The organism is Rhodococcus quanlei (assembly GCF_055231015.1).
The window spans coordinates 1-105,173 of the sequence record NZ_JBUYWD010000007.1 but is presented as its reverse complement, the minus strand read 5'-3'; the positions used below and the strand labels follow the sequence as shown (position 1 = coordinate 105,173).

Annotated in this window: 83 protein-coding genes and 7 pseudogenes; 36 read left to right on the top strand and 54 right to left on the bottom strand. The window is 64.7% G+C overall.

The features are described 5' to 3' along the window. Window positions 1-118 precede the first annotated feature (118 nt). Both ACZI8Q_RS05865 and ACZI8Q_RS05860 read left to right on the top strand, forming a co-directional pair. Entirely contained in the window at window positions 119-493 is a 375-nt protein-coding gene (locus ACZI8Q_RS05865) for a hypothetical protein (protein ID WP_463372562.1), read from the top strand. Between the two features lie 196 nt (window positions 494-689). Next, the gene (locus ACZI8Q_RS05860) at window positions 690-1,184 is read left to right on the top strand and encodes a nuclear transport factor 2 family protein (protein WP_463372561.1); all 495 of its coding nucleotides are present in this window, start codon (window positions 690-692) and stop codon (window positions 1,182-1,184) included. A gap of 21 nt (window positions 1,185-1,205) precedes the next feature. Here ACZI8Q_RS05860 and ACZI8Q_RS05855 read toward each other — a convergent pair whose 3' ends face one another. The 4 genes and pseudogenes from ACZI8Q_RS05855 to ACZI8Q_RS05840 form a co-directional block, all read right to left on the bottom strand. Continuing rightward, window positions 1,206-1,934, bottom strand: a complete 729-nt coding sequence (locus ACZI8Q_RS05855; RefSeq protein ID WP_463372560.1) for a DUF1906 domain-containing protein — start codon at window positions 1,932-1,934, stop codon at window positions 1,206-1,208. 143 nt (window positions 1,935-2,077) lie between these two features. Beyond that, window positions 2,078-3,283, bottom strand: coding sequence for a serine hydrolase domain-containing protein (locus tag ACZI8Q_RS05850; protein ID WP_463372559.1), 1,206 nt, complete (start codon window positions 3,281-3,283; stop codon window positions 2,078-2,080). 113 nt (window positions 3,284-3,396) lie between these two features. Next, a complete protein-coding gene (locus ACZI8Q_RS05845) occupies window positions 3,397-4,296 on the bottom strand; it encodes a restriction endonuclease (RefSeq protein ID WP_463372558.1) in 900 nt (299 codons plus the stop codon). A gap of 316 nt (window positions 4,297-4,612) precedes the next feature. Beyond that, a pseudogene (locus tag ACZI8Q_RS05840) lies at window positions 4,613-5,962 on the bottom strand (chloride channel protein); the annotation flags it as partial. A 105-nt stretch (window positions 5,963-6,067) separates the two neighbouring features. Between ACZI8Q_RS05840 and ACZI8Q_RS05835 the strand changes: the two are divergent. After that, window positions 6,068-7,219 carry an NADH:flavin oxidoreductase gene (locus tag ACZI8Q_RS05835; protein WP_463372557.1) on the top strand — a complete coding sequence of 384 codons (1,152 nt, stop codon included), beginning with the start codon at window positions 6,068-6,070 and terminating at the stop codon, window positions 7,217-7,219. A 25-nt stretch (window positions 7,220-7,244) separates the two neighbouring features. Here the strand turns inward: ACZI8Q_RS05835 and ACZI8Q_RS05830 are convergent, their stop codons facing one another. Further along, entirely contained in the window at window positions 7,245-8,240 is a 996-nt protein-coding gene (locus ACZI8Q_RS05830; RefSeq protein WP_463372556.1) for an SDR family NAD(P)-dependent oxidoreductase, read from the bottom strand. Window positions 8,241-8,315: 75 nt separating this feature from the next. Further along, complete coding sequence (locus ACZI8Q_RS05825) at window positions 8,316-9,071, bottom strand: lysostaphin resistance A-like protein (RefSeq protein WP_463372555.1); 756 nt, start codon at window positions 9,069-9,071, stop codon at window positions 8,316-8,318. 145 nt (window positions 9,072-9,216) lie between these two features. Here ACZI8Q_RS05825 and ACZI8Q_RS05820 point away from each other — a divergent pair, with 145 nt between their 5' ends. Next, window positions 9,217-10,920, top strand: a complete 1,704-nt coding sequence (locus ACZI8Q_RS05820) for a fumarate hydratase (protein ID WP_463372554.1) — start codon at window positions 9,217-9,219, stop codon at window positions 10,918-10,920. Between the two features lie 55 nt (window positions 10,921-10,975). On the opposite strand, the gene ACZI8Q_RS05815 is transcribed toward ACZI8Q_RS05820, so the two are convergent. The 4 genes from ACZI8Q_RS05815 to ACZI8Q_RS05800 form a co-directional block, all read right to left on the bottom strand. Beyond that, entirely contained in the window at window positions 10,976-12,286 is a 1,311-nt protein-coding gene (locus ACZI8Q_RS05815; RefSeq protein WP_463372553.1) for a WS/DGAT domain-containing protein, read from the bottom strand. 81 nt (window positions 12,287-12,367) lie between these two features. Beyond that, a complete protein-coding gene (locus ACZI8Q_RS05810; RefSeq protein ID WP_463372552.1) occupies window positions 12,368-12,625 on the bottom strand; it encodes a VOC family protein in 258 nt (85 codons plus the stop codon). A 189-nt stretch (window positions 12,626-12,814) separates the two neighbouring features. Next, a complete protein-coding gene (locus ACZI8Q_RS05805; protein ID WP_463372551.1) occupies window positions 12,815-13,255 on the bottom strand; it encodes a nitroreductase family deazaflavin-dependent oxidoreductase in 441 nt (146 codons plus the stop codon). Window positions 13,256-13,283: 28 nt separating this feature from the next. Continuing rightward, on the bottom strand, window positions 13,284-14,141 hold the full coding sequence (locus ACZI8Q_RS05800; RefSeq protein WP_463372550.1) for an NmrA/HSCARG family protein: 858 nt from the start codon (window positions 14,139-14,141) through the stop codon (window positions 13,284-13,286). A gap of 129 nt (window positions 14,142-14,270) precedes the next feature. Here ACZI8Q_RS05800 and ACZI8Q_RS05795 point away from each other — a divergent pair, with 129 nt between their 5' ends. After that, on the top strand, window positions 14,271-14,873 hold the full coding sequence (locus tag ACZI8Q_RS05795) for a TetR/AcrR family transcriptional regulator (protein WP_463372549.1): 603 nt from the start codon (window positions 14,271-14,273) through the stop codon (window positions 14,871-14,873). Between the two features lie 65 nt (window positions 14,874-14,938). On the opposite strand, the pseudogene ACZI8Q_RS05790 reads toward ACZI8Q_RS05795, so the two are convergent. From ACZI8Q_RS05790 to htpG, 4 genes and pseudogenes are all read right to left on the bottom strand, one after another. Further along, a pseudogene (locus ACZI8Q_RS05790) lies at window positions 14,939-15,345 on the bottom strand (transposase); the annotation flags it as partial. Then, window positions 15,327-15,572, bottom strand: a pseudogene (locus tag ACZI8Q_RS05785) (VOC family protein); the annotation flags it as partial. The pseudogenes ACZI8Q_RS05785 and ACZI8Q_RS05790, both read right to left, overlap by 19 nt. A gap of 67 nt (window positions 15,573-15,639) precedes the next feature. Then, complete coding sequence (locus ACZI8Q_RS05780; RefSeq protein ID WP_463372548.1) at window positions 15,640-16,233, bottom strand: mismatch-specific DNA-glycosylase; 594 nt, start codon at window positions 16,231-16,233, stop codon at window positions 15,640-15,642. Between the two features lie 20 nt (window positions 16,234-16,253). Continuing rightward, the gene (gene htpG / locus ACZI8Q_RS05775; protein WP_463372547.1) at window positions 16,254-18,206 is read right to left on the bottom strand and encodes a molecular chaperone HtpG; all 1,953 of its coding nucleotides are present in this window, start codon (window positions 18,204-18,206) and stop codon (window positions 16,254-16,256) included. Window positions 18,207-18,305: 99 nt separating this feature from the next. Here htpG and ACZI8Q_RS05770 point away from each other — a divergent pair, with 99 nt between their 5' ends. Both ACZI8Q_RS05770 and ACZI8Q_RS05765 read left to right on the top strand, forming a co-directional pair. After that, window positions 18,306-19,190: a PE-PPE domain-containing protein gene (locus ACZI8Q_RS05770; protein WP_463372546.1), complete on the top strand. Its 885-nt coding sequence runs from the start codon at window positions 18,306-18,308 to the stop codon at window positions 19,188-19,190. A gap of 65 nt (window positions 19,191-19,255) precedes the next feature. Next, window positions 19,256-19,843: a histone deacetylase gene (locus ACZI8Q_RS05765; protein WP_463372545.1), complete on the top strand. Its 588-nt coding sequence runs from the start codon at window positions 19,256-19,258 to the stop codon at window positions 19,841-19,843. A 14-nt stretch (window positions 19,844-19,857) separates the two neighbouring features. Here the strand turns inward: ACZI8Q_RS05765 and ACZI8Q_RS05760 are convergent, their stop codons facing one another. Beyond that, window positions 19,858-20,814 (bottom strand): alpha/beta hydrolase, encoded by a 957-nt coding sequence (locus ACZI8Q_RS05760; protein ID WP_463372566.1) that lies wholly within the window; start codon window positions 20,812-20,814, stop codon window positions 19,858-19,860. 247 nt (window positions 20,815-21,061) lie between these two features. Here ACZI8Q_RS05760 and ACZI8Q_RS05755 point away from each other — a divergent pair, with 247 nt between their 5' ends. Continuing rightward, window positions 21,062-22,555 carry an MDR family MFS transporter gene (locus ACZI8Q_RS05755; RefSeq protein WP_463372544.1) on the top strand — a complete coding sequence of 498 codons (1,494 nt, stop codon included), beginning with the start codon at window positions 21,062-21,064 and terminating at the stop codon, window positions 22,553-22,555. Here the strand turns inward: ACZI8Q_RS05755 and ACZI8Q_RS05750 are convergent. Further along, on the bottom strand, window positions 22,549-23,004 hold the full coding sequence (locus tag ACZI8Q_RS05750) for a hypothetical protein (RefSeq protein WP_463372543.1): 456 nt from the start codon (window positions 23,002-23,004) through the stop codon (window positions 22,549-22,551). The two genes, ACZI8Q_RS05755 and ACZI8Q_RS05750, sit on opposite strands and share 7 nt — an antisense overlap. Before the next feature lie 95 nt (window positions 23,005-23,099). Between ACZI8Q_RS05750 and ACZI8Q_RS05745 the strand changes: the two genes are divergently transcribed. The 5 genes from ACZI8Q_RS05745 to ACZI8Q_RS05725 all read left to right on the top strand — a co-directional run bounded on the left by ACZI8Q_RS05745 (window position 23,100) and on the right by ACZI8Q_RS05725 (window position 27,933). Further along, complete coding sequence (locus ACZI8Q_RS05745; RefSeq protein ID WP_463372542.1) at window positions 23,100-23,570, top strand: heme-binding beta-barrel domain-containing protein; 471 nt, start codon at window positions 23,100-23,102, stop codon at window positions 23,568-23,570. Between the two features lie 1,028 nt (window positions 23,571-24,598). Continuing rightward, entirely contained in the window at window positions 24,599-24,916 is a 318-nt protein-coding gene (locus ACZI8Q_RS05740; protein WP_463372541.1) for a hypothetical protein, read from the top strand. A 614-nt stretch (window positions 24,917-25,530) separates the two neighbouring features. Next, window positions 25,531-25,725 (top strand): hypothetical protein, encoded by a 195-nt coding sequence (locus tag ACZI8Q_RS05735; RefSeq protein WP_463372540.1) that lies wholly within the window; start codon window positions 25,531-25,533, stop codon window positions 25,723-25,725. Window positions 25,726-26,084: 359 nt separating this feature from the next. Then, window positions 26,085-26,876 (top strand): phosphatidylethanolamine N-methyltransferase family domain-containing protein, encoded by a 792-nt coding sequence (locus tag ACZI8Q_RS05730; RefSeq protein ID WP_463372539.1) that lies wholly within the window; start codon window positions 26,085-26,087, stop codon window positions 26,874-26,876. Window positions 26,877-27,021: 145 nt separating this feature from the next. Next, window positions 27,022-27,933, top strand: coding sequence for an arginase family protein (locus ACZI8Q_RS05725; RefSeq protein ID WP_463372538.1), 912 nt, complete (start codon window positions 27,022-27,024; stop codon window positions 27,931-27,933). 33 nt (window positions 27,934-27,966) lie between these two features. On the opposite strand, the gene ACZI8Q_RS05720 is transcribed toward ACZI8Q_RS05725, so the two are convergent. From ACZI8Q_RS05720 to vapB, 3 genes are read right to left on the bottom strand one after another with little or no spacing between them, the layout of a single operon-like run. Then, window positions 27,967-28,122 carry a hypothetical protein gene (locus ACZI8Q_RS05720; protein ID WP_463372537.1) on the bottom strand — a complete coding sequence of 52 codons (156 nt, stop codon included), beginning with the start codon at window positions 28,120-28,122 and terminating at the stop codon, window positions 27,967-27,969. Beyond that, on the bottom strand, window positions 28,119-28,538 hold the full coding sequence (locus tag ACZI8Q_RS05715; protein WP_463372536.1) for a PIN domain-containing protein: 420 nt from the start codon (window positions 28,536-28,538) through the stop codon (window positions 28,119-28,121). Before ACZI8Q_RS05715 ends, ACZI8Q_RS05720 begins: the two co-directional genes overlap by 4 nt. Next, on the bottom strand, window positions 28,529-28,753 hold the full coding sequence (gene vapB, locus ACZI8Q_RS05710; RefSeq protein WP_463372535.1) for a type II toxin-antitoxin system VapB family antitoxin: 225 nt from the start codon (window positions 28,751-28,753) through the stop codon (window positions 28,529-28,531). The genes ACZI8Q_RS05715 and vapB overlap by 10 nt, the downstream gene beginning before the upstream one ends. A 203-nt stretch (window positions 28,754-28,956) precedes the next feature. On the opposite strand from vapB, the gene ACZI8Q_RS05705 reads away from it, so the two are divergent. After that, window positions 28,957-29,094, top strand: coding sequence for a hypothetical protein (locus ACZI8Q_RS05705; RefSeq protein WP_463372567.1), 138 nt, complete (start codon window positions 28,957-28,959; stop codon window positions 29,092-29,094). On the opposite strand, the pseudogene ACZI8Q_RS05700 reads toward ACZI8Q_RS05705, so the two are convergent. Together ACZI8Q_RS05700 and ACZI8Q_RS05695 are read right to left on the bottom strand one after the other, a co-directional pair. Then, window positions 29,052-29,192 (bottom strand): annotated as a pseudogene (locus ACZI8Q_RS05700) (AMP-binding protein); the annotation flags it as partial. The gene ACZI8Q_RS05705 and the pseudogene ACZI8Q_RS05700 overlap by 43 nt on opposite strands. A 79-nt stretch (window positions 29,193-29,271) precedes the next feature. Continuing rightward, window positions 29,272-29,796 (bottom strand): winged helix-turn-helix transcriptional regulator, encoded by a 525-nt coding sequence (locus tag ACZI8Q_RS05695; protein ID WP_463372534.1) that lies wholly within the window; start codon window positions 29,794-29,796, stop codon window positions 29,272-29,274. A 118-nt stretch (window positions 29,797-29,914) separates the two neighbouring features. On the opposite strand from ACZI8Q_RS05695, the gene ACZI8Q_RS05690 reads away from it, so the two are divergent. Beyond that, window positions 29,915-30,484 (top strand): dihydrofolate reductase family protein, encoded by a 570-nt coding sequence (locus ACZI8Q_RS05690; protein WP_463372533.1) that lies wholly within the window; start codon window positions 29,915-29,917, stop codon window positions 30,482-30,484. A 147-nt stretch (window positions 30,485-30,631) separates the two neighbouring features. Here ACZI8Q_RS05690 and ACZI8Q_RS05685 read toward each other — a convergent pair whose 3' ends face one another. From ACZI8Q_RS05685 to ACZI8Q_RS05660, 6 genes are all read right to left on the bottom strand, one after another. Further along, window positions 30,632-31,201, bottom strand: coding sequence for a GNAT family N-acetyltransferase (locus ACZI8Q_RS05685; RefSeq protein WP_463372532.1), 570 nt, complete (start codon window positions 31,199-31,201; stop codon window positions 30,632-30,634). Then, window positions 31,183-31,608, bottom strand: coding sequence for a PIN domain-containing protein (locus ACZI8Q_RS05680; protein ID WP_463372531.1), 426 nt, complete (start codon window positions 31,606-31,608; stop codon window positions 31,183-31,185). The genes ACZI8Q_RS05685 and ACZI8Q_RS05680 overlap by 19 nt, the downstream gene beginning before the upstream one ends. Further along, on the bottom strand, window positions 31,605-31,838 hold the full coding sequence (locus ACZI8Q_RS05675) for a FitA-like ribbon-helix-helix domain-containing protein (RefSeq protein WP_463372530.1): 234 nt from the start codon (window positions 31,836-31,838) through the stop codon (window positions 31,605-31,607). The genes ACZI8Q_RS05680 and ACZI8Q_RS05675 overlap by 4 nt, the downstream gene beginning before the upstream one ends. Window positions 31,839-32,082: 244 nt before the next feature. Beyond that, window positions 32,083-32,865: an aminoglycoside adenylyltransferase domain-containing protein gene (locus tag ACZI8Q_RS05670; protein ID WP_463372529.1), complete on the bottom strand. Its 783-nt coding sequence runs from the start codon at window positions 32,863-32,865 to the stop codon at window positions 32,083-32,085. A 134-nt stretch (window positions 32,866-32,999) separates the two neighbouring features. After that, a complete protein-coding gene (gene ychF, locus ACZI8Q_RS05665) occupies window positions 33,000-34,079 on the bottom strand; it encodes a redox-regulated ATPase YchF (RefSeq protein ID WP_463372528.1) in 1,080 nt (359 codons plus the stop codon). A 44-nt stretch (window positions 34,080-34,123) separates the two neighbouring features. Then, window positions 34,124-34,495: a hypothetical protein gene (locus tag ACZI8Q_RS05660; protein ID WP_463372527.1), complete on the bottom strand. Its 372-nt coding sequence runs from the start codon at window positions 34,493-34,495 to the stop codon at window positions 34,124-34,126. 150 nt (window positions 34,496-34,645) lie between these two features. Here ACZI8Q_RS05660 and ACZI8Q_RS05655 point away from each other — a divergent pair, with 150 nt between their 5' ends. After that, on the top strand, window positions 34,646-35,863 hold the full coding sequence (locus ACZI8Q_RS05655; protein ID WP_463372526.1) for an AI-2E family transporter: 1,218 nt from the start codon (window positions 34,646-34,648) through the stop codon (window positions 35,861-35,863). Here the strand turns inward: ACZI8Q_RS05655 and ACZI8Q_RS05650 are convergent. Together ACZI8Q_RS05650 and ACZI8Q_RS05645 are read right to left on the bottom strand one after the other, a co-directional pair. After that, on the bottom strand, window positions 35,810-38,791 hold the full coding sequence (locus ACZI8Q_RS05650) for an AAA family ATPase (protein WP_463372525.1): 2,982 nt from the start codon (window positions 38,789-38,791) through the stop codon (window positions 35,810-35,812). The genes ACZI8Q_RS05655 and ACZI8Q_RS05650 overlap by 54 nt on opposite strands. Then, on the bottom strand, window positions 38,788-39,993 hold the full coding sequence (locus ACZI8Q_RS05645; protein WP_463372524.1) for a metallophosphoesterase family protein: 1,206 nt from the start codon (window positions 39,991-39,993) through the stop codon (window positions 38,788-38,790). Before ACZI8Q_RS05645 ends, ACZI8Q_RS05650 begins: the two co-directional genes overlap by 4 nt. A 100-nt stretch (window positions 39,994-40,093) precedes the next feature. Here ACZI8Q_RS05645 and ACZI8Q_RS05640 point away from each other — a divergent pair, with 100 nt between their 5' ends. Continuing rightward, window positions 40,094-41,257, top strand: a complete 1,164-nt coding sequence (locus ACZI8Q_RS05640; RefSeq protein WP_463372522.1) for a DNA recombination protein RmuC — start codon at window positions 40,094-40,096, stop codon at window positions 41,255-41,257. A gap of 23 nt (window positions 41,258-41,280) precedes the next feature. Further along, the gene (locus ACZI8Q_RS05635) at window positions 41,281-42,183 is read left to right on the top strand and encodes a DUF6542 domain-containing protein (protein ID WP_463372521.1); all 903 of its coding nucleotides are present in this window, start codon (window positions 41,281-41,283) and stop codon (window positions 42,181-42,183) included. A gap of 21 nt (window positions 42,184-42,204) precedes the next feature. On the opposite strand, the gene ACZI8Q_RS05630 is transcribed toward ACZI8Q_RS05635, so the two are convergent. Continuing rightward, window positions 42,205-43,218, bottom strand: coding sequence for a 4-hydroxy-3-methylbut-2-enyl diphosphate reductase (locus ACZI8Q_RS05630; RefSeq protein WP_463372520.1), 1,014 nt, complete (start codon window positions 43,216-43,218; stop codon window positions 42,205-42,207). 131 nt (window positions 43,219-43,349) lie between these two features. Between ACZI8Q_RS05630 and ACZI8Q_RS05625 the strand changes: the two genes are divergently transcribed. From ACZI8Q_RS05625 to ACZI8Q_RS05615, 3 genes are read left to right on the top strand one after another with little or no spacing between them, the layout of a single operon-like run. After that, on the top strand, window positions 43,350-44,015 hold the full coding sequence (locus ACZI8Q_RS05625) for a lipid droplet-associated protein (protein WP_463372519.1): 666 nt from the start codon (window positions 43,350-43,352) through the stop codon (window positions 44,013-44,015). Continuing rightward, on the top strand, window positions 44,012-45,268 hold the full coding sequence (gene xseA, locus ACZI8Q_RS05620; RefSeq protein ID WP_463372518.1) for an exodeoxyribonuclease VII large subunit: 1,257 nt from the start codon (window positions 44,012-44,014) through the stop codon (window positions 45,266-45,268). Before ACZI8Q_RS05625 ends, xseA begins: the two co-directional genes overlap by 4 nt. Before the next feature lie 4 nt (window positions 45,269-45,272). Then, window positions 45,273-45,506, top strand: coding sequence for an exodeoxyribonuclease VII small subunit (locus ACZI8Q_RS05615; protein ID WP_463372517.1), 234 nt, complete (start codon window positions 45,273-45,275; stop codon window positions 45,504-45,506). Window positions 45,507-45,592: 86 nt separating this feature from the next. Here the strand turns inward: ACZI8Q_RS05615 and ACZI8Q_RS05610 are convergent, their stop codons facing one another. Beyond that, window positions 45,593-46,159: a DUF4245 domain-containing protein gene (locus tag ACZI8Q_RS05610; protein WP_463372516.1), complete on the bottom strand. Its 567-nt coding sequence runs from the start codon at window positions 46,157-46,159 to the stop codon at window positions 45,593-45,595. Window positions 46,160-46,323: 164 nt separating this feature from the next. On the opposite strand from ACZI8Q_RS05610, the gene glpX reads away from it, so the two are divergent. Both glpX and ACZI8Q_RS05600 read left to right on the top strand, forming a co-directional pair. Beyond that, window positions 46,324-47,361, top strand: a complete 1,038-nt coding sequence (glpX, locus tag ACZI8Q_RS05605) for a class II fructose-bisphosphatase (protein ID WP_463372515.1) — start codon at window positions 46,324-46,326, stop codon at window positions 47,359-47,361. A gap of 92 nt (window positions 47,362-47,453) precedes the next feature. After that, window positions 47,454-48,860 (top strand): class II fumarate hydratase, encoded by a 1,407-nt coding sequence (locus ACZI8Q_RS05600; RefSeq protein ID WP_463372514.1) that lies wholly within the window; start codon window positions 47,454-47,456, stop codon window positions 48,858-48,860. 52 nt (window positions 48,861-48,912) lie between these two features. On the opposite strand, the gene ACZI8Q_RS05595 is transcribed toward ACZI8Q_RS05600, so the two are convergent. Next, the gene (locus ACZI8Q_RS05595; protein ID WP_463372513.1) at window positions 48,913-49,791 is read right to left on the bottom strand and encodes an acyl-ACP desaturase; all 879 of its coding nucleotides are present in this window, start codon (window positions 49,789-49,791) and stop codon (window positions 48,913-48,915) included. A 151-nt stretch (window positions 49,792-49,942) separates the two neighbouring features. On the opposite strand from ACZI8Q_RS05595, the gene ACZI8Q_RS05590 reads away from it, so the two are divergent. After that, the gene (locus ACZI8Q_RS05590; protein WP_463372512.1) at window positions 49,943-51,559 is read left to right on the top strand and encodes a serine hydrolase; all 1,617 of its coding nucleotides are present in this window, start codon (window positions 49,943-49,945) and stop codon (window positions 51,557-51,559) included. 100 nt (window positions 51,560-51,659) lie between these two features. On the opposite strand, the gene ACZI8Q_RS05585 is transcribed toward ACZI8Q_RS05590, so the two are convergent. The 7 genes from ACZI8Q_RS05585 to ACZI8Q_RS05555 all read right to left on the bottom strand — a co-directional run bounded on the left by ACZI8Q_RS05585 (window position 51,660) and on the right by ACZI8Q_RS05555 (window position 58,916). Continuing rightward, a complete protein-coding gene (locus ACZI8Q_RS05585; protein WP_463372511.1) occupies window positions 51,660-53,027 on the bottom strand; it encodes a PhoH family protein in 1,368 nt (455 codons plus the stop codon). Window positions 53,028-53,295: 268 nt separating this feature from the next. Next, window positions 53,296-54,036 carry an ESX secretion-associated protein EspG gene (locus ACZI8Q_RS05580; protein ID WP_463372510.1) on the bottom strand — a complete coding sequence of 247 codons (741 nt, stop codon included), beginning with the start codon at window positions 54,034-54,036 and terminating at the stop codon, window positions 53,296-53,298. Continuing rightward, window positions 54,033-55,328, bottom strand: coding sequence for a hypothetical protein (locus ACZI8Q_RS05575; RefSeq protein WP_463372509.1), 1,296 nt, complete (start codon window positions 55,326-55,328; stop codon window positions 54,033-54,035). Before ACZI8Q_RS05575 ends, ACZI8Q_RS05580 begins: the two co-directional genes overlap by 4 nt. Beyond that, on the bottom strand, window positions 55,325-55,918 hold the full coding sequence (locus ACZI8Q_RS05570; protein ID WP_463372508.1) for a DUF3558 domain-containing protein: 594 nt from the start codon (window positions 55,916-55,918) through the stop codon (window positions 55,325-55,327). Before ACZI8Q_RS05570 ends, ACZI8Q_RS05575 begins: the two co-directional genes overlap by 4 nt. Beyond that, on the bottom strand, window positions 55,915-56,232 hold the full coding sequence (locus ACZI8Q_RS05565; RefSeq protein ID WP_463372507.1) for a hypothetical protein: 318 nt from the start codon (window positions 56,230-56,232) through the stop codon (window positions 55,915-55,917). The genes ACZI8Q_RS05570 and ACZI8Q_RS05565 overlap by 4 nt, the downstream gene beginning before the upstream one ends. 94 nt (window positions 56,233-56,326) lie before the next feature. Then, window positions 56,327-57,622, bottom strand: a complete 1,296-nt coding sequence (gene glyA, locus ACZI8Q_RS05560) for a serine hydroxymethyltransferase (RefSeq protein ID WP_463372506.1) — start codon at window positions 57,620-57,622, stop codon at window positions 56,327-56,329. A 94-nt stretch (window positions 57,623-57,716) separates the two neighbouring features. After that, window positions 57,717-58,916, bottom strand: coding sequence for a DUF885 domain-containing protein (locus ACZI8Q_RS05555; RefSeq protein WP_463372505.1), 1,200 nt, complete (start codon window positions 58,914-58,916; stop codon window positions 57,717-57,719). Window positions 58,917-59,076: 160 nt separating this feature from the next. Here ACZI8Q_RS05555 and coaA point away from each other — a divergent pair, with 160 nt between their 5' ends. After that, entirely contained in the window at window positions 59,077-60,009 is a 933-nt protein-coding gene (gene coaA / locus ACZI8Q_RS05550) for a type I pantothenate kinase (RefSeq protein ID WP_463372504.1), read from the top strand. A gap of 11 nt (window positions 60,010-60,020) precedes the next feature. Here the strand turns inward: coaA and ACZI8Q_RS05545 are convergent, their stop codons facing one another. Continuing rightward, window positions 60,021-60,788, bottom strand: a complete 768-nt coding sequence (locus ACZI8Q_RS05545) for an isoprenyl transferase (protein WP_463372503.1) — start codon at window positions 60,786-60,788, stop codon at window positions 60,021-60,023. Between the two features lie 77 nt (window positions 60,789-60,865). Between ACZI8Q_RS05545 and trhA the strand changes: the two genes are divergently transcribed. Continuing rightward, on the top strand, window positions 60,866-61,531 hold the full coding sequence (gene trhA / locus ACZI8Q_RS05540) for a PAQR family membrane homeostasis protein TrhA (RefSeq protein ID WP_463372502.1): 666 nt from the start codon (window positions 60,866-60,868) through the stop codon (window positions 61,529-61,531). Here trhA and ACZI8Q_RS05535 read toward each other — a convergent pair whose 3' ends face one another. Continuing rightward, window positions 61,532-62,167, bottom strand: coding sequence for a TetR/AcrR family transcriptional regulator (locus ACZI8Q_RS05535; RefSeq protein WP_463372501.1), 636 nt, complete (start codon window positions 62,165-62,167; stop codon window positions 61,532-61,534). Window positions 62,168-62,288: 121 nt separating this feature from the next. Between ACZI8Q_RS05535 and ACZI8Q_RS05530 the strand changes: the two genes are divergently transcribed. Then, window positions 62,289-63,215, top strand: coding sequence for an ABC transporter ATP-binding protein (locus ACZI8Q_RS05530; RefSeq protein WP_463372500.1), 927 nt, complete (start codon window positions 62,289-62,291; stop codon window positions 63,213-63,215). Then, on the top strand, window positions 63,212-64,804 hold the full coding sequence (locus tag ACZI8Q_RS05525) for an ABC transporter permease (protein WP_463372499.1): 1,593 nt from the start codon (window positions 63,212-63,214) through the stop codon (window positions 64,802-64,804). The genes ACZI8Q_RS05530 and ACZI8Q_RS05525 overlap by 4 nt, the downstream gene beginning before the upstream one ends. A 6-nt stretch (window positions 64,805-64,810) precedes the next feature. Here the strand turns inward: ACZI8Q_RS05525 and ACZI8Q_RS05520 are convergent, their stop codons facing one another. Together ACZI8Q_RS05520 and ACZI8Q_RS05515 are read right to left on the bottom strand one after the other, a co-directional pair. Next, window positions 64,811-66,814 carry a thioredoxin domain-containing protein gene (locus tag ACZI8Q_RS05520; protein WP_463372498.1) on the bottom strand — a complete coding sequence of 668 codons (2,004 nt, stop codon included), beginning with the start codon at window positions 66,812-66,814 and terminating at the stop codon, window positions 64,811-64,813. Window positions 66,815-66,866: 52 nt separating this feature from the next. Next, on the bottom strand, window positions 66,867-67,787 hold the full coding sequence (locus tag ACZI8Q_RS05515) for a LysR family transcriptional regulator (protein WP_463372497.1): 921 nt from the start codon (window positions 67,785-67,787) through the stop codon (window positions 66,867-66,869). A 228-nt stretch (window positions 67,788-68,015) separates the two neighbouring features. Between ACZI8Q_RS05515 and ACZI8Q_RS05510 the strand changes: the two genes are divergently transcribed. After that, the gene (locus ACZI8Q_RS05510; protein WP_463372496.1) at window positions 68,016-69,287 is read left to right on the top strand and encodes a Glu/Leu/Phe/Val dehydrogenase dimerization domain-containing protein; all 1,272 of its coding nucleotides are present in this window, start codon (window positions 68,016-68,018) and stop codon (window positions 69,285-69,287) included. Window positions 69,288-69,349: 62 nt separating this feature from the next. Here the strand turns inward: ACZI8Q_RS05510 and ACZI8Q_RS05505 are convergent, their stop codons facing one another. Then, window positions 69,350-69,604: a hypothetical protein gene (locus tag ACZI8Q_RS05505; RefSeq protein WP_463372495.1), complete on the bottom strand. Its 255-nt coding sequence runs from the start codon at window positions 69,602-69,604 to the stop codon at window positions 69,350-69,352. Beyond that, entirely contained in the window at window positions 69,601-70,479 is an 879-nt protein-coding gene (mca, locus tag ACZI8Q_RS05500) for a mycothiol conjugate amidase Mca (protein WP_463372494.1), read from the bottom strand. Before mca ends, ACZI8Q_RS05505 begins: the two co-directional genes overlap by 4 nt. 140 nt (window positions 70,480-70,619) lie before the next feature. On the opposite strand from mca, the gene ACZI8Q_RS05495 reads away from it, so the two are divergent. After that, window positions 70,620-71,057 (top strand): DUF4307 domain-containing protein, encoded by a 438-nt coding sequence (locus tag ACZI8Q_RS05495; protein WP_463372493.1) that lies wholly within the window; start codon window positions 70,620-70,622, stop codon window positions 71,055-71,057. 227 nt (window positions 71,058-71,284) lie between these two features. Beyond that, window positions 71,285-71,779: a transcription elongation factor GreA gene (gene greA / locus ACZI8Q_RS05490; protein WP_463372492.1), complete on the top strand. Its 495-nt coding sequence runs from the start codon at window positions 71,285-71,287 to the stop codon at window positions 71,777-71,779. A gap of 81 nt (window positions 71,780-71,860) precedes the next feature. Here greA and ACZI8Q_RS05485 read toward each other — a convergent pair whose 3' ends face one another. The 5 genes and pseudogenes from ACZI8Q_RS05485 to ACZI8Q_RS05465 form a co-directional block, all read right to left on the bottom strand. Further along, window positions 71,861-73,258: a C40 family peptidase gene (locus ACZI8Q_RS05485; protein WP_463372491.1), complete on the bottom strand. Its 1,398-nt coding sequence runs from the start codon at window positions 73,256-73,258 to the stop codon at window positions 71,861-71,863. Between the two features lie 116 nt (window positions 73,259-73,374). Continuing rightward, entirely contained in the window at window positions 73,375-74,394 is a 1,020-nt protein-coding gene (locus ACZI8Q_RS05480; protein ID WP_463372490.1) for an alpha/beta hydrolase, read from the bottom strand. Next, a pseudogene (locus tag ACZI8Q_RS05475) lies at window positions 74,391-87,689 on the bottom strand (non-ribosomal peptide synthetase); the annotation flags it as partial. The pseudogene ACZI8Q_RS05475 and the gene ACZI8Q_RS05480, both read right to left, overlap by 4 nt. A gap of 192 nt (window positions 87,690-87,881) precedes the next feature. Then, window positions 87,882-95,600, bottom strand: a pseudogene (locus ACZI8Q_RS05470) (amino acid adenylation domain-containing protein); the annotation flags it as partial. A gap of 21 nt (window positions 95,601-95,621) precedes the next feature. After that, window positions 95,622-96,941 (bottom strand): annotated as a pseudogene (locus ACZI8Q_RS05465) (condensation domain-containing protein); the annotation flags it as partial. A 183-nt stretch (window positions 96,942-97,124) separates the two neighbouring features. Here ACZI8Q_RS05465 and ACZI8Q_RS05460 point away from each other — a divergent pair. Continuing rightward, a complete protein-coding gene (locus ACZI8Q_RS05460; protein ID WP_463372489.1) occupies window positions 97,125-97,310 on the top strand; it encodes a hypothetical protein in 186 nt (61 codons plus the stop codon). Beyond that, window positions 97,304-98,065, top strand: a complete 762-nt coding sequence (locus ACZI8Q_RS05455; protein ID WP_463372565.1) for an FAD:protein FMN transferase — start codon at window positions 97,304-97,306, stop codon at window positions 98,063-98,065. The genes ACZI8Q_RS05460 and ACZI8Q_RS05455 overlap by 7 nt, the downstream gene beginning before the upstream one ends. 15 nt (window positions 98,066-98,080) lie before the next feature. Here ACZI8Q_RS05455 and ilvA read toward each other — a convergent pair whose 3' ends face one another. The 4 genes from ilvA to ACZI8Q_RS05435 all read right to left on the bottom strand — a co-directional run bounded on the left by ilvA (window position 98,081) and on the right by ACZI8Q_RS05435 (window position 102,484). Continuing rightward, complete coding sequence (gene ilvA / locus ACZI8Q_RS05450; RefSeq protein WP_463372564.1) at window positions 98,081-99,244, bottom strand: threonine ammonia-lyase; 1,164 nt, start codon at window positions 99,242-99,244, stop codon at window positions 98,081-98,083. A gap of 117 nt (window positions 99,245-99,361) precedes the next feature. After that, entirely contained in the window at window positions 99,362-100,534 is a 1,173-nt protein-coding gene (locus tag ACZI8Q_RS05445; protein WP_463372488.1) for a cystathionine gamma-synthase, read from the bottom strand. 21 nt (window positions 100,535-100,555) lie between these two features. Beyond that, window positions 100,556-101,089 (bottom strand): hypothetical protein, encoded by a 534-nt coding sequence (locus tag ACZI8Q_RS05440; RefSeq protein WP_463372487.1) that lies wholly within the window; start codon window positions 101,087-101,089, stop codon window positions 100,556-100,558. Window positions 101,090-101,098: 9 nt separating this feature from the next. Next, entirely contained in the window at window positions 101,099-102,484 is a 1,386-nt protein-coding gene (locus tag ACZI8Q_RS05435; protein WP_463372486.1) for a cystathionine beta-synthase, read from the bottom strand. Window positions 102,485-102,619: 135 nt separating this feature from the next. On the opposite strand from ACZI8Q_RS05435, the gene ACZI8Q_RS05430 reads away from it, so the two are divergent. The 3 genes from ACZI8Q_RS05430 to ACZI8Q_RS05420 form a co-directional block, all read left to right on the top strand. Next, on the top strand, window positions 102,620-103,618 hold the full coding sequence (locus ACZI8Q_RS05430; protein ID WP_463372485.1) for an SGNH/GDSL hydrolase family protein: 999 nt from the start codon (window positions 102,620-102,622) through the stop codon (window positions 103,616-103,618). A 39-nt stretch (window positions 103,619-103,657) separates the two neighbouring features. Then, window positions 103,658-104,875: an acetyl-CoA C-acetyltransferase gene (locus tag ACZI8Q_RS05425; protein ID WP_463372484.1), complete on the top strand. Its 1,218-nt coding sequence runs from the start codon at window positions 103,658-103,660 to the stop codon at window positions 104,873-104,875. Window positions 104,876-104,998: 123 nt separating this feature from the next. Next, window positions 104,999-105,173 (top strand): helix-turn-helix domain-containing protein (locus ACZI8Q_RS05420; RefSeq protein WP_463372563.1); only part of this gene is annotated, 175 nt, incomplete at its 3' end.

The following is a 105,173-nucleotide window of genomic DNA, read 5'->3' as shown; positions in this document are numbered from 1 at the left end:
CGGTGGGCTTGTTCCTGTTCCCCGCCCCCGATCCCCGGATGGGGCCCCACTTAACTTGGGGGGGCCCCACTTCGTGCATTACCGTTTGCCGGTAGCTTTCCTGTGGTATTCCCGAGGAATGCGCAGGAAGGCCACGTCCACCAGCCCAACATCGTCGACCGATCCGCATCGTCATCACTATCGGTCGATTCTGTCCATCCGTTCGGAAGGGTCCATCCTCTCGATCGGATCTGCCTACTCGATCCTGTCCATCGGCAGCGTCGGTTCGATCCTGTCCATCGGATCGGTCGGCTCTGCCGGTTCCGCCCTCAGCACCGGGTCGCTTGCAAGCGCGGCATCGGTCGGAAGCCTGGGCTCCGCACTGTCGGGTCTGTCGCGCTGGTCCCTGATGGCGTGGCGAGGCGACCACGAGTCGCCGGAAGAACATCCACAACTCGTGGTGACGGCAGACGAACACGATCTGCCCGATCAGACGTCACACAGCCAGAGCTGATCACTGCACGAGGGTCGGTCGAGTCATGCGGGCGTATCCCCAATGACGAGAAACTCCATCCGATCCTCCTACACTGCTGCCGATCTCGGTCTAGCGATACTTCTCCGTCGCTCGCGTTCATCGACGAGACTTCCCCTCAGAACTGAAACGTGTTCTTATTGGGGCCGGACAGGTCGACGAGAGGAAGCCCGTAATTATGTCGTGGAGCCGCAACGAACTCGAAGAAGCATTCGCGAGTTTCCAGAAGAACGTGGCGAACTGCGTGGCCACGGACGACTGGTCCGGATTCGCGGACATGTTCACCGAGGACGTCACCTACGTCGAGCACGCTTTCGGCACGATGCACGGGCGTGAAGCGGTTCGTGAGTGGGTCGTTCGCACGATGTCGAGCTTCCCCGGCAGCCACATGACGAAGTTTCCCCCGAATTGGTACATGATCGACGAGGAACGCGGCTGGGTCGTGTGCGAGATCAACAACCCAATGACAGACCCGGGAGACGGCAGCGAGTTCGAGGCCGCGAACATCACGATCCTCCACTACGCCGGTGACAACCTCTGGAAGTACGAGGAAGACGCCTACAACCCCATGAACTTCTTCAGAACCGCCAAGAAGTGGTGCCGCGCAGCCGAAGCCGCCGGAACACTTCCGGACGCGGCGCGTGAATGGATGACCAAGGTGGGCGTGAAGTAGTGCCCTACCGCCCGGGCAGCGTCACCACTGCCCGTAGTCGGGCTTGAGAATGGCGTTCAGGTCGATGCCGACGCCGTCGACACTGCGCTTGTCGATCTCGTACTGATGCAGGTGCGCCGCTGGGTGAACATAGCCCTCCGGAGTGCCCCAATCGTGTTGCCAGTACCACGCTCCCAGGCCGGCTTTCGAGGCGAGCTCGATGGTGCCGGAGTTGGCATAGACACCGACGTTCTCCTTACCGATCACCGATTGCCATCCGGCCAGGTACGGCGCCACCATGGACGCAAATTCGAGCGGCGTCGGGTTGGCGTCGATCGATGCGTAGATCGGACGGTTCTCAGGGCCTCCGGCCGCCAGATGGAGCTCCCAACCACGCTCCGCGTGCTCTTTACCTGCGAGAAGCCCGCCGTGCCAGTCGGCGGTGTCGGCCTTGCCGAACTGATAGCACGACACCACGGACAGACCCGCCGCGGTGAGTGCCTCTGCCTCGGAAGCCCGCATCGGCTTGCCCAGCATCCATTCCGCGCCCGGACGCCGATCGGAGACGTACCGGATGGCACCCAGATATCCGGCATCAGCGATCGCCGCCGCAGAGGGCACACCCGCCGAGTAATCGATGAGAATGCCCAAGTTCTCGTTTGCCACGGCCGTTCTCACGGTGGAGGACATTCCGGCCAGTCCCACCGCGGCCGTACCCGCCGCCGCATACTTGAACAGCTGTCGTCTATTCACCAGCACGGATGCCCCCATACCTCTTCTGTCACGCTACGGCGTGTCTGCAACACCCGCGGCCACTGGGTCGGTAAGTTCGGTCGGTTTGCATTCCACCACACTCACACGAGCCACGTCAGTCACTTGGCAAACATTCTTTCACCGACGTGCCAGCGTCGGATCTACCCTCGGGCAATAGTCTGGGCGGTAGCCCCGAGCCGCGGCAACCTCAGATCGGCGATGGGATTCAGCCTGTTACCCAACCGATTCGACACGAAGGCAACGGCCAGCCCCGCTTCCGGGTCCGCAAACGCACCGGAACCGCCGAGGCCATAGTGCCCGAACGCCTGCTGCGGTTGGTGACGCGCCGAGATCATGCCGGCGTGATACCCGAGCCGCCAGTTCATCGGGATACCGAGCACGTAGTCCCGAGCCGTCGTCTGCACCTCGGCCAACTGCGCGACGGTGTCGGGACGCAGGAGCCGTCGACCGTCGACACTGCCGCCTCCGGCGAGTGCCGCATACATCTTGGCGAGCGCCCGAGCACTGAACACGCCGTTCCAACCAGGCATGGCGGAGTCGTGCAGATCCGGATTCCGAACGAGCGCATCGAACCCCGCCGGCATACCGGCGTCGGCCAGGTTCCGGATACCCGGAAGCTTCGACAGTGCGGACGACGTGGGACCCCAGGGCAGGGACATCGGGTTGATGTGCGGGAACGTTCCCGCAATCCGATATCGCTCCTCACGCGGCACGACGAACCACAGTTCGGGGGCACCGAGCGGTTCGGCGATTTCGGTGCGTACCAATTCCGTGAATTCCCTGCCCGATGCGCGTGCCGCCAGTTCTGCCACCAGCGCACCGAAGGTGATCGCGTGGTATCCGGGCGCAGTCATTCGTTTCGGGGAGGGTGGCGCCTGCGCCAGCAGGGACGTGACGAGCGCGTGATCCATGAGCTGTTCGGGTGTGGGAACCACCCCACGAATCCGGTGCAGACCGGCACGGTGGGACAACAACTCGCGCACGGTTATCGCGTGTTTGCCTGCCGCAGCGAATTCGGGCCAGTAGTCGGCGACCCGAGAGTCGTAGTCGATGAGACCGCGTTCGGCAAGTCGGTGAACGACGGTACTCGCCACACCCTTCCCCGTGGAGAACGACAGAGCAATGGTGTCGTGTTGCCAACGTCGGTGCCGACCTGCATGACCAGCCCAGATGTCCACCACCTTGGTGCCGTTGCGATAGACCGCCAGCGCCCCGCCACCGCTGGCGCGGCTCGAGAACATCGCGAAGAACTGATCAGCGAGCGGCATGAACTCGGGGTCGACCCACATCTGGTCCGACGGCCCGTTCCACCCACCGGGTAAAGGCGGTGGCGACGTGATCGACATACACACTCCTCTGATGCGCAGGTACTTCCTCTGTACACACGTTCGACGTAGTCTGTTGGCCTTTTGGTGGCCGGGCGCCACCATCGTGGCCGATCCGCAATGCTGCGGCAGTTCTATTTCGGCTCGAGCGATTGAAAGTAATCGGGTCGTATCTCGACATCCTCGACCACGCGCGTCGTGGCCGCGACACCGAGAGAATGCTCTTTGAGCAACTCGCACAGCCGGTCACCGTCGACCAAGTCGATCGGCGGGGCGCCGTCTCGCTTGGACTCGGCACGCGCATCGCCGGTGAAGGTGCCGGTGGTGATCAGCAGGCCCTTTTCGCCGCGTCCGGTCATTGCGCCACGGAAGTCACGGACGGCACCCGCCCCGACGCTGCCGCTGTACCGGGTGCACTGAAAGAACACCGGAAAACTCAGCAGAGACAGCTGGTAGACGCCGAGTCCTTCGATATCGCCGTTCGCGTTACGCCGCGTGATGGAGGCGCTGGAGAAGCCCGCTTCCCTGAGCAATCGTTGAGTCAGCCGCTCGAACGCATCCGGGGAAATCGTGAGCAGCGTGTCGAGCAGAGCATCCTTCCAATCGGTCTGGTTCTCTGCCTCCGCAATATTCGTGTCCGGCTCGTCGGCACGCCGAGACGCTGCCTGCGCAGACTTACGGGCAGCATTCTTCTTGCGATTCTCGGCGGAGAACTCCGTGTGCAGCGGTCGAATATCCGCCTCGGTGACTTCTCTGCCCTTGGCGGTGACGCTCCACACCCCCCGTCGGCTGTTCGTCAGCAGCCCCATTCCCTTGAGGTAGGTGCGAGCCCACGCCAACCGGTACTCGATCTCGGTGCTCGGGCCGTCGCCGTGCAGCACCCCCTGCACCGCCACGGAAAGGCCTTCTCTTTCGATGACTGCCCCGTTCAATTCCTCGTTCGACGCCGATCCACCCAACGCGATGGCTGTCTGAAGTGCCGGCCAGAGGAGGTCGATGTACCGCGGAACGAGAACAGTCATGCCGAACAGCATGCCGGAACAGCCCGTCCGGTCCTCACACGGTCCCGAGTACCCGTCGAATCGTGTCCGCGGATGCGGTGTCCGCTGTACCGATGCACCATTGGGTGATATCGCTGCGGCTCACGACCCCTTGGACGAGGCCGGCTCCGTCGACCACGCTGACAGACCCATCGGAGCCGTCCATCGCGGCTAGCGCGTCCCCGACGGAAGCCGAGAGGTCGACAGCCGGGGCCACCTGAGGTTTCGGGGCAGCATCGGCGCCGTCGTCCATCGCAGGTTTCCGGACGTTCATGACATCGACGATCGGCGTTCGCGCCAGTACCCGACGCAGGCGCCCCTCCTCGCGGGTCGACAACTGCGCACGGTAAATGGTCTCGTCGAAGTGGCGCACGATCAGATAGGCCAATCCGATGGCGATCATCGCAGGCGCGAGAAGGGTGATGCTGCCGGTCATTTCGGCCACCATGATCATGACGGCGAGCGGTGCGCGGGCGACGCTGCCGAAGCACGCCATCATGCCGACGACGACGAAGGGGGCTGGGCTGTCCGGCACTGCAGGGGCGATCGGTTCGAGCGCCCGCCACACGGCAGCGCCGGTGAACGCCCCTATCACCATGCCCGGCCCGAAGATGCCACCCGAGCCACCCGACCCGATCGACAGCGCGGTCGCCAGAATCTTTGCCAACGGCAACACCAGAATCACCCACAGGGGTATGTCCATGAGGGTGCCGCGTGTGAGGGTCTGCTGCACCCAGCCGTAGCCACTCCCCAGAACCTGCGGAATCGCAAGCGCCAGGAGCCCGACCATCAGTCCCCCGATCGCGGGCCGGAGGGCACGCGTCACGGGCATCCTGTGGAACAGAGCCACGGCCAGGTAGAAGCCTTTCGAGTACAGCAATCCGATGACGCCCGCGAGCACCCCGATGAGGGCGAACCACGCCAGTTGGCCAGGATTGTCGAACCGGTAATCGAGTGCGGCGTAACCGAACAACGGCCCGAACCCGAGGAACGTCCCGAACACGCAATAGCTGACGATGGAGGTGATCAGACCGGGAATCAGGACGTCGAAGTCGAAGTCTTCCTTGAAGACGATGGCGCCGCACAGCAGCGCTCCACCGAGGGGTGCGCCGAAGATGGCGCCGATGCCCGAGCCGATACCCACCGCGACTGCGATGCGTCCGTCTCGTGGGGACAGGTCGAGGGCGCGGGCGAGCAACGAACCGAACCCGGCGGAAATCTGTGCTGTCGGACCCTCACGGCCGCCGGAACCGCCCGACCCGATCGTGATTGCCGAAGCAACGAGCTTCACCAGCACCACACGCGCCCGAATCATCTTCGGGTCTTTGTGAAATGCCTCGATAGCGGCGTCGGTTCCGTGGCCCTCGGCTTCGGGCGCCAGCGTGAACACGATGAGACCCGACACGAGTCCGCCCAGACACACCATCAGCGGGATCGCCCAAGCCCGACTGAAGGATCCACTGGGGTCGCCACCGCCGTCACCGGCCGCAGTCGGTGGTGTGTAACCACCGAGTCCACCGAGAAGCAGGTGAGTCGCCTCGGTCAGTGCCCAATAGAAGACGACCGCGCCGAGCCCGGCCACGATGCCGATGACGATTCCGAGCACGAGCCACTTGCGGACGTAACCGAGACCTCGGATCCACCCACCGACTCGACTCATGCCACGAAGCACCTCCAGGTGACGTGATTCAGATTACCCACCCTGTCGCTCTGTCAGCCGGGTATCCCGGAATACGCGGACCTTCATCGCCGGTTGGAAACGACCATGACCGAGACTTCCGATGCTCTTGCCCAGACTCCACTACCTGTGGACGGCTTGTTCGAGCCGTTGACCGTCAAATCTCTCCAGCTGAAGAACCGCTTCGCAATGGCGCCGATGACCCGCGCTTTCTCCCCCGACGGCATTCCAGGGCAGGATGTCGCCGACTACTACACGCGACGGGTCAGCGGCGGGACCGGCCTGATCATCACCGAGGGGACGTACATTCCCGATCCTTCGGCAGGGCCGTTCACCAGCGTTCCTCGCTTCTACGGCGAGCAGAGCATCGCCGGGTGGAAGCGAGTCGTCGATTCGGTCCACGACGCGGGTGGATCCATCATTCCGCAGCTGTGGCATCTCGGTGTCGAGCGTGGCGACCGGCCCCGACTGAACCCGGAGGTGGCGTCCACCAGCCCGTCCGGTCTCACACTCGACGGTGTCCCGCTCGGACGTGAGTTCAGCACGACCGATCTCGACGACCTCCGCAATGCGTGGGTGGCGGCTGCGGTCAGCGCCAAGGAGTCCGGGTTCGACGGCATCGAATTGCACGGCGCGCACGGCTACCTGCTCGATCAGTTCCTGTGGGAGAAGACCAACCTGCGCACCGACGGCTACGGCGGTTCGCTACGCGCACGGACCCGGTTCCCCGCCGAGATCGTCGCAGCGATTCGCGAGGCCGTGGGCGACGACTTCGCCATCGTCTACCGGTACTCGCAGTGGAAGTCGAACCACTATGACGCACGACTCGCACAGACACCTGCCGAACTCGAGGCGATGCTCACACCCCTCGTCGATGCCGGTGTGGACGTCCTGCATGTGTCGACCCGCCGACACTGGGAGGCAGCCTTCCCGGAATTGGCGGGTTCGGACAGCGAACTCGGCCTGGCCGGGTGGACGAAGCGACTGACCGGAGTCCCGACCATCACGGTCGGTTCCGTCGGTCTGAACAAGGTGTTCACCACCGCATTCACCCCGGACGGTGCCGCAGAGTCGACCGGGGTCGATCGTCTACTGCGGCAGTACGAGGACGGCGAGTTCGATCTCGTGGCCGTCGGCCGCGCCCTGCTCGCCGACCCCGAGTGGGTGAACAAGCTGCGCACCGGCGACACCGACAAGCAGGTCGCGTACGCCAACGAGCACCGAGAGGTTCTCTACTGATCCTGTTCGTTGACGGTCGGACTTGTCAGGAACCGATCCGACCGACGCCGCGCAGACCGGAAACGGTGTCGGACAGGATTTCTCGCGATTGTCGGTACGACACCCCCAGCTCACGCATGCTGGGGGTGTCGTCCGTTCGAGGCATCCTGGTGTAGTACTCCATCGCTGCCTCGGAAATCGGCGTCTCGAAAGACACCACGCTGCCCACTCTGTCCACGGCCCGGCCGACCGTCCGCAGCAACCCGTCCGGGATCGGGTAGGTGATCATGCGCTTGCCGGTGGCCGCAGCCAACATAGTCACGATGTCACTGATCGGCGACGTATGACCGCCTGCCATGAATCTGCGCGGCCCCTTGCCCTGTTCGAGGAGCGCCGCGTGCAGAGCTCCGAGATCACGCACGTCGACGAGCGTCCACGCGGCGGCGCGCCCTGGCAGTCCTCTGATGCGCGCCGCAACTTCGACGGCCTCGGCAGCTTCACCGAATTGCCGGCCGGCCGGTGGCCCCAGCACCATCCCCGGGTAGGTGATCACGACGGGAGCACCGGCCTCCTGAAGGCCGCGCGCGAAAACCTCCACTCGGGCCTTCGACTGCCCGTAGGCGTCGGCGGCACCGCGCACGGGGAGGTTCGCTGTCAGGATGTCGTGGGCCGGGTCGAACAGCGAGGCGATGCTCGACACGTGGACGATCGGGTCGAGCCCCATCGATACCGCCGCGCCCAGCACGTTCTCGGCTCCGAGCAGATTGGTCTCGAGCATCTCGTCCGCCCGCTTGGGATCGGTGGCGACCACCGCGGCTGCGTGTATGACGGCATCGCACCCGTCGAGCGCCCGCCGCACCGAGGCGCGGTCGGTGATGTCACCGACAACGAAGTCCGAGGTATCGATCCCCAACGCTCCCGGTCCGGTCGCGAGCCTCGCAGGATCGCGCACGAGAAATCTCACCCGATGACCCGCATCGGCGGCCGCTTCGGCGCTCCACGCTCCGACGAATCCGGTCCCACCCGTTACCAATACGCGCACGCTTCTCCTCTGCCGGCGAACAAGTCGCGCACAGTATCGCCCAGTGCCTCCGGCACACGATAATGCCGTGCCAGGTCAGGCCAGGGTCACGTGCCAGACGACCGCCGCAGCGAGGGCACCGAGGCCATTGAGAGACCAGTGCAGCGCAATTGGAGCCAGGAGGCTTCCGCTGCGCCTGCGCAGCCAGGTGAACACCACACCGGCCAGCGCAGTGGCGACGACTGCACCCAGAATGCCGAGAATCTTGCCGGTGGTTCCGCCGCCGAGGAAGTCCGTCAGGCCGGCGTTGCCGGTCGTGAGCCCCAGAGACGACGCGATGTGCCACAGCCCGAACATGAGCGAGCCGGCCGCGAACACGCCGCGCGCACCGTAGACGCGTTCGAGGGTTCCGTGGAGGACACCGCGAAAAGCGAGTTCTTCGGGGATCACGGTCTGCAACGGAATCACGATCATCGAGGCGATCAGCGCGCCGGAAATCGTGGCGTAGCGATCGGACAGGAAGAACGGCCTTGTCAGTGGCAGCGCAACGCCGACAGCGATCACGGCAAGGACGAGACCGACTGCGCCCAGTGAATACAGCGCACCTTTGCGCCAGTGACGCGGTGACAACCCGAGTTCACTCCAGCCGAGTCCACGTCGACGCGACAGGAACAGAAGTATCACTGCCGCGATGGGCACGGTGGCGATCGCGGCCCAAGCGGTGGTGAAGTGGGCGATCAGGTTGGTGCCGACGAGCACTGCGACGACCACTCCGACGTCGAGCCACGCATGGAACGCGGGACGAGCCGTCGCCTCGGGTCGAGCAGAGATCGCAGTACTGTGCAAAGACATCCATACCACTGTACGGATTCACCTCGATGTGGCGTGTAATCCAGTTCACAGCAAGGCGGTGGTGAGCAACCCCGCCGGTGAAGACGAACCCCGCAGCGATAACCTGATGGACGAACGCCCCCGTCCCTTCTGTTCAGGAGATACAATGGCCGACTTCCTCTACGAGGACCTGCTGCCGATCGGTGAGGACGCCACCGAGTACCGGTTGCTGACCACAGAAGGGGTGTCCACGGTCGAGGGGCCGGGAGGCCGCACCTTCCTGCAGGTCGAGCCGGAGGCGATGCGGTTGCTCACCGAAACGGCTTTGCACGACATCTCGCACTACCTGCGCAGCGATCACCTCACCCAGCTCGCGAAGATTCTCGACGATCCCGAGGCATCGAACAACGACAAGTTCGTGGCGCTCGACCTCCTGAAGAACGCGAACATCGCCGCCGCCGGTGTGCTGCCCATGTGCCAGGACACCGGAACCGCGATCGTCATGGGCAAGCGCGGTCAACACGTGCTCACCGAAGGCAACGACGAGGAAGCCATCGCCCGCGGCGTGTACGACGCATACACGAAGCTGAATCTGCGCTACTCCCAGAACGCCCCCATCACGATGTGGGACGAGAAGAACACTGGCAGCAACCTGCCCGCCCAGATCGAGCTGTACTCGGACACCACCTCCGGGCACGAGAACGGCTACAAGTTCCTGTTCATGGCGAAGGGTGGCGGCAGCGCCAACAAGTCATACCTCTTTCAGGAAACCAAGGCGATTCTCAACCCGGACTCGATGATGCAGTTCCTCGAGGCCAAGATCCGCGGCATCGGCACCGCAGCCTGCCCGCCATACCACCTGGCGATCGTCGTCGGCGGCACCTCGGCGGAGTTCGCGCTCAAGACCGCCAAGTACGCGTCGGCGCACTACCTCGACGAACTGCCCACCGAGGGCGCGATCACCGGCCGCGGCTTCCGCGATCTCGACTTGGAGCAGAAGGTCTTCGAGCTCACCCAGAAGATCGGCATCGGGGCACAGTTCGGCGGTAAGTACTTCTGCCACGACGTTCGCGTGGTCCGACTCCCCCGCCACGGCGCGTCGCTGCCGGTTGCCATCGCGGTGTCGTGCTCCGCCGATCGGCAGGCCAAGGCCAAGATCACCCCGGAGGGCGTGTTCCTGGAGCAGCTCGAGTTCGATCCGGGCCGGTTCCTGCCCGAGGTCACAGACAAGCAGCTCGACGCGGACACCGACGGCGTCTCGAGCACCGGCAAGAACGCCGCGGTGCAAATCGACCTGACCCGTCCCATGCCGGAAATCCTCGCAGAACTGTCCAAGCACACGGTCAGCACGCGGCTCTCGTTGACCGGGCCGCTCGTCGTGGCCCGCGACATCGCGCACGCGAAGATCAAGGAGCGCCTCGACGCCGGCGAGGAGATGCCGCAGTACTTGAAGGACCACCCCGTGTACTACGCGGGACCGGCGAAGACGCCCGACGGCATGGCATCCGGGTCGTTCGGCCCCACCACCGCGGGCCGCATGGATGCGTACGTCGACCAGTTCCAGGCCGCGGGCGGCTCGATGGTCATGCTGGCCAAAGGCAACCGCTCCAAGAAGGTCACCGAGGCGTGCGACACACACGGCGGCTTCTACCTGGGTTCCATCGGCGGTCCGGCTGCACGGCTGGCCCTCGACTGCATCAAGCATGTCGAGGTCGTCGAGTACGAGGAGCTCGGCATGGAAGCGGTGTGGAAGATCGACGTGGAGAACTTCCCGGCGTTCATCGTGGTGGACGACAAGGGCAACGACTTCTTCGCGCACACCGGCGAGGTCACGCTGACCATCGGGAAGCGCCCCGAACCGGTCTCCTGACGAGCGCACGCCTGGCCTCACGACGCAGTGGAGCGGCAAGCAGCTGACGTGACTGTCAGGCGGTGGCGACACGGACCTCGTCGAGGGCGCGCCGAAGTAGTTCCTCGTACTCGTCCGGATCGGTCATGACGCCGGGTCCGAAATGAACACTCACGGTCGCGGTGTCACCGATGCTGTACACGCCGTGCGTCACACCCATGACCGGGGACAGCGCGGGGAACCCTGCTGTGAACAAGACTGGGCTACCGCAGAATTCGAGGTCTGCCGGACCTCGGTTGACGCTCGTCAGAACGGTGTTTCCGGATACGGTCTCCGGAATCTCGTGTGGCGAGTAGCTACGCACCCCCGCCCGGATCATCGGAGCAGGGGTCACCGTCATCGGGTCACCCTGCGATGCGATGACCGGATGCAGCGCGCGCGTCCTGCGCTCGTCCAGCGCCTGCGCGATCCGGTCGGCCCGCACACGTAGATCCTTCTCATCTGGATACAGATCGACGCCGACGTTGCGAAAGTGATTGCGAGACTGTGATTCACCGGGAAGCGCCACCGTGACCTCGGCGCCGAGACGGTCCGCAGGCGCGCCCCCATGCCGCTCGAGGTAGGTGGACAGAGCCATCGAGACGGCAGCCAGAACGGTCACCGTGACCGTCGACGATCCGCCACGCAGGGCAGCCACGGGCAGGGTGATGACCCGAATACCGTGGCGACCGTGCGGATCCGCGTTCAGCATGGTCAACTCGCGGCCGTCGAGTCTCGGAGGTATCGCACCTTGTGCCGTCAATGCCTCCGATTCCCGATATGCCCGATACGAACGAAAACTCGCGGCCACCATCTTTCCGATCAACCACGGCGTCCGGATCAACCCCAACGCAACCAGTAGCGGCGTCGACGGCGTCCGCGGCGGAGGACCAAGGCGACCGGGCATCTCGGGACCGAACAGCTCCCTGGAGATTTCGGCGGCGCGTTTGCCGTCCGCAAGTGCATGTGAAAGCTGCAACACGGCAACGAGAGCGGTACCGGACCGGCTTTCGGGAACCCCCCGAACATCGGGGAACAGATGCAGGGTCCACGGGCTGAGGCGGGCGTCCACACCGGTCCCGAGCAGTCCGGCGACGACTCCCCTGCATTCCGTCCACGTCGAACCAGCCAGCTGATGCAGGACGACACGTTCGTCACCGATTTCGCTGTCCACCCACATCGGGTAGTCCACCGTGTTCGGTACATCACGGACGACGAGACGCAGGTCTGCCACTCGTTCGGCGCGTTCGCACACCCACTCCTGAAGGAGGTCGGGGTCCACGTCGGCAGCGTCGAACGCATACAACAGAAACTGATCGTTCGGGATCTTCTCCGAGATCCAGTACATGAGTGCATCCCGCGGACTCATCCGTTGCACGACTGCCCCCACCTATCCGATCGAGTAGAAGACCTGCTCACCTGGCACCGCTCACGTCAGACCGGACGCGGGGCGAAGACGCGGAACCGGTACCGGCGCAGTGCCGTCGGCGACCTCGTCGGAGCGTTCGATGATCCAGGTGATCGGACCGACTTCATGATCCAAGTCGAGCATGACGACGTCATCCGATGCGCCTTCGGCAATGGGGAGTCCCATCACTTCGGACCAGAAAGCGGCGAGGCGGCGCGGATCTGGAGTCATCATCGAGATCATGCCGATCGCGGGACGGGAGGTAGCGGTGCCGGTCATTGTGCAGTCCTTCCTAACACGTCTCGGGACCACAGTAGACCCGTCTACCGTGGCACAGAGGACCACCAATTTCCTCGAGGCGAAAGGATGCGGGCGTTATGAGACGGTCAGAAAGTCAGTCGATGAGTGCGCCGCGCACGCTCGATGAACATCGCCGAAAATTGTCGCGACCTGTGGATCGGCAAGCCGTCAGGTGACTTGGCCGTCGGCGGGTTGGCGGCGTTCGCGGCGTTGGAGTTCGATCACGGGTATGGTGCGGGTGGTTTTGGCCTGGTAGTCGGCGAAGCCGGGGGCTCGAGCGGTGATACGGCCCCACGCAGCGTCCCGTTCCGGTCGGGGCAGCTCCCGCGCTTGCACGTCGTATTCGTCGGTGCCGATTTCGATGTGGGCGTGCGGGTGGGCCCGCAGGTTGTGCAGCCAGGCCGGGGAAACGTCGGCGCCGGCGAACGAGCCGGCGATGACGAGCGTACCGTCCAGGTCGAAGGCCATCACCGGATTCACCCGAGGTTCCCCAGTCTTGGCGCCGACTGTGTGCAACAACAACAGTGTCGAGCCCGTGAACGGGCCACCGACCTTACCTCCGTTGGCACGGAACTCGGCGATGATGTTCGCATTCCAATTGTCAGCCATGACGATTTCCTCCGTCGGTATCGCGGTCTCAACCGAGAGTGTCCTGGCGGGCGAGGAATCCCGGCAGGTCCTCCAGGCCGGGAACCAGCGCCCGGGTGCGGTCGAGATCGGCGTGGAAGGCCGGCGCGTCGTCGACGAACCAGCGGAACATCTTGGTGGTGTCTTCGTTGTCACCGAGGGCTTGCAGTGGCAGTTCCACGAACCGCGCCGGCGCCCCCACGCGTTGGGCGACAAGTTCGGCCAGTTGCCGCCCGGTGGCCTCGTCGCCGGCGATTTCGATCGGTGCCGCACCGGGATCGCACTGGGCGATCAACGCCGCGGCGACCTTGCCGATATCTCGTACCGAGATCATCTGCAGCGGAATGTCTCCGGGGACAGGAAGACGTACCACCCAACCCTTATCGTCCTGGCCGATCATGTGTAGCTGGATGAGGTTGTCCATGAAGAACACCGGCCGCATCACGTTCAGCGGCACCAACCCGGTCAGATGCTGCTCGATGCGACCCTTGCTGTCCAGGTGCGGGACCCCGGTCTGTCGCTCGGCGCCGCCAGCCGAGCTGAACACCAGAAACGGCAACCCGGCGGCTTCGGCGGCGTTCCCGATCACTTCGCCCTGCGCGATCTCTGCCTCGACACCGTTGCCCATGAAGCCTGTCATCGCGAAGGCAGCGTCGGCGCCGACAAATCCACTGCGCACCGACTCCGGGTCGGCCAGGTCCGCGGCGACGAGTTCCACGCCGCGCTCTGCCAGCGCACGTGCGGCGGCGCTATCCGGATGGCGGGTCAGCGCTCGCACCGCGAACCCCCGCTCCAGGAGTGCCTCCACCGTGGCCCCGCCCTGGTGGCCGGTGGCCCCGATGACGGCGATGGTATCGGTCGCGCTCATTTTCGATCCCTTCGTTGCCGCTGTGTGCCACAACCAGCGTACGGACATTTCTCGTCAGTTGTCTATAATTGGGTTCGATGATGTCGGCAGACTGTCCACGACCTCGGATATTGGCTGGAGGCGAGGCCTATGAGCGATGATCCACGACCCGTATGTGTCGAACCGGGCGCCGCCGAGACCAAGGGGCAACGCACCCGGCGCAGGATTCTCCACGCAGCACGGCGGGTTTTCGGCGATGTCGGCTACGAGCGCGCAACTATCCGCACGATCGCCGCGGCCGCCAGCGTCGACAAGTCTTCGGTTACCCAGTATTTCGGCAGTAAAGCCGACCTGTTCCGGGAAGCCGTGCAATGGACCATCCCCATCGACCAACTCACCGGCGCAACACCTGGCCGCACCGCCGACAACCTGCTGCGGGGGATGCTCGCCGCCTGGGCAGAAGATCCCTACAGTGCGATGGCCGTCTTGATTCGCGCCAGCATGACCAGCGCCGAAGCCGCCGACATCCTGCGAACACACCTCAGCGACTACATCGTGCCCGCGATAGCAGCCACCACCGACGTCACCGACGCCAGGAAGCGCGCCGCACTGGTCAGCGCCGTCCTCATGGGTATCGCCACCCAGCGCTATCTACTCGATATCCCCGACCTCGCCGACCTCGACCCGGACGAACTCTTGGGTCTCACCAGCCCAGCGCTGCACGCCCTCATCGATCCCACCTCGCCCAACTGACAAACGAGACCCCGTCGGGGCGTTGACAGCCCGCCGTCCTCGAACCCGGGCTCTTGGTGACCGCACGCGAGTTGCGCCTTGTCGATGTCCTCCCCGTTGTAGATGTCCTTCATCGCCGCCATCGCACCCGGATACGCCGACTTCGGCAACGCGGCGAGCACGCTTGCTTGTTTGTGGAACCGGCAGCGCTGCTCGCGGGTGTCGGGGAACACTTCCCGCAGCGCGCCTTCCAGAACCTCAGCGTCCCGGCGCCGACCGCCAGTGCCGGGGCGCACATCTCGCGGCGACGACAGTCCCGCAGCAGGTCCGACCACGACTCGGTGGATTCGCGGTAGCCGTCGGTGAGGGCGACGGGTTCCTTGCGACCGGCGGCGCGCACCCCCAGCATCACCAGCACACAAAGCTCTTCCTGCTGGAGCCGGACTTTTGGGTGGATCCCGTCCACCCACAGATTCACGTAGTCGACCTGCAAGATATCCCGCTTTCGGCGGGAACGACCTGCCAACTCGGTCCGTAGGAGACCTTAGACCTTGCCCCCCCGCACTGCTCGGATTCGGGCACGGTCGACAGGACGTACCAGTATCGGTCGATCTCGGACTGCCCGTCGGCGTTGAGCATCAGCGACCTTTCTTCGGCGAAATCGAAGGGTTGCTCGACGACGGAATCCACTGCGGTGAACCACTGACCATCAAGCCCGAACGTGCGGTGAAGCGGAACGGTCCCGAGTCCCGGAGAAACAGGCGGGCCACTTCAACTTTGATTGAGGTCAAGCGGGCAGTGTGTGGCCGATTATCCCGGCCGCCTCGGCGGCCTGTCGGTACACGAGCGCTAACGTCGCCACGGTTTCGTGGGCGTTGAGCCCGCTCGGGTTCGGTACCACCCACAATTCGGCGCCTTCCATATCGACCGGTTGCCTGCCGGCCTTGGCGGACTTCACGCCGAACCCGGTCCGATAGGCGGTAATTCCGGCAACGGCAACGACTTTCGGCGACAGGAACCGAACCTTGTCTCGCACGCGGCGAGCGCCTTCGACGAGTTCCTCGGTGGTGAGTTCGTCGGCTTTCGCGGTAGCGCGCGAGGCCACGTTGGTGATCCCCACACCGCGCGCCATCAGGTAGTCACGATCCACCGTCGACAGCCCGGAGGTCGGGTCGATCGGACGCTCGATGATGCCTGCAGCCTCCAGCGCCGGGAAGAAGCGGTTTCCCGGACGCGCGAAATGCGCTCCGGTTGCGGCTGTCCACAAACCCGGGTTGATCCCTACGAACAGCAGCCGAAGTCCCGGACCGACGAGGTCCGGGACTTCGGCATCACGAAAGGACTCCAGTTCGGCTCTGCTGAACCGAGCCCGTGCCGCCATCACCTAACGCACTACGCCTGTCACACGGTTCCTGCCAGGCGGTCGCCGAGCAGCGTGGCGAACCGTGCGGGGTCCTCGAGCTGTCCGCCCTCCGCCAGCAGCGCGATGTCGTACAGAATCTCGGCTGTCTCTGCGAGGCGCGGATCGTCGGCACGGTCCACCTGAGCGGTCTTGAGCGCGGACACCAGCTGGTGGTCAGGGTTGAGCTCGAGAATCCGCTTGGTCTTCGGAACCGGCTGACCCGAAGCGCGATACATCCGCTCCAAGGCCGGCGACATGCTGAACGTATCTCCCACGAGGCAGGACGCCGATGTCGTGAGGCGACTGGACAGCCGCACTTCCTTCACCTGCTCCTGCAAGGACTCGGACATCCACGTGAGGAGATCGCCGAACTCCTTCTCCTTCTCGGTGCGCTCTTCCTCCGCAGCCTTCTTGTCCTCCTCGGTGTCGAGGTCGACCTCACCCTTGGCAATCGACTGGAAGGACTTGCCCTCGAACTCGGGAACCGAGCCGACCCACATCTCGTCCACCGGATCGGTCAGCAGCAGCACCTCGAGACCCTTGGCCTTGAACGCCTCCATATGCGGGGAGCTTTCGACCAGCTGCCGCGATTCACCGGTTGCGTAGTAGATCTGCTCCTGGCCGTCCCTCATACGGGACACGTAGTCGGCCAGGGTGGTGAGCTCCTCGTCGCTGTTCGTCGAGGCGAACGACGACAGCGACAACAGCGTCTCCTGGTTGTCGGTGTCGGACAGCAGGCCTTCCTTCATGACCGTCCCGAACTCACCCCAGAAGGTGCGGTAGTCGTCCGGGCGCTCCGACTTCATGTCCTTGATGGTCGACAGCACCTTCTTGGTGAGTCGACGACGGATCGCGCGAATCTGCCGATCCTGCTGCAGGATCTCCCGCGAGACGTTCAGCGACAGGTCCTGAGCGTCGACCACGCCCTTGACGAACCGCAGGTACTCCGGCATCAGCTGGTCGCAGTCGTCCATGATGAACACCCGCTTGACATACAGGTGCACACCCGACTGACGTTCACGCATGAACAGGTCGAACGGTGCGTGACTGGGGATGAACAGCAACGCCTGGTACTCGAACGTGCCTTCCGCCTTCATCGGAATGATGTCGAGCGGCTCGTCCCAGGCGTGGGCGACGTGCTTGTAGAACTCCTTGTACTCGTCCTCGGTGACCTCGTCCTTGGACTTCGCCCACAGTGCCTTCATCGAGTTGAGAGTCTCGGTCTCGATCGTGACCTGGTCCTCGCCGCCCTCTTCGGTGGCGGGTGTCGTCTTCTCGACCTCCATGCGGATCGGCCAGGCGATGAAGTCCGAGTAGTGCTTCACGAGCTGGCGCAGCTTCGATTCCGACGTGTAATCGTGCAGGTGATCGTCGGTATCCGCGGGCTTGAGGTGGAGCGTGACGGACGTACCGACCGGCGCGTCGTCCAGCGTTTCGATGGTGTACGTGCCCTCGCCAGTCGATTCCCAGCGAGTTGCCTGCTCCTGACCTGCCCGGCGCGACGTCAACGTCACCTTGTCGGCGACCATGAACGTCGAGTAGAAGCCGATACCGAACTGTCCGATCAGCTCTTCCGACGCGGCCGCGTCTTTGGCTTCCTTGAGCTTCCGCCGCACCTCCGCCGTTCCCGACCTGGCGAGCGTGCCGATCAGGTCGACGACCTCGTCCCGAGTCATACCGATGCCGTTGTCGCGGATGGTGAGGGTGCGTGCACTCTTGTCGACGTCGAGCTCGATGTGCAGATCCGAGGTGTCGACCTCGAGATCCTTGTCCTGGTAGGCCTCGAGACGAAGCTTGTCGAGCGCGTCCGAAGCGTTGGAGACCAGTTCCCGCAGGAACGAGTCCTTGTTGGAGTAGATGGAGTGGACCATCAGGTCGAGCAGTTGCCGAGTTTCCGCTTGAAACTCTCGCTGCTCCGGCCCGGTGCCCTGTTCTCCTACATGCGTGTTCAAATCGATTCCCTTCGGCAGCAGAACCTGCAAGTTCGGTTCGAGAATGATACCCAGGTCAATTCTCAGTCTCGTCTCATACTCACCCGGCATCATCGAGGCATGCCCTCCATGACCGTGCTCGCCGTCGGGGGAACAGGCGAGTCCTACCCTCAGGATCGTCGTACGCGTGTGTCCGGGCTGCTGCGTGGCGTCACCGACGGTCTCGACGATCGATTCGAATCACGGTGGGTCGGCTACCCCGCGTCGTACGGGCCGGTGGCCTCGGGAGGCCTGAGCTATCGTCACAGCACCAGCGTGGGCGTACGGAACCTGACGACCACTGTTGTCGACACCACCGGCCCGGTGATGCTCATCGGCTATTCGCAGGGTTGCACGGTTATCCGCGAGGTTCTCGGTGACGCCGCTCTCGGGCGCACAGATCTTCGGAACGTGGTCGCAGTGGGGTTGATATCGGACCCCGAGCAACCGGACGCCGCCGCTCCTGGGTGCGACGGTCACGGTGTGGCCGGTACCGGCCCTCCGCTCCCCGGTTCGATCCCCGTGCATTGGATCGCCGATCCTCGCGACATGATCTGCAATGCGAGCGATGACAGCTTCGTGCGCGACCTGGCCGACCTCACCGAATGGATGTCGCTGAGAGGGCATCAGGTCTGGCGCCACGAGCTCTGGCGACTGCTACGCGACAACAGCTTCCAGAATGCGGCCAAAACCCGCCTCTCGCCGCAACAGTGGCGTCGTGACACTCACCGCATCCGTACCGCCCTGCACGAGATTCTCGGCTATCTGCCGCCCCGGTTGGCGTGGCGCGGCGTGCGGGTGCGCAATCGCCGTGGCGGGCGGCACATCGCCTACGCAAGCGAACCGTTCGATGCGAGCGGTCTGACAGGGTGCACCATTCTCGCCCAATGGTTGCAAGTCCAGGCCACGTTCGCCGTCCCCGGTCCGGTACGTAACGCTGAATCGACGCTGACCTCGGCAGCCTGAGGCCACGCTGACCTCGGCAGCCTGAGGCCACGGAGAGCGATTGCCCGTTTGGGCATAATGACCGAATGATCGGATCAGAAGTCTGGTACGTCAGTTACGGCTCGAACATGAGCCGGACCCGGTTGGCGTGCTACATCGACGGTGGCCGCCCACCCGGCGCCGCCGTGACGTACGGCGGCGCGCGCGATACGACGATGCCGCGCGACGACATCGCGGTCGAACTCCCCGGCCGGATCTACTTCGCCGGTGAATCGCACATCTGGGGCGGCGGTGTGGCCTTCTACGACCACGACGTGACCGGGCCGACTCCGGCCAGGGCCTACCGAATAACGGCCCAGCAGTTCGTCGACATTGCGGCACAGGAGATGCACCGCATCCCCGAGGACGGCGACCCGCTCGAAGAGGTGGTGATCGCAGGCCTGGACAACGGGCGGCACACGGCCGGACCGGGCCACTACGAGACACTCGTCGAGGTCGGGCAACGTGACGGCCTTCCGATGCTCACCTTCACCGCACCTCACGGGTTCGATGCGGTGCCGCACACTCGTCCGACCCAGCCCTACCTCGACATGCTGACCGATGGACTACGCGAGTCCCACGGATGGGACGCTGCGCAGATCATGACCTATTTCGAGTCTCGTATCTCGGATTGAGCGAATCGTCTGCCTCAGACGCCGAGCGCGGGCGCGAACGTCGAGAACCAGGACTCGTGCAGGCGATCCTCCCAGTAGTCCCACCAGTGGATGCCCTGCGAGGTGATGTGCACGGTCGGGTTCACGCCGTGCGCTTGCAGGACGCCCACGAACATACGACTCGCGATACTTGCCGCGGTCTCGAGCGGCACCATCTGCGCGAACTTGACCGGGTCGAACTGGTTGCTGACCGGATTGACCGTGGGGTCGGTGGACGGCGCGCCGCTGCCGGACGAGACGTACACGGCCGTTCCGCGCAAAGCACCGGCGTTGAGAATCGGGTCGTTCATACCCCACTGACCGAACGGCCACAGTCCCCACATGTTGGTGGCGTTGCCACCCATCTGAGCGACGGAAACCTGGATTCCCTGGGCGAAGCCCGGAGCACTGACCACGGGATAGCCGCTGTACGAGCCGACGGCCTTGTAGAAGTCCGGGTGGTGAATCGCCAGGTTCAGTGCCGAGGTCCCACTCATCGACAGACCTGCGATGGCGTTGTTGACGCCGTCGCTGCCGAACTGTGATGCCATGACCGGAGGCAGTTCCTCGGTCAAGAAGGTCTCCCACTTTTGAACGCCCAGAACCGGGTCGGGTTGCGCCCAGTCGGAGTAGAACGATCCGCCGCCACCGAACGGAATGGCGACGTTGACGTGCTTGTCCGCGAAGAATTGCTCGACATCCGTTTCGATGAGCCACCCGTTGTTGTCGTTGGGGGCACGCAAACCGTCGAGCAGATACAGGGTCGGTGCGGGTCCGCCACCAGCGGCGGTGAGCACCTTGACCGGGATGTGCTTGTCCATCGACGGTGAGTAGACGTGAATCAGGGTCGAACTCGCCTGGGCAACGCCGTTGCCGACGAAAACCGATGCGAAGGCAACGGTAAGCATCGTCACCATCGCCAGAACCAAACTTCGCCCGCGCCGCACTGCCATATGCATGTCCCCTCAGTGTTCTCAGAACCTGTTCTCAGGTTCCTCTCAACCGACTGGCTTCATGGACTGTAACAGGGGGCGACACAGGCAACATCACGACTGTCATGTTACGAAATCTCACAATCGGGCATCGCGGTACCCGTTCCGGTCGAAAAATCAGTGGTCCGGCGAAGAAACGATCAGTACCTTCATGGTCTGCCGCAGCGCACCCACATCACCTCTCCCACACCAAGCCGAAAGGTTCACCGTGACCGAGTCCGCCCACCTGGACGAACGCCCGAACGTCGCGGGCGAGCGCCTCGAACGCAGCCACCTCCACCTCATCGGGGTGCTTCTGGTGGCCACCTTCGTGGTCATTCTGAACGAAACGGTGATGAGCATCGCCATCCCGGTTCTACAGGTCGAACTCGGTGTTGCGCCGAGCGTCGGCCAATGGCTGACCACCGCGTTCATGCTCACGATGGCGGTCGTCATTCCGCTCACCGGTTATCTGATCCAGCGCATCCCGACGCGCACTCTGTTCGTCCTCGCGATGTCACTCTTCACCGCCGGCACGTTGCTCGCCTTCGTCGCACCCGGCTTCGGTGTGCTCCTCGTGGCCCGCATCATCCAGGCGTCGGGCACCGCCATCATGTTGCCGCTGTTGATGACGACGATCATGACGTTGGTGCCACCGGCGCGTCGCGGCGCCATGATGGGCAACATCTCGATCGTGATCGCGGTCGCGCCGGCGCTGGGGCCCACACTGTCCGGATTCATCCTCGATCACTTCGGGTGGCGCTGGATCTTCGGTTTCGTGGCGCCGATCGCGCTGTGCGCTCTCGTGATCGGGACCCGCTTCATCGTCTCCGTGGCCGAAACATCCGACGCCCGCATCGACCTCCTCTCGATTCCCCTCGCCGTACTCGGCTTCGGCGGCCTCGTCTACGGACTCGTCGGAATCGGCGAATCTGCGCAGGAAGGATCGACCACGGTCCCGTTGTGGATACCGTTCGTCGTCGGCGCTGCGGCGATGGCTGGTTTCGTGATCCGCCAACTCCGACTGCAGACCGAGGACCGGGCCCTCCTCGACCTGAGAGTGTTCGGGTCGCGCCAGTTCAGCATCTCCGTGCTGGCGATGCTCCTCGGCATGGGGACCATGATGGGGACGTTCATCGTGGTGCCGTACTTCGCGCAATCCGCCATCATGCTCGACGCATTCCAGACCGGGCTCATCACACTTCCCGGTGGCCTGCTGATGGGTCTGGCAGGCCCCATCGTCGGCCGGATCTACGACAAACGTGGCCCTCTCGTGCTGGTCATCCCCGGATCGGTGTTGGTCAGTATCGGAGTCTGGATGCTGACCACGGTGGACACGTCGACCACGATCTGGTGGTTGCTGCTGTCGAACATGGCGCTGTGCGTCGGACTCGCCGCCACCTTCACCCCGTTGATGACCGCGGGACTGGGGTCCATCGATGCGCACATGTATTCCCACGGTTCCGCCGTGGTGGGCACGCTGCAGCAGGTTGCCGGAGCAGCAGGCACGGCGCTGTTCATCACCGTCATGACGGTCGTGGCATCCGGGTCCGGCCTACCGACCGAATCGCCCGAAGCCATCGCCGACGGGGTGCGAATGGTTTTCGTGGTGGCAGGAGCCTTGTCGTTCGTGCTCATCGCGGTGTGCTGCTTCATCCGCAAGCCGGCGGACGCACCCGAGCCAGCCCGCCCCGACGACACCCGGCACGAGGTCACTCAGTAGACGTGGAAGATCGCCGTGCCGGCGATATGGGGCAGGTCGGTTCCCAACCCGAATTCGACCTGCCCTGTGCCCGTGTCCAAGTACCTGCCGGCCCCGGTCCCGATGAAGGGCGGAATCGATCCCGACACCTGCGCTGACCAGGATCCGGACGCGCCCGTGGTGTGGTTGTGCCACGAAAGGGTCGACGTCACGTAGCAATGCTCGCCCGGTTGTGCGGAGATGCCGAGGAATTGGCCTGACATGGACGCCCAGATCCGTCCTGGTGTCTTCTCCGTTGTCGCGAACTGCGCTACGACGTCCCCTGCACACAGAAGGCCGTGCGCCACCGTGGGAGCGCGCGGAATGTCGTGGTACGCGTAGCGCGGTTCTGTTGCCGTCACCGGTGACGTCCAACCGACCGCGACGCCCAGCACGATTGCAGTAGCTGTTGCGAGATGTGTTTTCCACATGGCGGGCGCTCCGGGGTCGAAGGTCTGTCCACCGGAACATCTCTCTCGGCCCGAACGGTGTTACCGCATCCTCGTAGCGTCTCTATCGTTGAGACATGGATCTGCACCCGAATCTGAATCCGGTCGCGGGACTCGTCGGCACCTGGGGTGGTCCAGGGCGTGGGGAATACCCCACGATCGAGCCCTTCGAGTACACGGAGGAACTCACCTTCACGAACGTGGGGAAACCGTTCCTTGTCTATCTGCAGCGAACTTGGTCCCCCACGGGTGCCCCCATGCACATGGAGTCGGGTTTTCTGAGGGTTCTCAGCCCGGATGTCGTCGAGTTCACAATCGCGCAGCCGACCGGCCAGTCCGAACTGGCGGAGGGGCGGATGACCGGTAGCGGCGCTGATTTCACGATGAATCTGCGCTCACACATCCTCAACTCCGGCTCGGCCAAGCACGTGGAGGAAACCGAGCGAAGCTACCGGTTGTCCGATGCCACGATCACAGTCGACTTCGCGATGGCAGCGGTCGGCGAGCCCATGACGCACCACCTGTCCTCAACCCTGCGCCGGACGTAGAACGGCGCGCGCGGGCCTGAGAACCGCGCAACCGTCGAAAACGAACGGGGTGTTCACGCGAGGCCTCGCTCACATACGAGTCGTTCGGAACCATGGAATGAGTGTGTTCTGCGTCATACCCGCTGACACGAGACCCGCCGACGTTAACAATCGGGTACATGGGGAGTTACCCAGTCCCGCTGCCGGACACGGCCGTCGACCCCACCTCCACACACGACTCCGACCAGCGATAATGCCGACGAACATCAATGCGTGTGCCCGATTCGTCCGTGTCGCATATCGCAATTTCTGGGCCAGGATCCACGTGTGATCCACGATTCGCGATTACCTCTGTGACGTGCGTTCACTTTCTGTTTACAAACCATTCAGTTTCGATAATTGCCATTCGACGGAGCACTCCGGTATCAATGAACGCGGCGCCGGCTCAGCGCCCCACCTTGATCCCAATCAGAGCCAGGAGTAAACATCATGGACTTCGCATTCCTCGCAGATCTTTTCGGCACCATCTCCGACCTGGCCGGCGCAGCCGACTTCTTCTCCGGCCTGTCCAGCGAGTAGAATCTCCCAGGCACAAGCCTGACCGAAGGGCCCGCACGCATCGCGCGCACGGGCCCTTCTTCGTATCTGTACGAAATACCAATCGAATCGTCCGTGCGCATATTGCGATATGCGAATACGCGAACTATCACAAACACATCACAGCGCCTGAAATCCCTGCGAATGCAAACAACTCCGACCAGACGCGAAACCACACAGGGCACACGTGACACGCAGCACTCAGGCGTCCCATCGAACAGTGTCGCGAACCCTGACCACGTTTTCTTCCGTCCATCATTCGGCATGGCTGCGAGCGCAGAACATTCGAATCATCGCGCACGTGCCGACGACGTCGTTCCACCCTTCCAGTGGTCGGGGAAACCGGGCCGACGCCGGCACCTCCTACCGCTCGGCCCCGTCGCACCCACTCGCGTAACGAAGTCGACTCCTGCGCGATGTGATCCACACGACATCAATCCAGGAGGTTCGACATGTTGTCTGCGAAGCGGCTCGTCAAGGGTGCCATCGTGGCCACGGCGACGGCGGGCACTGTGCTCGCCGGCAGTGGTGTGGCCCAAGCCGATGTTCCGGTGTGGGACGCCAACTGCCATGTCTACAACGTCTTCAATACAGGCGGGATGTCCCTGTGCGAGCTGCCTGCCTGGCACCAGGTGAAGCTCACGTGCGTGGCCTGGCCGGTCCCGTTCACCTACTGGAAGTACGGCCCGGTGCAGTACGGGCAGGGCCAGTCCTGGGCCAGCTGCGATTCGTTCAACGCATTGGTGCGGGTAGAGGTCATCCAGGCCTAGAACCGAGGCTCCGGAGAACAGCCACGGTACGTTCGACTCCCCTTCACTGCCACCATGCCAGTCGGCCGACGGCCGAGGCTTCCGGACCACGACAGGAAGACCCCGTCCACGCCTGACATCACGTCGACGTTGCAGTCCGCCAAGGAAATTCCGTCGTCGGCAGCCGCTCACAGGGCGTGCTCACCCCGATCGAAACCTCGATGACGGTGTCCGCGCCCCGTGACAAGCACGCTCTGTCCCGGTTCGAATCCCGCTACGGTCAGCGCACCCAACTCGGTGAGGCGTGCCGTCGGCAATGCACAGACAGTTTCCACTTCGAGCCCGCTGGACGGAGCAACACGAACCGGTGGTCGGCAACCTACACTGAAACTTCATCCGGCACTGCGGACTTCGTAGGCAGCCATGAACATGTCGAGTAGCCCGCCGATCGCGTCCTCGTCGACCTGACGTGTGCTGAGCAACCAACGGTAGTAGAGGGTCCCACACAACACCTCTGCGGCACGTTCCAGACTCCGTCGCCAGGTCGAGGGTCGCGGCAAGCAATTCCGTGATCTCGACACGACACCGACAGGAAGCGAAGGAATTTCGATGGGCGCAACCAGGGAACTACTCGCGTGAGGCGCGATCCCATCAATCGACAAGCACAAGGAGAAGACTGTGAAGACCACGACCTGTCGGCAACTGGGCGGCCCATCGAACTCGAGTTGAGCGCGGAGTCCGCTGACGAAATCATCAAGGCGCAGGATCGTCACCTGCGCGAAGGTGTGCGCAAGGGCGAGAAAGACATATACCGGCCCACGAGGAGATGAGGGGACGCCGGCGCCGTCCGGTGCGGTCGATGGGGTGGTACCGCGACACCAAGAATGCCTTCGCGGCACTACCGTGACGTTCACCCGTGGCCGGGACGCCTCAGCTGTGGGCATCCCGCCCGGTCTCGCCCCAATGCGACTGTCTGCCAGTCAGATCGCCACATCGAGCCTGTCGTGAAGTCACGTGTCGATACCGTCGGCAGTTGGTCACGAACGCATGATGATCGGCAATCCACTTGGTAATCATCACGTCGTACGAATCGGGGACCGGCGCCCGAGTTGCGAGCACCATCGGGCGAACGGCGACACGAACATGGTAGAACACGTTACAGAAATTTCGCCGACGCTGAGGGATCCCGATGGACTGGTACACCGGAAACACCACCTACGACACCGTCCTGACGTTGGCCTTCGCGTTCACCGCGTTCGTGATCATCGGCAGCTTCTTCGCCCAGAGTCAGTACGGCCGGTTCTCCTCCACCAGCGTGGGGTTCAATCTCAACCCCAAGCTCGGCTGGTGGTTGATGGAGATCCCGGCGACCGTGGTGTTCTTGGTCTTCTTCCTGACCGGGCCGAACCCCTTCGAGCCGACATCCCTGGTCCTCGCCGGGATCTGGTTGCTGCACTATGCGAATCGCGGCTGGTACTTCCCGCTCGCCATCCGTCAGGTCCCCGGCAAGCGGAGTACCTTCAACGCGTCGGTAATCGTGATGGGCATGCTCGTGACGTCGATGCACGGCTACCTGAATGGGGCGCTGTTCAGCCACGACTATTTCGGCCAGTACACCACCGAGTGGCTCACCGACCCGCGATTCCTCATCGGCCTGGTCATCTACCTTTGCGGCTTCGCGCTGCTGATCAACTCCGAGTCGATCGTGCGGAACCTGCGCGACAAGAACAATCCCGGCGCCGCCGAGTACAAGATCCCCTTCGGCGGCGGCTACAAGTTCGTCACCAGCCCCACCTACCTCGGCGAACTGATCGCCTGGTCGGGTTTCGCACTGCTCACCTGGGCCCTCCCCGGCGTGGTGATCCTGCTGATCACCGCCGGCAACCTCATTCCCCGGGCTCTCGCCACCCACCGGTGGTACCAAGAGAAGTTCGCCGACTACCCCACCGACCGCAAGGCCCTGGTGCCGTACGTCCTATGACGTTGCGCCACCTGTACGCCCCCGAGTGGTGACCACCGCACTGTGAGCGTGCGGTGTCGATGCGACAGAGAACTCTCCGGTCCACATGCCGCTCTCCCCCGCCGTCGGTTGACCACCCGTCGGTGGGCAGTATTACTGTCGTCACATGGCCACCTCGACGACTCCCCTTCCCGGAGCCCTGCGCCTCGTCTGGCCGCAATGGCAAGGAGCAGGCGCAGCCAACGCCGCCGCCCTGGTCCCCGAGGTGGATGCCGCGCGCGCTCGGCGCGGATACGCGGTCGGCGCTCGGATATTGCAGGCAGTACTCCCTCCGCACGACGGCCCTACAGCGGTCGTCGAAGTGCAGCAGGACGACGATGACGAGGGTTCGGTCCGCGGTATCGAATCGCGCTCGGCAATCATCCGGTCACTGACGTCGTGCCTGGACGTGCTCGCGGAGCACAACCCTGACCGCATTCTGACCATCGGCGGGGAATGCTCGGTGAGCGTCGCACCTTTCACCGCGCTGCAGCACAAGTACGGCGACGACTTCGCTGTCATCTGGATCGATGCCCACCCCGACACCGATACGGCAGACACCGACTACGACGGTTACCACGCCATGGCGGTGTCGACCCTCCTGGGCCACGGCGACCCGGAGATCACCGGAATGCTGCCCGCCACCGTGCCTGCCACCCGGGTGGCTTACGCGGGTCTGCACGACGGTGAGCCCGACGCTCTCGCTCACCTCGACGAATGGGGTCTTCCCGTCTTCGGACCGGAAGCTCTGCGTACCACCTCCCAGCCTCTACTGTCGTGGCTCGCGTCAACGGGAGCCGGCAAAGTCGCCATCCATCTCGACGTCGACGTGGTTGACAGCAACGAGGCGGCGTTGGGGCTCGGAAGAGTTCCCTGTGGTTTGACGCGTGCGCAGGTTCGCCGTGTCATCGACGACATCGGCGAGCACACCGAAATCGTCGGCCTCACCCTCGCCGAGTTCGTGCCACGCTCGGTACTCCAGCTGCAAGAGATGGTCGACGGGTTGCCCCTCGTCGGTGAATCCCGGTACCGCAACTGACGGGTGTGCCAGGCCCGAGGGCTGCGACGACAATCACTTGCTCGACTGCTGGTCGCCGGACGTCCGCGTCAGCGCCGTGTGCACGGCGAGAGCCGTCATCAATGGCGTACTCATGCTGGGTGCACTCGGCATGTCCATCGCCATTCCCGGTGCCTTTGCCGACGGAGCCTGGCTGCCGCGACGAGTCATCCCAGCGCGAGCGTCTCCACGGGCTGGCCAGTGACCTCGGCGATCAGATCGAAATCCTTGTCAACGGCCAAGACCGTCAGTCCAGCCTTCTCTGCGGTCGCTGCGATGAGCAGATCCGGGATGGACGGAGCGCGGTGCCGGCCACGATCCGCGAGGAGCATCTGCACTTCGAAGGCGCGGTCCTCCATCGCAGGAGTGAGGTGATCAATCGGCATGAGCGACAACGGTGGCAGTTCAAACGCCTCGCGACCAACATCACCCGAGCGAGCGGAGAAACCCAGTTCGAGCCGCGTCACCGCCGAAAGGCGCAGCAACCCCCGCTCGATGCGGGCATTCCACTCCGCCATGTTCTGCACCTGCCCCGCCTGCATCCGCACATACGCCGACTTGTCGACGAGCCAGCTGGTCACCGCCATGCGTCGCCCATCACATCAGGGTCGGCAAGGTCGCCGAATGCTGCCGCCGAGCGACTCCAGTCGTCCGCAGTGACCGTCGCCGCAACCGGAGCCGAAGCATCCTGTTCCAGCCGGCGGCGCAGGAACTCGTTGCGCGAGAGCCCCAGCGCCGCCGCTTCCGCGTCGATGCGCTCGACGGTCGCCTCACTCAGTCCACGGATCAGCACGTTCGTCATCGTGACCACCTCCACCATGATGATATCGCGATATCACTCACGAGCGCGGCGTGAGACCCCCTTCCCACGCTACAGACTGATCGGCTTCTCTCCTCTGATGAATCCGGCCTACAGGTAGTCACCCGCCGAGTCCAGCACTGCGCTAGATATGAGTATCGGCACCACATGATCATTCGCCCCGCTGGTGCTGTGCCTCGCGAAAGATGCACGACGAGGCGGGCGAAGCACTCTCCACCGTGGTGGGCATCGGCCTCGGACTCGCCGCCGGTGTGGCGTACGCCCTGTACTCGTGGGGCTCGGACCAACCCTCAGACGGCTCGCAGACCGAGTACGGTCCGTAAGTCTCAGTCAGGCCATGGACGTGGACGAGCTCGATCCCGAGATTTCCGATGACGCGGATGACGGTCGGGCTCGGTGGTGCGCCCGCCGCGGCGGTGGTCCGCTTCCCGTGCCCGATCCCGTTGAACCCTCGCCGCGGGCCACCGATGGACAACCACGGGCCTGTTTCCTCGGGGGCTCTACCTTCGCGCCGATGAGACCCGGTCGTGGGCGGCAGTCAGCTCCGCCAGCACACCGCCGTCCGGGAAGACACCTCCACGTAGATGAACCTCCCGCAGTTCGTCCATGAACCGTGACCACAACTCGGGACCCCCTTCAGCGAGCAGCTCGGCTCGGATCGCGAGCTCCGGCGATGTAGGCAACCAGCGAGACCCCCAGGCACCGAGATGCGCCATCACCGGCACCAGCTGGATCGCCGGCTCGGTCAGGCGGTAGTCAATCTTCTGTCGGTGACTCGGGTCCCCGTAACGGCTGAGCAGACCCATGTCCGACATGCGCTTGAGCCTGTCCGCCAGCACATTGGAGGCTATACCCTCCACAGAGTGACGTAGCAGTTCCCGGAAGCGCCGATGGCCACCGAAGGCGATGTCTCGCAGCACAACCAAACTCCAACGATCCCCGAGCACCTCGACCGTCATATTGATCGGGCACCCGGACCGGCCCTCTGCGACCAGTAGTTCACCCACGCCATCTGATTGCGACATGCATCCAGTTTAAGTAGGGTGACAACCGATACTGAATCGCAACCGGTATTGCCTATGGGAGTTCGCAGTGCCATGGCCGCGGCAAGGCGACGATCCGGGCTTCACTCGAAGGAGAGTCATGGGCAAGCTGGTGTATTCGATGAACGTCTCGCTCGATGGCTACGTCGAAGACAGTGATGGCGAATTCGCCTCCTGGGCGCGGCCCGACGAACAAGTTCTCGCCGCGATCAACGAAGAGACCTCAGCGGTCGGCACCTATCTGCTGGGGAGGCGCATGTACGAGATGATGGCAGTCTGGGAAACCGACCCCGAGGTCATAGAGCAGTCACCGCAGTCCACACGGTTCGCCCGGATCTGGCAGGGCGCGGACAAGGTTGTCTACTCCCGCACTCTCGAGACAGTCCACACTTCTCGTACGCAGTTGCGCTCCCACTTCGACCCCGAAGAGGTCGCGCAGATCAAAGCCGACGCGGAGGATGATGTAACCATCGACGGTCCCACTATCGCGGCCGAGGCGATCCGACATGGCCTTGTCGACCGCATCGACCTCCTCCTGTGCCCTGTGACCCTCGGCGGCGGGCTGCGGTTCTTACCCGATCACCGGCTCGATTTGGCGCTGCATCAGGAGCAGAGATTCGACAACGGGATGGTCCAGCTGCGATACGACGTGATCGCGCCCCGTGGATGAATAGGCGAGCGCAGCTCACGAGAGATCCAGGCCTACGCGTTCGACTCAGCCATCGGCAAATATTTCCCCCAGCACCCGGAGACACCCGCTAGACGTTGAAGCGGAATTCCACCGAGTTCCGGCACCGATAGCCATCTGCGAACAGGGCTACCAAGCACGTCCGCGCAGGTTGATGTCGCCGTCGGGCCACAGCTCCAGCGACGCGCCGATCGGTCTGATGAGGATCGGCTGGCCCGGCTCATCGACGGCAGGCGCGCCGTTGCGCCCGATCGACCTCTCGCGGGCGACGATCCGCGTCCACTCACACGCCTCGTAAAACGCGACGACTTGCTCCCGGCAGCCCAGGTAGCCGAATGCGACGCTTTGGTGATCCTTCATCGACTGCTCTGCCCGCTCCATGAACGAGCCTCCGAGACTCATCCCTCGCGCTGCATCGGAGACCAGTACACCGCCGACTCCCGCGATCGCGACGGTCTCGCGACCGACACCGACCTCACTGCGGGCCCATCCGACATGCCCGACCACGCGACCGTCGATGCGCGCGATGACGTGAACATCGTGCGGTGCGTAGCCGTAAGGCTGCTCGGGATCCCACTCTCCGCACTCATCGAGATACTCGCCGTCGAAGAGCCGTCGGAGCTCACACAGTTCGCCCTCGGTGAGATCTTCATGGGCGATGACATCGACCACGGAATGCTTCAGCCGTCGGTCTTCCACGGGTTGATCAGGTCGATGCCGGTATGCGCGAAGTCCTTGACATTCCGCGTCGCGCAGGTCGCGTCGTGCGCCTGGCATATCGCAGCAATCTGCGCATCTGCCGTGCTGATCGGCGCTCCTGCAGCCTCGCGAGCGACAAGCACGTCCGCGTAGCACTCCGCTGCCGCTTCATCGAAAGGCAGCACCGCGCGACTCCCCCGGTACGGCCTGAGCGCCGATTCGATGTGCTTCGTCAGCTCGGTCTTGCGACGACCGTCCGGCAGCCTCCGCACGCCGGCGAGCAGTTCGGCGAGCGTCACGGATGTGATCGCAACGTCCCCCGTCAGCGACGCCAGCCAACCGACGACGCGCGCCTCCGGCGACGGCCGAAAGACCTCCGAGATGACGTTCGTGTCGAGGACGATCACCCGAAGTCCACAGACCGTGCGACGTCATCACGCGCTGGGACCGGCAGTTCTTGGACACCGCCGACCTCTTGAGCGGCAGCCAGCAACGCCATCCCGATATGTGGCACTCGAGCTGCCCTGGTGAGGATGTCACGGACCTCGGCCTCCATTGACCGGCCGTGTTCCTTCGCCTGCGTGGCCAGTTGCTGCTTCACGGCGTCGTCGAGGCCGCGAACGATGATGGACGACATCGGCAACCACCTCCTCTGCTATCACTCATGATAGCGCGATCGACGCGGGTCACCAGCGGAGCACACGAACCATCAGACGACACCGCCTCGGCCGCCTCGTCACGAGGCAACCAGGGCGGTCAGCACTGCAGCATTGTGGAACGCAATCACACGTTGAAACGGAACTCGACCGCGTTCCGTAGCCGAATAACCTCTGTGGCGAGATAAGCGCGGCAGTCCCGCCCGGCGGCGTCTGTGTGTACGCTCACGGTTCCGCAGATGTTCGCTGGATCATCGTGATCAACGACTGCGCCAGAGACGACACCCGACTCGATTCACGATCCCAGTCGACCTGTTCCTCGCCTCGGTACTCACCGGCAGCCGCAAGGAGCAGTTCCGCACCAGCGGCGTCGACTCGCTTCGCCGCGGTGACAGCCGCCTGTTCTTTGGGGACTATCGCCCCGGTCTCCACCGTATGCAACGCACGCGCCAGAGTCAGAAGAACATTGCGACCATCCCCACCCAGATCCTCAACGAGTCCCGGCAGTGCGGCCAATTGCGCGTCCTTCAAAAGCGCGAAAGGTACATCAGCGACCAGAGCGCCCAGCGAAGGGCCGTGCAGCACCTGGTGTGATGCCAAAGCTGTCGCCAGCAGGATCACCACATCCGGATCGCGCTCAGGCTCGGACACATATCCCTGGATGAAATCGCTCCTGAGCCACTCCCCGAACTGGAAATCACTCCACGGCGCAGCCACCAGAGGCTCGAGATCGTCCGCAACCAGACTCGTCACCTCAAGCGGGCGACGGCTCGCGACCTCCGGAAATACGTCAGCATGCCCCTTCCACCCCGAAAGCCCGAGCAACGTGGATACCAACGATGCCCGCTCCTGAGACGTCAGTGACCTGCGAGTCACCAGCAGCAGGTCGACATCACTCTCCGGGCCGAGCCCCGTCGTCGTACTGGAGCCATAGAGGTACACCCCGACGATCCCACCGGGATCAGCCGTGAGCAATCGGTCGAGTACCTTCTGGATCAGATCGTCCATATCAGTGGAAACTACGCACCCGAAGCCCCGTTAGGCAACGCATGTATTGTCCGACCGCGCACGCGGATCGCACAGGTTGAATCGAAACTCACCCGCACGAAAGTTCGATTCAACCACCCCTCTGACCAGGGCATTTATACATTGAACCTAAACTCCACGACGTCGCCATCAGTCATGACGTAGTCCTTGCCTTCCATCCGCACCTTGCCTGCGGCCTTGGCTCCGGCCATCGAACCGGCCTCGACGAGGTCGTCGAAGGAGACGATTTCAGCTTTGATGAAGCCACGCTCGAAGTCGGTGTGGATGACACCGGCCGCCTGCGGAGCCGTGTCACCCTTGCGGATGGTCCAGGCCCGCGATTCCTTGGGGCCGGCGGTCAGGTAGGTCTGCAGGCCGAGGGTGTGGAAACCTGTGCGGGCCAAGGCGTGTAGGCCGGGCTCGGACTGCCCGATGGAGTCGAGCATCTCCTGACGGTCCTCCTCGTCCAGCTCGAGAAGCTCCTGCTCCACCTTCGCGTCGAGGAACACCGAGTCGGCAGGCTGGACCGAGGCGCGCAGTTCGGATACCTTCGCCTCGTCGGTGAGAACGGCCTCGTCGGCGTTGAACACGTACAGGAACGGCTTGGTGGTGAGCAGACTCAGCTCACGCAGCAAACCGAAATCCAACTGGTCCTTCACACTGAACAGGGTCTTGCCCTCTTCGAGGAACGCCTGGGCTTTAGCCGCCTCGTCGTGCAGCGGCTTCAGTTCCTTGTTCTTCTTGGCTTCCTTCTCGAGGCGCGGCAGCGCCTTCTCCAAGGTCTGCATGTCGGCGATGACGAGCTCGGTCTCGATCACCTCGATGTCGGAAGCCGGATCGACCTGACCGTCCACGTGTACGACGTCATCGTCTGCGAACACGCGCACCACCTGGCAAATGGCGTCCGCCTCGCGAATGTTGGCGAGGAACTTGTTGCCCAGGCCAGCACCCTCGGATGCACCCTTCACGATGCCGGCAATGTCCACGAAGGACACCGTCGCGGGCAGAATGCGCTCCGACCCGAAGATCTCGGCGAGCTTCGTCAACCGCGGGTCCGGCAACTCCACCATGCCGACGTTGGGCTCGATGGTGGCGAACGGATAGTTCGCGGACAGCACATCGTTGTTGGTCAGGGCATTGAAGAGAGTCGACTTGCCGACGTTGGGCAGTCCGACGATTCCGAGGGTAAGGCTCACGGTCTGTGGATTCTACGGCCTCCGCGCAGGGCGCCACCACCCGATCAGGGGCAGGCAACCTTCGCCATCTCGTAGATCTGGCGCGCCTGATTGTCGGTGGGCTCGGTTCCGTTGTTCTCGGACCGCGACTTGATCTCCTCCTGGGCTTCCTGCGGTTCGACCGAAGACTGCAGATCGATACACGTCTCGTGGAGAACCGAGGTGATGTCCTCGTCCGAACGCCCCTCCGCCAGTCCGGCAAAGGCACCCCGATAGGCCGCCACGAAAACCGCAGCCTTGGCATCGTCCATCGCGGCGTTCACCGACGACGCGATCGCGCTGCGCTCGTCGTCCGCGTCTCCCCCGGAGCCGCAGGCCGTGAGCACACAAACCACGACCGCCACGATACCGATACCGACACCCCGCGCACGTTTCATACGCGGATCGTAAGCGGCAATCGCCGCGAGCCGAACCGGATTCGACAACGTCGGCAGACGCCACTACCGAAACTCCGCCGGACTCGGCAGTAGCATCGGATTCGCCGGACGTGTCACACGCACGGCCCACCCGCGGAAGGACGATCATCTGTGAGCGAGCAGGCAACGGTGACAGTCACCGAGCAACCAGCCGAACCCGATCGTGGTCACCTGATCGGAAAAGGGGGCGTGTGGCTCGCCAAGTGGTCCGCGTTACTCACCGCGATCGCCCTGGGCGCCTTCGTACTCGGTTGGATCATCGAGAAGTTCTGGGTCATCCTCCTGCCGGTTGTCCTCGCTGTCGTCGTCTCCACAGTGCTGTGGCCGCCGACCCGAGTCATGAGACGGGTGGGAGTTCCGGCCGCAGCAGCGGCTCTTCTTTCCCTGATCTTGTTCATCTCGATCTTCGCGGGCGTCATCGCACTCATCGTCCCTGCGATCGTGAACCAGGCGCCCGAACTGGCGAACAAGGCCACCGAGGGCATCAATCAGGTACAGGACTGGTTGAAGGGGCCGCCGATCAATCTGCAGGACGAACAGATCGACAACGGCATCGACACGATCGTCAACAAGGTGCAGGAAAGCGCCAGCACCATCGCCTCGGGTGTCTTCACCGGCGTGAGTACCGCGGGCTCCCTCCTCGTGACGATGGGTCTCGTTCTCGTCCTGACCTTCTTCTTCATCAAGGACGGCCCGCGGTTCATCCCGTGGGTCCACCAGATCAGTGGGCGTCGCGCCGGCGAGCACATCACCACGGTGCTGGTCCGCATGTGGGACACCCTGGGTGGATTCATTCGAACTCAGGCTCTTGTGAGCCTCATCGATGCCGTGTTCATCGGTGCCGGCCTACTGATCCTCGGAGTGCCACTTGCACCGGTTCTGGCGATTCTGACGTTCATCGGTGGGTTCATTCCGTTCGTCGGCGCCTTCGTCGCCGGTGCCCTCGCAGTTCTGGTGGCCCTGGTCGCGAACGGTTTCACTACTGCGGTGATCGTCCTCGGACTGATCCTTGCCGTGCAGCAGATCGAAGGGAACGTCCTGCAACCCATCCTGCAGAGCAGGACGATGAAACTCCACGCTGTGGTGGTTCTTCTCTCCGTCACCGCAGGCGGATCCGTGTTCGGTATCGTCGGCGCCTTCCTCGCCGTCCCGACCGCAGCGGTTGCCGCTGTGCTCGTTCGGTACCTCAGCGAACAGATCGACGAACGTTCGGCAGACGGCCTCCCCGACGCCGACGAAGCCGAGCCCGCCCGCGCAGAGGACGACGAAACGGACTCAGCCGGCGACGAGCTCGAGAGTCGATCCCGCCCGTCCGCGGATCACGTGTAACCGACTCGGGATCCGCTGCCGCATCTCGTCCACGTGGCTGACGATGCCGACCACTCGACCACCGTCTCGAAGTTCGTCCAGAACGGACATCACCGAATCCAACGTGTCCGCATCCAAGGTGCCGAATCCTTCGTCGATGAACATGGTGTCCAGCACCACTCCCCCGGATTCGGCGGCAACGACGTCGGCGAGCCCCAATGCCAACGACAACGACGCAAGGAACGATTCGCCACCCGACAGAGTCTTCGCCGAACGCACCGTCCCCGTGTAGTCGTCACGAATGTCGAGCCCGAGTCCTCCGCGTTTACCGCGCGGGCCGGCCTCATCGCTGTGTACGAATTCGTAACGTCCCCCGGACATTCGACGCAGCCGCACCGAAGCGGACAACGCGACCTCTTCGAGACGTGCCGCGAGAACGTACGACCGCAACGACATCTTGCGGGCATTTTGACCACGTCCGGCGACCAGCTCAGTCAGAGCCGCCAACTCCTCGTGTGCAGAGCGTTTGGGCGCCACACGCTCGGTTGCCTCGATCAACTGTGCAGCGTGCCGCTCCACGTCCTGCAACCGGCGTTCCGCTTCCGATGCATCGGCGACGGCCGCATCCACCGCCGCAGTCCTCGCGGCGTGCACTGATTTCGCATCCTCGACGCAGGGCGGCCGACCGTCTCCGAGAGCCACGATGTCGACTTCTGCAAGAACCGCTCGCGCCGCGACCTCTCTGTCGCGGTCGGCCTCCAGTCGCGTCCGAGTCTCTGCCTGCCACTCGGTCGACCGCACCGCGGCGAGCGCGTCGGCGACGTCAGCGAATCCAGCATCTCCGGCCGCCGAGTCGGCCTTGCGGACCAACGTGGCGACAGCCGACTCCGCGGCCACGGCAGCATCGCGTAGATCCGAAAACTTCGATGCACCCGTAACGAGCGCATGAATTCGCCGACGCCGCGACGCGATACTCCCGTCGTCACCGGCAGCACTATCGACACTTTCCCGCAGTTCTTCCGACTCTCTACTCGTCGCGGCGATCTTCTCGTCCAGCGCAGCCCCCTCGAGACCGAGTTCTCGGGCACGCCCGGACAGCGCCGACTCGGACGCTTTCGTATCGTCGAGTCGAGCCCGCTTCTCCCGAACGCTCCCGGCCAGATCCTGTGTCGCCGCCAACGCCGTCTTCGCCGAAGCCGCTGCAGCCGAAAGCTCGTCGAGGTCCCCGTCACCACCACGCTGCTCGAGTACCGCGATGGCGCGTTCGATGGTCGTCACCGCGGCCTGTGCACCGGTGCGGGCCGAGTCGGCCGATCGTTCGGCCGCGACGGCGCGCTCCTCGTCCGCTTTTGTGACCGTTCCCTCGGACGTTCGCGCCGGATGCGGATGCTCGGACGAGCCACATACCTGGCAGGGCTCACCCTCCACAAGCCGCGTAGCCAATTCTGCTGCCATGCCGGCGATCCGACGTTCACGCAGGTCAAGAACGCGCGAACGTGCGTCCAGGTACCCTGATTCGGCAGCCGTCGCTTCCTTCTGGGCGGCAGCGAGTTCTGTTCGGCGACCGCGCAGTTCAACAGCCGCTGCCTCCGCTTCGACAGCTCGCGTGTGTTGCGACTCCAGCGCACCCAACGCTTCCTCGGCCCGCCGCGCCGCTTCCCATTCCTCCTCGGCCTTCCGTAACCGCGCGGGGAGGCCGTCGAGTTCCGACGCCACGTCTGCGGCTACGGCCGAACACGTGTCTCTCGTTCTGCGTAGCTCGCTCAGCGAGCGCGTGGACGATTCGAGCGCACGCTCGTCCTCCAATGCCGCGTCGAGTCGAACGACTTCGTCGCCCCACCCTCGGATGCGGAGCCGAACGACCTCACGTTCTTCCTCTTTCGGTGGCCAGGACAACTCTGCAAACAACTGCTCACTACCCACGATGCCTCGCAGTACCCGCCCAGCCTCCTCCATGGCACGGGTGGCCTCGTCCGCGGTGGTACGTGCATGCGCGAGATCGTCGGAGATCGAATCTGCAGGCTCCGCCCGCCGAGCCGCGTCCAGTTCTGCGAGAAGACCGGCGTGCACCGCCGAATCGGCTTCGTAGCGCTCGATCTCGGCTCGGGCCCGCTCACGGCGGGTGTGAAGTTCGAGGACGCGGTGCGCCTCGGATAGCGTCTCGTGTGAAGCAGCAGCGGCAGCCTTCGTTTTCGCCAGCTCTTCGTTCTGCACGTCGCGCGTCTCGGCCAGCTGCGCTGTCAGCTTCGTCGCCCACCCGACAGGGTCGGCGTCTGCTCCTACCTCCAGGCCCGAGGCCGCACCGATCTTGGCGACCAGCAGATCGACCTCATGTTCGGCGTCCCACAGCTCACGCTGACTGCTCTTACGACGTGCGGCGAACCATTCCTCCACCGTCCCGAACTTCTTGGTGTCGAACAACCTCTCGAGCAGCCGACCCCGGTCTTCGTTGTCCGCACGCAAGAACCGGGCGAACTCGCCCTGTGGCAACAACACCACCTGAAAGAACTGGTCGGCACTCATTCCCAACAGTCGTCCGATCTCGTCGGCGATGTCGGGGATTCGCGAAAGATTCTCTCCCACACCGTCGAGCCAGGTCAGTGTCGCCTTCGCATTCTCGACGATCGACCCCGACCCACGCTTCTTCGGCCGCGTGAACTCGGGGCTGCGCGCAAGCCGTAAACGTCGGCCGCCGATAGTGGCCTCGAGCTCGACCCGCGGTACCGCCCCCGCCGGGGCGTGGTCGGACAGCAACCGCTTGCCCTCGCGCCGAGCCCCTGGGACCGTGCCGTACAACGCGAAGGCGACAGCATCGAGGACCGTAGTCTTTCCTGCGCCCGTCTGCCCGTGCAGAAGGAACAATCCGTCAGCGCCCAGGCGATCGAAGTCGACGGTGACGGTGTCGGCGAACGGGCCGAACGAGGTGACCGTGAGATGGTGAAGCCTCATGCGGTGACATCCAAAGCAGCAGTCGCGTCCAGAACTGATGCGTTCTGTTCTTCGCCGACCCGTGCGTCCCCATCGCGTTCTGCGTAACTCAGGGCGGCCTCGATCAGCCGGAGCTCGCCGGCCGTGGGATCGCTGCGCACGTCGGTGACGAAACTACGGGAAACGTCGACGTCGCTGCGCCCACGCACCTTCTCGCGGTACCGCAGATCCGCGAGACCGTCCGGGCGCTGCCACTCGAGGTGCACTGCGTACGGAAACCGGGTGTGCAGTGCCCGCATCGCATCGACCGGCCGAGTCTCGTCGGTGAGCGTTGCCGAGACGTAGTGGTCCTCGGCAAACGCGAACTGCTCGTCGTTCACCAACTCCTCGAGCGACCCGGTCAATCGACTCAGGCCACGAACCACGGGAAGATCGACCTGCCGTACGTCGGAGACGCCATTGTGGTCGAGATCGATCAGGAACACCGCCTTGTGGTGCGAGTTCTCCCCGAACGAGTACGGCAACGGGGAACCCGAGTAGCGCACGGTCTCGGTAAGCGTCTGCGGCGAGTGCAGATGCCCGAGCGCAACGTAGTCGACGCCCTCGAACGCCGAAGCCGAGACTGTCTCGACGCCGCCGACCGAGATCGACCGTTCGGAACCGCTCGCCTCGCCGCCGACCACGAAGGCGTGCGCGAGTACCACCGACCGCGTTCCCGCCTCCTGCCCGGCCAGGTCGTCACGCACCCGCAACATGGCGGCATCGAGGATTTCCGCGTGCGATCGTGCAGTCGGGACGTCCAACTGCACTCGGGTGATCTCCGGCTCGAGATAGGGAATGCCGTAGAACGCGACAGGACCGTACTCGTCCTCGAGACGAACCGGAACGGAAATCTGATCGACCCGGGTGATCAAGTGCAGACCACCCGCACCGGAGAACGCTGCACCCGCACCGAGGCGGGCGGCGGAATCATGATTTCCCGACGTGGCGACGATGACCGCACCTGCAGCGCGGATGGCCTCGAAGCCCTTGTTGCAGACGATGACGGCATCTCCGCTGGGAATGGATCGGTCGTACACGTCTCCCGGCAGCACCACGACATCGACGGACTGCTCCGCAACGAGCGCAGCTATGGCCTCGAGCGCCCGTGCCTGATCGGCGAGCAGATCGACGCCGTGGAACGTGCGGCCGACGTGCCAGTCCGAAGTGTGCAGGATCCTCATGTCCGGAAACGGTAGAGGAACGGACCGACAAGACTCGGGACGCGACATCACGTGGTGCGTCCCACACTTTCTGTCGGTGGGGTGCTGCATCATGCGTCACATGAGTGCACTCACTGCATTGGGAATGGCGGCGGCCCTCGTCCTGGGAGCAGTGGTCGGGTGGCTTCTGCACGCCTCGAGAGCGGGCGAGCGGGCTGCACGCGCCGAGGCACAACTGTCCGCGTTGAAAGAGAACGAAAAATTGCTGCGCCAGTCGTTGACGGCGGTCAACGAGGATTCCGCCCGCCGTCATTCGGGAGCAATCGGCGACCAGGTGTCACGACTGGTGGGTCCGCTCCACGAAGCCGTAGGAGCGCTGGCACAACAGGTCGACCACGTCGAACGAGACCGTCTACGCGCCTACGCGGGGCTCACCCAGCAGGTCGAAGGGATGTACCGGACGTCCCAGGCACTGTCGTCGCAAACCGGTCAGCTCGTCACCGCACTTCGAGCCCCCCAGATTCGTGGCCGCTGGGGCGAGATTCAGCTCGAGCGTGTCGTAGAACTTGCAGGAATGGTGCGGCACTGCGATTTCGACACCCAGGTGAGCAAGGAAGGTGTGCGCCCCGACCTACTCGTGTACCTCGCCGGCGGTAAGCAGATCGTGGTCGACGCGAAGGTCCCGTTTGCCGCCTACCTCGACGCTGCCCAGGACGAGGACCCGGAATCCCGGGAACGACACCTTGCCCGACACGCCCGGCACCTTCGCACTCATGTCGACCAATTGGCAGACAAACAGTACTGGGAATCGTTCGACCCGACGCCCGAGTTCGTGGTCCTGTTCGTGCCGGGCGATCCGTTTCTCGATGCCGCGCTCACCGCAGACTCCGAACTGCTCGAACACGCGTTCGCACGGAACGTGATCCTGGCCACTCCGACCACTCTCATCGCGCTACTGCGCACCATCGCGCACACCTGGCGTCAGGAAGCACTCTCCGAGGATGCAGCCAAGATTCACCAGCTCGGACGCGAGTTGTACGGCCGACTCGGCACCGTCGGTGGTCATCTCGACAAATTGGGCAGCCAACTCGGTAAGGCCGTCGACTCGTTCAACTCCACTGTTGCCTCGATGGAGTCGCGTGTCACCGTCACAGCACGAAAATTGAACGATCTCGATCTGTACGAAGGGGAGATCTCCGAGGTCAGAGCTGTCGATTCATGGCCACGGCGCACCAATCTCGCCGATCTTTCCGCCTCGCCCGGTCACGCCAACGAGGCTAGTTAGCCAGATGCCGCTACTGTCGATGTGTGTCTGCAACCCAACGTGCTCGCTCCGGGGTGCCGCTCGACAAGCAGTCGATTGTCGCGTCGGCGCCCGGTCTTCCCTGGTGGGGCGTCGTATTGTTCGGCGCCGGTCTCACAACCCTCGGCTTCCTCATGGACGCTGCGCGAGGTTCGGAGCTCACCGCGGCCTTCTCCACCCTGTACTTCCTCGGTTGCGTCCTGGCCGGCGCGGCAGCCAGCAACCGTGCACTGTTCACCGCAATGGTTCAGCCTCCGCTGCTCCTGATCGTCGCGGTACCCATTGCGCAGAGCGTCGTCGGCCCCGGTATGGGGTCCGGAATCAAGAACGTGGCGTTCAACGTTGCTTATCCGCTGGTCGATCGATTCCCGGTGATGTTGGGTGCGACCGTGGTGGTCCTGGCCATCTGTGGAGCGCGCCTGTTCCTGCTGCAGCAACGCCGAAGCGGTCCCGCACGCGCGTCGGACAGACGCCGCGGATCACGGACGAACCGAGAGAGTGCAACACCGCGACGCGCGCGTCCGGAAGCCCGCAGAAGCGCCGAGCCGACCCCACGTTCGCAGACCACCCGAAACCGCGCGCCCAGACCACGGCAGCCGGTCGGCGATGCCGCGCCGCGCCGTGAGACCTCGATGGAACCGACGGCTGCCCGTCGTCGGCGGACGGGGCCCGCTGACGACACGCCTCGTCGCGCCGCGCCGCAGCGGCGCGATCCCTCCGCGTCCGGGCGCCGATACCCAGATCGTGGTGCCCCGATGCCACCACCGCCTCAGGCACGAGCGTCCCGTGAAGCACCCCAGACGGCGCGCCAACGCCCGAGAACTGCCGCCGACGTCCCTGCCCACCCGATTCCTCAGGTGCGCTACAGAGACCGGTACGAACCGCCGTTCGAGTCCGAACGTCCCTGAGATGTTCGGACTCGCAGACGGTCAGCTCGTGCGGGCCGCCCGCAATTCACGCGGCAGTGCGAAAACCAAGGTTTCGTTCGCGGTCGTCACCGACTGGACGTCGTGGAATCCGTACTCGGCCAGTAGGTCGATCACCCCGGTCACCAGAATCTCCGGAACCGACGCACCGGACGTGATCCCCACCGTCCGAACGCCCTCGAGCCAGGCGGGATCGACCTCTTTCGCGTAGTCGACCAGGTGAGAAGCGCGGGCTCCCGCACCCAGAGCCACCTCCACGAGACGGACGGAATTGGAGGAGTTGCGTGACCCGACCACGATGACCAAGTCACACTCGGGTGCCATCGCCTTGACCGCCACCTGACGGTTCTGCGTCGCGTAGCAGATGTCGTCGCTCGGCGGATCCTGCAGATCGGGGAAGCGTTCACGGAGGCGGGCTACCGTCTGCATGGTCTCGTCGACGCTGAGGGTGGTTTGCGAGAGCCAGATCACTTTGGACTCGTCGCGTACCTGTACCGCATCGACGGAATCGGGGCCGTCGACCAACTGCACGTGTTCGGGAGCCTCACCTGCCGTGCCCTCGACCTCCTCGTGCCCTTCGTGACCGATCAAAAGGATGTCGTAGTCGTCCCGGGCGAAGCGCTTCGCTTCCTGGTGCACCTTGGTGACGAGCGGACAGGTCGCGTCGATCGTGCGCAGCGAGCGGTGTGCCGCTGATTCGTGCACCATCGGCGATACGCCGTGGGCCGAGAACACCAGCAGCGCACCCTCGGGCACCTCGTCGGTCTCGTCGACGAAGACGACACCGCGGTCGCGCAGAGTCTCCACGACGTGCCGATTGTGAACGATTTCCTTGCGTACGTATATCGGGGCGCCGTGCTTGTCCAGGGCCTTCTCCACGGTTTCCACCGCCCGGTCGACGCCCGCGCAGTAACCACGCGGCTCGGCGAGCAGCACGCGCTTCGCCCCTTCCGGGCGCGCGGAACCCGCGTCTGCCGAACGTGTGATCCCAACATTGAGCGGAACAGCCGTAGACATGCCCCCAGGGTACGGGTCGTGCCCGGTCCGCAACACTTTCGCCGCTTGCGTCAACTGTCCGACACGGCTGTTCGACACGGCTGTGGGCCCGTCGGCTACCAAAATGCGGCCGATTCAGGCAGGCTGTGGGCATGATTCGTCCCCCGTTTGCGGCGCGCGTCGCCGCTGGACTCGCTGTTACTGCGGTCGAGGAAGCACGTCGCCTTCCGACTACAGCAACAACTTTGCCGATGACCGCGGTCAGTCAGGTCCTTCAGACGACCATGCACGTACAGCAGTCGATGACGGCGCTCGCCATCAAGGGCGACCAAGCGTTCGCGCTCCTGCACTGGACTCACGACGAAGAGCAGCCCGCGTGGGCATCGTTCGACGAGGATGATTCCGAACCTTCGACCACTGCCGAGACCGAGGCCGCTCGACCTGCTGCGCAGGGTCGCTTCGCGTTGTACTCGCTGGGCCCCGACGACAAGGCCCCGACGCCGACGCCGGAATCGAATGGCGCCAAGTCGTCCAAGCCGGCCGCATCGAAGTCGGCCGGGACGAAATCCACCAAGCACACGACGACGGCAAAGCCCCCAGCATCCAAGTCGGCAGCGAACCCCAAGAAGGTGAAGGAACCGGAGATCGCGACCTACCTCGACTACGGGACCCTCACCTTGGCCCAGTTGCGGGCACGCCTACGTAACCTCTCGGTGGACGACCTCACCACCCTTCTCGAATACGAGAACGCCACTCAGGGGCGCGCCCCGTTCGAGACGATGCTCACCAACCGGATCACCAGCGCCAAGGCCAAGTGACCAACGCCCAGTCTCGCTCGACAGGTTCAGGGGCCAGCACCGCAGAAGCGCCGTGGCCGGTTCGCACGGTGTCGATGAAGGTCGCGCAATGGATCGATCGGCTCGGCAGCGTCTGGGTGGAGGGTCAGCTGACCCAGATCAACGCTCGCCCTGGTACCCGCACCGCGTTTCTCGTCCTGCGTGACCCTTCCGCGGACATGTCGCTGACCGTGACGTGTTCGCCCCAGTTGTTGCAAAACTGCCCAGTGCCGCTCACCGAGGGCAGTCGCGTCGTGGTCTTCGGGAAACTGTCGTTCTACACCGGTCGCGGCAGTATCTCGTTGCGTGCCACCGAAATTCGCGCAGTGGGCGTAGGCGAACTCCTCGCTCGAATCGAACGGCTTCGGTCACTGCTGGCTGCAGAAGGCCTGTTCGACTCGCGTCTCAAACGCCCACTGCCGTTCCTACCGAGGACTGTCGGCCTCATCACCGGGCGAGCCAGTGCCGCCGAGAAGGATGTGTTGAGTGTTGCGCAACGTCGCTGGCCGGCCGTGCGATTCGAGGTGCACAACACCGCGGTCCAGGGCCCGACTGCGGTACCACAGATCCTCGAGGCGCTGAAGAAGCTCGATGCGGACCCCCGCGTCGACGTCATCATCCTCGCGCGGGGCGGCGGCAGCGTCGAGGATCTCCTCCCGTTCTCGGACGAAGCCCTGTGTCGTGCGATCGTCACCTGCCGTACCCCGGTCGTCAGCGCGATCGGCCACGAGCCGGACAGTCCGCTGTCCGACCACGTGGCGGACCTGCGTGCGGCGACGCCGACCGACGCGGCCAAACGTGTCGTGCCGGACGCGGTCGCGGAGCAGGCTCTGGTCACCGAGTTGCAGGCGCGCAGTGCCGCAGCTTTGCGCAGTTGGGTGCAGCGGGAGACTCATCTCGTGAGCCAGCTGCGGAGCCGCCCCGTACTCGCCTCACCCTGGCGCGGTATCGACGACCGCGCCGACGAGATCGACCAACTCCGCACCGCCGGACGACGGGACATCTCGCGCGCGATCACTGCGGAGAGCACCACCGTCGAACACTTGCGGGCCCGCCTGACCACCCTGGGACCCGCTGCCACCCTCGCCCGCGGTTACGCCGTCGTCCAGCGCATCCTCCCCGACGGGGATCCCGAAGTGCTGCGTTCGACCGACGACGCCCCGCCGGGTACACAGATCCGTGTACGAGTTGCCGACGGCGCCGTCCGCGCCGCGGTGATGGGAAAGGACAAGTAACCAGATGAGCGACGACCACGACACCCCTACGCCGGTGGCAGAGCTCGGATACGAGGCCGCGCGGGACGAACTGGTGGATGTGGTGAAGATCCTCGAACAGGGCGGACTCGACCTCGACGCGTCGCTGTCCCTGTGGGAGCGCGGCGAGGCATTGGCGAAGCGCTGCGAAGAGCATCTCGCCGGGGCGCGCACGCGTGTGGAAAAGGCGATCACACACTCGGATGAAGGCGACGAATAACCCTGTGAGTGGGTAGCGAGTCTCTGGACTCCACCCCCACTCACAGAGGCCACGGACTCGAGTGACTAAGCCTAGGGCTCGAGTGACTAGGCCTCGGGCTCGAGTGGCTGGGCCTCGCCCACCGCGGTTGCCAGCTTCTCGAATTCCTCTTCCGAACCGCTACCTGTGACGGCAATCCGGGTATCGGTGAAGTCGGAAACCCAGATCGCTTCGACACCCTCACCGCCGTAGACGACCCAGCTGTGGCCGCCGGCCTCCTCGGTACCCGTCGCAGTGCGTGGCTCGCCGGCGATGAAGGCCACCAGCGGTGTCTCGTCGGCGTTGGTCTGAGTCAGCTGAACATAGCGGCCGGCGGGGGTGATGAACCCGACCGTGCTCGCATCCCCGCCGTCCACGATGGCGCGACTGCCCGAGTTCGGTGTCCATTCTTCGGGTACACCCGGATTCCGAATCGGAAAGTCGAGTTCTTTCGCGTCGTAGTCCAGGGCCGCATCCAGATCGAATTCCGGGATCGGGCCGGCGGTCGGCCCACCGGGACTGAATGTGCACTGACTAGCGATTCCCGCGATGATCACGCAAAACAACACAAGCGGCGCGAGAGACCACACCATGTCGCGGTTGTTGTGCAGAATACGAGGTTTTTCAGAAGCCACACCCCCAGTATCCAGGTTGGGTGTCCCCACGCCGATTCTCGGTGCTGTGAAATGCGACCCAGCGGTAGGACGCGCGGCCGCCTTCTGGGACAATCGCCGAAGAATTCGACCAGAAACGGCCGATCAACCGTGATCGACCGTGACTTCATCAGGAGGCACCGCCCATGACGGCCAGCACGTCGAGTAGCCGCGAGATTCCCGACCGTAACCTCGCGCTCGAGTTGGTCAGAGTCACCGAGGCGGGAGCGATGGCCGCCGGCCGCTGGGTTGGGCGTGGCGACAAGGAAGGCGGCGACGGAGCGGCTGTCGACGCCATGCGCAAGCTCGTCCACAGCGTCTCGATGCGCGGTGTCGTCGTGATCGGTGAGGGCGAGAAGGACGAAGCCCCGATGCTGTTCAACGGCGAAGAGGTCGGCAACGGAGACGGGCCGGATTGCGACTTTGCGGTAGACCCCGTCGACGGCACCACCCTCATGTCGAAGGGCATGCCGAACGCCATCTCAGTGCTCGCTGTCGCCGAACGTGGTGCGATGTTCGATCCGTCGGCTGTGTTCTACATGGAGAAGATCGCCGTCGGACCGGAGGCCGCCGACGTCGTCGACATCACCGCTCCGGTGTCGGAGAACATCAAGCGTGTCGCCAAGGTCCGCAAAGCGTCCGTGTCGGACGTGACCGTGTGCATCCTGGATCGCCCACGACATGCTGAGATGATCCAGCAGGTCCGGGATACCGGTGCCCGCATCCGCCTGATCTCCGACGGCGACGTCGCGGGCGCGATCGCGGCGGCGCGCCCCGATTCGGGAACCGACATGCTGATCGGCATCGGCGGCACCCCCGAAGGCATCATCGCCGCAGCTGCGATGCGATGCATGGGCGGCGCTCTCCAGGGCCGACTCTCCCCCACCGACGACGCGGAACGCCAGAAGGCCATCGACGCCGGACACGATCTCGACCGCGTGCTGACCACCGAGGATCTCGTCTCCGGCGACAACGTCTTCTTCTGCGCCACCGGCGTCACGGACGGCGACCTGCTGCGTGGCGTTCGCTACTACGGCGGCGGCGCGTCGACCCAGTCGATCGTGATGCGTTCCAAGTCCGGCACCGTCCGCATGATCGACGCGTACCACCGTCTCGAAAAGCTGCGCGAGTACTCGTCCGTCGACTTCGACGGCGACGACCGCGCGATTCCGCCCAGCTTCTGACCGTCCCCGGGTGCCGGTCCGGCCACTCCGAACGCCGGACCGACACCCGGTAGGACCACATAGGGAGCCCGATTGGTGGCATCCTCGAATTCATGGGCGACGACAACGAGCAGCAGTACCGCATCGAGCACGACACGATGGGCGAGGTTCGGGTGCCCGTCGACGCATTGTGGCGTGCGCAAACACAGCGCGCCGTCGAGAACTTCCCGATCAGTGGACGGCCTCTCGAACGTACCCAGATTCGCGCGATGGGTCTGCTCAAGGCCGCCTGCGCCAGGGTGAACAAAGACCTCGGATTGCTGGAGGCCGCCAAGGCCGATGCGATCGTCGCGGCCGCCGACGAGATCGCCGACGGTCAGCACGACGACCAATTCCCCATCGACGTTTTTCAAACCGGTTCGGGTACCAGCTCCAACATGAACGCAAATGAGGTCATCGCCTCGATCGCGAAAGCCAACGGGGTCGAGGTGCACCCCAACGACGACGTCAACATGTCGCAGTCGTCGAACGACACGTTTCCCACCGCAACGCATGTCGCCGCCACGGAAGCCGCGGTCACCACGCTGATACCGGCCCTGGATCATCTCCGACTCGCCCTGTTGGACAGGTCGACCGAATGGCGCACCGTCATCAAGTCCGGGCGCACCCATCTCATGGACGCCGTGCCGGTCACCCTGGGACAGGAGTTCGGTGGGTACGCACGCCAGATCGAAGCCGGCATCGACCGCGTGGTAGCCGTCTTGCCTCGGCTCGGTGAACTCCCCATCGGTGGCACGGCCGTGGGCACCGGTTTGAATGCCCCGGACGGATTCGGGCCGAAAGTGGTCGCCGCGCTCGTCGAATCGACAGGAATCGACGCGCTCGTTTCCGCTACCGACAGCTTCGAGGCGCAAGCCGCCCGTGACGGCCTGGTGGAAGCATCAGGCGCGTTGCGCACCATCGCCGTGTCCCTGACCAAGATCGCCAACGACATTCGGTGGATGGGATCAGGTCCACTGACCGGCCTGGGCGAAATCCAGCTCCCGGACCTGCAGCCCGGATCGTCGATCATGCCGGGGAAGGTCAACCCGGTTCTGCCGGAGGCCGTCACCCAGGTCGCCGCGCAGGTGGTAGGCAACGATGCCGCGGTGGCCTGGGGCGGTGCCGGTGGCGCCTTCGAACTCAACGTCTACATCCCGATGATGGCACGCAACATCCTCGAATCGTTCACCCTCCTCGCGAACGTCTCCCGCCTGTTCGCGGACCGATGCGTCTCCGGGTTGGTCGCCAACGAAGAGCATTTGAGAGAGCTCGCGCAGTCGTCCCCCTCCATCGTGACGCCGTTGAACTCGGCAATTGGCTACGAAGAGGCAGCAGCTGTCGCCAAGGAAGCATTGAAAGAGAAGAAGACCATCCGGCAGACCGTCGTCGATCGTGGTCTGGTCGGCGACACACTCAGCGAGGAAGAACTCGACCAACGCCTGGACGTGCTGGCCATGGCGAAGGTGAAGAAGGACTGACCCGATCTGATCCGGCCTGCTCCGAGCCGCTGCGGCTCGGAGCAGGGCGCGTTCAGATCAGTGCGGCGAGCTTCTGACGTGCCTTCTCTGCGTCTGCGCCCAGCCCGGTCCGCTCGGCGATCTTCCATTCACGCAGCAGAGGCGCGAACACGTCCTCGTTCTGCCGTGCCGGATCGTAGATTCCGGCCTCGGCGAGGCGGGACGTGCTGTCCGACCCGTCCCGCAACTCCACCCGTGGCACCTCGAACGCGTCGACGGCGGACGCCACCGCAAGCACGGTCTGATCGGGTGCGATGTCGAGTGCCGCCGCAACGAGGTTGCTGAAGAACGTGGCCTGGAGTTCGTCGTCCTGCGCGATGCGCTCGGTGATCGCTGCCACCATCGGGTCCGACCCGAGTCGCGCAGTGTTGCGGTGACGCACGGCAGCAGCAGCCTCCTCGAACGCCGAGTGAGCCAGCATCTCCGCCAGGTGCATCGACGGCAGATCGAAACCGCGAACCATATGGTCCATCCGGTCGCGCTCGAGCGCGACCGGATCGACGGCGCGCGTCAGAACGAGATAGTTCCGCAGCACGATCGACTGACGATTCTCCTCGGCAGTCCAGCGACCGACCCACGTCCACCACGGGCCGCTCAAACCGAAGGCATGTGCCAGTTCACGGTGATGGCTCGGCATATTGTCCGCAATCAGAACACTCACCGTGAGCGCCGAAGCCTCGACATCACTGAGCTGCGATTGCTCCGAGGACCAGTCTTCGCCACCCATGAATGCGAAGTTGCGGCCGCGCTCCCACGGCACGAAGTCGTGTGGCTGCCAACCGTCGGCGGCGGCGATGTGTCGCTCGAGGTTCTCCTGCGCTGCAGGTTCGAGCTTCTTCAGGAACTGCACATCGTCGAACTCGAGCTGGGAATCGTGGATGTCGGTCGGCATCCGAATACCGTAGCCGTCCGAGGCGACCAGTGCGAGACCCAGGTCTCACCCGGGTCGAACCTGAAACAAAACTTCCAGGTCAGCGGGCAGTTCCCGCTAAGCTGAATCTGCCGGGGGCGACGGCGTCTCGACCGAGGCTCAGGAGCTATCGATGTACAGACTCGGCAAACTGCGTATGCTTCCCTGTGCACTCGCTCTGACCGGCGCACTGGCGACCGGCTGCGTCGACGGTGATGCAGTATCCGACAGCGACTCGGTGTCCGACAGCAGTACGGCACCCGGCGGCGTCTCGGCGCCGACAGACCCGGCCGCCGTCGCCGGCGCCGACATTCCATCCGGACAGATCGACGACGCCGTGGCAGAGCTCGACGGACTGATCGACACACTCATGACCGATTCCGGAGTTCCCGCGATGGCTGTTGCCGTTGTGCACGACGGAACGACCGTTTACGCAAAGGGGTTCGGCGTCCGGGAGACAGGTACCGACGAGGAGGTCGATGCCGACACCGTCTTCCAGATCGCGTCCGTCTCGAAGTCTTTGGGGGCCACGGTCGTCGCACACGAGGTCGGTGAGGGAACCGTCGAGTGGGACACTCCGGTCGCCGAGCACCTGCCGTGGTTCGAGTTGAACGATCCTTGGGTGAGCGATCACGTCACCGTCGGTGATCTGTACGCGCACCGGTCAGGTCTGCCGGATCATGCAGGCGACCGACTCGAAGACTTGGGCTACAACCGGGAGCAGGTCCTCGAGCGGTTGAGGATGCTGCCCCTCGGTCCGTTCCGGAGCACTTACGAGTACACGAACTTCGGTCTCACGGCCGCCGCGGAGTCGGTTGCCGCGGCCGCGGGCACCGATTGGGCAACACTGTCCCAGGACGCCCTCTACGGCCCCCTGGGCATGACCTCCACCAGTTCCCGGTACGCAGATTTCGCCGCCGCGCCCAACCATGCAGTGGGACACCAGTTGATCGACGGCAAGTACATCCACGACGCCGTTCGTGCGCCCGACGCCCAATCTCCCGCGGCAGGTGCCAGTTCATCCGTCGTCGACATGGCGAAATGGCTGACCATGCTGCTCGGCGACGGCACATTCGAAGGTCGGACCATCGTCGACAGCGATGCATTGCTACCCGCGGTCACGTCTCGAATCGTGTCCAGTCCGTCACGTTCGCCCGAATCTCGCGCCGGCACTTACGGGTACGGTTTCAATGTTTCCAACAGTGCAGCCGGGCGCACCGTGATCAGCCACTCCGGCGGCTTCCTTCTCGGTGCCGCATCCAATTTTGTCGCCATTCCGTCCGCCGATGTTGCAATAGTTGCACTTACCAACGGCAGCCCCATCGGCCTACCCGAAACCCTCACGGCACAGTTCGCCGATCTCGTTCAGTTCGGCGAGGTCCGCGAGGACTGGAGGCAACTGTACGAGAATGCTTTCGCTGCGATGAACGAGCCCGAAGGCGAGCTGGTCGGGCAGCAACCCCCCGATTCTCCGGCGCCCCCGGAACCGCTCGCGTCGTATGTGGGAACCTACGCGAACCCGTACTGGGGAGCAGCACGCGTGGAGGTAGCGGACAGCCGGCTGGCTCTGGTGTTGGGCCCCGATGCCGAGCGGCGCAGCCTCACTCACTGGGATGCCAACACGTTCACGTTCGCCGTGTCGAATGAGAATGCTGCACCGGGAACAATCTCGAAAGCCACGTTCACCGACGATGCCGTGACGCTCGAATACTACGATGAAGACGGCCTCGGCCGATTCGACCGAGGGTGACGCCGACACGAGCGGCAACCCCTTCCCGCCCCCCAACAACCAATGTCACACGCGTTCAGTTGAACTGAACGCGTGTGACATTGGCCGGGGAATGGGGCAATCAAGCTGTCGGACCGAACTCCTCCAGCATTTCCGTCACGAGTTCCGCAATAGGCGAGCGTTCACTGCGCGTCAACGTGATGTGTGCGAAAAGTGGGTGCCCCTTCAACTTTTCGATGACTGCAGCGACGCCGTCGTGTCGCCCCACTCGCAGATTGTCGCGCTGCGCGACATCGTGCGTGAGCACGACCCGCGAGCCCGTACCGAGCCGAGACAGCACCGTCAACAGGACGTTTCGCTCCAGCGATTGCGCCTCGTCGACGATGACGAACGAATCGTGCAGCGAACGCCCGCGAATATGCGTGAGCGGCAATACCTCCAGCATTCCGCGGCTGATCACCTCATCCATCACCTCGGGACTCGCCAAACCGTCGAGCGTGTCGAATACGGCCTGTGCCCAAGGCCCCATCTTCTCGCTCTCACTACCCGGTAGGTAGCCGAGTTCCTGACCACCCACCGCATACAGCGGACGGAAGACGACCACCTTGCGCTGCGTTCGCCGTTCCAGCACCGCCTCGAGGCCTGCGGTCAACGCGAGCGCCGACTTTCCGGTACCGGCCTTGCCACCCAACGAGACGATGCCCACGCTGTCGTCGAGCAGCAGGTCGAGAGCGATACGCTGTTCTGCGGAACGCCCGTGCAGGCCGAATGCCTCCCGCTCACCGCGCACCAACTGCACCCGCTTGTCGGCCGTCACACGCCCCAACGCGCTCGACGTCCCGCTGAGCAGCCGAACACCGGTGTTACACGGTAGATCCCGTGCATCATCGACATCCACCGACCCGTCGCGAAACAGGTCGTCGATGTCGCCTGGGGCCACATCCAGCTCGGACATACCGGTCCAGCCCGACGGGACCACGTCGTGCGCATGATATTCGTCGGCTGGAAGGCCGACCGCGCCTGCCTTCACGCGCAGTGGAATATCCTTGCTCACCAGGACGACATCGGCGCCCTCTGCTGCAAAGTTCAACGCACACGCAAGAATCCGCGAATCGTTGCTGTCGGTGCGAAACCCGATCGGCAACACCGAAGGATCGGTGTGATTGAGCTCGACCTGCAGGGTTCCGTTCTCGGTACCGATCGGTACGCTCTGGTCGAGTCGGCCGTGCTCGAGGCGCAGATCGTCGAGCATCCGAAGCGCTTCACGGGCGAACCACCCGAGTTCGTGATGGTTCCGTTTCCCCTCGAGTTCACTGATGACCACCAATGGCAGCACCACACGATGCTCGGCAAAGCGAGTGACAGCCCAGGGGTCGGACAGCAATACGGACGTGTCGAGTACGTAGGTCCGGACTCCAGAACCCCCAGCTTCCGTAGAGGCAGACGCCGAGCGTCCGGTGCGGGATGAGACGGAGCGTGTAGCAGTCACGTGAGGCTCCTAGGACGCTGCGGCACCCGCGGCGACTTCGGTTCGCTGGACCGGTCCGTACCTGGTGTCAGCTGACACGAGGGCCGGGTGCCGGCCCCCTCGCACTGAGTTCGTCAGTCACGATCAGGACCTCCCGTACAAGCAACTTCCTCGCTGCTCGTTACTGCCGACGGTACTGCGGTCCGTTCCCTCGGGTCGCCCCTGCGATGGGCGTGTCGGTGAACAACAGGGAAACACCCCGTGCGCGACCAAAGAGTCCAGAGACTCCTCAACCACTCACAGGGGCGAGGGCTGCGCGAACCCGGCGTTCGAGATGATCTGCCATCACCTCGCGTGTTGCCGACCGAAGGCGCATCAGGTGATCGGTGTAGTGCAGGTACCGCCCGTCGTCGGCGATATCGAGCCAGGTGAGGGAATCGAGGATGCTGTCGCGGGCACCTTCCCACCGGCCGTGAATGCAGATGTACCCGGCAGCTGTCCGCCGGGCCACGATCTTCTTGAACAGGTCGGCACCGGAAGACACGGCGCTCTGCAGAACTCCCACGGAGCCCGCCCCCGGACGTAGATCGTCGGGGTGCGCGTCGACGGAGCGGTTCCGGCCCGCAGTTCCGGCGGGGATTCCGCGCAGGAGTGCGCCGACGAATTGCCCGATGTCGGGTGCGCGAGCACCGACCTGAACCTGGAGATACAGGTCGCCCGTTTCGGTGGTGCCGGACAGCTGCTCGGCGACGACCGCATACCGTCCGCGAATGGCACCGCGCACCAACAGTGGTTCCGAGCCCTCGGTGAACACGCTCACCGACACGTCGGGATGACGGAGAACCGCGATCGCCTCCCGCAACCGCGAATCCGCTTGCCCGGCGCTCCACTGCTCGAGTTTCCGATGCTCGACGAACAGTTCGTTCTCGGATCTGGCCGCGGTCCGATGCTCGAACGGGTGCGGCATGGTGTCGAGGTTCGTCGCCTCCCACAGGTGCATGAACTGGGCGGAGGTGATCCGCTCGATCACTCGCCGATGACCGGCGGCGCAACCGGTGCGATATCACCGATCAACTCGTTGCCGTTTTCGACGTTGACCAGATAGTCGGGGGTCTTGTGTTCGGTGTCGCCATCCTGACCGCCCCCTGCGCCGCGGCCCATCGGCATACCCATCATCGGGGCGCGCCCGGCACCTGGCCTGGCCGCAGCTCCGCTCGCTGCACTACCCGTCGACGCCGCAGAACCTGCTACACCAGCGGGCGGAGCTGGAGGTGAGAAGATGGCGCGACCGCTGGGGCTTCCCGCCGCGAACCCTCCGCCACCGAAGCCGCCGGCACCTGCTCCGCCGCCGACTCCCGATCCACCACTCAGGCCGCTCGCCGCACCGGGAAGGGCGCCTCCCACCGATGATGGGGTGCCGACGCCGAGACCTGACGGCATTGCGCTTGCAGCAGTGGTTGCCGAGGGTGTGTCAGCCCCGAGGGGAGACTCAGCGGGCATGCCAGCAGCCGTTTCCTGACCTGTACCTTCCGGCGTCCCAGTTGCACCCGCTGCGGGGGCACCTGCAGCGTTCGCTTCGGGTTCGCCGACACCTGGTGCGCCTGCCCCGGAAGCGGAGGGCGCGCCGCCACTCCCCCAGCCCGCGCCGGAGCCGCTTCCTGATCCGTCGACACCGGCAATCTCGGGTGGCGGCATGATCGAGGGAACGTTGGTACCGGAATCGACGAAGGTCGGTTTGTAAGTGGTTTCGAGAATCCGTGCCGCCTCGAGCCGGTCCTGCTCGCGCTGCGCTCTCTGGGCGGCCGCGTCGGTACCGCTCATCAGGAGAATCGGCACCGCCTGAAGATCCGACAGTAGGCTTTCGACCTGCGGCTTCACATCGCCAGCGGCGCTGCTGGCCTGCCGCATCTTCAAGCCGATGGCCTGAAAGGACGCGTGCGTATCACTCACCGGCGTCGACAACAGTTCGACCGCAGCATTCGCGGCATCGGCAGCATCGCCCGTCCACTGCTGGCCGCCGGTAACGTTCTTCAACGTCAACAGAGGCCAGGCAAGACCGAACTCGGAGGCGATATCGATGTAGCTGTCGCCGAGCGCTGTGATCCCCTGCGCGTTGAGTCCACTGACGTTGCCCAGCATCTCGTCGCGGCTCATACCCGCAAACACATCGGGATCCGTAACATAGGGGGCATCCCGTTCCTGTCCGATGAACTCACCGAGCTGGTCGATCTTGGTGCCCAGGCTGATGCGTTCGATCCCCGCCGCGCCACCGACCGGGGCTGCGTGGAAATCGAGAAAGGCATCGTTGTCCCCCATGGTCATTCCCCTCCTGGTAGATACCGCGCCATGATGCTCGCAGTTTCTTCGATCCCGTCACACCACTGCGAACGCGGCACTGGATCGGAGCTGGTGCGTTGAATGAGCCGCGAGACAATCAGAATCCCGTAGCCAGCTTCAATGCTGACAGCACAACCGATCGTGTCGTTAGGGTCCTCTTCGAGCAGCGCCCGCCGACCATTGATCTCGATCGGCGTGGAATAGGCCTTCGTCTTCTCGCGTTCCTCCGCGAAGGTGATGTTTCCGGAGAGCACATTCAACCCATACCCCCGTTCCGGGGTGTTGTACGAGCATGAGAGGAACGTGTACCCGCCCATGGGGTACTCGTCCGGAACCTCTGTCTCCGGGTCATAGCCCGCCTCGATTAGCGCGTCATCCGGAATATCCAAACATGGATCGAACGCCACCTGCGGTCTCCCAGAGTCGTCCACGGCTCGCGGCACCCGTGTCGTCGATGTCGCGGACCCCGATGTCGACGTGTCTGCGGATTCAGCAGCACCTTCATCAGTTGCACACCCTGCGAGAACAGTCGTCACCGCCAACAATGCCGCTGTTGCGCTTCGCCGAAGAATCATGCGTCCACCCCCGATTGAAATGCTGCCATCGCCTTGGCGAACTTTCCGTCCGTGTCCGCGAACGCGGCTCCGCCGGAAGCGAATGCCTCGCGCATCGTCAGAATGACGGTCTCGTACTCGCGCAGTCGCTGCACGACGGTTTCTGCCTTCGCGCCGTAACCGGCCGCTAATTGCTGACCGATCTGGAATCCGCCAAATACATCGACTTTCCGAAGCCGGTCCGCCTTCTGGATCGACTTGTCGATCATCTCCAGCATTTCGTCGCAAGCGCTCACGCACTGGTCGATGGCCTCTGGCTCGAGGTATAGCGCCATGGTTCCCTCCCTGGTCGACACGACCCCCGCGGTCGCCTCCGCGAATGATAAAGCCCATGGCGGGCGTCCGCAGGTAGGCCGCCCGCCATGAGGACTAGATCAGGCGCCAGTCCTCGAGTCCGTCGTACAGCGGGAAGTCGCGGGCGAGCTTCGAGACCCGTGCGCGCAGGGCTTCGTTGTCGGAAGTGCCGGCGAGAGCTTCGGCGATGATGTTCGCGACCTCGGTGAACTCGGTGTCACCGAATCCACGGGAGGCGAGCGCGGCGGTGCCGATACGCAGGCCGGACGTGACCATCGGCGGGCGCGGGTCGAAGGGTACGGCGTTGCGGTTGACGGTGATGCCGACCTCGTGGAGGAGGTCTTCACCCTGCTGTCCGTCGAGCTGCGAGTTCCGCAGGTCGACGAGCACCAGATGTACATCGGTTCCACCGGTGAGCACGCTGACGCCCTTGTCGGCGACGTCCGATCCGGTCAGACGCTCGGCGAGGATCTTGGACCCACTGATCGTGCGCTGCTGACGGTCCTTGAACTCCTCGGTTCCGGCGACCTTCAGCGACACAGCTTTGGCGGCGATCGCATGCATGAGCGGCCCGCCCTGTTGGCCGGGGAACACTGCGGAGTTGAGCTTCTTGGCCCATTCCTTCTTGGCCAGAATCAGACCGGAGCGCGGTCCGCCGAGAGTCTTGTGAACGGTGGTCGACACGACGTCGGCGTACGGCACAGGAGACGGGTGCAGGCCCGCGGCGACCAGGCCGGCGAAGTGCGCCATGTCGACCCACAGGTAGGCGCCGACCTCGTCGGCGATCTTGCGGAATTCGGCGAAGTCCTCGTGACGCGGGTAGGCGGACCAGCCGGCGACGATCACCTTCGGCTTCTCGGCCACCGCGATGCGACGGACCTCGTCCATGTCGATCCGGTGGTCTTCCTTGCTGACACCGTAAGACGCGACGTCGTACAGCTTGCCGGAGAAGTTCAGCTTCATGCCGTGCGTGAGGTGACCGCCGTGCGCGAGGTCGAGGCCGAGGAGCTTCTCACCGGGGCTCATCAGCGCCATGAGCACGGCGGCGTTGGCCTGCGCGCCGGAGTGGGGCTGCACGTTGGCGAACTCGGCCCCGAACAGCTCCTTCGCACGCTCACGCGCCAGGTTCTCGACGACGTCGACGTGCTCGCATCCGCCGTAGTAGCGGCGTCCGGGGTAGCCCTCCGCGTACTTGTTGGTGAGCACACTGCCCTGCGCCTGCAGCACCGCGCGGGGAACGAAGTTCTCCGAAGCGATCATCTCCAGGGTGTCGCGCTGACGGGCCAGCTCGCCCGCCATCGCCGCCGCTACCTCGGGGTCGAGCTCGGCGAGCGGGGTGTTGTTCACGTCGGAACCGGGCGCAGCTGTCATCGAGGCTTCTCCAAGCTGGGTACGAAATGGATGTCCCCAGTCTACGAACCCGGACAATAGGGCATGCAAGTGCCCACTTCGCCGGTGACGTGAGCTACGCGACGAAGCGCAACGTGGTGGGTACCAGCGGCTCGTCCAGGAGCCTGCGAAACCGCTCGGATCGCTCGGCGCCCACCGGCACCTCGGCCAACCAGCCGCCGAGCAGGCGGTATCCCTCGACATAAGTGCTGGTGTACGCCCGCCACAGCGACGACGACTGGAATCGCAGCATCTGGCGCGCACGATCTGGAGTAGCGAGGGTCCAACGTTCCAAGAAGGCGGCGACGTCGTCGTGGCTGCACCCCTGATCGTGCAGCATCAGCGCCGAGTCCTGGCGCACGCCGAGGAGCTGACCGGACGCGGCGGACAGCTTCTCGGCTTTCACTCCGTCGAACCGCAGACCGAGATCCGCGTAGATGTCCTGTGCCCACCGGCCCCAGCCAGGTCCGACGATCGACTCGAGCGCCAGGTCGGCCAGACCCTCGGCCATCAGGCATTGCGGCGTGTTCACGAGAAAGATGGTCTGTTCGAGTTGGCCTGCGCCGACGAGCCCCGCCTCCTTGCGGCAGTGCTCGGTGTGGTGGCCGGGGTAGGCCTCGTGGGCGATCAGTCGCGGCAGGTTGGCCATGTGCTGCTTCAGATCGGAGTTGATGGCGACCGTGGAGCGGTAGTCGCCGAGGTAGTAATTGAACCCGGACCATGGCTTGTCGCCGACGATTTCGTAATTCACCACCTCGGACTCGGGCAGCGGGTAACGCTCCCGAACCAGATCCCGCAAGGCGCTCGAGAATGCTTCCACACACTCGTGCAGGCGCTCCGGCGGGATTTCGTCGCCCGCGCGGTGCGCCTGGATGCGTTCGGTCAACGACCCCGGCCCGGGCAGTTCGTCCGACATCTTTCGATGCGCTTCGCGGTATTCGTCCTCGTTCCCGCTTTCGATCCGCACGTCGAAGTACGCCTGCACCTCGTCGACGAACCCGACGTCCTCGCCCGCGAACTTTCGGCCCGAGCATTCGAGTGCGCGCAGATGGACGTCCACGAACGCGGCACGCGCCCCGGGAAGATCGGTCGAAGCGATCTCGCGGCGCAACTGCCGCGCCCGTCGGGCAAGGTCTTGCGGCCGCGGACGCGGGCCGTTCTCGACCTGCCTACGCAACTCGGGGTCGCCGGTGAAGGCATCGACGAACCCCTCCTCGAGACGGTCGAATTCCAAACCGAGCTGCAGATATTCACGAACGAGACGATCGGCATCCATGTGATCAGACCCTAGACGGATCATCTGACCGCGTTCGCGCAGACAGCCCCGGCGACAGGGTGGAGTGTGCGACCAAGCACAATCCGTTTATGCAACCGCAACGCGCGTGGACGCAACTGCACCGCTCACCACTGCTGACAGAAAGGTGTGAGCAGTACTGATGGCGCGTTCGAGTGAGTCCAGCCCCTATGTGGAGTTCGACCGCAAGCAGTGGCGCACACTGCGTAAGTCGACTCCCCTGGTTCTGACCGAGGAAGAGCTGTACGGCCTGCGCGGTCTCGGTGAACAGATCGATCTCGAAGAGGTCGCGGAGGTCTACCTGCCGCTGTCCCGTCTGATCCACTTACAGGTGGCAGCACGCCAGCGCTTGTTCGCCGCCACTGCGACCTTCCTCGGTGACACGCACCCGGACCGCCAGGTTCCGTTCGTGATCGGTGTCGCCGGCAGTGTCGCGGTAGGTAAGTCCACCGCTGCCCGTGTCCTCCAGGCGCTACTGGCCCGCTGGGAACACCATCCGCGTGTCGACCTGGTGACCACCGACGGGTTCCTCTACTCGTCGAAAGAACTGCATCGGCGCGGGATCATGCACCGCAAAGGATTCCCGGAAAGCTACGACCGCCGTAAATTGCTGCGCTTCGTCACCGAGGTGAAGTCCGGGGCGGAAGAAGTTGCCGCGCCCGTCTATTCACACGTGTCGTACGACGTGGTACCCGGCGAGTACCACCGGGTACGCCAACCGGACATTCTGATCATCGAGGGCCTCAACGTCCTGCAGACCGGTCCCCGGCTGATGGTGTCCGACCTGTTCGACTTCTCCATCTACGTCGACGCGCGCATCGAAGACATCGAGAAGTGGTACGTGGAGCGTTTTCTGGCATTGCGGGCCACGGCGTTCGCCGATCCGGACGCGCACTTTCACCATTACGCGGACCTGACCGACAAGGACGCGACCATGGCGGCCAAGGACATCTGGAACTCGATCAACCGCCCCAATCTGGTGGAAAACATCCTGCCCACCCGTCCGCGCGCGACCCTCGTGCTCCGCAAGGACGCCGACCACTCCATCAACAGGCTGCGCCTGCGTAAGCTCTGACAGCGGTCAACTCACGTCCCGAAACGCCGGTGCCGGGCTGCATAGTCACGTAGTGCTCGGAGAAAGTCGACCCGCCGGAACTCGGGCCAGTAGGCCTCGGTGAACCAGATTTCCGAGTAGGCGCTCTGCCACAGCAGGAATCCGGACAAACGTTGTTCGCCGGACGTCCTGATCACCAGGTCGGGGTCGGGTTGTCCGGACGTGTACAGGTGCCCACTGATCCCCTCGACGGTGATCGAATCGACCAGTTCGTCACCGAACACACCCGAGCGCAGCTTGTCACCGAGCAGCGACTGCACCGCGTCCGCGATCTCCTGGCGACCGCCGTACCCGACCGCCACGTTGACGTGCGTGCCGGTTCGACCTTCGGTCCGTGCTGCAGCATCACGCAGTCGGCGCGCCTGTTCGGCCGGCAGCAGATCGAGGGCGCCGACGATCTTGACACTCCAGTTCTTGTCCGGTGCCGAAATCTCCTCCACGACATCGGTGATGATCTCGAGGAGCGTGTCGAGTTCTGCGGGGTCGCGCCGAAGGTTCTCGGTGGACAGCAAGTAGATGGTGGCCATTTCGATCCCGGCAGCGTCGCACCAGCCGAGGAGTTCGGCGATCTTGAGCGCGCCCATCCGGTGTCCGTGGGCTACGTCCGTGAACCCGTTCTCGCGAGCCCACCTGCGGTTCCCGTCGCACATGACGGCGACGTGCCGCGGATGTGCGAGTCCGTCGAGCCGCCGCAGGAGCCGCTTCTCGTAGATGCTGTACAGCAGACCTCGTGCCCTCACCGCGACATCACCATGACAGGAAACACTACGCCGGGCTCGATTCGAGGTTCGGCCCACTCGCCTTAAGCTGGCACACTGTGGCAATACCCGAGATCGACGCCCCCGTCGCCAAACCGCGTCTGCGCGGCTGGATCCACCTATGGGCACTCGTGGTCGCCGTCGCCGCGGGTGCAGTTCTCACCGCCAACGCAACGCAGGTCTCGACGAAGGCGACCGTGGCCGCCGCCCTGTACAGCCTGACGGTGTGTGCCATGTTCGGAGTCAGCGCCACTTATCACCGCATCCACTGGAACTCCGTGGTCAGCAGAACTCGCATGAAACGTGCGGATCATTCCACGATCTTCGTGTTCATCGCCGGAAGCTACACCCCGTTCGGTCTACTCGCGCTTCCCTCCGAGACCGGATGGATTCTCCTCGCCGTCGTCTGGTCGGGAGCGTTGTGCGGGGTCGCATTGAAGATGGCGTGGCCGACGGCGCCACGTCGACTGGGTGTGCCGCTGTATCTGATTCTGGGATGGGCAATCGTCCCGGTCGCGCCGGAGATGACCCGGCAGGTCGGCTTCGCGCCGATGATTCTGCTGCTGATCGGAGGCATACTCTACAGCGTCGGAGGCATCCTCTACGCGGCGAAATGGCCGAATCCGTGGCCGCGCACCTTCGGCCATCACGAGTTCTTTCACGCCGCCACCGTCATCGCCGCCCTCTGCCACTACGTGGCCGTATGGCTGGTGATCTTCCGATAGTCAGGCACTACCTGCCAGGACGACATCACCGCCCCTGGACAGGATGTCCATCGTTCTGTCGAAGAGGCTGGGCAGTGGCTCGGCGAAGTCCGACGCGACCCACAGGTCCACGGCGCCGAGAAAACCCCACAGGGCCGACGCAACGACCACTCGCACCTCCATGCTGCCCGGCGAGGCTCCCGCCCGTCGTGCGATCAGAGTGCGCAGCTGATCGCCGATCTCCTCGGCGTCACGGGCCATGCGGGCGCGAACATCCGGTTCGGCCACCACATACCGCATACGACGTTCGATCTTCCGGAGCTCGTCTCGATCGAGGTGGCCGAGTACCAGCCCGACGGTAGAGCGGATGAGCGACAGCAGATCGCCCGCGGTCACGATCGGCGGCCCGTCGTTCGCCAGTAAGGCGAGTAGCTGTGGGTCGTACTCGTCGTGCAGTACGAGTTTTTCCTTGGTGCCGAAGTATCGATACACCGAACTCGGGGACACGTCCGCTGCCGTCGCAACCTGCTCCACCGTTACGCGCGAATAGCCGTGCGCATCGAACAGGTCGAGAGCAACGCCCTGAATATGGCGCATCGCCTGCAACTTCTTGCGCTCCCTCAAGCCGAGGGGAGGGTTCGGATCAACTTCTGGCACATCGCCGAGGCTACCCAGCACCGAGAAAAACTGAAAGTCACTTGCACATCCATGGCGCGTCGGAATAGAGTCACTATCACAAGACAGTCACTCTCAGATCCTTCGTTCGAGCGAGGAGACCATGACCCCGAGCAACGCACCCGTCATCGAAGCTCATGATCTGCAGAAAAGCTACGGACGGTTTCGTGCCCTGTCCGGACTGAACCTGACCGTCGATCCCGGCGAGGTTCATGGGTTTCTCGGCCCGAACGGAGCCGGAAAATCCACGACGATCCGCATCCTGCTCGGACTCCTGCGCGCAGGCGGTGGCACCGCCAGGGTGTTCGGCCTCGACCCGTGGCGGGACTCGCTCGCCGTCCACCGGCGCCTCGCGTACGTCCCCGGCGACGTCAACCTCTGGCCGTCGCTCACCGGCGGCGAAGTGATCGACGTGCTGTGCCGTCTGCGAGGCAACGTCGACCGACATCGGCGCGACGAGTTGATCGAGCGATTCGAACTCGACCCCAGCAAGAAGGGATCGACCTACTCGAAGGGCAACAGGCAAAAGGTGGCACTGGTTGCCGCATTCGCAACCGACCCGGAGTTGCTGATCCTCGACGAACCGACCTCCGGGCTCGACCCGCTGATGGAGAACGTCTTCACTCAATGTGTGGCCGAATCGTCCGCACGAGGACACACGGTTCTGCTGTCGAGCCACATTCTCAGCGAGGTGGAAAAGCTGTGCAGCAGAGTCAGCATCATCCGTGACGGACTCACCGTGCAGACCGGATCGCTGGAATCCCTGCGCGGGCTGGGCCGCACAGGTGTCGACGTCACCACCGCCCGTCCGATGACCGGGCTCGACGCTCTTCCCGGCGTTCACGACGTAGGCAGGGTCGGTGACACAGATGCCAATCGCATCACGTTCACCATCGACACCGAACGACTCGACGTCGCCATGGAGGCGCTGGCCGCACACGGAATCACCGCCTTGACGAGTTCGCCGCCGAAGCTCGAAGACCTGTTCCTGGACCACTACTGCGACGAAACCACGGTGACTGCGCGATGAGCACCGTCACCAACGCCCGTGTCACGCTCGGCCTGGTCGCCCGATTGAATCGGACCATGATCGCCACGTGGTCCATCGGCATCGTCCTCCTGGTTGCCGGGGCGACGGCCGGGATCGCGGGACTGTATCCCACCGCGTCGGACCGTGCGTCGTACGCCGCTATCTCGAGCACGGTCACCGCAGGGCACGCATTGAACGGACCGCCCACCGCACTGACCACACTGGGCGGAATAACTGTATTCGAGGCCGGCTGGTACATCGCACTTGCGGTCGCAGCCTTCAACATCGTTCTCGTCGCGCGCAATTCCCGGGGAGCGGAGGAGTTGGGTCGCCTCGAGCTACTGCGTTCGGGTGCCCTCGGCACACACTCGATGCTGGTCTCCGTCGCCGTCGTGGCCACGGCGACCAATGTCGTCATCGGAGCCGGTGCGGCACTCGCAATGACCGCCTTCGGCGCAGCCTGGTCCGGGGCCGCAGTGTACGGCGGCGCTCTCGCCGCGATCGGTGTTCTCTTCGGGGCGATCACCGCGTTGGCAGCGCAGATCACCGAACACACCCGCGGCACCTACGCAATCGCCGGCGGCGGACTCGGTGCGTCCTTCGCGATCAGGGCCGTCGGCGACGCCACCGGCAACTCCGCGATTTCGTGGTTCTCACCGCTCGGCTGGGCGCAGGCCAGCCATCCGTTCGCGTCGAATCGCTGGTGGACGCTGCTCGTGTGTCTCGGTGTCGCCGGCATCCTGCTGGCCGCCGCGCTCACGGTCGAAGCGCGGCGCGACCTCGGCGCGGGACTCGTGCGCCCCCGCCCGGGCAGTCCGACGGGAAGCGCGGCGCTCGCCACCCCAGTCGGCCTCGCGTTCCGGTTGCATCGCAGCGCCCTGATCGGGTGGAGCGTCGCCGCACTCGGGCTGGGGGCAGCATTCGGAGCGGTCGGCGTGGACGCCGGGCGGATCAGTGAGACCTCGGAGGCTATGCTCGATCTGATCGGAGGTTTCGGGGCCGGAAGCGTTATCGATTCCTACTTCGCCATGACGGCAGTTCTCCTCGCCATAGTGGCGGCCGGTGGCGCGCTCAACGCCGTGCTGCGCACTCGCGCCGAGGAAGAGTCCGCACGCGCCGACACTCTTCTCGCCACACCGTTGTCGCGGCGCTACTGGCTGGCCGGCCATATCACCGTCGCCCTGATCACCTCCGCCGCGATCCTGGTCACCGGCGGTCTGGGCATGGGCGTCGCGCACAGCATCCGAAGTGGCGAGCTGGATGCGGTGCCGCGGCTCATCGGCGCTTCCTCGGCGCACCTTCCGGCAGTGTGGCTTCTGCTCGGCATCGGTGTGTTCCTCGTTGGGGTCCTGCCCCGCATGACAGTGCTCGTCTGGATCGTGTTCACCGGATGCGCAGTGGCAACGATTCTGGGACCGACCCTGAGATTGCCGGATGTCGCCACCAACCTGTCACCGTTCGAACACACACCACGACTGCCCGGCCCACTCGATTCCGACGCCGTCGGCGCTGCAACGCTGTTGACCGCGGCGGCAGTGGCACTGATCGTTGCAGGCTTCTTCGGTTTTCGCCGGCGAGACATCGGCTGAACCCGGCTACCCGGCCAGCATCGTTTTCAGTTCGTCTGCGGTCGTGACCGGACGATCGCAGACGAATCCACGGCACACATATGCGGTCTCGAGACCGTCCACGAGCGGCCTGTCGGCCAGCAGCGGCGCCGAATCGGACTCCCCCGCAAGCACCACTGCCCCACCGGGTGCATCCTGACGGGCGATGTCGAGCAATTCGCCGGAGCCGTTCGTGACGATCGCAACCTGCACCGGACCACGCACCGATGCTTCCGCCACGGCAAGCCAGTGCCCCGCGGCGCGGGGTGCCCGATCGAGCAGAACCGAGATTCTGCCCAGCGCATTCGCACCCGCAGTTCCGTAGCGCTGGGAGGTGTCACCTTCGGTGAGGGCGGAGGCGGTCAGCAGCGCTTCGCAGATGCTGGACGCGCCGGACGGTGTCGCGCCGTCGACCGGGTCCCGTGGTCGCGTCACGAGCGTCTCGGCGTCGTCGGCTGTATCGAACCAACTGCCGAGTTCCGACGAATCCGCGAAACGCGCCAACGCATGATCGAGCACATGTGATGCATCGCGGAGCCATCGTTGCTCCCCCGTGGCCTGATACAAGGACAGCAGAGCGGTGACAAGACACGCGTAGTCCTCCAGAACACCCTCGGAGGGCCCGACCGCACCTCCCAACGATGCACGCCGCAGGCGGCCCTCCACGCGGTGGACGTCGAGCAGTGTTTGCGCGCACCGTGCCGCGGCGTCGACCCACTCTCGGCGACCGAGCCCGACACCCGCCTCGACCAGTGCCGTCACGGCCAACCCGTTCCACGCCGTGACGACCTTGTCGTCTCGTCCCGGTTGTGGCCGGGTCTGCCTGTGCCGGAACAGGGTTGCACGTACCTGCTGGAACCGCTGCTTGTCCTCCGGATCGATCGGCAGTTGCAGCACCGAAGCTCCCTCCTCGAAGGTGCCCTCGTCCGTGACCGCGAACAGTTCCGTGGCCCACGCCCCGTCTTCGGCGCCGAGCACCTCGAAGAGTTGCCCCGGTGTCCACACATACGTCGAACCTTCGACACCCTCGGTGTCCGCATCCAAGGCCGATGCGAAAGTGCCGTTCGCGGTCCGCAGGTCACGCAACAGAAATTCGGCGGTCTCCTCGGTGACCCGCAATGCCAGATCCGACCCGGTCCGGCGCGCCAGGTGGGCATACGCTCGCAGCAACAGTGCGTTGTCGTACAGCATCTTCTCGAAATGCGGTACCACCCATTGCGCGTCGACGGAGTAGCGGGCGAACCCCCCGCCGAGCTGGTCGTAGATCCCGCCGCGCGCCATCGCCGACGCGGTCCGTTCCACGACCCCGAGCGCCGATTCCGATCCGGTCCGTTCGTAGTGCCGAATCAGCGCCTCCATTGCCGCACCGGGCGGGAACTTGGGTGCGGAGCCGAACCCGCCGCGCACCATGTCCTCGTCGGCCACCAATGCGGCTACGGCTTTGTCGAGCAGTGCGGTATCGACGGCCGGGCCGCCCCCTGGCACCCCCTGGGCGCCGCGCTCGAGTTCCGCGACAACGGAAGCTGCCGCCGTGTCCACATCATCGCGACGGTCCCGCCATGTCCCCGCCACCGCCTCGAGCAGTTGAGTGAACGACGGCATCCCGCCGCGAGGTTCCTTGGGGTAATACGTGCCGCAATAGAAAGGTGCCCCGTCCGGAGTGATGAAGCAGGTCATCGGCCAACCACCCTGCCCCGTCATGGCCACGGTCGCGTTCATGTACACCGCGTCGAGGTCGGGGCGTTCTTCGCGATCGACCTTCACGCACACGAAGTTCTCGTTCATGATGGCCGCAGTCGCCGCATCCTCGAACGACTCGTGGGCCATGACGTGGCACCAATGACATGCCGAGTATCCGATCGACAACAGGATCGGAACATCGCGTTCCCTGGCCTCTCGCGTTGCCGCTTCACCCCACTGCTGCCAGTGCACCGGATTGTCGGCGTGCTGGAGCAGGTACGGACTGGTGGATGACGCAAGGAGGTTGGACATGGCCCCAGTATCTCGCGGCGCAAGACCTCCGACCACCCGACGCCCGGGACAACTACGCGTACGTCCCGTCCTCGAGTCCCAACTCCTTCGCGGCGGCGACAACGGCGGCGATGACCAGTTGCAGCGAGGCGCGGACTTCGCCGGTGGTGCGGTGAGCCACCGACACAGTGCGGAAGAACTGGTCGTCGAGTGCCGCGATCGTGATGTTGCCGGGGCGCAGGTGCAGCCCCAGATCCGATACCAGCGTCACTCCCAGTCCGGACGCCACCATTGCCAAAGCTGTTGTCTGCTCCCCGACTTCGTGACGGATCTTCGGATCGAAACCCACCGCGTGTGCAGCCATCCGTACGGCACAGCCGAAATGCGAATGGGGACCGGACAGAATCCACGGCATTTCCGCAAGGTCCTTCAGCGCAACGGAGGTCCCGTCGTGACTACCGGGAGGCAGTGCCGCATACATCTGTTCGACGGCAATGACCTGCCTGGTCAGCTGCGGATCCCAGGGCATCGGATAGTTGGAGTAGTCGATGACGAACGAGAAGTCGAGATCGCCGTCGCGGACAGCTCCTGCCGTTTCCTCCGGCGCCAACTCCTTCGTCCGCACCTCGATGCCAGGATGCTCGATCTCCAGTATCTTCAGCGCTGTTGGCAACAACCCCGTCGATACCGACGCCCATACGCCGGCGGTCAACGTCGCGGCAACCCCACCGCGTGCCTCTTCCATCGCATCGCGGGCACGGTCGACTGCACCGAGAATCTCCTCCGCGTGCTCCGCGAGTACGACGCCGGCCTCGGTCAGCACCATGCGACGGCCGCGCTTCTCGAACAGGATCGTGCCCGTGTCGCGCTCCAGGAGAGCAAGTTGCTGCGACACCGCTGAGACGGTGTAGTTCAGCGCCTGCGCGGCAGCCGTCACCGTGCCGCGACGCTCGAGCTCTCGCAGCAACTTGAGGCGGTGCAGCGACAAGTCCATATATGCAGGATAAGCGCTGGTGAAAGACCGTGCGCGATACTCCAGACTTCCTGAACGAACGGGTCCACAAAAGGTAACTGGACGCGATCACCGAACTGCACGCATGCTGTGGTCAGCGGCCGCATTCGAGAGGGACGGCCGCCCCTTGGATGACATAGAGCCCTTGCCGGGAATCCGACACAGGGCTTGTTTACGCATACGCGGAAGCAGCGTCAGGAGGCGATCACAATGACCATTGCGGACCAGCCGCTGGAAACGTACGGCACACCGGTTCCCGATCAGTCGCCGGCGCCTGACTGCTTTCGCTCTGCACCGATCTCTCCGACGACGGAGAACACCGCACCGACGCGTCACCAACCGGTCTTACGAATTCAATGGACCGACGAGGTGACCGGGGCGCTCGGCTACCTCGTGATCGACACCCTTGTCGCGGGCCTCGCCACCGGCGGTACCCGGATGCGCAAGGGCTGCACCATGAGTGAGGTCGAGGATCTCGCGCGAGGCATGTCGGCCAAGACCGCCACATTCGACCTGCCGGTCGGCGGCGCGAAGGGCGGCGTCGACTTCGATCCCAAGGATCCACGAGCCCTCGGAGTGCTCACGCGCTACTTCGACGCGATGCGACCCTTTCTGGACCGGCATTGGGTGACCGCCGAAGACTTGGGCGTCACGCAGCAACACATCGACGACGTCTTCGCCCACCTCGGCATGCGGCAGTCCTACCACGCCGCAATCGAGCGTGCCGTGAATCCGGATGCCACCGCAGACCGGGTCCTGGCCGGACTCAACGCGAAGGCCCGCGGCGGCCTGCTCGGCGACGTCATCGGCGGATACGGCGTCGCGACCGCCTGCCTCGCGGCCGCGTCACAGTGGTGCTGGCCGGTCGTAACCACCACCGTTGCGGTTCAGGGCGTCGGCACCATGGGCGGCGCGGCCGCGTGGTATCTCCACGACGCGGGAATGAAGATCGTCGCCATAGCGGACGCGGCTGGAACCCTGTTCGATCCGCAGGGCCTCGACATTCCGACCCTTCTGGACACCCGCAACGAGTACGGCGAGATCGATCGCGCTTTCGTCCCTGCGCACGTCCAACAGCTGCCACGGGACGTCGTGCTCGATGTTCCCGTGGACATCCTCGTACCCGCCGCAGTGTCGTATGCGATCACCGGTGACAACTGCATGCTCGTCGACACCAAGGTCGTCGTGGAGGCAGCAAATGCCGCGACGACACTCGATGCCGAACTGGACCTCACGTCCCGTGGCGTCGCGGTGATACCCGATTTCGTCGCCAACGCCGGCGCGGTCGCCTGGGCGTGGTGGCTACTCCTCGGATATGTCGGCGACCACCCGGACGACTCGTTCGACCGACTACGCCACGAGATGACCGAGAAGGTCACCGGCCTACTCGCCTCCTGGGAACCGAGTCGTGGACCGCTGAGGTGGAATGCGGACCCGTCCACCACCGTGACGCGGGTGGTTCCGGAGCTACATATCCCTTGAAGGGGCGTTCGGCCCCGGTGAGTGGCCAACGAGTCCAGAGACTCGCTATCCACTCACAGGACTCAGTCCTTCTTGTCCGGCGGGGTGTGCGGGATCGCACCCTTGTCGGTGCCCTCGTCTGCTTCCTGATCCGCCTCCGGGTGTTCCGGTTCGAACGTGTCCGGCAGCTTTCCGAGCCGCTTGTTCATCGAGCGGACCAACAGGACGACGCCGATGAGCAACGCGAGGAGAATCAACAGACCGACCGGCGACGCTTTTCCGAACTCGGGACCCGACGGGTCCGCCTGCGCCAGCACCGCAATCGTGAGCGTGTTCACTTCTGTCCGTCCTCCTCGATCCCTGCGAACAGGTCCGTCTCTGGAATCGACGTGGTCACTCGAGTCTTCGCCAGTTCGAATTCTTCGGTCGGCCAGATCTTCTGCTGAATGTCCAACGGCACCGCGAAGAAGGAACCGTTCGGATCGATCTGCGTCGCGTGTGCACGCAGTGCGTCGTCACGGTGCGGAAAGTAGTCGCCGCAGGTGATCTGGGTGGTGACCCGTGCCATCAGGTCGCCCTGTTCGGTCTTCCACTTCTTCAGCCAGTCCGCCATCGGGAATTCTTCGCCACGACGCTCGTACTCGTCTTGGAACATCACGAGGCGTTTCCGGATGAAGCCGTGCGAGTAGTACACCTTCTGCACTTCCCAGGGTTCACCCGCGTCGGGGAATGCGTTCGGGTCGGCCGCGGCATCGTAGGCAGCCATCGAGACCTCGTGGCAGCGGATGTGATCCGGGTGCGGGTAACCGCCGTTCTCGTCGTAGGTGGTGATCACGTGCGGCCGGAATTCGCGGATTGCGCGGACCAATGCCTCGGTGGACTCCTCCAACGGAACCAGCGCGAAGCATCCGTCCGGCAGCGGCGGTTTGGGGTCGCCCTCGGGCAGACCCGAATCGACGAAGCCCAGCCAACGATGACGGACCCCGAGGATGCGAGCGGCCTCCGCCATCTCCTCCTCGCGTACCGCGTGAATACGGTCGCGAACACCGGGAATGTCCATCGCTGGATTGAGGATGTCGCCGCGCTCACCTCCGGTGAGTGTCACGACCATGACGTCGTGTCCTTCAGCGGCGTAACGGGCCGTCGTGGCAGCTCCCTTGCTCGACTCGTCGTCGGGGTGGGCATGGACGGCCATGAGCCTGAATCCGCTCACGTGTTCGTTCACCTCGTCTTCGCCTGTCGCCGGCCCGGCCGTGTGCCGCGTCGGCTGCGCACCAATGCACTCCTCTATAGTTCCACTCGATACTTCCCGTTGCAGCCGTGCCCCCGTTCCGGGGGCCTGAGAGCAGACAAATGACGAGCACGCTACCCCCCGGCAGATACTCCTCGACCTCCAAACCTGCACGTTCGCGCAGGTCGATGGCCGTAATAGCAGGAGCCGTCGTGGTGGTGGCCTGTGTCATCGGCGCGTACGTCGCCTACCAGAAGTTCGCCGTGCACGAGATGGAAGCCGATGTGATGTCGTACGAGATCATCGACGACTCACGATTGGACGTCACAGTGAAGGTGACACGGGACGATCCGACGCGCGAGGCGGTATGCATCGTTCGTGCCCGCTCGAAGGACGGCTCCGAAACCGGGCGCCGCGAAGTGCTGGTCCCTTCGGGCACGGACGGGACCGTCCTGATCACTGCCCCGGTCTACACCTCACGTGATCCCGGAATGGGCGATCTCTATGGTTGCAGCTTCGACGTGCCCGAGTACCTGACGACTCTCGAGACACCTCACTGAAGCGCGTTCACCTCACAGCGAACATACAGCGATCGAGCGTTCACCCCATTCGCGCGTGCTAGAATCGTCGAATACACGGTTCCGGGCGGGACCGTGTATTGCTGCATTGACGGCAAGGCGGACCTTCGCGCGACTCCAGTCGCGCCCCCGTCGCGCCGTTGGTCATTGCTCATATGCAGTGACCCGTCGAGGGAGCCTGCGGCTCCAACTACGAGGGAGTGATCGAGATGACCGAGACCCAGGTGACCTGGCTTACCCAGGAATCACACGACAGGCTCAAGAACGAACTCGACCAACTCATTGCCAACCGCCCCGTGATCGCGGCCGAGATCAACGAACGCCGCGAAGAGGGCGACCTGAAGGAGAACGGCGGTTACCACGCCGCACGCGAAGAGCAGGGCCAGCAGGAGGCCCGCATTCGCCAGCTTCAGGAGCTGCTGAACAGCGCAAAGGTTGGTGAGGCTCCCACCCAGTCGGGTGTCGCTCTTCCCGGATCCGTCGTCAAGGTCTATTACGAGGGAGACGAGACGGACTCCGAAACGTTCCTCATCGCCACCCGTGAAGAGGGCACGAGCCACGACGAACTCGAGGTCTACTCCCCCAATTCACCGCTCGGCAGCGCACTGCTCGATGCCAAGGTCGGCGAGACCCGCAAGTACACATTGCCCAACGGAAACACCATGCAGGTGACACTGGTCAGCGCGGAGCCGTACCGCCCCTGATCGAGCCTGCCCACACTCGGGAGGCCGGCCCGGATCGTTCGATCCGGGCCGGCTTTCCTGTGCGTGCAGCCGTTCGGTGACTCAGATGATCCGGCGCGCCTTCATGTTGTCGAGCAGCGGTCCGATACGGACGACATCACCCGTCGTGGGGGCATGCAGCATCTGCCCGTTGCCTACGTAGATGCCAACGTGGCCCGGGCCTCCGGGGCCCCAGTTACCGAACAGCAGATCACCGGGACGGGCCTGATCGAGGGGAACCTCGACACCGACCCGCCATTGAGTTTCCGAGGTCCGGGGAAGTTTGATCCCGGTTGCCGCGTACACCGCGTACGACGTGAGTCCCGAGCAATCGAATCCGCCCATGGACGGCCCGTGAATGCTGCCACCGCCCCACACGTACGGCAGGCCGATGTACTGCATGGCAGCGTCGATGACGTTGCTGACGCCGTCGACGATCGCACCGCCGTAGAAGAACGGCGCCAGCATGCGGCCGAACGACTCCTCGAGCGAACGGACACGATCCACGAACGGCTGCGGATCGTGGCCCGGCGTTGCAGCGGGAATACCACCCGCGCCGCGTACCGCTTCCATCCCGACGTCGTACGCGGCGAGAGTCAGATCCAGGGAATCACCCTTCACCGCGCCGTCGGCCTTCAAGCTCTCGATTTGACCGAACATGTCGCACAGCATGTGTCCGGACGCCATCACCGGGTCGGCTACACCGAGTATGTCGGCCGTGCCGTTGCTGTCCACGTCCTTTCCGTACTTTGCCCACTCGGCATCGGTGAATTGGCCCGGGCCGCGGGCACCGGACGGGCTCGTCGGCGCGGCCGCCCCGTAGCGGAACCCGCTTCCCACGGAGTACAGAGCGGCGATGGTTGTGGGTTTGACGCCTTCGCACAACGATCCCGCCTTGCGGATCCAGGGCGCAAACACCGCGATGGCACCGACCGGCGCGAGGGACACTCCGGGGAAAGCTGCCGGCACTGCAGGAACGAGCGAGCCCAGGGCACCGAGAAACGGAAGCCCAGGAACATCGGAGAACGCCTGCCCGGCCGAGCCGGTGGACCCGATCAGCGAAGGAGCGAACGGCACCAGCGACGCGGCACCTCCCATCGCGGGCGCTTGGCCCGTATGGCCGGGCGCAGCATTTCCTGCGACGGCGGGTGGCGGCCCTGCAATTTCAGGTTGGCCTGGCTTGGGCGGCACCTTTTCGCGTTCTGGAATATAGGGGTCGGTCACATCCTTCACTACCCCTCCGACGTCCGCCACCATCTGCTCGGCTTGTTGGCGTGCTCCGTCCGGTAGAGCCGCTATCGCGTCCTCGACCTGCTTCTGCACATCAGGGGACGCTGCTTCTGCACTCTGAACTGCCTCGATCGCTTGATCTTTGACGGGTTGCGGAAGATCCGCACCCTGCACAATGGCCCCCGCTGCCGTAGTGATCGCCACAATGATCGCTGCTGCATCCACTGACATCCGTAACTCCTTCTCCCCGGTGCAACAACCGAGTGCCCTCACGTTACGGGCGAGGCACCGATTCCGTGGAGATTCTCCCGGATTCGAAGGAAGGCCGACATGCAGGGGTACGCAAGCTACGAGTTCAGAGCGCGCGCCATCACCGGCCAGGAGTCGTGGAGCGCATCCTCCCAGTACAGCCACGAATGTGTGCCCCTCGGACGGAATTGAACGGTTGCCGGGATACCGAGAGTGTCGAGACGTTCCGCAAAACGGTGTGTGCAGTAGCTCGCAGCGGCTTCGATCGCGCCACCGAGAACGATCTGGTCAGCAAGGGGCGGCGCACCGGCGGGCCGGACCGCATCGACCGAATCGTACGGCCCTGGCAGACCGCTCGCTGCCGAGATGTACAACTCGATGCCGCGAAGCTTCTCGGCATTGACATAAGGATCGTGCTCGACCCATGCCGGGTCCGATGGTGGGCCCCACATGTTTCGGGTGTCGCCGCCGCCCACCGCCTCGACCACCAGTCGGACGAAGTTCTGCCCCACCGGGTCACTGGTCATTGCACAACCGCTGTACGACGCAATTCCGCGATACAGACCCGGCGCCTGGATCGCAAGATCCAACACCGAACCGGCCGACATCGACAGTCCGCCGATGGCATTGACGCCATTGGCACCGAGAGCATCGTCGAGAACCGACGGCAGCTCTTGCGTGAAGAACGTCTCCCATTTGTTACGGCCCAGAACCGGGTCGTCGCTGCGCCAATCGGTGTAGTAGCTGATGTAGCCACCGACCGGAATCACGACATTCACATTCTTGTCGGCGAAGAAGTCGACAATGTCGGTCTTGTTGAGCCAGTTGGCACCGTCTTCGCCTGCCCCGGCACCGTTGAGCAGATAGAACGTGGGGCGGGGAACGCTGGTGTCGGCCGGTCGCAACACCTGCAATTCGACGACCTCGTCCATCGAAGGTGAGTACACGAAAACATTCCACCGGCGATCGTCGACCTTCTCGATCCGGTCGAGTCGGCCGGCCTCGGTCTGCTGTGCCGGTGCAGGCGGCTCGCCTGGGTCTGCGTTCGCAGCTGGTGCGAGAAGGGCCATCAGCAGAACAGCGGCCAGCGCGGCCACCCCCGCAGTGCAGGTTCTCAACGTTCGATCTCCAATCTCGGTGCACCTCGCACGAGGTACTCGGCAACCACCGGTCCGATCGCTCGGACGGCTTCGGGTTCGGTGATCTGCCAGTGGTTCGATTCCACCGGATGGTTGGTGATCAGCCCGTTCACCCAGGGGCTCCATGATTCGGCGGCCAGTCTCAGTGTGGGGTCGTCGTGCGACGCCGTGAAGAACAGTACGTCCCCGTCGAACACACCGGGACGGTGAGCCCGCATGAGACCTGCGTTGTGGTCTGCAGCCGCCATCAGGTGGTGAACCTGCTCGCCGGTCAAGACCGCCAGCATCGACTCGACATCCTCACCCAGTGCAGGGTCGGCCACCTCATCGGCTGAGGCGGACTGTTGCAGGTCCGCAAAACTGTCGAGCATCACCAGCGACGTCACCGTCTCCCCGACCTGCTGCAATCGCACTGCCATCGCGTGCGCGATCACACCGCCGATCGACCATCCGGCCAGGTCATACGGCCCTTCCGGTTGAATTCTGCGGACCTCGGCGAGGTAACGCACCGCGAGTTCGTCGATCGAGTCCGGCAGCGCCTCCCCCACTACGGCAGGAGTCTGGATACCGAACATCGGTCGATCGGGATCGATATGGTCGGCGAACCCGGTGTAGCACCAGGACAATCCACTGATCGGGTGGATCCAGAACACCGGACTGCCCGAACCGCCCGATCGGATCGGGAATACCACGTCGAGCGCCGAGTCCCCCGCATTCGAGTCCCCTGCATTCGCGCCCTCGGCCGCGTTCATGTGGGCAGCGATTCGTGCCGGGGTCGGCTCCGTCATGAGCCACTGCAGCGACACCATGACATCAGTGCTGTCTCGCAATCGGCTCGCCACACGCATCGCCGACAGCGAGTTACCACCGAGGTCGAAGAAGTTGCCGTCGGCGCCGACCCGCTCGAGCCCGAGGACCTCGGCGAAGACGGTCGCGACCATGCTCTCGTACCCTTGCGCCGGGCATCGATATTCGGCGGCCGCGAAATCGGGGCGAGGCAACGCCGCGACATCGAGTTTGCCGGTGGGGGTGAGTGGGACGGAATCGATGCACACCACCACCGACGGCACCATGTGCGCGGGTAAGAACTCCGAGGCGAAGGCCCTTACGTGTGCGGAGTCGGGCGCAACATCCGGGGTGGGCACGACGTAGGACACCAGTACCTGGTCTCCGGAGGGTCCGGGCCTGCCGAGTGTGATCACGTAGTCGACGTCCGGGTGTTCGATTACCGCCGCGTCGATCTCGCCGAGTTCGATGCGGTACCCCCGAATCTTGACCTGGTGATCCGACCGGCCGCTGTACTCGAGTTCGCCCGACGCAGTCCACCGAACGACATCGCCCGTGCGATACATCCGATCACCCGGCGCCCCGTACGGGTTGGCGACGAACCGTTCGGAGGTGAGGCCGAACCGGCGGTGATAACCACGCGCCAAAGCCGGTCCCGCCACGTACAACTCGCCGGCCACACCCACCGGAACCGGACGCAACCGAGCATCGAGAACCACAGTCTCGAAGCCGCGCACCGGACGCCCGATCGTCACGGGCGAACCCGACACCAGATCACCGACCGTGGATATGTCGGTGGCCTCCGTCGGGCCGTAGCCGTTGAGCATGGTCCGGCCAGGTTGCCACCGTGCCACCAACTCCGCAGTGCACGCTTCACCGCCGACACCGAGAACCCGTAGATCCTCGAGCCCACCTGGGTCCATCGACGACAACATGGCGGGTGTGATCAGGGCGTGGCTGACGCGCTCGTCCCGAAGGAACACGGTCAGGTCCTCCCCACCGATCAGACTGGGTGGGGTGATCACCAACGCGGCGGATGCGGACAATGCCGACATCATCTCCCCGACTGCCATATCGAAACTCGGTGACGTGTTGTGCAGGAACCGCGAGGACGCGTCGACCCGGTAATGCTCACGACGCTCCGCAGCCAGATTCGCAAGGCCGCCATGGGTGACGACAACACCCTTCGGTCTGCCCGTCGAACCCGACGTGTAGATCATGTACGCCGGATTCTCGACGCGCAGCGGCCGGGTTCGGTCCGAATCGGCCACCGCGGAGATCGATGCTGCCTCGAATTCGCCGAGAAGGGCGTCGAGATCCAACCACTGCACACCGTCGGGCAAACCATCGCGCACCTCCGACACCGTGATGCCGATTCGGGCACCCGAATCGGTCACCATGTGATCGATACGCTCCGCCGGATAGCTCGGGTCGAGGGGAAGGTACGCGGCACCGGTCTTGGCAACCGCCCACACAGCCAGCACCGACTCGGCCGATCGCGTCAACGCCACCGCTACGAACGTCTCCGGCCCCACACCGCGTGCGATCAGGAGATGGGCCAATCGGTTCGACCAATCATCGGCCTCACCGTACGTCCAGTCACGGCCCGTCCAGGACAGCGCAATCCGGTCCCGGGCAGCGCGCGCAGCACCGCCGATGATCTCCGGGAGTGTGGCGGGCGCCGACGATGGCAAACCACGAACCGGCGTCAGAGCGGCACGTTCGGCCGCGTCGAGAATCTCGATCCGATCGACAGGTGCGGCCGGATCGGCCACCAGCTCCGAGAGCACCATCATCAGCCTGCGGCGCAGTGCACTCGCATACGCTTCGTCGAAGACATCGGTGCGATACCGCAGCGTGAACCGCAGACTCTCCTCGGCCACCACGGTGAGCGTGAGTGGGTAGTGCGTAGCGTCCTCACCGGACACGCCGAGAACTGTCATGCCATCGATCGAATTGGCCTGGGACAGCTTGTCTGCGTCCACCGGATACGACTCGAACACCGTCAGAGTGTCGAATTGCGCTCCACTGCCCGCAGATTGCTGTATCTCACTGAGCCCGACGTAATGGTGATCGAGCAGGGTGGCCTGTTCGTTCTGCACACGGGTCAGGAGGTCGGCGGCGGACTCGCAGGGGTCCACCCGCACCCGAACCGGCAAGGTGTTGATGAACAGACCGACAATCGACTCGACACCTTCGAGGTCTGCGGGTCGTCCCGATACGGTCGCACCGAAAACCACATCATCGCGGCCGAGCATGCGGGACAGCAGAATTCCCCACGCCGTCTGAACAAGCGTATTGAGGGTTACGCCGAGTTCGCCGCCCAGCGCCGTGAGCTCGGCGGACAACTGAGCACCGAGGTCCCCCTCCATCGCGGCGACCGTCGAATCCTCCGTTTCACCGGATCCTTCGGCGGCAACGAGGGTCGGCTGTTCGACACCGGCGAGAGCCTCAGCCCACACGCGCTGGGATGCGGCCCGGTCACGCGAGGCCAACCAGGACAAGAACGCCCGGTAGGAGGGAACTCGCGGCAACACCGCGGTATCGCCGCGGGTGGCGTACAGCACCAACAGTTCTTCGAGCAGCAGTGGCATCGACCAGCCGTCGAGGAGAATGTGATGCAGCGTCACCGCAAGCGCGTGATGTCCGTCCCCGCCGTCGATCAAGGTGAAGCGCATCAGCGGCGCAGACGCCAGGTCGAACTGTCGTTCGCGGTCGGCGGCCAGCGCTTCCTCACGCGCCTCGGCCCGGTCTGCTTCGCTCATCCCGTCGAGAAGCACCGTTCGCCACGGAACCTCCACATGTTCGAGGACCAACTGCACGAGTTCACCCGTCTCCGAGCCGACGAACGCGGTCCGAAGGTTGGCATGCCGACTGAACAGCGCGGAGATCGCGGTACGCATGCGATCGGCATCGACCACACCACCGATTTCGAGGACCGTCTGGGTGGTGTACACGTCCACCGTGTCGTGCGCGAGTTGTGCGTGGAACGCGAGGCCGTGCTGCAACGGCGACAGTGACCACACATCGGACAATTCCGGGTACTGCTCTTCCCACAGCTCCAGGTCACGCTGATGTACGTGGACGAGCGGCACATCGGACGGGGTGAGGCCCCCCGCGGTTCCGCTGTCCACCTGATCCACAATCGCGGTGAGAGCCGTGGTCCACAGATCGGCCAACTCCTCGACGTCCGCGGTCGACAGCAATCCCCGCGGAAACGAGAATGTGGCGCTGAGCTGAGATTCGTCGCCCGCACCGGTAACGATCGCATTGACATCGAGAACGGCGGCGGCAGGCATGTCGTCGTTTCCGACCCCGTGAAGGTCGCCGATATCAGTGGCCGGAGTCCACCCGAGATGCGCAAACTCCTCCGGAATATCGCCCTCGGACACCCGGCCCAGATAGTTGAAGCTGATCTGGGGTGTCGGAACATCGCGCAGCACTTCTGCCGTCTCGGAGTTGAGATGACGCAGCAAACCGTAGCCCAGCCCCCGCATGGGTATTGCGAGAAGCTGTTCCTTGACGGCTTTGACGGCGCGGGATGTGTCGATTGCGCCCGACAGGGCGGTATCAACTGCGCCCGACAGGGCGGTATCAACGTCGATACTCCCGAGGTCGAGCCGGACCGGGTACACACTCGTGAACCACCCGACCGTGCGGGAAAGGTCCGCGCCCGACGCTGCCTCCTCCTCACGGCCATGTCCTTCGAGCTGCAGGAGCAGCGAGTCTTCGTCGATCCCTCGCCGTCGTCGCCACGCTTTCACGGCCAAAGCGAACGCGGCGATCAAGCCATCACCCACGCCGCCCCGGAACGTGGCCGGAACGGAGGTCATCAGGGACTGGGTCACCGAATGATCGAGTTGAAAACGCACATGGTCGACCGTCGACAACACGTCGATCGCTGGGTCGAAGGGCCGCGCACCGAGTATCGGGTCCGGACCGTCGAGGATCGCTTGCCACAGTGGCAATTCCGCAAGACGCTGCTCTGATTGCGCGCTTTCGGTGAGGGCGTGCGCCCACCGTCGCATGGACGTACCGACGGGCGGAAGCACCGCTTGCTCACCCGAGGAGATCTGAGCCCAGGCGGCAATCAGATCGGGAATCAGGATTCGCCAGGACACACCGTCGACTACGAGGTGGTGCGCGGCCACGATCAGACGACCACTCTGTGTAGGCGCACCCACCGGGTCGAGCCAAACGCACTGCAACATGATGCCGGCACGCGGATCGAGGCGGTCCAGCGCCGCATCGATCTCCCGTCGGGCCAGTTCGGTCGGATCGCTGCCCAACTCCCAGTCCGTTCGGTGCACAAGGGCTGCGATATCGACGGTGCCGGCAGGCGACACCTCGAGGCTCTCGTCGTCGACGAGGCGGGCGCGGAGCATGTCGTGGTGATCGACGATCGCGGACAGAGTCGCAATCACGCCCGCTTTGTCGATCCCAACCGGCAACTCCAGCGCGACCGACTGCGAATAGCGGTCCATGGTTCCGCCACGTCCGTTGACCACACGCATCACCGGGGTGAGTGGCAGCGTGCCGATTCCACCCCCCGGCAGTTCCTCGAGTACGACAGGTTCGTATTCGGTGACAGGTGTCGCAATCGCGGCGAGCGCGGCAACCGTTTTGTGCTCGAACACGTCGCGAGGCGTGATGATCAGCCCTTGCGCCTTGGCCCTCGACGCCAGCTGGATCGAGGCGATGCTGTCGCCTCCCAGCCCGAAGAAGGAATCGTCGATACCCACGTTTTCGATTCCGAGCAGTTCGCCGAACACGGTCGCCAGAATCTTCTCGTTGGCTGTGGTCGCTGCACGGAAGCGTGCGGCTGGCGTACTGAACACCGGTTCCGGCAGGGCCTTACGGTCCAATTTGCCGTTCACCGTCACAGGCAAGACATCGAGCACCACATAGGCATCAGGGATCATCGGCGCCGGCAACACATCCTGCAGATGACGACGAACCGTATCCGCATCGACCACCTGGCCATCGACAGGCACCAGGTAGGCGGCCAAGCGTTGACCTGCCGAGGTATCACTGACCAGGACAACAGCCTGGTCCACCGTGTCATGCTGTGTGGCAGCAGATTCGATCTCGCCGAGTTCGATCCGGTTACCTCGGATCTTCACCTGACTGTCGCCACGACCGAAGTACTCCAGCTCCCCAGTTCCGGTCAAGCGGACGATATCGCCGGTGCGGTACATCCGCTCACCCGCCGCCCCATACGGGTTGGCGACGAACCGTTCGGAGGTGAGGCTGTGCCGGCGGTGGTAGCCGCGAGCCAGCGCCGGCCCCGCCACATACAGTTCGCCGAGGACTCCGGCAGGTACCGGATGCAGCCGGGCGTCGAGGACGAGAACGTCGAAGCCGCGCACCGGAGAGCCGATCGTCACAGGCACACCAACCATCAGGTCGCCGACAGTGGAAATATCCGTGGCTTCGGTCGGCCCGTACCCGTTGAGCATGGTGCGTCCGGGCTGCCAGCGAGCAACCAGTTCCGGGGTACACGCTTCGCCGCCGACACCGAGAACCCGCAACTGCCGGTGCCCATCGGGGTCCATCGTCGCCAGCACCGCCGGAGTGATCAATGCATGTGTGACCTGCTCACGATCGAGAAGTTCGGAAAGCTCGTCACCACCGACCACCCCGGGTGGTGCGATCACCAGTGTGGCCGCCGCGCTCAAGGCAGAGACCATCTCCCCGACCGCCATATCGAAACTCGGCGAGGCCTTGTGCAAAAATCGCGAGAATCCGTCGATGCGGTAATGCTCACGCCGCTCCACCGCCAGATTCGCCAACCCGGCATGGGTGACAACAACACCCTTGGGCAGCCCCGTCGAACCCGACGTGTAAATCATGTACGCCGAATTCTCGACACCGACCTGGTGGGTCCGGTCCGTGTCGGTCATCGGTTCCGCACTCACCGATTCGAGAAGATCCGTGACGGACCCGGCATCGAGTGCCAACCAGGCAACGGTGTCGGGCAGCACGTCCAACTCGCCAGAGAACGTCAGACCGAGGCCGGCCCCCGAATCACCAAGGATGTGGGCAATACGGTCCGCCGGGTAGGACGGATCGACCGGCACATACGCGGCACCGGTCTTGGCAACCGCCCACACCGCCAACACGGACTCGACCGACCGCGGCAAGGCCAGAGCAACAAACGTTTCCGGCCCGACACCATGATCGAGCAACACCCGGGCCAAACGCGTCGACCATTCGTCGGCCTCACGATAGGTGTACTCGCGGCCCCGCCAACTCAACGCCGACCTGTCCGGATCGACCCGGACGGCAGCCTCGATCAGACCGGCAAGTGTGCTCGGCGAAGCCGAAGGCTCACCGGCCACCACCGCGGCTGCGCTTTCGTCCGAATCCAGAATCTCGATATCGCCCACAATCACATCGGGATCGGCTGCCACCGCATCGAGCACACGAGCGAACCGAGTGGTGAACTCCTGCGCCGTCGCCCGGTCGAACAAATCGGTCGCAAAGCGCAAGACACCCGACAAGCCGGACGCGGATTCATCAGCAGCGGAGTCGTTCTCGGACAACACGAATGCGAGATCGAACTGGGCTGTATCGGAATCGAACGAGATCGGCTCCACGGTCACGCCCGGCAACTCGAAACGAGTAGTACTGCGATGCTCGAAAGACAACACCACCTGGAACAACGGCGTATGTGCCTGCGTGCGAACTGGAGACAGGACGTCGACGAGACGCTCGAAGGGGATGTCGGCGTGACCGTACGCACCGAGATCGATATCGCGCACTCGCGCCAGCAGGTGGGCGAAACTTTCGTCCGCCACGACCGGGGTACGCAACACCACAGTGTTGACGAACATCCCCACCAGATCGTCGAGCGCCTGCTCACCACGACCACCTACAGGAGTGCCGACGGCGATATCCGACGTCGCCGACAACCGCGCCAGCACCACCGCCAACGCCGCGTGCACCGTCATGAACAGTGAAGCTCCCAGATCCCGGGCGATCTGCTCGAGCCCGACAACCGTCGCCGCCGAAACGTCGAACGGCACGGCATCACCGTGTTGCGAGGGCACAGGCGGCCGAGCTCGGTCGGCCGGAAGTTCCAATACGTCAGGAAGTCCTGTCAACGTCTCTCGCCAGTACTGGATCTGCTGCGCCGAAAGGGATTCGGAATCGGTCTCGGCGCCCAGCATTGCACGTTGCCAAAGCGCGAAATCCGCGTACTGAACCGGCAACGGCGTCCACGACGGGGCGACGCCCTCCGACCGCGCGCTGTAAGCGATCATCACGTCACGGGCGAGCGGCCCCATCGATACTGCGTCACCGCTGATGTGATGCACCACGATCACGAGCACGAAGTCGTCGTCAGCAACGCTCAGAAGCTTCCCGCGGATGGGGATTTCCGCGGTGACGTCGAAACCGCCGTGCATAATGCGCCGAATCTCGTCTGGAAGCTCGACCTCCGTCACGGGGACCGGGACGAGATCGAGTTCGACTCGATCGGCAGGCAGGACGACCTGAGCCGGACCGTCACCGTCGTCGGGGAACACCGTCCGAAGTGATTCGTGACGCTCCAGCACATCATGGACGGCGTGCTCGAGCGCCGGGGCGTTCAACGTCCCGGTCAACCGGATTGCGAGCGGAATGTTGTACACATCCGACTCCGGGTCGAACTGGCTCAGGAACCACATCCGGTTCTGCGCCAACGACAACGGGATTCGCTCCGGCCTGGGGCCGTCGGTCAGAGCGACGTGGCCGACGCCGAGCTGAATCGGGATACCGCGTGCAAGGCCTTGTACGGTCGGCGTCTCGAATACCTCACGCACCGTGATCCGAGTATCGAACGCGCGTCCGAGACGAGCCGCAACCTGGGTCGCGATCAACGAGTTTCCGCCGAGCGCGAAGAAGTCGTCGTCGAGGCCAATTCGCTCGACGCCCAGCACGTCGGCGAAAACTTCCGCGACGAGAACCTCAGTGTCGGTCGTCGGAGCCCGGAACGCAGTCCGTGCGGCGTAGGTCGGTACGGGTAACGCCGCCCGGTCGACCTTGCCGGCGGGGGTTACCGGGAGGCTGTCGAGCGTAAGCACTGTGGCAGGTACCAGCGCGCGAGGCAGCAACGCCGCTGTCCCCTCGAGAACCTCGGATTCGTCGGGTTCCGCGCCCGAGGTGGGCACCACATAACCCACCAGTTGATCGCCGAGTTTCCCGTGCTGATGCACGGCGGCAGCCGCGGCGACCACCTCGGGGTGCCGGGCGAGCGCGGCCTCGACCTCACCGAGTTCTACTCGCAGGCCACGCAGTTTGATCTGAGCGTCGGAGCGGCCCACATAGGTGAGTTGTCCGTCGCCCCGCAACCGCACCAGGTCTCCGGTGCGATACATCCGGGATCCGGCGGGCCCGTACGGGTTGGCGAGGAAACGTTCCGAGGTCAGGCCGAGCCGGGCATGATACCCGCGAGCCAGGCCCGGACCGGACAAGTACAGCTCCCCCAGGACACCGCTGGGCACAGGCCGCAGGCGGGAGTCGAGGACGAGTGCCTGGGTGCCGTCGAGGGGGCGTCCGATGGTGATGTCGGCGCCCGGGGCCAGCGGTTCGCCGATGGTGTCGACGATGGTGGTCTCCGTGGGACCGTAACTGTTGAAGAACCGGCGCCCCGCAGAGAACTGCTCGACCAGGGCGGGAGGGCACACCTCGCCACCGACGACCACGGTGCGCAGATCGTCGAGTTCGCTCGCGTCGACGGTGCTCAGTGCGGCCGGAGCGGTGAGCACATGGCTGACTCTCTGATCACGAAGCAGCGCGGTGAGATCTTCGCCGCCCACCACTGCTGGGGGTGCGATCACCAGGGTGGCTCCCGCACTGAACGCCTGGATCATTTCGAACACGGAGGCGTCGAAGCTCGCCGAGGACAGGCGAAGCACCCGCGACCCGGCTGTGGTGGCCAGCTGCGGGAGCGCTTGCGCTGTGAACGCGCTCAGACCGGAGTGGGTAACCGTGACGCCCTTGGGTGTTCCGGTCGAGCCCGAGGTGTAGATCAGGTACGCCGGGTGCGACAGGCGCAGCACCGATGTTCGGTCGCGGTCGGTGACAGTTGTGTCGGGAACGGCATCGATCAGTGACGGATCATCCAGCAGCAACCATTCGGCGTCCGAGGGCAGCGCTGTAGCGGTGGCGGTATCGGTCAATCCCAGTGCGGCCCCGGAGTCGGTGAGCATGTGCTCGATCCGTTCACGGGGGTAGCTGGGATCGACGGGAACGTAGGCTGCACCAGTCTTGGCCACCGCCCACACCGCGACCGCCGCCGGCGCTGTCCTCGGAAGCGCCAGCGCTACCACCGTTTCAGGCCCGACACCACGGGAGATGAGTACGCGCGCCCACTGGTTCGACCGTGCGTCGAGGTCCGCGTAGGAGAGCTCACCTTCCTCGGAGACGAGCGCAGTCGCGCCGATCTGTGCACCGTGCGCCAGGATGTCGGGCAACGTGCACGCGGCCGCGGCGGGTGTACCGGCGCGGGTGGTCAGCTCCTCCCGCTCGGCGGAGTCGAGGACGTCCAGGTCACCGGTTGCCTGTCCCGGATGCGTGACTGCCTCGCGCAGGATTCGTTCGAAGCGAGCCGAGAACGAATCGATGGTGGCGCGGTCGAAGAGATCGGTGGCGAAGATCCACGACACCGCCATGCCGGCGCCGTGCCTACGCAGGGTCACCTGCAGGTCGAACTTTGCGGGTGCGGCGCCGAGATCCATTGCCGTCACGGCCAACCCGGGAAGTTCGAGTTGATCCACGCTCTGGTCCTCGAGCGACAGTGCGACCTGGAAGATCGGCGCATAGGCCTGCGAGCGGGTCGGTCGCAGCAGATCGATCAACCGCTCGAACGGCAGATCCGCATTGCCGTAGGCCGCGAGATCGGTCTCGCGAACATGCTCCAACAGGTCGGTGAACGAGGCCGACGGATCGACCTGGGTTCGCAGCGCCAGCGTGCCCACGAACATGCCGACCAGATCGTCGAGCGCCCGCTCACCGCGCCCTGAGATGGGGGTGCCCACCACGATGTCGGAGGTGGCCGACATCCGTGCGAGCAGGGTGGCGAGTGCCGCATGAACCACCATGAACAGGGTGGCGCCGTGGGCGCGTCCAAGTGCGGTGGCCTGCTCGACGAACGCGGCGTCGAGGTGGAAGGTGGCGACCTCCCCGCTCAGCGATGCCACGGCCGGCCGTCGCCGATCGGTGGGAAGCTCGAGCAGATCCGGGATCGCCCGCAACTGTTCGACCCAATAGGCGGCTTGACGCGCGGCAATGCTTCGGTCGTCGGCTTCGGAGCCGAGAAGATTGCGTTGCCACACGCTGTAATCCGCGTACTGAACCTCGAGCGGCGCCCACTCGGGCGCCTGGCCGTCGGCGCGTGCAGCGTAGGCCAGCATCAGATCCCGCCCGAGAGGCGTCATCGACGCGCCGTCCGCGCTGATGTGATGCACCACGACAACGAGAACATGGGCGTCGGCCGACAGTTGATACAACCTACTGCGCAGCGGAACTGAGCACGTGACGTCGAATCCGGTGGACAGGTCTTCGGTCACCAACCCGAACAATTGGTCTTCGTCCTCGACCGGACGCGGTTCGAGGTCCACCTCGAGGTCTGCAACAGGAACGATCTGCTGGTACGGGCCGTCCACCGATTCGGGGTACACCGTTCGCAACGCTTCGTGACGGCCGAGAACGTCACGCACTGCCGCACCGAGCGCAGCGCTGTCGAGGTTTCCCGACAGTCGCAACACGAGTGGAATGTTGTAGGCAACCGATTCGGGGGCATACCGGTTGAGGATCCACATCCGAGACTGCGCCACGGACAGTGGAATACGTTCGGGTCGCTCGGTGGCTACCAACGCGGGACGGTCGCCGCGTTCGGCGGCGGCGCACGCCTCCGCAAGCGCAGCAACGCCCGGCGCTTCGAAGATCACTCGAACCGCCAGCGATGTGCCGAGTGATTCGTTGATTCGGCCGATCACCCGGGTGGCGCTGAGCGAGTTTCCACCGAGGTCGAAGAAGTCGTCCTCGACGCCCACGGGGTCTGCACCGAGAACCTCGCTGAACACGGTGGCGACGAGCCTTTCCGTGTCGGATCGTGGAGCCACATACTCGTGGCCGACGAAAACGGGTTCGGGCAACGCCGCACGATCGACCTTGCCTGCGGGGGTGAGCGGAATGCGATCGAGCACTGTCACCGTGGACGGCACCATATAGGCGGGCAGGACGCGCGCCGCGTGCGCGGTCACCTCGACCGGGTCGACGGAGTGATTGTCGGCGGGCAGCACGTAGGCCGCCAGGGCAGTCATATTGCCGCGGACCGATACTGCCGAGGTGATTGCGAACTCGATACTCGAGTGGCTGGCGAGGGCGGCGTCGATCTCGCCGAGTTCGATGCGGAAGCCGCGAATCTTCACCTGGAAGTCGGCGCGCCCGAGGTACTCGAGTTCACCGTTCGTGGTGTACCGCACCAGGTCCCCGGTGCGGTACAGGCGGCCGGGTGCGAACGGGTTCGCGACGAATCGTTCTGCGGTGAGCGCGCGACGGTCGTGGTAGCCGCGGGCGAGCGCGGGGCCGGCCAAATACAGTTCACCGACGACACCGTCGGGAACCGGGTGCAACCGCGAATCGAGCACCAGCGCAGTGGTTCCGCGAATCGGGGCCCCGATCAGTACCGGATGCCCGACCGTCATCGGGCCCGACATGGTGGCCATGACCGTGGACTCGGTGGGACCGTACGCATTGAACATGCGGCGGTGCGGCGCCCATTTCTCGACCAGTGCGCCATCGCAGGCGTCACCGCCCACCACAACGGTGCCGAGTTCGGGCAGCGACTGTGGGTCCATCGTCGCGAGCGCCGCCGGTGTGGCGAAGGCGTGGGTGACCCGCTTGCCGTGGAGGCGGGAGGCAAGGTCGCGTCCTCCGTACACACCATTGGGCACGATCACCAGGGTCGCGCCCGCAGCGAAGGCCATCAGCAGTTCGAGAATCGACGCATCGAAACTCGGGGAAGCGAAGTGCAGCGTCCGGCTGCGGTGGTCGACTTCGTATCGCTGTACCTGCTCTGCGGCGAATGCGCCGAGGCCGGCGTGGGTGACGGTGACGCCCTTGGGCATGCCTGTCGAACCCGAGGTGTAGATCAGGTAGGCCGGGTGATCCGGACGCGGCGCAGTGCGATCGGAGTCGGTGAGCGGATCGGCAGCAAGGTCCCGACCCAGTTCCGGATCGTCGATCAGTAGCCAGTCGGTACCGGCGGGCAAGCTTTCTGCAGATGCGGGGTCGGTCAGACCCAGAACCGCCCGAGAATCGATCAGCATGTGTTCGATGCGGTCGGACGGGTAGGTGGGGTCTACAGGAACGAACGCCGCACCGGCCTTCGCCACCGCCCACACCGCGGTCACGGACAGCTCGGAGCGCGAGAGCGCCACCGCGATCACCGTTTCGGGACCCGCCCCTCGTCCGACGAGGACCCGGGCCAGTCGGTTCGAGCGGGCCTCGAGCTCCGAGTAGGACACGTGCGTCTCGTCCGTGACGAGGGCGGTCTCCCCTGCCGCGACGCCGTCCGCAAGGATCTGCGGGAGAGTGCGGGGAGCGAGGACTCGCCGGTCGTTTCGCGTTGCGAGTGCGCTGCGCTCGGCATCGTCGAGAAGGTCGATGTCACCAACGGCGAGGGCGGGGTCCGACAGCACGGCATCGAGAATTCGGACCAATCGCCGACCGATTGCCTCGACGGTCTCGCGGTCGAACAGATCGGTGGCGAACGTCCACCGCCCCTGAGCGCCCATGTCGTCCGGGTTTTCGGTCACCGACAGTTGGAGATCGAATTTGGCAACGGCCTCGTCGAGAGGAAGTGCCTCGACGGCAAGCCCGGGAAGGTCGATGCGCGGGGGCGGCACATCGTCGATGGACAGCGATACCTGGAACAACGGGTGATGTGCCGTGGACCGGACCGGGTCGACGATCTCCACCAGCCGCTCGAACGGAATGTCGGCGTGCGCGTAGGCGGCGAGATCGGCGTCGCGGATGTGCTCGACGATCGATCCGAATGTGTGCGCGGGATCTATCTGGGTGCGCAGGACCAAGGTGTTGACGAACATGCCGACCACGTCGTCGAGCTCTGCGGCCCCGCGGCCACTGACGGGGGTACCCACTGTGATGTCGGCGCTACCGGACAAACGGGACAACAACACCGACAGGGCCGCATGCAGAACCATGAACGGCGAGGCGCTGACAAAGCGGGCAAAAGCCGTGAGCGCACGGTATGTCTGCGAGCCGATCGCAAAATCGACGGTGTCGCCGCGATGCGAGGCGACGGACGGGCGCGGACGGTCGGATGGCAGGTCGATTCGCTCCGGCAGGCCGGCCAAGGCCTGCGTCCAGTATTCGATCTGCTGAGCAGCGAGAGACTCGGTGTCGTCCTCGTTGCCGAGGAGGTCGAGCTTCCACAGTGCGTAGTCGGCGTACTGCACGGGCAGCGGCTGTTGCGGGGGCTGCGTGCCCGCGGTGCGGGCAACATACGCAGCCATGACGTCCCGGGCCAGCGGGCCCATCGACCATCCATCGGCGCTGATGTGATGAGTCACCAGAACCAGTACGTGCTCGCGCGGTGCGACACCGAGCAGGGTCACCCGCAGCGGCACCTCCGCGGTCACGTCGAAACCCTCGGTCACGAGCTTCTCGACAGCGGGTGGAAGCTCGTGCTCCGGGGTGGGGACGGCGACGAGTTCCACGGCGGAGTCGTCGACGATCACCTGATGCGGACCATCGGCAGAGTCGGGATAGACGGTACGGAGCACCTCGTGACGCGCAATCACATCAGCTATTGACGAAGTGAGCGCGGCGATGTCGAGTTCGCCTGTCAGACGCAGTGCGGCCGCAATGTTGTACGCGCCCGAGGTGGTGTCGAATCGGTTGAGGAACCACATCCGATATTGCGCCGGCGACAACGGCACCCGATCCGGCCGCGTGGCTGCGACGAGAGCAGGACGGGTACGGGCGACCGGCCCGGTGGTCACTGCCGCCAGGGTCCGCACGGTGGGCGCCTCGAACAGGTCACGGACACCGAGCGCCGAACCCAGTTCGGCATTGATGCGGGCGACGGCCCGGGTAGCGGTCAGCGAGTTGCCACCGAGATCGAAGTAGTTGTCGGTTGCGCCGACCTCCGTGACGCCGAGAACATCGGCGAACACCCGGGCAACGGCGACCTCCGAGCGCGATGCTGGTGACTCGAAGTCGCCAGCTGTACGCGGTGGCTCGGGCAGGGCTGTCCGATCGAGCTTGCCGTTGGGGCCCAACGGAAGCGCATCGAGAGCGACGATCACCGACGGCACCATGTACGCCGGCAAATCCGCGGCCGCATGAGCAGTCAAGCGGTCCGGATCGACGGCGTATCCGGAGCGCGGCACCACGTAGCCGACAAGCCGCTCCGCGGACCCCTCTCCCCGCAGCACGACCGACGCCCCCACCACATCGGGGTGGTCGAGAATCACGGATTCGATCTCGCCCAGTTCGAGCCGCTGTCCACGCAGCTTCACCTGGAAGTCGGTGCGGCCCAGGTACTCGAGCTCCCCTTCGTCGCTCCAGCGAACCAGGTCACCGGTCCGGTACAGTCGGGCGCCGGCAACGAACGGGTTGGCAACAAATCGATCGGCAGTCAGATCCGGTCGCCCCACGTATCCGCGGGCGAGTTGCGCTCCTGCCAAATACAGTTCACCGGCCACTCCCACCGGCACCGGGCGGAGACGAGCATCGAGAACGTACACGCGGGTGTTCCACACCGGCGCACCGATCGGCACCGGCCCGGTCTCTGCGGCATCAGTTCGGTGGAACGTCACGTCCACCGCCGCCTCGGTCGGGCCGTACAGGTTGTGCAACGCAGCATCGAACAGGTGATGGAACCGAGCGACGGCGGCCCTCGGGAGGGCCTCACCACTGGCGAAGACCTGGCGCACCGCGGTGCAGGAGGAAGCATCCGCGTGTTCGAGGAATACATCGAGCATGGAGGGCACGAAATGCAGGGTCGTCACGCCCTCGTTGCCCATCAATCGAGACAGATACTGCGGCCCACGATGACCGTCGTGTTCGGCGATCACCGTGCGGGCGCCGGTCATCAACGGCCAGAACAGTTCCCACACCGAGACGTCGAAGGTGGCCGGCGTCTTGTACAGAACGACGTCCTGCCCATCGATCGGGTAGCTGCCCTGCATCCACACCAGTCGGTTGACGATCGCGCCGTGCGACACCGCAACACCCTTGGGCCGGCCGGTCGAGCCGGATGTGTAGATCACGTAGGCGGGATGATCGGGACGCAACGGGGATTTTCGGTCGGCGTCCGTCAGAGGGGTGTTCGCAACCGTACCGAGGTCGAGGCGATCCACCCGCATGGTGGGTAGCTCACCGGGAACGACATCGACATCGCCCGCGGAGGCGAGCACCAGCGTGGGCGAAGCACTGCCGAGCACATGAGCTATGCGGGCCTGGGGGTGCTGCGGGTCGACAGGCAGGTACGCCCCGCCTGCGCGCACGATTGCATGAATGGCGACGAGCTGATCGAGCGAGCGACGCACAGTGACGGCCACAATGGATTCGGGACCCACCCCGTTCGATACGAGTCGGCGGGCAAGTGCATTCGCTCTGGCGTCGAAGTCGGCGTAGGACAGGGATTCCTGCTCGAAGGTCACCGCCGGCGCCTCGGGTGTTCGCAGGGCCGCTACGGCCAGTAGGTCGACCAGCGTGGCGTCGTCGACCCGGTGGTCGGTGGCGTTCCACGTCCGCAGAATGCGGGTGCGCTCGGCGTCCGAGAGCAGGTCGAGCGCACCGACCGGGGTGTGTCGCTGCGTCATCGCCGTCAGCACATGGGCGAGTCGATCCGCGATCCGCCGAGCGTCGGTGTCTGTGAACGTCTCGGCGGCGTATTCGAGGGTGAGGTGCACATCCGGTTCGAGGACGGTGACGAGCGCCAATGGATAGTGCGTGGCGTCGGTGACGTCGATGTCACGCACCCGCAGCCCGTCGATATCGGTGTCGGCGTCGAGAGCAGAACGGTCGACGGGGTACGACTCGAAAACGGTGAGGGTGTCGAAGATGCTCCCCTGCCCGACCGCCGACTGAATTTCCGTGAGACCGACATGGTGCTGGTCGAGCAGACGCACCTGTTCGCTCTGCACTCGGCCGAGGAGAGCGGCCACGGATTCGTCTCGGTCCAGTCGCAGACGAACGGGGACCGTGTTGATGAACAGACCCAACGTCTCCTCGACACCAGGAAGGTCGGCCGGCCGGCCGGACACGGTGGCCCCGAAAACCACATCGTCACGGGAAAGCAGGCCGCACAGCAGGATTGCCCACCCGGCCTGAATGACGGTGTTCATGGTGACGCCACTGTTGTGGGCCACATCGGCGAGTTGACCGGCCACCACCGGTGAGATCGGAACGTCGATGTCCTGAGGGGCCGCATGCGTTCCCGTGTGCTGCGGTGCGAGGAGCGTTGGTTCGGTGGCCCCGTCCAGGGCCTTCGCCCATGCTTCGAGGGCGCCTGCACGGTCTTGCTCGGCAAGCCAGCCCAAATATCTGCGGTAGGGGCGGGCGGGCTCCGCGATCGGCGCATCCGAGGCATACAGGAGCAGGAAGTCCTTGACGAACAGCGGCATCGACCAACCGTCGAACAAGATGTGGTGATTGGTGATCACCAGCGTCGTTCGCTCGCCCGAGCGGGCCAGCACGACCCGCAGCAGTGGCGGCGTCGACATATCGAATGGTGTCGTACGCTCCGCGGTGACAAGCTCGTCCAGTGCGCCCGCCTCCCCCGTCAGCTGGACCTCACGCCAGGGCACGGATACCGATCCCAGGACCAGCTGCGCCGGCACGCCGTCAGCGTCGTACACGTATGCGGTCCGCAGGGCGGCATGCCGGTCCACCAGGCGTTGTGCGGCACGGTGGAGGCGGCGGGGGTCGATGTCGCCACCGAGGTCCAGGAGGATCTGTGCCGTGTACACGTCCACCGCGCCGACGGAAAGCCCCGCGTGGAACAGCAGACCCGACTGCAACGGGGACAGCGACCAGATGTCGTCGATCCGGCCGAAGGCGCGTTCCCACTGCTCGATTTCATGCTGGGTCACCGAGACCAGCGGAACATCGGAGGGGGTCAATCCGGCGGTCCCCGAGTTGCGCGCGTGTGCGGCCAGGCCTTCGAGCGCTCCCTGCCACAGCTGTGCCAGCCGGTCGACCTCGGACGAGGTCAACACCCCCGCTGGGTAGTCGAACGTGGCCGACAGCCGACCGTCGTCGCCGACCACCGCGTTGATGTCGAGAACGACGGCGCTCGGCAGATCCGCCCCGCTGAACTCGTTCAGGTCGACTCCGGTATCAACTGGGAGCCAACCGTTCTCACGCACGGCGTCCGGAAGGTCGCCGACACCGATACGTCCAAGGTAGTTGAAGCTGACCTGAGGTGAAGCCAGTGATCCGAGAGCGGCTTCACCCTTGCCGCTCAGATGACGGAGAAGGCCGAACCCGGTGCCGTTCCCCGGAACACCACGCAACTGTTCCTTGACTGCCTTCACAGCCCTGCCAGCCTCTGGCCCACCGGCGAACGCATCATCAATATCGACCGTGCCCACGGCGACCAGGGCCGGGTATGCGGTGGTGAACCAGCCAACCGTGCGGGACAAATCGGCACCGCGAACGAGCGCCTCGTCGCGACCGTGCCCCTCGAGGGTCAGCAACAGTCTGTGATCACCGTGCCACTGGGCGAAGGCGAGGGCCAGTGCCGTCACCAACCCGTCCGTCGCGCCCCCTCGAAACGCCGTCGGCAGTGTGGTGAGCAGATCGGTGGTGGTTTCGGAATCGATGTCGACACACACCCGACGGGTGGTCGAACCCGTGTCGAGAGTGAGGTCGAGTGGACGGGACCCGAGTGCCCGGACCGGCTCATCGAGAATGGACTTCCAGGTGTCGAGTTCGTCGATCACCGAACCGGTTTCGGCTGCGTCGGCGAGGGCGTGTGCCCATCGTCGTGCCGAGGTTCCGACCGGGGGCAGCTCAGGTGTGGCGCCCGAGGACCACTGTTGCCAGGCACTCGCGAAGTCCGGCACGAGAATTCGCCATGACACGCCGTCGACAACCAGATGGTGTGCGACCACGACGAGGATTCCTGCGGCGTCGGCGGGGTCGATCCACACCACCTGCAGCATCGTTCCGGCTGCCGCGTCGAGTCGGCTCACGGCACCACGGCACTGCGCCTCGACGAGGGCCGCAAACCGATCGGTACCGGGAACATGATCGGTACGCACACGGGTGACGATGCCGTCGGCACTCACTGATCCGGCAGCGCCGACGACCAACTCGTGCCGGTCCTCGACGAGTCGCGAACGCAAGACATCGTGATGGTCGAGGATGACTTCGACCGTGCGGCGCAACCGGGGTAGGTCGGCATCGGGCGGCGCCGCCAGCGAGACCGCCTGGTAGAAGGAGTCGAGAGCGGCGCCGCGGCCCCGAGAAACAACTTCTCGCCCGATCGGTGTCAACGGCAAGGCGCCCACTGCCCCGCCCGGCAGCTCCGGTAACAAGGAAGCCTGGGCGGCTGCGTGGTCGACGGCAACTTCCGCCAGACCGGCAACAGTCTTGCGCTCGAACACGTCCCGCGGGGTGAACACCACCCCCGCTGCCTTTGCTCGGGACACCAACTGAATCGCGACAATGCTGTCACCGCCCAGCGCGAAGAAGGAATCGTCGACTCCCACCGCGTCGACGTGCAGCACCTGCGCGACGGCGTCCGCAATGATCTGCTCGACCGGCGTCGACGGTGCCCGGAACACCGCAGCGTCGGTGGCGAACTCGGGCGAGGGCAGGCCGCGGCGATCCACCTTGCCCGCGGGCGTCAGGGGAACCTCGTCGAGTTGCATCATCACCGTCGGCACCATGTTCGCGGGGAGGAATTCCCCGGCGAACGCAGTCAGCGCAACCGGATCGAAGGCGTGACCCGGCCGGATGCGCACGTAGGACACGAGTACGGAACTGCCGCCCTCGTACTCGTGCACGTCGGACACTGCGAAATCGACGGACTCGTGCTTCGACAGCACCATATCGATCTCACCGAGCTCGATGCGCAGACCGTGCAGCTGCACCTGAAGGTCCGCGCGCCCAACGTATTCGAGGACCGATTCCTCGTTGCCGACCCATCGCACGAGATCACCGGTCCGGTACAGTCGACCACCCGATCCCGGAGTGAACGGGTCAGCCACGAATCGTGATGCCGTCAACCCGAATTGGTTGTGATACCCCTCTGCGAGACCAGGGCCGCCGAGATACAGCTCCCCGAGGGCCCCACGCGGAACCGGACGAAGCCGGCTGTCCAGGACTAGTGCACGCGCACCCTTCATCGGCGCACCGATGGTGATCGCGGAAGGATCGCTCTGCGGCGTCGTCATCGTGACGACGATCGTCGCTTCGGTGGGGCCGTAACTGTTGTAGAGGCGGCAGAGCGTACCGAACCGTTCGACGAGTCCCGGTGGGCACACGTCGCCGCCGACGACCACTGCCTCGAGCGCATCGAGGCCTGTGGCATCGACTGTGCCGAGCACAGCAGGCGCGCTGATGATGTGCGTCACCCGTTGCGCCCGGAGCAGTTCGGCGAGCTCGTCTCCGCCGTGCACATCTGGGTGCGCGATCACCATCGCCGCCCCGGCACTGAATGCCTGCACCATTTCGAACACGGACGCGTCGAAGCTCGACGAGGAGAATCGCAGCATTCTCGAATGTCGGGTCACCCCGAGTTCGGGCTGGGCCGATGCGGCGAACGCAGCCAGGCCGGTGTGCGTGACCACCACACCCTTGGGCGTCCCCGTCGAGCCCGAGGTGTAGATCATGTACGCCGGGTGTCCAGGCGTCAGTGGCACCAGGCGATCGGTGTCCGTCACCGACGCCTGCGACAATTGTGTGCACCGCGACAGGAGGGCGGGGTCGTCGAGAACCAGCCATTGCGTCTCGATTCCCGGAAGGGCAGCGCTGTGTGCGCCGGCAGTCAAGCCGAGGCTCACACCGGAATCGGACAACATGTGGGCGATTCGTCCGGCCGGGTACGTCGGGTCGACGGGTACGAAGGCGGCCCCCGATTTCGCCACCGCCCACACCGCTACTACCGCGTCGGCGGACCGGGTGAACGACACAGCGACGAAGTCGCCGGGGCCCACCCCGCGACCCAGCAGCAGTCGGGCGAGTTCGGTGCTGCGCCGGTCGAGCTCGGCGTAACTGATCGTGGTGTCGTCGACTATCAGTGCTGCGCCGTCGGGGTTCGCACGGACCCCCTCGGCGAACAGCTCCGCCAGTGTTGTCGGCGCGGGCGGCTGCGGGCCCGATGCAGGTACTAGACGCGCACGTTCTTCGTCTGTGAGTATCTCCAGTTCAGCGACCCGGTCCTCCGGATCTGCCTCGGCGAACCGGGCAAGTAGGTCGAGGAACCGGGTGTAGTGTCCGTCGAGCTCGTCCGCGCTGTACAGCGTGGGGTTCGCCTCGAAGTCGATGCGCGACGAGCTGCCTGCCACACTCGGGTAGAGATTGACGGAAAGGTCTTCGACCGGTCCGGTCGAGAGCACATGGAACCGGCCCGTGAGGTCCCCGAGGCAAATCTCGGAGTGGAAGTTCATGATGTTGATTGCCGGCCCGAAGCGCCCCCGCCGATCGATCGTGGCGCCCGCATCGCGATGGATGTCCTCGCTTCGGTACCGCTGGTGACGCAAGGCACCGGTGATCTCGAGCTGAACCGCGGACACCAGTGCGGCGATGGTCGTGCCGGGGCCTATCGACACCCGCAGGGGAACGACGTTGGAGACCATGCCCCCGGATCGGCGCAGCACGGCATTGGTGCGAGCCGACACCGGCAAGCTCAGAACGACGTCCTCGGTGTCGGTCATTCGAGCGACGAACGCGGCCGTTGCGGCGATGGCAACAGCTGCGAATGCGGAGTCGAGACGCTCGACCGTAGTTTCCACCGCTGCAGCGACCTCGGCGGGGACCACGCCACCGTGGGAACGCGACTGGGGCTGGGCAGCGGCGCTGCGGCCAGACACGCTTGTCGGTGCAGGCAGGCCTTGCGAGCGGCCGGCCCAGTACTCGCCGTCGGTCGTGAACCGGGTGGAATCGCGGTACGCCGCCTCGCTGGCCGCAACCTCCCGCAGGGCACGGGCCAGTGATGGTGGTGGTTCCACACCGCGGATTCCAGCCGTATAGAGCTCGGCTGCACGGTTCATGAACTTCATCGCCCCGTAGCCGTCCAGCGCGATGTGATGGATTCGGCAGTACCAGAGGTAGTGGTTGTCACCGATGTGCAGGGTGGCGCTGCGAATCAACCGGTCAGCAATCATGTCGAGTGGAGCGGTGTGTTCGGTCCGCATCCACTGCAGGGCCGCGGCGTAGGGGTCCGATTCCGCCCGAAAGTCGTGATACTCCACGTCGTCGTCGAGCGCACAGTCGACGACCTGGTACGGATCACCGTCGATCTCGACGATGCGAAGCATCCCGCTACCGATTTCGCGGGCAGCAGCCTGACCTGCACGGCGAAGCTCGTCGAGATCGAGTTCACCCTCGATGTCGACGTATTGCGCAATCGTGATCGGGACATCGCCCATCAGGTGTTGGGCGAACCAAATGCCGCGCTGAGCAGCGTCGAGCGCGAACGGACGGGTGTCGTCTACGGTCTCCTTCGCGACGTCGGTGGCCTCGACAGCAGAATGTACTTCCGGATTCAAGGGGTGGTTCTCTCATTCTTGCTGGGAGCAGCGACTGACGACTCGCTTTCGGTAGACCCTGCGGTCCCTCGCGAGGAAGGTTTGCATAACCTTCCCTAGAGGTCAAATCGGATCGACGACACTCAGCACGTACCCCAGGGCACTCCCAGGCTCCTCACAGGTTCATCGGGGATGCTGGTCGACATGACCGATGAACGACGAACCTCGCGCTTCCGTCCACTTCGCTTGGCTCTGGCTTCCGCTGGTTTCGTCGGCCTCGTCGCCGGCGGCAGTGTCGTGATCGACAACTCCACACAAGAGCCTTCCCCCGCCGCTCCACTCATCGCGGCCGGCTTCGGGCCCACAGACGCCGTGTCCAGCGGATCGTGACGCCACGACACGCCGAAGAGTGGTCAGTCTGGGGGCTCCATGCCCGGGTAGTCGTCACCGACGCGGCCGCCATGGATTCGGCAACCAACCTGATCCGCGGATATCTGTCCGCCGCCGATGTCGCCACCAACCGCGATCGGGGTGATTCCGAGATCCGCAACCTGCAGCCCGGGCACAACACCGTGACGCCGATGTTCGCTCGTTTCGTATCCGATGCCCTCGCCGCGGCCCAGGCCGGCAACAGCACACTCGGCCCCACCGTCAGCGGGACGGATTGGCGCGGCATCACCGTCGACGGCACCGATCTACACGTGCCTGCCGACGTCGAATTGGACTTGTCGGCCACGGCCCGCGCGAGTGCAGCCGATCATTGCGCCGCCTCCACCGCCGAACTCCTCGAATGCGGTGTGCTCGTGGCCCTCGGCGGTGACATCGCTGCGGCTGGAACCACTCCTTCCGAACGGTGGCAAGTTCAAGTCCAGGACCTGCCCGGCGACCCCACCTGCCAGATCTCCATCCCGTCCGGCGCGGGCGTTGCCACAGCGAGCACCGTCAAACCGCTGCATCCCGAGTCGGTTCCGCAATGGCGCACCGTCTCCGTCGTCGCGCGGACGTGTACGGGTGCGCACATGGCCAGCACCACCGCGGTCGGTATGGCGGGCGGCGCGATCGACTACCTCACCCGACTCGAACTACCCGCCCGGCTCGTCGATCAGGAGTTTCGCGTGGTCACGATCGGTGGTTGGCCGAGCTAGCCCTGTATGCGGCCGTCAATCCTGCATCCGGGCAACATAACCGGCTGATGCGAGGGCATCGAGCATGTCCTGCCGGTGTTCACGGCCCCTGGTCTCCAGGGTCAGGAACACCTCCACCTCCTCCAAAGCAAGCGCGCGGCGAGTGCGCGAATGGACCACGTCCACGACACTCGCTCCGTGGTCGCTGACCACTTCGAGCAAGTTCACCAAACCACCCGGATGATCCGGAATGGTCACGTGCACACCGAGGTAACGGCCGGCCGCACGCAATCCGTGGGTGACGATGTGGGTGAGTAGCAGTGGATCGACGTTGCCGCCGGACAACACCGCACACACCGGTCCGGTCAAGCCGAGGTCGTCCGCTGGAATCGTCATCAACGCCGCCACGGCAGCGCCGCCCGCCGGCTCCACGATCAACTTCGCCCGCTCCAGGCAGAGCAGCAGCGCCCGCGACAGCGCATCCTCGGTGACCGTGACGATCGTGTCGACCTGCTTCGACACGTGCGCGAACGGCACATCGCCCGGCCTCCCCACCGCGATTCCGTCGGCCATCGTGGACATGGCTTCCAGCGCCACGGGATGACCTGCCGCCAGGGATCCAGGCCACGCAGCCGCACCTGCGGCCTGCACCCCGATGACGCGAACATGCGGGGCCAGTTCCGAAATCGCCGCAGCAATTCCTGCGAGAAGCCCTCCACCACCGACCGGAACCAACACGGTGCCCACGTCCGGGAGTTGCTCGAGGATTTCGAGTCCGACCGTGCCCTGACCGGCCACGATGTCCGCGTGGTCGAAAGGATGAATCAGTACCGCACCCGTCGACATCGCGAACTCCTTCGCTGCCACGAGGGCGTCGTCGACCGACTCCCCCACCAGATGCACCGTGGCACCGTAGGCGCGCGTCGCGACCAGTTTGGGAAGCGGTGCACCGGTGGGCATGAACACCGTCGACTCGATACCGAGTTCGGTGGCCGCCCAGGCCACACCTTGTGCGTGGTTGCCGGCGCTGGCAGCGACCACCCCCTTCGCGCGTTCGACGCCGGAAAGGTTGGCGATCCGGTTGTATGCACCCCTCGGCTTGAACGAGCCGGTGCGCTGCAGGTTCTCACATTTGAGCAGCACCTGGTGACCACTGCGCTCCGACAACGCTCGTGACGCGATCGCCGGTGTTCGACGCATCACCGGATCCAGCAGATCCCGTGCTGCCCTGATCCGAGCCAGAGTGACAGCTTCCACGCGGGCAAGAGTAACCCGCGTGGAAGCTGTTTCAACGGTGAATGTGTACCGGAATACCGGTCAGCGGAGTGCGTTCTCGATGTCGGCCACGAGATCGACGCCGTCCTCGATTCCGACGGACAGTCGCACCAGATCGTCTGGAACCTCGAGGGCGGAACCAGCCGTCGAAGCGTGTGTCATGGCGCCTGGATGCTCGATGAGCGATTCGACCCCGCCGAGCGACTCGGCCAGCGTGAAAATCTCGGTACGCGAGCAGAAGTCGAGCGCAGCCTGCCTACCACCGGCCAGGCGCACCGAAATCATGCCGCCGAAGCGCCGCATCTGCTTGGCTGCCACGCCGTGACCGGGGTGCCCGGCGAGACCAGGGTAGATGACCTGTGACACCGCCGAGTGCCCGGCGAGCAGGTCCACGATCTTCTCCGCGTTGTCGCAATGCCGCTCCATCCGCAACTCCAGCGTCTTGATGCCGCGCAGCGTCAGGAACGCGTCGAACGGGCCGGGTACCGCACCCGCACCGTTCTGCAGGAACGCGAAGTCGCTGTCCAGCTCCTCGTCGTTGGTCACGAGCGCACCGCCGACGACATCGGAGTGCCCACTGATGTACTTGGTGGTCGAATGCAACGCGATGTCCGCCCCGAGCTGCAGCGGCTGCTGCAGGTACGGCGACGCGAACGTGTTGTCTACGACCAACTTCGCGCCGCCCTCGTGAGCAACGTCTGCCAACTTCTCGATGTCACCGATGCTCAGGAGCGGGTTGGTGGGCGTCTCTACCCATACCAGCTTGGTCTCCGGCCGGATGGCCGCACGAACCGCGTCGACGTCCGTCACGGGGACCGGCGTGTATTCGATTCCCCACTGCGTGAACACCTTGTCGATGAGCCGGAAGGTTCCGCCGTAGGCATCGTTCGGGATGATCAGGTGATCGCCGGGACGCAGTGTCGCCCGCAGCGCGCAGTCCGTCGCTGCCATGCCCGAACCGAATGCGCGACCGTACGTGCCCGATTCCAAAGCCGCCAGGTTCGCCTCGAGCGGGCGCCTGGTGGGGTTCCCCGTGCGGGCGTACTCGAAGCCGTCCCGCATCCCGCCCACGCCGTCCTGTGCGAACGTCGAGCTGGCATAGATCGGAACATTGACCGCGCCGGTTTGCGGATCCGGATCGAATCCGGCATGGACCGCCTTGGTGGAGAAACCCTGCCAGCTGATGTTGTCGGCCTTGCTGCGCTGCTCACTCATGGCGACCAGCCTAATGGAGGACTATTCGGCCAGGTATTCGGCGACTGCAAACGCCATGTCCAGCTTCAACTCCTCATCCACCGCGGGGTCCACGCTGTTGGCGACGATGTTGTGCGTCGGGGTCATCACCGCAATACCACCCACGTCGAGGGCCACTGCCCCGAGCGCATCGGCGCGCGGATCCGGCCGCGCCTTGTCCATCGTCCTCATCTGCTCGATCACCGCACGCTCGTGCGGTTCGTCCTTCACGATCACGGTGAGAGCACTCCCGAAGTTGATGCCACTTCTGGTCCACACACACATCGGCGCGTCCACGCCGGGCACCGTCTGCTCGATGACCTCGGCACGACCTGCCACCAACGGCCCCAGAGCTTCGGTGAGTGCATCGCAATCGGTGCTTCGCGACCCACCTGACGCATCCTGCGCCGTGGCGACCGCGGACGAGGTCTGCGCGGTGGCCACGGCCGTTCCCTCGACTGTCGAACTACAGCCGACAGAAGTCAGAGTGCACAGCGCACCGAGAGCGATCAGGACACCGCGTAAAGGGATTCGCATCGCGCAAGACTATGCGCCGGCGCTCAGGAACCCCAGAAGGTCGTGCCGGGTGATGACGCCCACCGGCTTTCCGTCGTCCACCACCATGAGTGCGTCGCTGTCGCCGAGCGCCTTCGTGGCAGCCGAAACGGGTTCGCCGGATCCGATCAACGGGAACGGCTTGCTCATGTGCTTCTCGACGGAGTCCGCAAGGTGCGCGCGCCCCTCGAACACCGCACTGAGCAACTCACGCTCGGTGACACTGCCCGCCACCTCCCCAGCCATGACCGGCGGCTCCGCACCGACGACAGGCATCTGCGATACGCCGTATTCGCGCAGGATCTCGATCGCGTCGCGCAGCGTCTCCGACGGGTGGGTGTGCACCAGGTCGGGAAGCTCGCCCGACTTTCCGCGCAGCACGTCGCCGACGGTCTTCTCGTCCGGCTTTCCGTCCAGCGGTGTACGCAGGAAGCCGTACGAGGACATCCATCTGTCGTTGAAGATCTTGGACAGGTACCCACGGCCACCGTCCGGGAGCAGCACCACGACGACCGCATCGGGGCCCTCGCGTTCCGCTACCTCGAGTGCGGCGACAACGGCCATGCCGCACGATCCACCGACGAGGAGCCCCTCCTCACGAGCGAGACGGCGCGTCATCTCGAACGAGTCGGCGTCGGACACGGCGATGATCTCGTCCGGGATCGAGGGGTCGTAGGCCGCGGGCCAGAAATCCTCACCGACGCCCTCGACCAGGTACGGGCGTCCACTACCGCCGGAGTAGACCGAACCCTCGGGGTCGGCGCCGACGACCTTCACCTTGCCGCCGGACACCTCCTTGAGGTACTTGCCGGTGCCACTGATTGTGCCACCGGTGCCGACACCTGCCACGAAATGCGTGACCTTGCCGTCGGTGTCTGCCCAGATCTCGGGGCCGGTGGTCTCGTAATGGCTCTCCGGGCCGCCCGGGTTGGAGTACTGGTTGGGCTTCCAGCCGCCGGGCAGCTCGCGGGCGAGCCGGTCGGAGACGCTGTAGTAGCTGTCGGGGTGATCGGGTGCGACCGCCGTCGGGCACACCACGACCTCGGCGCCGTAGGCCTTGAGGACGTTGCGCTTGTCTTCGCTCACCTTGTCGGGGCACACGAACACGCACTTGTAGCCACGCTTCTGCGCAACGAGCGCGAGACCGATTCCGGTGTTGCCGGACGTGGGCTCGACGATGGTTCCGCCCGGCTTCAGTTCCCCTGATGCCTCGGCCGCGTCGATCATCTTGACGGCGATTCGGTCTTTGGAGCTGCCGCCCGGGTTGAGGTACTCGAGCTTGGCTGCAACGGTTCCGGCGTTCTCACCGATAACAGAAGTGAGCTTGACGAGAGGAGTGTTGCCGATGAGGTCAACGACGTGTTCCGCGATGCGCATGGGTCCATGTTCCCAGATCGCGTCCGCTCGTGCTCACAGACGTCCGGCACGCATCGTCTGGTCCGACTAGATTGAGACTCACGCAGACCGCGAGACAACCGCGCAGACAATCCCGGTAGCGGAAAGGTGAGACCAGTGCCCAAGAGCACATGGCAGCTCGGAGTGAAGGCGGGGACGGCGGCAGTGGTCGCCGGTTCGGGTGCCGGCACGCTGTCCTGGGCGGCCTACAACTATTTGATGTCGCAGGCGTCTGCGGCGCGCGGCGTGATCGGCCGAAACATCGCCAAACCACCCGAGGCCGACGGTGTGTACGCGCCGGGTGCAGACACACCCGTGCGCTGGTGGCGTGCGGTGCCCTACGACGTACATCTGATGATCTTCGGCGACTCCACGGCCGCGGGGGTCGGCTGTCTGAGTGCGAGCGAGGTGCCCGGCGTGCAGATCGCCCGTCGCCTGGCTGACGAAACGGGGCAGCGAGTTCGGCTCAGCACCAAAGCGATCGGTGGCGCGACCTCGCGCGGCCTGCGGGGTCAGGTGGACGCCATGTTCATCGCCGGCCCACCGCCCGACGCCGCGGTGATTCTCGTCGGCGCGAACGACGTGACCCGTAAGAACTCGATCCGGGCGTCTGCTCACCGACTCGGTGAGGCGGTGGGCCGTCTCCGCAGGCACAACTGCGTCGTCGTCGTGGGAACGTGCCCGGACCTGGGGGTGGTCACCGCCATTCCGCAACCGCTACGCACGATCGTGCGCACCTGGGGCTTGCGTCTGGCGCGTGCCCAGAAGGCCGCTGTCCTCGCAGCGGGTGGGCATCCCGTCGCGCTGGCCGACCTGCTCGCCCCCGAGTTTCTGGCCGCCCCGGACACGATGTTCTCGTCCGACCACTTTCATCCTTCGGCCGCCGGCTACGAGTTGGCAGCAGTACAGATCGTCCCGGTCCTCGCGACCGCACTCGGACTGTGGCACGGCGGCCCGCTGCCGGAACTACCGGAAGTGTCGGAGACTGCGGAGGCGCAGACGATGAGTTCCCGGGTGTCTGCCGCAGTGGACCGTTTCGTCCGGCAACGTGGCTTCGGGCGCGGCGACCGTTCCCCGGACACGGTGGGCATCCCGGCCGAATCTGCCGCCACGTAAGTTGTCGGGTGAGACCAGACACAGAACTAAGGAGTTTCCATGCCCGAGGCAGTAATCGTCTCAGCAGTTCGCTCGCCGATCGGCCGAGCCATGAAGGGATCGCTGAAGGACATCCGGCCGGACGACCTCACAGCACAGATGGTCGCCGCAGCACTGGCGAAGGTGCCCGAGCTCGACCCCAAGGAGATCGACGATCTGCTCCTCGGCTGTGGACAGCCCGCAGGTCAGTCCGGCTTCAACATCGCCCGCGTCGTCGCCGTGGAGTTGGGCTACGACTTCCTGCCCGGCGTGACCGTCAACCGCTACTGCTCCTCCTCGCTGCAGACCACCCGTATGGCACTGCATGCCATCAAGGCGGGCGAGGGTGACGTGTTCATCTCGGCGGGTGTCGAGTCCGTTTCCAGCTTCGTCACCGGTAACGCCGACGGATTGCCCAACACCAAGAACCCGCTGTTCGCCGACGCCGAGGCCCGCACCGCGAAGCTCGCCGAAGGCGGCGTCGCCTGGACCGACCCGCGCGACGAAGGCCTGCTCCCCGACGCCTACATCGCCATGGGCCAGACCGCGGAGAACGTTGCTTCGTTCACCGGAATCAGCCGTGAGGACCAGGACCACTGGGGCGTGCGCTCGCAGAACCGCGCCGAAGAGGCCATTGGCCGTGGCTTCTTCGAAAAGGAGATCACCCCGGTCACGCTGGCCGACGGCACCGTCGTCTCCGCCGACGACGGTCCCCGCGCCGGCACCACCTACGAGAAGATCTCGCAGCTGAACCCGGTGTTCCGCCCCGACGGCACCGTCACCGCCGGTAACGCTTGCCCGCTGAACGACGGCGCGGCCGCGCTGGTCATCATGTCGGACACCAAGGCCAAGGCGCTGGGCCTGACTCCGCTCGCCCGCGTCGTCTCCACCGGTGTTTCGGGTCTGTCCCCCGAGATCATGGGCCTCGGCCCGATCCAGGCCGTCAAGAACGCCCTGAAGTTCGCGGGCAAGTCGATCTCCGACATCGACCTGTTCGAGATCAACGAGGCGTTCGCCGTGCAGGTCCTCGGTTCCGCCCGTGAGCTCGGCATCGAGGAAGAGAAGCTGAACGTCTCCGGCGGCGCCATCGCTCTGGGCCACCCGTTCGGTATGACCGGTGCCCGCATCACCAACACGCTGCTCAACAACCTGCGCGAGCAGGACAAGACCTTCGGCGTCGAGACCATGTGCGTCGGCGGCGGTCAGGGAATGGCCATGGTGCTCGAGCGCCTGAGCTGATGCGCTCCGCGCCTGTGAGTGGTTAAGGAGTCTCTGGACTCGTGTCTGAGTTCAGGACATGCAGGACAGTTGATGTTTCAGGACATCGAGGACACTCACAGTCCACTCTGGTGACACTCAGGGATGGGCGGAAAAGGGTTTTCGATGAATCCGATCATCGTGGAAGCAGTGGCCAAGGTGGCCGGCGGGACACAGATCAATGTGTCCCGCCTGTGCCGCGAACAGGGCATTTCCCGCAACACCTTCTACACGCTGGTGCACCGTTTCGGTGACGAGGGCGCGTTTGCGTTCACCGCAC

What these genes read in the sequence shown, in the direction of transcription:
- ACZI8Q_RS05865 (WP_463372562.1), top strand. Translation starts at nt 119, where the DNA reads ATGCGCAGGAAGGCCACGTCCACCAGCCCAACATCGTCGACCGATCCG.
- ACZI8Q_RS05860 (WP_463372561.1), top strand. Translation starts at nt 690, where the DNA reads ATGTCGTGGAGCCGCAACGAACTCGAAGAAGCATTCGCGAGTTTCCAG.
- ACZI8Q_RS05855 (WP_463372560.1), bottom strand. Translation starts at nt 1,934, where the DNA reads ATGGGGGCATCCGTGCTGGTGAATAGACGACAGCTGTTCAAGTATGCG.
- ACZI8Q_RS05850 (WP_463372559.1), bottom strand. Translation starts at nt 3,283, where the DNA reads ATGTCGATCACGTCGCCACCGCCTTTACCCGGTGGGTGGAACGGGCCG.
- ACZI8Q_RS05845 (WP_463372558.1), bottom strand. Translation starts at nt 4,296, where the DNA reads ATGCTGTTCGGCATGACTGTTCTCGTTCCGCGGTACATCGACCTCCTC.
- ACZI8Q_RS05835 (WP_463372557.1), top strand. Translation starts at nt 6,068, where the DNA reads ATGACCGAGACTTCCGATGCTCTTGCCCAGACTCCACTACCTGTGGAC.
- ACZI8Q_RS05825 (WP_463372555.1), bottom strand. Translation starts at nt 9,071, where the DNA reads ATGTCTTTGCACAGTACTGCGATCTCTGCTCGACCCGAGGCGACGGCT.
- ACZI8Q_RS05820 (WP_463372554.1), top strand. Translation starts at nt 9,217, where the DNA reads ATGGCCGACTTCCTCTACGAGGACCTGCTGCCGATCGGTGAGGACGCC.
- ACZI8Q_RS05815 (WP_463372553.1), bottom strand. Translation starts at nt 12,286, where the DNA reads ATGTACTGGATCTCGGAGAAGATCCCGAACGATCAGTTTCTGTTGTAT.
- ACZI8Q_RS05810 (WP_463372552.1), bottom strand. Translation starts at nt 12,625, where the DNA reads ATGACCGGCACCGCTACCTCCCGTCCCGCGATCGGCATGATCTCGATG.
- ACZI8Q_RS05805 (WP_463372551.1), bottom strand. Translation starts at nt 13,255, where the DNA reads ATGGCTGACAATTGGAATGCGAACATCATCGCCGAGTTCCGTGCCAAC.
- ACZI8Q_RS05800 (WP_463372550.1), bottom strand. Translation starts at nt 14,141, where the DNA reads ATGAGCGCGACCGATACCATCGCCGTCATCGGGGCCACCGGCCACCAG.
- ACZI8Q_RS05795 (WP_463372549.1), top strand. Translation starts at nt 14,271, where the DNA reads ATGAGCGATGATCCACGACCCGTATGTGTCGAACCGGGCGCCGCCGAG.
- ACZI8Q_RS05780 (WP_463372548.1), bottom strand. Translation starts at nt 16,233, where the DNA reads ATGGCGGCACGGGCTCGGTTCAGCAGAGCCGAACTGGAGTCCTTTCGT.
- ACZI8Q_RS05770 (WP_463372546.1), top strand. Translation starts at nt 18,306, where the DNA reads ATGCCCTCCATGACCGTGCTCGCCGTCGGGGGAACAGGCGAGTCCTAC.
- ACZI8Q_RS05765 (WP_463372545.1), top strand. Translation starts at nt 19,256, where the DNA reads ATGATCGGATCAGAAGTCTGGTACGTCAGTTACGGCTCGAACATGAGC.
- ACZI8Q_RS05760 (WP_463372566.1), bottom strand. Translation starts at nt 20,814, where the DNA reads ATGGCAGTGCGGCGCGGGCGAAGTTTGGTTCTGGCGATGGTGACGATG.
- ACZI8Q_RS05750 (WP_463372543.1), bottom strand. Translation starts at nt 23,004, where the DNA reads ATGTGGAAAACACATCTCGCAACAGCTACTGCAATCGTGCTGGGCGTC.
- ACZI8Q_RS05745 (WP_463372542.1), top strand. Translation starts at nt 23,100, where the DNA reads ATGGATCTGCACCCGAATCTGAATCCGGTCGCGGGACTCGTCGGCACC.
- ACZI8Q_RS05740 (WP_463372541.1), top strand. Translation starts at nt 24,599, where the DNA reads ATGTTGTCTGCGAAGCGGCTCGTCAAGGGTGCCATCGTGGCCACGGCG.
- ACZI8Q_RS05730 (WP_463372539.1), top strand. Translation starts at nt 26,085, where the DNA reads ATGGACTGGTACACCGGAAACACCACCTACGACACCGTCCTGACGTTG.
- ACZI8Q_RS05725 (WP_463372538.1), top strand. Translation starts at nt 27,022, where the DNA reads ATGGCCACCTCGACGACTCCCCTTCCCGGAGCCCTGCGCCTCGTCTGG.
- ACZI8Q_RS05720 (WP_463372537.1), bottom strand. Translation starts at nt 28,122, where the DNA reads ATGACTCGTCGCGGCAGCCAGGCTCCGTCGGCAAAGGCACCGGGAATG.
- ACZI8Q_RS05715 (WP_463372536.1), bottom strand. Translation starts at nt 28,538, where the DNA reads ATGGCGGTGACCAGCTGGCTCGTCGACAAGTCGGCGTATGTGCGGATG.
- vapB (WP_463372535.1), bottom strand. Translation starts at nt 28,753, where the DNA reads ATGACGAACGTGCTGATCCGTGGACTGAGTGAGGCGACCGTCGAGCGC.
- ACZI8Q_RS05705 (WP_463372567.1), top strand. Translation starts at nt 28,957, where the DNA reads ATGCACGACGAGGCGGGCGAAGCACTCTCCACCGTGGTGGGCATCGGC.
- ACZI8Q_RS05695 (WP_463372534.1), bottom strand. Translation starts at nt 29,796, where the DNA reads ATGTCGCAATCAGATGGCGTGGGTGAACTACTGGTCGCAGAGGGCCGG.
- ACZI8Q_RS05690 (WP_463372533.1), top strand. Translation starts at nt 29,915, where the DNA reads ATGGGCAAGCTGGTGTATTCGATGAACGTCTCGCTCGATGGCTACGTC.
- ACZI8Q_RS05675 (WP_463372530.1), bottom strand. Translation starts at nt 31,838, where the DNA reads ATGTCGTCCATCATCGTTCGCGGCCTCGACGACGCCGTGAAGCAGCAA.
- ACZI8Q_RS05670 (WP_463372529.1), bottom strand. Translation starts at nt 32,865, where the DNA reads ATGGACGATCTGATCCAGAAGGTACTCGACCGATTGCTCACGGCTGAT.
- ACZI8Q_RS05660 (WP_463372527.1), bottom strand. Translation starts at nt 34,495, where the DNA reads ATGAAACGTGCGCGGGGTGTCGGTATCGGTATCGTGGCGGTCGTGGTT.
- ACZI8Q_RS05650 (WP_463372525.1), bottom strand. Translation starts at nt 38,791, where the DNA reads ATGAGGCTTCACCATCTCACGGTCACCTCGTTCGGCCCGTTCGCCGAC.
- ACZI8Q_RS05645 (WP_463372524.1), bottom strand. Translation starts at nt 39,993, where the DNA reads ATGAGGATCCTGCACACTTCGGACTGGCACGTCGGCCGCACGTTCCAC.
- ACZI8Q_RS05640 (WP_463372522.1), top strand. Translation starts at nt 40,094, where the DNA reads ATGAGTGCACTCACTGCATTGGGAATGGCGGCGGCCCTCGTCCTGGGA.
- ACZI8Q_RS05630 (WP_463372520.1), bottom strand. Translation starts at nt 43,218, where the DNA reads ATGTCTACGGCTGTTCCGCTCAATGTTGGGATCACACGTTCGGCAGAC.
- ACZI8Q_RS05625 (WP_463372519.1), top strand. Translation starts at nt 43,350, where the DNA reads ATGATTCGTCCCCCGTTTGCGGCGCGCGTCGCCGCTGGACTCGCTGTT.
- ACZI8Q_RS05615 (WP_463372517.1), top strand. Translation starts at nt 45,273, where the DNA reads ATGAGCGACGACCACGACACCCCTACGCCGGTGGCAGAGCTCGGATAC.
- glpX (WP_463372515.1), top strand. Translation starts at nt 46,324, where the DNA reads ATGACGGCCAGCACGTCGAGTAGCCGCGAGATTCCCGACCGTAACCTC.
- ACZI8Q_RS05600 (WP_463372514.1), top strand. Translation starts at nt 47,454, where the DNA reads ATGGGCGACGACAACGAGCAGCAGTACCGCATCGAGCACGACACGATG.
- ACZI8Q_RS05595 (WP_463372513.1), bottom strand. Translation starts at nt 49,791, where the DNA reads ATGCCGACCGACATCCACGATTCCCAGCTCGAGTTCGACGATGTGCAG.
- ACZI8Q_RS05590 (WP_463372512.1), top strand. Translation starts at nt 49,943, where the DNA reads ATGTACAGACTCGGCAAACTGCGTATGCTTCCCTGTGCACTCGCTCTG.
- ACZI8Q_RS05575 (WP_463372509.1), bottom strand. Translation starts at nt 55,328, where the DNA reads ATGACCATGGGGGACAACGATGCCTTTCTCGATTTCCACGCAGCCCCG.
- ACZI8Q_RS05570 (WP_463372508.1), bottom strand. Translation starts at nt 55,918, where the DNA reads ATGATTCTTCGGCGAAGCGCAACAGCGGCATTGTTGGCGGTGACGACT.
- ACZI8Q_RS05565 (WP_463372507.1), bottom strand. Translation starts at nt 56,232, where the DNA reads ATGGCGCTATACCTCGAGCCAGAGGCCATCGACCAGTGCGTGAGCGCT.
- glyA (WP_463372506.1), bottom strand. Translation starts at nt 57,622, where the DNA reads ATGACAGCTGCGCCCGGTTCCGACGTGAACAACACCCCGCTCGCCGAG.
- ACZI8Q_RS05555 (WP_463372505.1), bottom strand. Translation starts at nt 58,916, where the DNA reads ATGGATGCCGATCGTCTCGTTCGTGAATATCTGCAGCTCGGTTTGGAA.
- coaA (WP_463372504.1), top strand. Translation starts at nt 59,077, where the DNA reads ATGGCGCGTTCGAGTGAGTCCAGCCCCTATGTGGAGTTCGACCGCAAG.
- ACZI8Q_RS05530 (WP_463372500.1), top strand. Translation starts at nt 62,289, where the DNA reads ATGACCCCGAGCAACGCACCCGTCATCGAAGCTCATGATCTGCAGAAA.
- ACZI8Q_RS05525 (WP_463372499.1), top strand. Translation starts at nt 63,212, where the DNA reads ATGAGCACCGTCACCAACGCCCGTGTCACGCTCGGCCTGGTCGCCCGA.
- ACZI8Q_RS05520 (WP_463372498.1), bottom strand. Translation starts at nt 66,814, where the DNA reads ATGTCCAACCTCCTTGCGTCATCCACCAGTCCGTACCTGCTCCAGCAC.
- ACZI8Q_RS05515 (WP_463372497.1), bottom strand. Translation starts at nt 67,787, where the DNA reads ATGGACTTGTCGCTGCACCGCCTCAAGTTGCTGCGAGAGCTCGAGCGT.
- ACZI8Q_RS05510 (WP_463372496.1), top strand. Translation starts at nt 68,016, where the DNA reads ATGACCATTGCGGACCAGCCGCTGGAAACGTACGGCACACCGGTTCCC.
- ACZI8Q_RS05495 (WP_463372493.1), top strand. Translation starts at nt 70,620, where the DNA reads ATGACGAGCACGCTACCCCCCGGCAGATACTCCTCGACCTCCAAACCT.
- greA (WP_463372492.1), top strand. Translation starts at nt 71,285, where the DNA reads ATGACCGAGACCCAGGTGACCTGGCTTACCCAGGAATCACACGACAGG.
- ACZI8Q_RS05485 (WP_463372491.1), bottom strand. Translation starts at nt 73,258, where the DNA reads ATGTCAGTGGATGCAGCAGCGATCATTGTGGCGATCACTACGGCAGCG.
- ACZI8Q_RS05460 (WP_463372489.1), top strand. Translation starts at nt 97,125, where the DNA reads ATGACCGATGAACGACGAACCTCGCGCTTCCGTCCACTTCGCTTGGCT.
- ilvA (WP_463372564.1), bottom strand. Translation starts at nt 99,244, where the DNA reads ATGCGTCGAACACCGGCGATCGCGTCACGAGCGTTGTCGGAGCGCAGT.
- ACZI8Q_RS05445 (WP_463372488.1), bottom strand. Translation starts at nt 100,534, where the DNA reads ATGAGTGAGCAGCGCAGCAAGGCCGACAACATCAGCTGGCAGGGTTTC.
- ACZI8Q_RS05440 (WP_463372487.1), bottom strand. Translation starts at nt 101,089, where the DNA reads ATGCGAATCCCTTTACGCGGTGTCCTGATCGCTCTCGGTGCGCTGTGC.
- ACZI8Q_RS05435 (WP_463372486.1), bottom strand. Translation starts at nt 102,484, where the DNA reads ATGCGCATCGCGGAACACGTCGTTGACCTCATCGGCAACACTCCTCTC.
- ACZI8Q_RS05425 (WP_463372484.1), top strand. Translation starts at nt 103,658, where the DNA reads ATGCCCGAGGCAGTAATCGTCTCAGCAGTTCGCTCGCCGATCGGCCGA.